111 protein-coding genes and 1 tRNA gene (2 of these 112 running past the window's edge) are annotated in these 113,569 nt (G+C 59.3%); 72 read left to right on the top strand and 40 right to left on the bottom strand.

Annotated features, from left to right (window positions below; translation table 11 throughout):
- From ftsA to lpxC, 3 genes are all read left to right on the top strand, one after another.
- Window positions 1–1,058, top strand: partial view of a cell division protein FtsA gene (gene ftsA / locus HB680_RS11210; protein WP_213938559.1) — the 3' portion only. The gene continues 202 nt to the left of window position 1, outside the view; the window shows 1,058 of its 1,260 coding nt (coding positions 203–1,260); its start codon lies off the left edge, out of view; its stop codon occupies window positions 1,056–1,058.
- 75 nt (window positions 1,059–1,133) lie between these two features.
- Window positions 1,134–2,327: a cell division protein FtsZ gene (gene ftsZ, locus HB680_RS11205; protein ID WP_033061342.1), complete on the top strand. Its 1,194-nt coding sequence runs from the start codon at window positions 1,134–1,136 to the stop codon at window positions 2,325–2,327.
- Window positions 2,328–2,439: 112 nt separating this feature from the next.
- Window positions 2,440–3,351 carry a UDP-3-O-acyl-N-acetylglucosamine deacetylase gene (gene lpxC / locus HB680_RS11200; protein WP_213938557.1) on the top strand — a complete coding sequence of 304 codons (912 nt, stop codon included), beginning with the start codon at window positions 2,440–2,442 and terminating at the stop codon, window positions 3,349–3,351.
- A 199-nt stretch (window positions 3,352–3,550) separates the two neighbouring features.
- Here lpxC and HB680_RS11195 read toward each other — a convergent pair whose 3' ends face one another.
- The 7 genes from HB680_RS11195 to HB680_RS11165 form a co-directional block, all read right to left on the bottom strand.
- Window positions 3,551–5,053, bottom strand: coding sequence for a sensor domain-containing diguanylate cyclase (locus tag HB680_RS11195; RefSeq protein ID WP_213938556.1), 1,503 nt, complete (start codon window positions 5,051–5,053; stop codon window positions 3,551–3,553).
- 264 nt (window positions 5,054–5,317) lie between these two features.
- Window positions 5,318–6,637, bottom strand: coding sequence for an OprD family outer membrane porin (locus tag HB680_RS11190; protein ID WP_213938554.1), 1,320 nt, complete (start codon window positions 6,635–6,637; stop codon window positions 5,318–5,320).
- A 193-nt stretch (window positions 6,638–6,830) separates the two neighbouring features.
- Window positions 6,831–7,055, bottom strand: coding sequence for a hypothetical protein (locus tag HB680_RS11185; RefSeq protein ID WP_213938552.1), 225 nt, complete (start codon window positions 7,053–7,055; stop codon window positions 6,831–6,833).
- Between the two features lie 539 nt (window positions 7,056–7,594).
- A complete protein-coding gene (locus tag HB680_RS11180) occupies window positions 7,595–8,959 on the bottom strand; it encodes a heavy metal sensor histidine kinase (protein WP_213938551.1) in 1,365 nt (454 codons plus the stop codon).
- Window positions 8,949–9,626 carry a heavy metal response regulator transcription factor gene (locus tag HB680_RS11175; protein ID WP_169373157.1) on the bottom strand — a complete coding sequence of 226 codons (678 nt, stop codon included), beginning with the start codon at window positions 9,624–9,626 and terminating at the stop codon, window positions 8,949–8,951. The genes HB680_RS11180 and HB680_RS11175 overlap by 11 nt, the downstream gene beginning before the upstream one ends.
- Window positions 9,627–9,635: 9 nt before the next feature.
- A complete protein-coding gene (locus tag HB680_RS11170; protein WP_213938549.1) occupies window positions 9,636–12,728 on the bottom strand; it encodes a multidrug efflux RND transporter permease subunit in 3,093 nt (1,030 codons plus the stop codon).
- Window positions 12,725–13,885 (bottom strand): efflux RND transporter periplasmic adaptor subunit, encoded by a 1,161-nt coding sequence (locus HB680_RS11165; protein ID WP_213938547.1) that lies wholly within the window; start codon window positions 13,883–13,885, stop codon window positions 12,725–12,727. Before HB680_RS11165 ends, HB680_RS11170 begins: the two co-directional genes overlap by 4 nt.
- A 359-nt stretch (window positions 13,886–14,244) precedes the next feature.
- On the opposite strand from HB680_RS11165, the gene HB680_RS11160 reads away from it, so the two are divergent.
- Complete coding sequence (locus HB680_RS11160) at window positions 14,245–14,502, top strand: hypothetical protein (RefSeq protein ID WP_213938545.1); 258 nt, start codon at window positions 14,245–14,247, stop codon at window positions 14,500–14,502.
- Between the two features lie 133 nt (window positions 14,503–14,635).
- Entirely contained in the window at window positions 14,636–15,778 is a 1,143-nt protein-coding gene (locus tag HB680_RS11155) for a transporter substrate-binding domain-containing protein (protein WP_213938543.1), read from the top strand.
- A gap of 147 nt (window positions 15,779–15,925) precedes the next feature.
- Here the strand turns inward: HB680_RS11155 and HB680_RS11150 are convergent, their stop codons facing one another.
- From HB680_RS11150 to norR, 5 genes are all read right to left on the bottom strand, one after another.
- Window positions 15,926–16,675, bottom strand: coding sequence for a YkgJ family cysteine cluster protein (locus HB680_RS11150; RefSeq protein WP_213938542.1), 750 nt, complete (start codon window positions 16,673–16,675; stop codon window positions 15,926–15,928).
- 83 nt (window positions 16,676–16,758) lie between these two features.
- Window positions 16,759–17,085 (bottom strand): hypothetical protein, encoded by a 327-nt coding sequence (locus HB680_RS11145; protein ID WP_213938540.1) that lies wholly within the window; start codon window positions 17,083–17,085, stop codon window positions 16,759–16,761.
- 147 nt (window positions 17,086–17,232) lie between these two features.
- Entirely contained in the window at window positions 17,233–17,691 is a 459-nt protein-coding gene (locus tag HB680_RS11140; RefSeq protein ID WP_213938538.1) for a GNAT family N-acetyltransferase, read from the bottom strand.
- 26 nt (window positions 17,692–17,717) lie between these two features.
- Window positions 17,718–18,620, bottom strand: a complete 903-nt coding sequence (locus HB680_RS11135; protein ID WP_213938536.1) for a chemotaxis protein — start codon at window positions 18,618–18,620, stop codon at window positions 17,718–17,720.
- 267 nt (window positions 18,621–18,887) lie between these two features.
- Window positions 18,888–20,438 (bottom strand): nitric oxide reductase transcriptional regulator NorR, encoded by a 1,551-nt coding sequence (gene norR, locus HB680_RS11130; RefSeq protein WP_213938534.1) that lies wholly within the window; start codon window positions 20,436–20,438, stop codon window positions 18,888–18,890.
- Between the two features lie 148 nt (window positions 20,439–20,586).
- On the opposite strand from norR, the gene hmpA reads away from it, so the two are divergent.
- The 7 genes from hmpA to cyoE all read left to right on the top strand — a co-directional run bounded on the left by hmpA (window position 20,587) and on the right by cyoE (window position 28,226).
- Window positions 20,587–21,768, top strand: a complete 1,182-nt coding sequence (gene hmpA / locus HB680_RS11125; protein ID WP_213938533.1) for an NO-inducible flavohemoprotein — start codon at window positions 20,587–20,589, stop codon at window positions 21,766–21,768.
- Window positions 21,769–22,045: 277 nt separating this feature from the next.
- Window positions 22,046–22,555 carry a disulfide bond formation protein B gene (locus tag HB680_RS11120; protein ID WP_163912094.1) on the top strand — a complete coding sequence of 170 codons (510 nt, stop codon included), beginning with the start codon at window positions 22,046–22,048 and terminating at the stop codon, window positions 22,553–22,555.
- An 801-nt stretch (window positions 22,556–23,356) separates the two neighbouring features.
- Window positions 23,357–24,301: a ubiquinol oxidase subunit II gene (gene cyoA, locus HB680_RS11115; protein ID WP_213938531.1), complete on the top strand. Its 945-nt coding sequence runs from the start codon at window positions 23,357–23,359 to the stop codon at window positions 24,299–24,301.
- A 3-nt stretch (window positions 24,302–24,304) separates the two neighbouring features.
- Window positions 24,305–26,335 carry a cytochrome o ubiquinol oxidase subunit I gene (gene cyoB / locus HB680_RS11110; RefSeq protein WP_213938522.1) on the top strand — a complete coding sequence of 677 codons (2,031 nt, stop codon included), beginning with the start codon at window positions 24,305–24,307 and terminating at the stop codon, window positions 26,333–26,335.
- 3 nt (window positions 26,336–26,338) lie between these two features.
- On the top strand, window positions 26,339–26,965 hold the full coding sequence (locus tag HB680_RS11105; RefSeq protein ID WP_213938520.1) for a cytochrome o ubiquinol oxidase subunit III: 627 nt from the start codon (window positions 26,339–26,341) through the stop codon (window positions 26,963–26,965).
- On the top strand, window positions 26,965–27,327 hold the full coding sequence (gene cyoD / locus HB680_RS11100; RefSeq protein ID WP_213938518.1) for a cytochrome o ubiquinol oxidase subunit IV: 363 nt from the start codon (window positions 26,965–26,967) through the stop codon (window positions 27,325–27,327). The genes HB680_RS11105 and cyoD overlap by 1 nt, the downstream gene beginning before the upstream one ends.
- An 11-nt stretch (window positions 27,328–27,338) precedes the next feature.
- Window positions 27,339–28,226 (top strand): heme o synthase, encoded by an 888-nt coding sequence (cyoE, locus tag HB680_RS11095; RefSeq protein WP_123410182.1) that lies wholly within the window; start codon window positions 27,339–27,341, stop codon window positions 28,224–28,226.
- A gap of 208 nt (window positions 28,227–28,434) precedes the next feature.
- On the opposite strand, the gene HB680_RS11090 is transcribed toward cyoE, so the two are convergent.
- Window positions 28,435–29,844: a PLP-dependent aminotransferase family protein gene (locus tag HB680_RS11090; RefSeq protein WP_213938517.1), complete on the bottom strand. Its 1,410-nt coding sequence runs from the start codon at window positions 29,842–29,844 to the stop codon at window positions 28,435–28,437.
- Window positions 29,845–29,966: 122 nt separating this feature from the next.
- Between HB680_RS11090 and HB680_RS11085 the strand changes: the two genes are divergently transcribed.
- Both HB680_RS11085 and HB680_RS11080 read left to right on the top strand, forming a co-directional pair.
- A complete protein-coding gene (locus tag HB680_RS11085; RefSeq protein ID WP_213938515.1) occupies window positions 29,967–30,452 on the top strand; it encodes a RidA family protein in 486 nt (161 codons plus the stop codon).
- Window positions 30,453–30,600: 148 nt separating this feature from the next.
- Entirely contained in the window at window positions 30,601–31,095 is a 495-nt protein-coding gene (locus HB680_RS11080; protein WP_213938513.1) for a RidA family protein, read from the top strand.
- Window positions 31,096–31,174: 79 nt separating this feature from the next.
- Here the strand turns inward: HB680_RS11080 and HB680_RS11075 are convergent, their stop codons facing one another.
- From HB680_RS11075 to HB680_RS11065, 3 genes are all read right to left on the bottom strand, one after another.
- Complete coding sequence (locus tag HB680_RS11075) at window positions 31,175–31,879, bottom strand: hypothetical protein (protein ID WP_213938511.1); 705 nt, start codon at window positions 31,877–31,879, stop codon at window positions 31,175–31,177.
- Between the two features lie 217 nt (window positions 31,880–32,096).
- Window positions 32,097–33,614 carry a HAMP domain-containing sensor histidine kinase gene (locus tag HB680_RS11070; RefSeq protein WP_213938510.1) on the bottom strand — a complete coding sequence of 506 codons (1,518 nt, stop codon included), beginning with the start codon at window positions 33,612–33,614 and terminating at the stop codon, window positions 32,097–32,099.
- Window positions 33,611–34,327 (bottom strand): response regulator transcription factor, encoded by a 717-nt coding sequence (locus tag HB680_RS11065; protein ID WP_213938508.1) that lies wholly within the window; start codon window positions 34,325–34,327, stop codon window positions 33,611–33,613. The genes HB680_RS11070 and HB680_RS11065 overlap by 4 nt, the downstream gene beginning before the upstream one ends.
- Window positions 34,328–34,478: 151 nt before the next feature.
- Between HB680_RS11065 and msrB the strand changes: the two genes are divergently transcribed.
- The 3 genes from msrB to msrA are packed head-to-tail and all read left to right on the top strand — an operon-like array spanning window position 34,479 to window position 37,543.
- On the top strand, window positions 34,479–34,997 hold the full coding sequence (msrB, locus tag HB680_RS11060) for a peptide-methionine (R)-S-oxide reductase MsrB (protein WP_213938506.1): 519 nt from the start codon (window positions 34,479–34,481) through the stop codon (window positions 34,995–34,997).
- A 43-nt stretch (window positions 34,998–35,040) separates the two neighbouring features.
- Window positions 35,041–36,804, top strand: a complete 1,764-nt coding sequence (locus tag HB680_RS11055; RefSeq protein ID WP_213938504.1) for a cytochrome c biogenesis protein DipZ — start codon at window positions 35,041–35,043, stop codon at window positions 36,802–36,804.
- A gap of 31 nt (window positions 36,805–36,835) precedes the next feature.
- Entirely contained in the window at window positions 36,836–37,543 is a 708-nt protein-coding gene (gene msrA, locus HB680_RS11050) for a peptide-methionine (S)-S-oxide reductase MsrA (RefSeq protein WP_213938502.1), read from the top strand.
- On the opposite strand, the gene HB680_RS11045 is transcribed toward msrA, so the two are convergent.
- The 4 genes from HB680_RS11045 to HB680_RS11030 form a co-directional block, all read right to left on the bottom strand.
- The gene (locus HB680_RS11045; RefSeq protein ID WP_213938500.1) at window positions 37,538–38,020 is read right to left on the bottom strand and encodes a GNAT family N-acetyltransferase; all 483 of its coding nucleotides are present in this window, start codon (window positions 38,018–38,020) and stop codon (window positions 37,538–37,540) included. The genes msrA and HB680_RS11045 overlap by 6 nt on opposite strands.
- A 42-nt stretch (window positions 38,021–38,062) precedes the next feature.
- Complete coding sequence (locus HB680_RS11040) at window positions 38,063–38,467, bottom strand: GNAT family N-acetyltransferase (RefSeq protein ID WP_213938499.1); 405 nt, start codon at window positions 38,465–38,467, stop codon at window positions 38,063–38,065.
- On the bottom strand, window positions 38,464–39,477 hold the full coding sequence (locus HB680_RS11035; RefSeq protein ID WP_213938497.1) for a sensor domain-containing diguanylate cyclase: 1,014 nt from the start codon (window positions 39,475–39,477) through the stop codon (window positions 38,464–38,466). Before HB680_RS11035 ends, HB680_RS11040 begins: the two co-directional genes overlap by 4 nt.
- A gap of 75 nt (window positions 39,478–39,552) precedes the next feature.
- Entirely contained in the window at window positions 39,553–40,458 is a 906-nt protein-coding gene (locus HB680_RS11030; protein ID WP_213938489.1) for a LysR family transcriptional regulator, read from the bottom strand.
- A gap of 102 nt (window positions 40,459–40,560) precedes the next feature.
- On the opposite strand from HB680_RS11030, the gene HB680_RS11025 reads away from it, so the two are divergent.
- Window positions 40,561–41,736 (top strand): aspartate aminotransferase family protein, encoded by a 1,176-nt coding sequence (locus HB680_RS11025; RefSeq protein WP_213938487.1) that lies wholly within the window; start codon window positions 40,561–40,563, stop codon window positions 41,734–41,736.
- Window positions 41,737–41,782: 46 nt separating this feature from the next.
- Here the strand turns inward: HB680_RS11025 and HB680_RS11020 are convergent, their stop codons facing one another.
- The 5 genes from HB680_RS11020 to HB680_RS11000 all read right to left on the bottom strand — a co-directional run bounded on the left by HB680_RS11020 (window position 41,783) and on the right by HB680_RS11000 (window position 45,935).
- Window positions 41,783–42,367 carry a VTT domain-containing protein gene (locus HB680_RS11020; protein ID WP_213938486.1) on the bottom strand — a complete coding sequence of 195 codons (585 nt, stop codon included), beginning with the start codon at window positions 42,365–42,367 and terminating at the stop codon, window positions 41,783–41,785.
- Window positions 42,352–42,777: a VOC family protein gene (locus tag HB680_RS11015; protein WP_213938485.1), complete on the bottom strand. Its 426-nt coding sequence runs from the start codon at window positions 42,775–42,777 to the stop codon at window positions 42,352–42,354. Before HB680_RS11015 ends, HB680_RS11020 begins: the two co-directional genes overlap by 16 nt.
- Window positions 42,778–42,925: 148 nt before the next feature.
- Window positions 42,926–44,842: an alkaline phosphatase D family protein gene (locus HB680_RS11010; RefSeq protein ID WP_213938484.1), complete on the bottom strand. Its 1,917-nt coding sequence runs from the start codon at window positions 44,840–44,842 to the stop codon at window positions 42,926–42,928.
- Window positions 44,843–44,902: 60 nt separating this feature from the next.
- On the bottom strand, window positions 44,903–45,154 hold the full coding sequence (locus HB680_RS11005; RefSeq protein WP_213938483.1) for a hypothetical protein: 252 nt from the start codon (window positions 45,152–45,154) through the stop codon (window positions 44,903–44,905).
- On the bottom strand, window positions 45,144–45,935 hold the full coding sequence (locus HB680_RS11000) for a VacJ family lipoprotein (RefSeq protein WP_213938482.1): 792 nt from the start codon (window positions 45,933–45,935) through the stop codon (window positions 45,144–45,146). Before HB680_RS11000 ends, HB680_RS11005 begins: the two co-directional genes overlap by 11 nt.
- Before the next feature lie 166 nt (window positions 45,936–46,101).
- Between HB680_RS11000 and HB680_RS10995 the strand changes: the two genes are divergently transcribed.
- Complete coding sequence (locus HB680_RS10995) at window positions 46,102–46,812, top strand: response regulator (protein ID WP_213938481.1); 711 nt, start codon at window positions 46,102–46,104, stop codon at window positions 46,810–46,812.
- Entirely contained in the window at window positions 46,809–48,152 is a 1,344-nt protein-coding gene (locus HB680_RS10990) for an ATP-binding protein (RefSeq protein WP_213938479.1), read from the top strand. Before HB680_RS10995 ends, HB680_RS10990 begins: the two co-directional genes overlap by 4 nt.
- A gap of 20 nt (window positions 48,153–48,172) precedes the next feature.
- Here the strand turns inward: HB680_RS10990 and HB680_RS10985 are convergent, their stop codons facing one another.
- Window positions 48,173–48,349 carry a hypothetical protein gene (locus HB680_RS10985; protein WP_213938478.1) on the bottom strand — a complete coding sequence of 59 codons (177 nt, stop codon included), beginning with the start codon at window positions 48,347–48,349 and terminating at the stop codon, window positions 48,173–48,175.
- 251 nt (window positions 48,350–48,600) lie between these two features.
- Here HB680_RS10985 and HB680_RS10980 point away from each other — a divergent pair, with 251 nt between their 5' ends.
- The 16 genes from HB680_RS10980 to HB680_RS10905 all read left to right on the top strand — a co-directional run bounded on the left by HB680_RS10980 (window position 48,601) and on the right by HB680_RS10905 (window position 63,484).
- Window positions 48,601–49,599: an ATP-grasp domain-containing protein gene (locus HB680_RS10980; protein ID WP_213938477.1), complete on the top strand. Its 999-nt coding sequence runs from the start codon at window positions 48,601–48,603 to the stop codon at window positions 49,597–49,599.
- A gap of 79 nt (window positions 49,600–49,678) precedes the next feature.
- Window positions 49,679–50,818, top strand: coding sequence for a trypsin-like peptidase domain-containing protein (locus HB680_RS10975; protein ID WP_213938476.1), 1,140 nt, complete (start codon window positions 49,679–49,681; stop codon window positions 50,816–50,818).
- Between the two features lie 69 nt (window positions 50,819–50,887).
- Window positions 50,888–52,024, top strand: a complete 1,137-nt coding sequence (locus tag HB680_RS10970) for a phosphoribosyltransferase domain-containing protein (RefSeq protein ID WP_213938475.1) — start codon at window positions 50,888–50,890, stop codon at window positions 52,022–52,024.
- A complete protein-coding gene (locus HB680_RS10965) occupies window positions 52,014–52,772 on the top strand; it encodes a trehalose phosphatase (RefSeq protein WP_213938474.1) in 759 nt (252 codons plus the stop codon). Before HB680_RS10970 ends, HB680_RS10965 begins: the two co-directional genes overlap by 11 nt.
- Complete coding sequence (locus tag HB680_RS10960; RefSeq protein ID WP_213938472.1) at window positions 52,765–53,859, top strand: cysteine protease StiP family protein; 1,095 nt, start codon at window positions 52,765–52,767, stop codon at window positions 53,857–53,859. Before HB680_RS10965 ends, HB680_RS10960 begins: the two co-directional genes overlap by 8 nt.
- Window positions 53,859–54,809, top strand: coding sequence for an HpcH/HpaI aldolase/citrate lyase family protein (locus HB680_RS10955; protein ID WP_213938470.1), 951 nt, complete (start codon window positions 53,859–53,861; stop codon window positions 54,807–54,809). The genes HB680_RS10960 and HB680_RS10955 overlap by 1 nt, the downstream gene beginning before the upstream one ends.
- Entirely contained in the window at window positions 54,806–55,585 is a 780-nt protein-coding gene (locus HB680_RS10950; protein WP_213938464.1) for an HAD-IB family hydrolase, read from the top strand. The genes HB680_RS10955 and HB680_RS10950 overlap by 4 nt, the downstream gene beginning before the upstream one ends.
- Window positions 55,566–56,153, top strand: a complete 588-nt coding sequence (locus HB680_RS10945) for a TerD family protein (protein ID WP_213938463.1) — start codon at window positions 55,566–55,568, stop codon at window positions 56,151–56,153. The genes HB680_RS10950 and HB680_RS10945 overlap by 20 nt, the downstream gene beginning before the upstream one ends.
- Window positions 56,150–57,328, top strand: a complete 1,179-nt coding sequence (locus HB680_RS10940) for a TerD family protein (RefSeq protein ID WP_213938462.1) — start codon at window positions 56,150–56,152, stop codon at window positions 57,326–57,328. The genes HB680_RS10945 and HB680_RS10940 overlap by 4 nt, the downstream gene beginning before the upstream one ends.
- Window positions 57,329–57,376: 48 nt before the next feature.
- Window positions 57,377–57,826: a tellurite resistance TerB family protein gene (locus HB680_RS10935; RefSeq protein WP_213938461.1), complete on the top strand. Its 450-nt coding sequence runs from the start codon at window positions 57,377–57,379 to the stop codon at window positions 57,824–57,826.
- 12 nt (window positions 57,827–57,838) lie between these two features.
- Window positions 57,839–58,873, top strand: coding sequence for a TerC/Alx family metal homeostasis membrane protein (locus HB680_RS10930; RefSeq protein WP_213938460.1), 1,035 nt, complete (start codon window positions 57,839–57,841; stop codon window positions 58,871–58,873).
- A 33-nt stretch (window positions 58,874–58,906) separates the two neighbouring features.
- Complete coding sequence (locus HB680_RS10925) at window positions 58,907–59,482, top strand: TerD family protein (RefSeq protein WP_149658108.1); 576 nt, start codon at window positions 58,907–58,909, stop codon at window positions 59,480–59,482.
- A 33-nt stretch (window positions 59,483–59,515) separates the two neighbouring features.
- Window positions 59,516–60,094 carry a TerD family protein gene (locus tag HB680_RS10920; protein WP_133840490.1) on the top strand — a complete coding sequence of 193 codons (579 nt, stop codon included), beginning with the start codon at window positions 59,516–59,518 and terminating at the stop codon, window positions 60,092–60,094.
- A gap of 107 nt (window positions 60,095–60,201) precedes the next feature.
- Window positions 60,202–61,170: a hypothetical protein gene (locus HB680_RS10915; RefSeq protein ID WP_213938459.1), complete on the top strand. Its 969-nt coding sequence runs from the start codon at window positions 60,202–60,204 to the stop codon at window positions 61,168–61,170.
- Window positions 61,171–61,231: 61 nt separating this feature from the next.
- Window positions 61,232–62,221 (top strand): lysozyme inhibitor LprI family protein, encoded by a 990-nt coding sequence (locus HB680_RS10910; RefSeq protein WP_213938458.1) that lies wholly within the window; start codon window positions 61,232–61,234, stop codon window positions 62,219–62,221.
- 75 nt (window positions 62,222–62,296) lie between these two features.
- A complete protein-coding gene (locus HB680_RS10905; protein ID WP_213938457.1) occupies window positions 62,297–63,484 on the top strand; it encodes a DUF4236 domain-containing protein in 1,188 nt (395 codons plus the stop codon).
- Between the two features lie 54 nt (window positions 63,485–63,538).
- On the opposite strand, the gene HB680_RS10900 is transcribed toward HB680_RS10905, so the two are convergent.
- Window positions 63,539–64,807, bottom strand: coding sequence for a VWA domain-containing protein (locus HB680_RS10900; protein ID WP_213938456.1), 1,269 nt, complete (start codon window positions 64,805–64,807; stop codon window positions 63,539–63,541).
- Window positions 64,808–64,997: 190 nt separating this feature from the next.
- Here HB680_RS10900 and HB680_RS10895 point away from each other — a divergent pair, with 190 nt between their 5' ends.
- Window positions 64,998–65,744: a tetratricopeptide repeat protein gene (locus tag HB680_RS10895; RefSeq protein WP_213938455.1), complete on the top strand. Its 747-nt coding sequence runs from the start codon at window positions 64,998–65,000 to the stop codon at window positions 65,742–65,744.
- Window positions 65,745–65,825: 81 nt separating this feature from the next.
- Here the strand turns inward: HB680_RS10895 and HB680_RS10890 are convergent, their stop codons facing one another.
- Genes HB680_RS10890 through HB680_RS10875 form a run of 4 tightly spaced genes read right to left on the bottom strand, consistent with a single transcriptional unit; the run spans window position 65,826 to window position 70,931 of the window.
- Entirely contained in the window at window positions 65,826–66,047 is a 222-nt protein-coding gene (locus tag HB680_RS10890) for a formate dehydrogenase subunit delta (RefSeq protein WP_213938454.1), read from the bottom strand.
- Window positions 66,044–68,926 (bottom strand): formate dehydrogenase subunit alpha, encoded by a 2,883-nt coding sequence (gene fdhF, locus HB680_RS10885; protein ID WP_213938453.1) that lies wholly within the window; start codon window positions 68,924–68,926, stop codon window positions 66,044–66,046. Before fdhF ends, HB680_RS10890 begins: the two co-directional genes overlap by 4 nt.
- The gene (locus HB680_RS10880; protein ID WP_213938452.1) at window positions 68,923–70,455 is read right to left on the bottom strand and encodes a formate dehydrogenase beta subunit; all 1,533 of its coding nucleotides are present in this window, start codon (window positions 70,453–70,455) and stop codon (window positions 68,923–68,925) included. Before HB680_RS10880 ends, fdhF begins: the two co-directional genes overlap by 4 nt.
- Window positions 70,452–70,931 carry a formate dehydrogenase subunit gamma gene (locus tag HB680_RS10875; RefSeq protein WP_213938451.1) on the bottom strand — a complete coding sequence of 160 codons (480 nt, stop codon included), beginning with the start codon at window positions 70,929–70,931 and terminating at the stop codon, window positions 70,452–70,454. Before HB680_RS10875 ends, HB680_RS10880 begins: the two co-directional genes overlap by 4 nt.
- Before the next feature lie 377 nt (window positions 70,932–71,308).
- Here HB680_RS10875 and HB680_RS10870 point away from each other — a divergent pair, with 377 nt between their 5' ends.
- A complete protein-coding gene (locus HB680_RS10870; RefSeq protein ID WP_213938450.1) occupies window positions 71,309–71,563 on the top strand; it encodes a hypothetical protein in 255 nt (84 codons plus the stop codon).
- Window positions 71,560–71,928 carry a PH domain-containing protein gene (locus tag HB680_RS10865; RefSeq protein ID WP_213938449.1) on the top strand — a complete coding sequence of 123 codons (369 nt, stop codon included), beginning with the start codon at window positions 71,560–71,562 and terminating at the stop codon, window positions 71,926–71,928. Before HB680_RS10870 ends, HB680_RS10865 begins: the two co-directional genes overlap by 4 nt.
- Before the next feature lie 223 nt (window positions 71,929–72,151).
- Here HB680_RS10865 and HB680_RS10860 read toward each other — a convergent pair whose 3' ends face one another.
- Entirely contained in the window at window positions 72,152–72,463 is a 312-nt protein-coding gene (locus HB680_RS10860) for a DUF3077 domain-containing protein (RefSeq protein ID WP_213938448.1), read from the bottom strand.
- A 704-nt stretch (window positions 72,464–73,167) separates the two neighbouring features.
- Between HB680_RS10860 and HB680_RS10855 the strand changes: the two genes are divergently transcribed.
- Window positions 73,168–74,736 (top strand): anti-phage dCTP deaminase, encoded by a 1,569-nt coding sequence (locus HB680_RS10855; protein WP_213938447.1) that lies wholly within the window; start codon window positions 73,168–73,170, stop codon window positions 74,734–74,736.
- Between the two features lie 24 nt (window positions 74,737–74,760).
- Entirely contained in the window at window positions 74,761–75,006 is a 246-nt protein-coding gene (locus HB680_RS10850) for a hypothetical protein (RefSeq protein WP_213938446.1), read from the top strand.
- Window positions 75,007–75,155: 149 nt separating this feature from the next.
- Here the strand turns inward: HB680_RS10850 and HB680_RS10845 are convergent, their stop codons facing one another.
- Together HB680_RS10845 and HB680_RS10840 are read right to left on the bottom strand one after the other, a co-directional pair.
- Entirely contained in the window at window positions 75,156–75,485 is a 330-nt protein-coding gene (locus HB680_RS10845; protein ID WP_213938445.1) for a hypothetical protein, read from the bottom strand.
- A gap of 164 nt (window positions 75,486–75,649) precedes the next feature.
- Window positions 75,650–75,734 (bottom strand) — tRNA-Leu (locus HB680_RS10840).
- A gap of 107 nt (window positions 75,735–75,841) precedes the next feature.
- Here HB680_RS10840 and queA point away from each other — a divergent pair.
- The 6 genes from queA to HB680_RS10810 all read left to right on the top strand — a co-directional run bounded on the left by queA (window position 75,842) and on the right by HB680_RS10810 (window position 81,935).
- A complete protein-coding gene (gene queA / locus HB680_RS10835) occupies window positions 75,842–76,906 on the top strand; it encodes a tRNA preQ1(34) S-adenosylmethionine ribosyltransferase-isomerase QueA (RefSeq protein ID WP_213938444.1) in 1,065 nt (354 codons plus the stop codon).
- A 5-nt stretch (window positions 76,907–76,911) separates the two neighbouring features.
- Window positions 76,912–78,027 carry a tRNA guanosine(34) transglycosylase Tgt gene (tgt, locus tag HB680_RS10830; RefSeq protein ID WP_161807656.1) on the top strand — a complete coding sequence of 372 codons (1,116 nt, stop codon included), beginning with the start codon at window positions 76,912–76,914 and terminating at the stop codon, window positions 78,025–78,027.
- A 43-nt stretch (window positions 78,028–78,070) separates the two neighbouring features.
- The gene (yajC, locus tag HB680_RS10825; RefSeq protein WP_169373231.1) at window positions 78,071–78,409 is read left to right on the top strand and encodes a preprotein translocase subunit YajC; all 339 of its coding nucleotides are present in this window, start codon (window positions 78,071–78,073) and stop codon (window positions 78,407–78,409) included.
- A 63-nt stretch (window positions 78,410–78,472) separates the two neighbouring features.
- Window positions 78,473–80,341, top strand: coding sequence for a protein translocase subunit SecD (gene secD, locus HB680_RS10820; protein WP_123410223.1), 1,869 nt, complete (start codon window positions 78,473–78,475; stop codon window positions 80,339–80,341).
- A 9-nt stretch (window positions 80,342–80,350) separates the two neighbouring features.
- A complete protein-coding gene (secF, locus tag HB680_RS10815; protein ID WP_213938443.1) occupies window positions 80,351–81,265 on the top strand; it encodes a protein translocase subunit SecF in 915 nt (304 codons plus the stop codon).
- A 121-nt stretch (window positions 81,266–81,386) separates the two neighbouring features.
- A complete protein-coding gene (locus HB680_RS10810) occupies window positions 81,387–81,935 on the top strand; it encodes a glycine zipper 2TM domain-containing protein (RefSeq protein ID WP_149658083.1) in 549 nt (182 codons plus the stop codon).
- A 252-nt stretch (window positions 81,936–82,187) separates the two neighbouring features.
- Here the strand turns inward: HB680_RS10810 and suhB are convergent, their stop codons facing one another.
- Window positions 82,188–83,006 carry an inositol-phosphate phosphatase gene (suhB, locus tag HB680_RS10805; protein ID WP_092278434.1) on the bottom strand — a complete coding sequence of 273 codons (819 nt, stop codon included), beginning with the start codon at window positions 83,004–83,006 and terminating at the stop codon, window positions 82,188–82,190.
- Between the two features lie 146 nt (window positions 83,007–83,152).
- Between suhB and trmJ the strand changes: the two genes are divergently transcribed.
- The 21 genes from trmJ to HB680_RS10700 all read left to right on the top strand — a co-directional run bounded on the left by trmJ (window position 83,153) and on the right by HB680_RS10700 (window position 102,112).
- Entirely contained in the window at window positions 83,153–83,923 is a 771-nt protein-coding gene (gene trmJ / locus HB680_RS10800) for a tRNA (cytosine(32)/uridine(32)-2'-O)-methyltransferase TrmJ (protein WP_213938442.1), read from the top strand.
- 2 nt (window positions 83,924–83,925) lie between these two features.
- Window positions 83,926–84,702 (top strand): serine O-acetyltransferase, encoded by a 777-nt coding sequence (cysE, locus tag HB680_RS10795; RefSeq protein WP_213938441.1) that lies wholly within the window; start codon window positions 83,926–83,928, stop codon window positions 84,700–84,702.
- 307 nt (window positions 84,703–85,009) lie between these two features.
- Window positions 85,010–85,501 carry a Fe-S cluster assembly transcriptional regulator IscR gene (gene iscR, locus HB680_RS10790; RefSeq protein WP_054045389.1) on the top strand — a complete coding sequence of 164 codons (492 nt, stop codon included), beginning with the start codon at window positions 85,010–85,012 and terminating at the stop codon, window positions 85,499–85,501.
- A 50-nt stretch (window positions 85,502–85,551) separates the two neighbouring features.
- Window positions 85,552–86,766 (top strand): IscS subfamily cysteine desulfurase, encoded by a 1,215-nt coding sequence (locus tag HB680_RS10785; RefSeq protein WP_054045387.1) that lies wholly within the window; start codon window positions 85,552–85,554, stop codon window positions 86,764–86,766.
- 84 nt (window positions 86,767–86,850) lie between these two features.
- Window positions 86,851–87,237, top strand: coding sequence for a Fe-S cluster assembly scaffold IscU (gene iscU / locus HB680_RS10780; RefSeq protein WP_003443374.1), 387 nt, complete (start codon window positions 86,851–86,853; stop codon window positions 87,235–87,237).
- Between the two features lie 28 nt (window positions 87,238–87,265).
- A complete protein-coding gene (iscA, locus tag HB680_RS10775; RefSeq protein ID WP_054045385.1) occupies window positions 87,266–87,589 on the top strand; it encodes an iron-sulfur cluster assembly protein IscA in 324 nt (107 codons plus the stop codon).
- An 8-nt stretch (window positions 87,590–87,597) separates the two neighbouring features.
- Window positions 87,598–88,119, top strand: coding sequence for a co-chaperone HscB (gene hscB / locus HB680_RS10770; protein ID WP_213938619.1), 522 nt, complete (start codon window positions 87,598–87,600; stop codon window positions 88,117–88,119).
- Window positions 88,120–88,170: 51 nt separating this feature from the next.
- On the top strand, window positions 88,171–90,036 hold the full coding sequence (hscA, locus tag HB680_RS10765) for a Fe-S protein assembly chaperone HscA (protein WP_213938440.1): 1,866 nt from the start codon (window positions 88,171–88,173) through the stop codon (window positions 90,034–90,036).
- Window positions 90,036–90,377, top strand: coding sequence for an ISC system 2Fe-2S type ferredoxin (gene fdx, locus HB680_RS10760; RefSeq protein ID WP_054045379.1), 342 nt, complete (start codon window positions 90,036–90,038; stop codon window positions 90,375–90,377). The genes hscA and fdx overlap by 1 nt, the downstream gene beginning before the upstream one ends.
- Window positions 90,378–90,391: 14 nt before the next feature.
- Window positions 90,392–90,592: a Fe-S cluster assembly protein IscX gene (iscX, locus tag HB680_RS10755; RefSeq protein WP_116581898.1), complete on the top strand. Its 201-nt coding sequence runs from the start codon at window positions 90,392–90,394 to the stop codon at window positions 90,590–90,592.
- Window positions 90,593–90,788: 196 nt separating this feature from the next.
- Window positions 90,789–91,214, top strand: a complete 426-nt coding sequence (ndk, locus tag HB680_RS10750; protein WP_042560926.1) for a nucleoside-diphosphate kinase — start codon at window positions 90,789–90,791, stop codon at window positions 91,212–91,214.
- Between the two features lie 28 nt (window positions 91,215–91,242).
- Window positions 91,243–92,385, top strand: coding sequence for a 23S rRNA (adenine(2503)-C(2))-methyltransferase RlmN (gene rlmN, locus HB680_RS10745; protein WP_213938439.1), 1,143 nt, complete (start codon window positions 91,243–91,245; stop codon window positions 92,383–92,385).
- 17 nt (window positions 92,386–92,402) lie between these two features.
- Window positions 92,403–93,161, top strand: a complete 759-nt coding sequence (pilW, locus tag HB680_RS10740; protein ID WP_149658076.1) for a type IV pilus biogenesis/stability protein PilW — start codon at window positions 92,403–92,405, stop codon at window positions 93,159–93,161.
- Complete coding sequence (locus tag HB680_RS10735; protein WP_213938438.1) at window positions 93,161–94,183, top strand: RodZ family helix-turn-helix domain-containing protein; 1,023 nt, start codon at window positions 93,161–93,163, stop codon at window positions 94,181–94,183. The genes pilW and HB680_RS10735 overlap by 1 nt, the downstream gene beginning before the upstream one ends.
- 3 nt (window positions 94,184–94,186) lie before the next feature.
- On the top strand, window positions 94,187–95,296 hold the full coding sequence (gene ispG / locus HB680_RS10730; protein WP_213938437.1) for a flavodoxin-dependent (E)-4-hydroxy-3-methylbut-2-enyl-diphosphate synthase: 1,110 nt from the start codon (window positions 94,187–94,189) through the stop codon (window positions 95,294–95,296).
- A gap of 23 nt (window positions 95,297–95,319) precedes the next feature.
- A complete protein-coding gene (gene hisS, locus HB680_RS10725) occupies window positions 95,320–96,609 on the top strand; it encodes a histidine--tRNA ligase (RefSeq protein WP_213938436.1) in 1,290 nt (429 codons plus the stop codon).
- 40 nt (window positions 96,610–96,649) lie between these two features.
- Window positions 96,650–97,291 (top strand): tetratricopeptide repeat protein, encoded by a 642-nt coding sequence (locus HB680_RS10720; RefSeq protein ID WP_213938435.1) that lies wholly within the window; start codon window positions 96,650–96,652, stop codon window positions 97,289–97,291.
- Window positions 97,284–98,435, top strand: coding sequence for an outer membrane protein assembly factor BamB (gene bamB / locus HB680_RS10715; protein ID WP_213938434.1), 1,152 nt, complete (start codon window positions 97,284–97,286; stop codon window positions 98,433–98,435). The genes HB680_RS10720 and bamB overlap by 8 nt, the downstream gene beginning before the upstream one ends.
- Window positions 98,436–98,575: 140 nt before the next feature.
- Complete coding sequence (der, locus tag HB680_RS10710) at window positions 98,576–100,045, top strand: ribosome biogenesis GTPase Der (RefSeq protein ID WP_213938433.1); 1,470 nt, start codon at window positions 98,576–98,578, stop codon at window positions 100,043–100,045.
- Window positions 100,046–100,184: 139 nt separating this feature from the next.
- On the top strand, window positions 100,185–101,333 hold the full coding sequence (locus HB680_RS10705) for a pyridoxal phosphate-dependent aminotransferase (protein WP_213938432.1): 1,149 nt from the start codon (window positions 100,185–100,187) through the stop codon (window positions 101,331–101,333).
- Window positions 101,321–102,112: an amidohydrolase gene (locus HB680_RS10700; RefSeq protein ID WP_213938431.1), complete on the top strand. Its 792-nt coding sequence runs from the start codon at window positions 101,321–101,323 to the stop codon at window positions 102,110–102,112. Before HB680_RS10705 ends, HB680_RS10700 begins: the two co-directional genes overlap by 13 nt.
- A 153-nt stretch (window positions 102,113–102,265) precedes the next feature.
- Here HB680_RS10700 and leuA read toward each other — a convergent pair whose 3' ends face one another.
- From leuA to HB680_RS10680, 4 genes are all read right to left on the bottom strand, one after another.
- Entirely contained in the window at window positions 102,266–103,948 is a 1,683-nt protein-coding gene (gene leuA, locus HB680_RS10695; RefSeq protein ID WP_213938430.1) for a 2-isopropylmalate synthase, read from the bottom strand.
- A gap of 468 nt (window positions 103,949–104,416) precedes the next feature.
- Window positions 104,417–105,238 carry a peptidoglycan DD-metalloendopeptidase family protein gene (locus HB680_RS10690; RefSeq protein ID WP_054045353.1) on the bottom strand — a complete coding sequence of 274 codons (822 nt, stop codon included), beginning with the start codon at window positions 105,236–105,238 and terminating at the stop codon, window positions 104,417–104,419.
- Window positions 105,239–105,241: 3 nt separating this feature from the next.
- Entirely contained in the window at window positions 105,242–106,621 is a 1,380-nt protein-coding gene (gene xseA, locus HB680_RS10685) for an exodeoxyribonuclease VII large subunit (RefSeq protein WP_213938617.1), read from the bottom strand.
- A 118-nt stretch (window positions 106,622–106,739) separates the two neighbouring features.
- The gene (locus HB680_RS10680) at window positions 106,740–107,636 is read right to left on the bottom strand and encodes a LysR family transcriptional regulator (protein WP_213938429.1); all 897 of its coding nucleotides are present in this window, start codon (window positions 107,634–107,636) and stop codon (window positions 106,740–106,742) included.
- Window positions 107,637–107,738: 102 nt separating this feature from the next.
- Here HB680_RS10680 and HB680_RS10675 point away from each other — a divergent pair, with 102 nt between their 5' ends.
- The 4 genes from HB680_RS10675 to guaA all read left to right on the top strand — a co-directional run bounded on the left by HB680_RS10675 (window position 107,739) and on the right by guaA (window position 112,569).
- Window positions 107,739–108,506, top strand: coding sequence for a sulfite exporter TauE/SafE family protein (locus HB680_RS10675; protein ID WP_213938428.1), 768 nt, complete (start codon window positions 107,739–107,741; stop codon window positions 108,504–108,506).
- A gap of 162 nt (window positions 108,507–108,668) precedes the next feature.
- The gene (locus HB680_RS10670; protein ID WP_213938427.1) at window positions 108,669–109,217 is read left to right on the top strand and encodes a sugar ABC transporter ATPase; all 549 of its coding nucleotides are present in this window, start codon (window positions 108,669–108,671) and stop codon (window positions 109,215–109,217) included.
- Between the two features lie 221 nt (window positions 109,218–109,438).
- Window positions 109,439–110,908, top strand: a complete 1,470-nt coding sequence (gene guaB / locus HB680_RS10665) for an IMP dehydrogenase (RefSeq protein ID WP_123509376.1) — start codon at window positions 109,439–109,441, stop codon at window positions 110,906–110,908.
- Between the two features lie 83 nt (window positions 110,909–110,991).
- Entirely contained in the window at window positions 110,992–112,569 is a 1,578-nt protein-coding gene (gene guaA, locus HB680_RS10660; protein ID WP_074873964.1) for a glutamine-hydrolyzing GMP synthase, read from the top strand.
- Window positions 112,570–112,641: 72 nt separating this feature from the next.
- Here guaA and HB680_RS10655 read toward each other — a convergent pair whose 3' ends face one another.
- A protein-coding gene (locus tag HB680_RS10655; protein WP_213938426.1) for a membrane-targeted effector domain-containing toxin crosses the window boundary here: on the bottom strand, window positions 112,642–113,569 show its 3' end. The gene runs 3,446 nt beyond the window's last position; only the last 928 of its 4,374 coding nucleotides appear in the window; the start codon falls outside the window, past its right edge; its stop codon occupies window positions 112,642–112,644.

Below are 113,569 nucleotides of genomic sequence, written 5' to 3'. Positions count from 1 at the left end.
CGCAGCTGATGGCCGGTTGCCGCATTCACTCGGCGTTCGTCGGCGTGGCCGGCAATCACATCCGCAGCCTGAACTCCCACGGCATCGTGGCGATTCGTGATCGCGAAGTCAGCGCCGCCGACCTTGAGCGCGTCCTCGACGCCGCCCAGGCCGTGGCGATCCCGGCTGACCAGCGCGTGCTGCACACCCTGCCGCAGGATTACGTGATCGATAACCAGGAAGGCGTTCGTGAGCCGCTAGGCATGTCGGGCGTACGCCTGGAAGCCAAGGTCCACGTGGTGACCTGCGCCGTCAACGCCGCACAGAACATTGAAAAATGCGTGCGTCGCTGCGGTCTGGAAATCGACGACATCATTCTCGAGCAGCTCGCTTCCGCGTATTCGGTCCTGACCGACGACGAGAAAGAGCTGGGCGTGTGCCTGGTGGACATCGGCGGTGGCACCACTGACATCGCGATCTTCACCGAAGGCGCGATCCGTCACACCGCCGTGATCCCGATTGCGGGCGACCAGGTCACCAACGACATCGCCATGGCGTTGCGCACCCCGACCCAGTACGCCGAAGAAATCAAGATTCGCTACGCCTGCGCCCTGGCCAAACTGGCCGGTGCCGGTGAAACCATCAAGGTGCCAAGCGTTGGCGACCGTCCACCGCGCGAGCTGTCCCGTCAGGCCCTGGCCGAAGTGGTCGAGCCACGTTACGACGAGCTGTTCACGCTGATCCAGGCCGAACTGCGTCGCAGCGGCTACGAAGACCTGATCCCGGCCGGCATCGTGCTGACCGGCGGTACGTCGAAGATGGAAGGCGCGGTCGAGCTGGCCGAAGAGATCTTCCACATGCCGGTCCGCCTGGGCGTGCCGCACGGCGTCAAGGGCCTGGATGACGTGGTCCGCAACCCGATTTATTCCACAGGCGTCGGCCTGTTGATGTACGGCCTGCAAAAGCAGTCCGACGGGGTTTCGTTTTCGGGCATCAGCAGTCGTGACAGCTACAGCAATGAAGAAGCCAAACCTGCCTTGATCGATCGCATCAAGAGCTGGGTACAAGGCAACTTCTAAAGAATTACCGCAACACCGCAAGACCGCAGCAAAAAGCAGTAGGCGAAAAAACTAGAGAATGTAAGGAGAGGGAAAATGTTCGAACTCGTAGACAACATCCCCGCAAGCCCGGTTATTAAAGTTATCGGTGTTGGCGGTGGCGGCGGAAACGCTGTTAATCACATGGTCAAAAGCAACATTGAAGGCGTTGAATTCATCTGCGCCAACACTGATGCCCAGGCGCTGAAATCCATCGGCGCGCGGACCATCCTGCAATTGGGTACCGGTGTGACCAAAGGTCTGGGCGCCGGCGCCAACCCTGAAGTAGGTCGTCAGGCCGCTCTCGAAGACCGTGAGCGCATTGCCGAAGTCCTGCAGGGCACCAACATGGTGTTCATCACCACTGGCATGGGCGGCGGTACCGGTACCGGTGCTGCGCCGATCATTGCCGAAGTGGCCAAGGAAATGGGGATCCTCACCGTTGCGGTGGTGACCCGTCCGTTCCCGTTCGAAGGCCGCAAGCGCATGCAGATCGCCGACGAAGGTATCCGTCTGCTGTCTGAAAGCGTTGACTCGTTGATCACCATTCCCAACGAGAAGCTGCTGACCATCCTCGGTAAAGACGCGAGCCTTCTGTCGGCTTTCGCCAAGGCTGACGATGTACTGGCCGGTGCCGTTCGCGGTATCTCCGACATCATCAAGCGTCCGGGCATGATCAACGTCGACTTTGCCGACGTACGGACTGTCATGAGCGAAATGGGCATGGCGATGATGGGCACTGGCTGCGCCAGCGGTCCGAACCGTGCACGCGAGGCCACTGAAGCGGCCATTCGCAACCCGTTGCTCGAAGACGTGAACCTGCAAGGTGCACGCGGCATCCTGGTGAACATCACCGCCGGTCCTGACTTGTCCCTGGGTGAGTACTCCGACGTGGGTAGCATCATTGAAGCCTTCGCTTCCGAGCACGCCATGGTCAAGGTCGGTACCGTTATCGATCCGGACATGCGCGACGAGCTGCACGTGACCGTGGTTGCCACGGGTCTGGGCGCGAAAATCGAGAAGCCTGTGAAGGTGATCGACAACACCATGCACACGTCCGTGGCATCGCAGCCGCAGCAACAAGCGCCTTCGCGTCAGGAAGCGCCTGCTGTGAACTACCGTGACCTGGACCGTCCGACCGTCATGCGCAACCAGGCTCAGGCCGGTGCTGCGACTGCCGCGAAGATGAATCCGCAAGACGATCTGGATTACCTGGACATCCCGGCATTCCTGCGTCGTCAGGCTGATTGATGGAATGTATCAGGGCGATGAAGGTGATTGGTGTTCAGCAAAGGTCTGGTCTGCTATCATCGCCAGCCTTTGTTGATACCAGTTCGCAATTTGCGCTGAAGCGGCCCAAGCCATGATTAAACAACGCACACTGAAAAATATTATCCGTGCCACAGGTGTAGGCCTGCACTCCGGGGAGAAGGTATACCTGACCCTCAAGCCTGCGCCTATCGACACCGGCATCGTGTTTGTTCGTGCCGATCTGGACCCTGTGGTGCAGATCCCTGCTCGCGCGGAAAACGTTGGCGAAACCACGATGTCGACCACACTGGTCAACGGTGACGTCAAAGTGGATACGGTGGAGCACTTGCTCTCGGCCATGGCTGGCCTGGGCATCGATAACGCCTACGTCGAGCTCTCCGCGTCCGAAGTCCCGATCATGGATGGTAGCGCTGGACCTTTCGTATTCCTGATTCAATCGGCTGGCCTGGAAGAGCAGGACGCCGCGAAGAAGTTCATCCGGATCCTGCGGGAAGTGACAGTGGAAGACGGCGACAAGCGCGCCACTTTCGTCCCTTTCGAAGGTTTCAAAGTGAGCTTCGAGATCGATTTCGATCACCCGGTTTTCCGTAACCGCACACAAAGTGCAAGCGTGGATTTTTCCAGCACTTCGTTCGTAAAAGAAGTCAGTCGCGCCCGTACCTTTGGTTTCATGAGTGATATCGAGTACCTGCGCAAGCACAACCTCGCACTCGGCGGCAGCGTTGAAAACGCTATTGTGGTCGACGCGGATGGTGTACTGAACGAAGACGGCCTTCGCTATGAAGACGAATTCGTGAAGCACAAGATCCTCGATGCAATTGGTGACCTCTACCTGCTGGGCAATAGCCTGATTGGTGAGTTCAAGGGCTTCAAGTCCGGACATGCTTTGAACAACCAGCTGCTGCGCAAGTTGATTGAGCAGACAGATGCTTGGGAAGTCGTGACTTTCGATGACGCCAGCACTGCACCGATCTCTTACATGCGTCCTGTTGCGGCCGTGTAAGCAAAAAACCTCTCTAGTTTTTAAAGGCTGCCTTCGGGTGGCCTTTTTTTATGGCCAGATTTTTGTGCCGTCTGGGCAGGCCTCATCGCGAGCAAGCTCGCTCCCACAGTGGACCGAGTTGAACACAGGATTTGTGAACACTCGGAACAATGTGGGAGCGAGCTTGCTCGCGATGGGGCCGGTCAGCTCAGCGAAAAACTCAGCCAGCAGCCACCACCCGATTCCTGCCCCCTTCCTTAGCCTGATACAACGCCTTGTCCGCCGCAAACAGCAATTGCTCCAGACTGATCTCGCTGGCACTGGTCCAGGTACTGATCCCGATACTGACAGTCATCGGCCATTCTGCCCCCACCACCAACGGCAGTTGCTCCACGGCGGCTCGGATGGCTTCGGCAATCTGCTGCGCGCCCGCGCTGTCGGTTTCCGGCAGGATCACTGAAAACTCCTCGCCGCCGTAACGGGCGACCAGATCGCCGGGGCGCCGCACACTGGCGCTGATCACTTTGGCCAGCGCGCGCAAAGCATCGTCGCCGGCCGGATGACCATGCCGGTCATTGAACGCTTTGAAGTGGTCGGCATCGATCATCAACACCGACAACGGCAGGGCGGAGCGCTGGGCGCGAAACCATTCGTGGCGCAGGACCTGATCCAGGGTTCGGCGGTTGGCCATGCCGGTCAAGGCATCCGTAGCGGCCAGTTGCGCCAGTTCGCGCTCGGCGTTGTGGCGCAGGCGCAGTTCACGACTCAGCAGCCAGGCCAGCCAGAGCAAGCCGATGCACAGCACGCCCGTGGCGCCGCTGATGACCACCGCCGTGCGTTCCCAGGCGGCGAACACTTCGTCGCTGGAGAGGGCGACAATCACCGTCAACGGCAAATTGCCGACCCTGGAAAAGGTGTACAGGCGTTTCTGGTGGTCGATGCTCGACACACTGGTGAAGCTGCCGCTGACTTCACGCAGGATGCGCACGACATTCGGTCGGCTGGCGAAGCTTTTACCGATCGAGCCGCTTTGCAGGTAAGGCTTTTGCGCCAGCAGGATGCCGTCGTTGTTGATGATGTTTAGCGTGCTGTCATTGCCGATGTTCAGGCTGTTAAACAACTCGTCGAAATACGCCAGGCGCATCGACGCCACGGCCACCCCGAGGAATTCCCCGGTGGGCGAGGAGATGCGTCGGCTGAAGCTGATCCGCCACTGGTCGTTGTCTTCGCAATCACAGCGGGGTTTGAACGGGCGGCTGATGAACATCCCGCTGTCGCGGTTGAAGGCATGGGCGACAAAGTAGTCACGATCGGCGAAGTTGCCCGGTTTTGGCTCGATCAAGGACGAGTCGGCCAACACTTCGCCGTTCTTATCCAGCAGCAGGATGTCGCCCTTGAAACGTGCCGTGGTCGAGCGATCGAACAGCACCAGATGGCGGACCTGCGGCGGCATTTGTTTCAGGTCATCGCGTTGTGAGGCGGCAATCAACCCTTGCAGGGTCAAGTCGTAGAGCTCGACGGTGCGCAATACATCGGAGTCGATCAGTTGAGCGATGGTCGTCGCGCTGCGGGTCGCGGCTTGCTGGGCATTGGCGTGTTCGCGGATCAGCAGGAAGGTCACGATGCTGAGAATCGCGATGACCGTCAGGCAACTGCCGAGGATCAGCAGGAGCTCAGGACGTCCGGTCCGGCCTGGAATGTAGGGGGTTCGGCTCACGGTCATGGTTCTGATGTCTGCTGAAGGGACTTTATAAGCGTAGTTCCATAAACGTCGTTTCCCGAAGGACGCGCGTTTATCGCAGCAATCTGTCATGGATATTTGGATGTTACTGGGGAAATGCCTAAGCGGCGAGCCAACACTGACACCCTGTGGGAGCGAGCCTGCTCGCGAAGGCGGTGTGTCAGTCGACATGATCATCAACTGACACACCGCTTTCGCGAGCAGGCTCGCTCCCACAGGTTTTTGCTTTGCTGGGACAGCCGGGAGTTAGAACACGTTGATCGGGTAATCGACGATCACGCGGTATTCATCGGTGTCCTGATCCAGCGCGCCGTAGCCATTGCCGCCGCGGTTGGTCGCCCATTGCAGGCGCAGCGCCAGGTCCTTGGCCTTGCCGCCCTGGACCACGTATTTCAGATCGATATCGCGTTCCCAGTGCTTGGCGTGTTTGCCGTCGGCGCTGTACCACGAGGCGTAGCCCTTGCTGTCCGGATCGACTTTGGTCAGGTCCGTTTCACCCCGGGAATAGGAAACCGCCGACGTCAGGCCCGGCAGCCCCAGGCCGACAAAATCGTAGGCGTACTTGAGTTTCCACGAGCGCTCGTTGGGGCCGTTGAAGTCCGAGTATTGCTGGGAGTTGTCCAGATAAATGCTGTCGCCCTGGCTGATGTAGTCGAACGGCGTGTTGCCGTTGACCCGCTGATACGCGGCGGTGACGCTGTGATTGCCCACGCCGACGGTGAAATGCAGGCTGTAGGTGTTGTTGTCGATGGTGCCGAGCAGTGCATCGCCGGTGTCTTGCGTGTGATAGAAGTGCAGGCCCGGGTTAAGACTGAGCAGATCATTGAGCTGATAGGTGTAATCCAGATCGTAGTAGTACTGATTCCAGATGTCCTTGAGCTCAGACGCATACAGACTGCTGGTCAGCCCCGGCAAACCGCTCCAGGCCACGCCGGCCCAGTTCAGGTGTTGGCTTTCGTCGCCGTCGGCCAGGCTGCCGTAAGACGTGCCGATCCGGGTGTGGCCGCTCTGGTTGTAAGGCTTGGTAAAACTGGCCTGGCCACCTTCGATCAGCCAACCGTCGAAGCTGTGGTTGGTCAGGCTGACGCCACGAAAGGTCTGGGGCAGCAGACGGGTTTCGCCCCCGGCGATCACCGGGTTGGTGAGAAACAGGTCGCCGGCCTTCAATTCGGTATCGAAGGCGCGCATTTTCAACGTGCCGCCGGCCGTGGAGAACGAGTCCGGCGCTTTGCCGTTACCGTCGCTGATCGGCAGGATGCTCGAATTGTCAGTGCCGCCACCGCCGTCGAGTTTCAGCCCGAGCATGGCGTGGGCATCAATGCCGAAGCCGACGGTGCCCTGGGTGAAACCGGATTCGAACTGGCCGAGAAAGCCCTGGCCCCATTCGATGTTGTCATCGGTGTGCTGGTGCCGGTTGCGGTTCATGTAGTAGTTGCGGGCGTTGAGGTTGAGGCTCGACCCTTCGACAAAACCTTCGCGGCTGGAATCATCGGCGGCCTGGACATTGGCGGCCATCGTTGCAGCGATTGCAATGAACAACGGGCTGAGTTTCAGGGGAAAAGACACGTGCGGTACAGCTCCTTTTGGGTCATTAACGTCAGTTCATGGATCGACGTTTTTTACTTCTTGTTTAGGGAGACGAAGTGGGACGTGTTTTCTGCACAATAAAAAAAGCCGCTGATAGCAGCGGCTTTGAAGACAACTTTTCAAGGGGAAGAGCCGATGAAAAGTGTTGAGGGAAACGGGGCGATACGGCGGATTAGCTGTCTTTCTCAGCCTGTGCTCGGGCTGCAGAAGTGGACGCTTGAGGGGTTTGCGCAGCGTCCTGGGCTTTGGCGGTCATCTCGGCCTGGGACTGTTGGAACGCTTTGGCCCGCGCCGCATTCTGCGCGACAAAGGCTGGCGACTCTTCAGCCATGGCGACCGGGGACAGGAACAAAGCGGACAAAACGAAAGCGCTGGCAATACCCATAGTGTTGGACATCTTTAAAACCTTCTTGCTTGGCAAGTGCTGTTTGGTGCGCCAAGGTTAAGGTTCAAGAGCGATGGGAAACAGAGCGGTTTTCAGAAAGGACTATTGCGTGGGCGGCAATAGTTGGGTTTTGTATCGGTTGGAAGAGCCACCCCTCACCCCAGCCCTCTCCCCAAAGGGGAGAGGGGGAAAGGGAGCCGATCGGGGGCTTTTCAAAACCTGAGTTCAACTCGATATTTCAGGTCGATGTGGTTCCAAGAACAACTCGGTCAGTTCCCTCGCCCCTTTGGGGAGAGGGGAAAGGGAGCCGATCGGGGGCTTTTCAAAACCTGAGTTCAACTCGATATTCAGGTCGATGTGGTTCCAAGAACAACTCGGTCAGTTCCCTCGCCCCTTTGGGGAGAGGGGAAAGGGAGCCGATCGGGGGCTTTTCAAAACCTGAGTTCAACTCGATATTTCAGGTCGATGTGGTTCCAAGAACAACTCGGTCAGTTCCCTCGCCCATTTGGGGAGAGGGTTAGGGAGAGGGGGCGATCCAGAGTCGAGCTACGTCAGACGGGAAGATGAATCCCGAACGTATTCATCCCATGATCACTGCGCACAAACACATCCCCGCCATGCATCAACGCAATCGCCTTCACAATCGCCAAACCGAGGCCGTGGTTGTTGCCGCTATTGCTGCGCGACGCATCCACCCGATAAAACCGTTCGAACAACCGCGGCAAGTGCTCGCTGGCAATCGGCGACCCCGGATTGGCCACGCCGATACTCACCTGATGCTCCTCAACCTCAATCTGCACCTGAATCACTTGCCCAGGCTCAGTGTGCTGCACCGCATTGCTCAGCAAATTGATCAACGCCCGACGCAGATGCGCAATCTCGATCCGCACCTGCGCATCACCGCTGACCTGCACCTGAACCTGCGCATCTTCCAGAATGAAATCCAGATACTCGAGCGTTGTGGCCACTTCATCCGCCAGGGAGGTGGACGTCAGTTTGGTCGCCTTGCTGCCCTGATCGGCGCTGGCCAGGAACAGCATGTCATTGATGATCGAGCGCAGCCGTTCCAGCTCTTCAAGGTTCGATTGCAGCACTTCGAAATAGTGTTCCGCCGAACGCCCGCGGGTCAGCGCCACTTGGGTCTGGCCAATCAGGTTGGTCAGTGGCGAGCGCAGTTCATGGGCGACGTCGGCGTTGAAGGACTCCAGCCGCGAGTACGCTTGTTCGACCCGCTCCAGCGTTGAGTTGAACGAGCTGACAAACTGATCCAGTTCCGGCGGCAACGGCGACAGGCGCAACCGCCCCGAACGCAGCGGCGGCGCCAGGCGCTGGGCTTCTTGAGACAGCTTGATCAGCGGCTTGAGGCCGATCCGCGCCACCCAATAACCGAGGGCCGAGGCCAGCAGCACGCCGATCACCGCCAGGCTGATCAGGGCAATCAGCAAGTGATGCTGAGTCTGTAGAAACGTCTCGGTGTCGATGCCAATCATAAAGCGCAGCGGTGGGCGCTGGTCCTTGGCCGGGAACTGGCTGACCAACACTTTCAGCGGATAGTCGTGATCCGGCAATTGCATATCGCGCCGACCCAGCGGCCCTTCGGCGAAGGCGCGGATCTGCGGGGAAATGTTGCCGTATTCGTATTGCGGATTGCCGCTGATGATCCAAAAACTGATGCGCTTGTCTTCTTCGCCGAGCAACTTGAGCTTGTTGTTGATCTTCACCCAGTGCTCGGGCGTGCCGTAACGCCCGACTGTGGATTCGAGCACGCTGTAACGCGCGTCCAGCTCGGCTTCGGGTAACAGGCCCAGGCCTTTGTCGACCTGCTGGTACAAGGCCCAGCCGATCAATAGAAACACCAGCAGCGCCACCAGCGTGAACATCCCGCTCAGGCGCAGCGCGATTGAGTTACTGGACACCGCGGCTCTCCAGCACATAACCCATGCCACGAATCGTGTGCAGCAGTTTCTCGTCGAACGGCCCGTCGAGCTTGGCCCGCAGGCGCTTGATCGCGACTTCGACGACGTTGGCGTCGCTGTCGAAATTGATGTCCCAGACCATCTCGGCAATCGCGGTTTTCGAGAGGATTTCACCCTGACGCCGGGCCAATACGCTGAGCAGCGAAAACTCCTTGGCGGTCAGGTCCAGGCGCGCGCCGGCGCGGGTGGCCTTGCGGCTGATCAAATCGATCCACAGGTCGGCGATGCTGACTTGCACCGGTTCATGCCCGCCGCTGCGCCGGGTCAGGGCTTGCAGGCGCGCCACCAGTTCCAGGAAGGAAAACGGTTTGCCGAGGTAATCGTCGGCGCCATCGCGCAGACCTTTGATCCGGTCTTCCACGCGTTCGCGGGCGGTGAGCATGATCACCGGCGTTTGCTTGCGCGCGCGCAAGGCTCGCAACACGCCGAAGCCGTCGAGGCCCGGCAACATCACGTCGAGGATGATCACCGCGTAGTCGCTTTCCAGCGCAAGGTGCAGGCCTTCGACGCCGTCCCGCGCCAAGTCCACGGTGTAACCCTGTTCCGTCAGGCCGCGGTGCAGATAATCCGCGGTTTTTTCTTCATCTTCGATAATCAGAACGCGCATGACCCCGCCTCAGTCTGTGGTCGCCAGTGCCGGCAGTGGCTCTGGTTTGGGCCGATGGAAAAGCCGCTCAAGCCACAAGTATATGACCGGCGTGGTAAACAGCGTCAGCGCCTGACTCACCAGTAAGCCGCCGACCACCGCAATCCCCAATGGCTGGCGCAGTTCGGCGCCGGTGCCGTAGCCGAGCATCAGCGGCAACGCACCGAGCAGAGCGGCGAGGGTGGTCATGATGATCGGCCGGAACCGCGTGATACAGGCCTGGAAAATCGCCTCTTCCGGCGGCAAGCCACCCTTGCGCTGGGCTTCGAGGGCGAAGTCGATCATCAGGATGCCGTTTTTCTTCACGATGCCGATCAGCAGCACCAAGCCGATCAACGCCATGATCGAAAAGTCCTGGCCCCAGATCCACAGCATGATCACCGCGCCGAGCCCCGCCGACGGCAGGGTCGAGATGATGGTCAGCGGATGCACGAAGCTCTCGTAGAGCACGCCGAGAATGATGTACACCGCCACCAGCGCCGCCAGAATCAGCCACGGCTGACTGGCCAGCGAACTCTGGAACGCCTGGGCCGCGCCCTGGAAATTGCCGCTGATCGCCGCCGGCATGCCAATTTCGGCCTTGGCCTGGTTGAGCAAAATCACCGCATCGCCCAACGCAACGCCGGGCGCCAGGTTAAATGACAGGTTGGCCGCCGGGAACATCCCGTCGTGGGCGATGGACAGGGGGCCAATGGTCGGCGCATCGAACTTCGCCAGGGCCGACAACGGCACCATCTCACCGCTCAATGGCGAGCGCAGGTAGAAATAGTTTAGGCTTTCGGCCTTGCCGCGCTGTTTGGTGTCCAGTTCCAGGATCACGTTGTACTGGTTGATCTGGGTCTGGAATTCATTGATCTGCCGCTGGCCGAAGGCGTCGTACAGCGCTTCGTCGACATCGCTGGCGGTCAGCCCGAAACGCGCCGCCGCGCTGCGGTCGATGCTGATGTGGGTGATGCTGCCGCCCAGTTGCAAGTCGTTGGAAATATCGCGGAACGCTGGGTTGGTCCGCAGTTTTTCCGTCAGACGCTGGGTCCAGGTGCTGAGCGTCGGGCCGTCGTTGCTCTTGAGTACGTATTGGTACTGCGCACGGCTCGGGCCGGAGCTGAGGTTGATGTCCTGGCCGGCGCGCAGGTACAACACGATGCCGGGGACTTTCATCAGTTGCGGACGAATCCGGTCGATGAACTGGCTGGCTGACACATCACGGTCGCCACGTTTTTTCAGGGCGATCCAGAACCGGCCGTTGGCGATGGTCTGGTTGCTGCCCGAGACGCCGACCGAGTGGGAAAACGCCTGCACGGCCGGGTCTGCCGCGACGATTTCCGCCATAGCCAGGTGTTTTTTCACCATGTCGCCGTAGGAAATATCAGCCGCCGCTTCGGTGGTGCCGAGGACGAAACCAGTGTCCTGAACCGGGAAGAAGCCTTTGGGGATAAAGATGTAACCGGCGATGGCCAGTCCCAGGGACAGGCAGAACACGCCGATCATGGTTTTCTGATGGGCGAGGGCGCGGCGCAGGTATTTTTCATAACCGGCCAGCAAGCGATCACCAAAGGTCTTTTTGCTGTGGGCGTGATGCACCGGCGCACGCATAAACAGCGCAGCCAGAGTCGGCGCCAGGGTCAGCGACACCACCACCGAAATCATGATGGTCGAGGTGGCGGTCAGGGCGAATTCTTTAAACAACCGCCCGACCACGCCGCCCATAAACAGCAGCGGAATAAACGCGGCGACCAGCGAGAAACTGATCGAGACCACGGTGAAGCCTATCTCGCCGGCACCCTTGATCGCCGCCTCGCGCATGCCGTCGCCGGCCTCCAGGTGGCGGTGAATGTTCTCCACCACCACGATCGCATCGTCCACCACGAACCCCACGGCCACCACGATCGCCACGAGGGTCAGGTTGTTCAGGCTGAAGCCCATGATGTACATCAGGGCGAAACTGGCGGTCAGCGACACGCCGAGCACCGCGGACACGATCATGGTCGCCGACCACTGGCGCAGGAACAGTGCCATCACCGCGACCACCAGCATGATCGCGATAAACAGGGTGATTTCCACTTCGTGCAGCGACGCGCGGATGGTCTGGGTGCGGTCGATCAGCACTTTGACCTGCACCGAGGCCGGCAGCATCGCTTCAAGGCCCGGCAGGGCGGCTTGAATGCGGTCCACGGTCTCGACGATGTTCGCCCCCGGTTGCCGGGAGATCACCAGGTTCACACCGGGCAAATCGCCGGCCCAGGCCTGGACGTAGGCATCTTCCGAACCGTTGACGACTTTGGCGACATCTTTCAGGTGAACCGGTGCACCGTCCTTGTAGGAAACGATGAGCTGGCTGTATTCGTCGGGGTGGAACAACTGGTCGTTGGTGGACAGGGTCGAAATGCTCGACTCGCCGTACAACGCACCTTTGGCCAGGTTGAGGCTGGTCTGCTGGATCGCCAGGCGAATGTCGGCCAGGGTCAGGCCGATGGCGGCCAGTTTGTCGGCCGAGGCCTGGACGCGGATCGCCGGACGTTGCTGACCGGTGATGTTGATTTGGCCTACGCCATCGATCTGACTGATCTGACGCGACAGCAGGGTTTCCACCAGGTCGCTGAGTTCGGTGCCGGGCATTTGCGTCGAGCTGACACTGAGGATCAGCACCGGGCTGTCGGCCGGGTTGACCTTCTTCCAGGTCGGCAGGGTCGGCATGTCCTTGGGCAGCTTGCCGGCGGCGGTGTTGATCGCGGCCTGAACTTCCTGGGCGGCGGTATCGATGCTTTTATCGAGGGTGAATTGCAGGGTCAGCAGGCTCGAGCCCAAGGCACTGCTCGAGGTCATCTGGGTCATGCCGGGGATGGCGCTGAATTGCACTTCCAGCGGCGTGGCCACCGACGAGGCCATGGTGTCGGGGCTGGCGCCGGGCAGTTGCGCGTTCACCTGAATGGTCGGAAATTCGGCTTCCGGCAACGGCGCGATGGGCAGTCGCGGGAAGGCGATCACACCCAGCAGCACCAGGGCAAAGGTCAGCAGGATGGTGGCGACCGGGTGGTCGATGCACCACGCGGATGGGCCTCTCATTGTTTAGGCTCCGCTTGCACCACTTGCGGCGGCTCCGTCAGCACTTGCACCATCGAGCCGGGTTTGAGCCGCGACTGGCCATCGCTGACCAGCACGTCGCCGGGTTTGACCCCGGTGATGATGTCCTGGCCGCTGCCTTGATAGACCATCTGCACTTGCACGGTTTCGACCTTGTTGCCGTTGACCCGATACACGAAATGCTGATCGAGGCCGCGTTGTACGACGGTCGGCGGCACCACCAGCGCATCTTTATCCAGCGCTGTCTGAATCTTTACCGTCACCAGCAGGCCCGGCCAAAGCTTCTGGTTCGGGTTGTTGAATTCAGCCTTGGCGCGGATGGTCCCGGTGTTGGCGTTGATCTGGTTGTCGATCAGGGTCAGGTGACCTTCGCCCAGCAGGTTGCCGGTTTCGCCGTCGGTGTCGGCGCCGATGTAGGCCTTGACCTGAGCGCGTTGCGGGTCACCGATCAAGCCTTGCAGGGTCGGCAGCATTTGCTGCGGCAGGGAAAACTCCACGGCGATCGGGTCGATCTGGGTCACTGTGAACAAGCCCTGGGCGTCAGTCATGCGCAGGAAGTTGCCTTCGTCCACCGTACGAATCCCGACACGACCGGTCACCGGGGAGCGAATTTGCGTGTAGGAAAGCTGCACCTGGGCCGCGTCGATGGACGCTTGATTGCCTTGGGCAGTGGCTTTGAGCTGGTTGACCAAGGCTTGTTGCTGGTCGTAAGTCTGCTTGGACACGCCATCATCGACGCTCAGCAGTTTGTAGCGCTTGAGGTTGACCAGCGCCACTTGCAACTGCGCCTGGCTTTCGCCCAATTGGGCGCGAGCCTGGTCGAGGCTGGCGCGGATCGAGCGGTCGTCGATGGTGGCGAGCAAGTCGCCGGTTTTGACCAGTTGACCTTCCTTTACCAGCAATTTGGTGAGGATGCCGTCAATTTGCGGGCGCACCACCACACTGTGCAGGGACAGCACCGAACCGATGCCGCTGACAAAGCGCGGCACGTCCTTTTCGGTGACCGCGACGACCCGCACCGGAATGGCCGTCGGGGCGGCGAGTTTGGCGGTGGCCGGTTTGGTGGCGTACCACAGGCCCAACGCTGCCAGGACAATCAGAGGGACTGCAATCAACGCTGATTTTTTCTGAATTCGCATGCGAGTGGGGCGCCGGGCTAGAGGGACGGAAATAAGGTCAGATTTTATACCTCTCCTTATAGCCCTGTTACCCGGTCAGGAAGGTGACTGCTAACTGACGGGGCTGACAGTTTGGGCGGGGTAGTCATGCAGATGGACCGCGTTACCGTTCTTCGCGAGCAAGCCCGCTGCCACAGGGGAATGCATTCCAAATGTGGGAGCGGGCTTGCTCGCGAAGGCGTCAGATCAATCACCGCCAATCCTCAGGCCGACGACTTGCCGCTTGAAGCTTGCAGCTTGCCGCGCTCCATCCGGTTATACTCGCGCCTTTCGCGGCCCACCCACCGGGCCCGACTCTTTGTGCACCACCCGGAGCTTTCATGACTTCCCCGACACAACCGCCGGTCGCCGACGCTTTGAGCGACGACCCGGCAGACCTGCCAGACAGCGTCGACTCCAGCGCAGACAGCGAAACCAAAGCCGCGATCCCGGCGTTCAAGTTTCCGTTCAAACCGGGCGAACTGGCCGCGGCCAAGAACGCCAATCAGCCGTGGTACAAGAACGGCGCCAAGAATGGCCACACCAAGACCCCTGGCGCAGCGCCACCGGGTACGCGTCGTTCGATGGGCAAACGCTGACCCTCAGCGCGTAAAAAAAACCTTTCAGATTTAGAGATTGTTCCCACAAGGATGAGCGATTCGTCCTCTGGGAAAGTCGGTGGCCCCTCGTCGAAGATTCATGTCCGTGAATTCCTCGACGAAGGCCTCCGAAATGCCCCTGCTAAAAATCCTCTCCGTCCTGTCGCTGATGGCCTTGACCACCGGTTGTGTGTCGTCTGCGGTCGAGCCACTCATCCGTTTCGGCGTCGAAGCCCTGGTTCCACCGTTCGAGAGTCGTAACGACAGCGGTGAACTGGTCGGGTTGAACATCGAATTGGGCAATGCACTGTGTGCAGAACTCAACACCCGCTGTGTCTGGGTGGACCAGGATTACGCCACTAACATCGACGCCCTTGAAGCCAGACGTTTCGACGTGATCATGCCGATGACCGCCACCCCGGCGCGCCGCGAGCGGATCGATTTCACCGAGAACCTTTACCCGCTGAGCAGCCGCCTGGTGGCGCGCGAGGGTTCCGGTCTGCAACCGACGGCGGCCTCGCTCAAGGGCAAACGTGTCGGCGTGCTCGCGGGCACCAGTCGCGAGGCGTTTGCCAAGACCCGCTGGGCTGATGCAGGCGTGACAGTGCGCAGTTTCAAATTCAACGATCAACTGATTGCCAGCCTGCTGGCAGGTGAAATCGACGCGACCCTGCAAGACACCATCGAGATCAGCCATGCGCTGCTGGGGCAGCCATCTGGGCGTGACTTCGCGTTTGCCGGCCCGGCGCTCAACGATCCAATGCTGGGTAACGGCGTGGCCATGGCGGTACGCAACAGTGACACCGCGTTGCGCGACAACCTGAACGCTGCCCTGGAGCGTCTCAAGCAGAACGGCCAGTATCAATTGATCACCCAGCGCTATTTGCCGCCGGTCGCTGTCAATGCTCCCCACTATTTTCTCAACGACGAAGGCCTGCCGTTTTCCGATGCGGTGCAGTTTGGCGAAACCCTTTATTTGTCTGGAGTGCTCGGCCTGGGGGCGGACGGTGAACTGGTGAAGGGCGGTATCGTCCCGCAGATGACCCAGACCATGGAGAACCTGCGCAGCGCCTTGCAACGCAGCGGTTCGTCCTTGGCCCACGTGACCAAATGCACGGTCATCCTGGCGGATATCAAGGATTTCAGCGCAATGAATACAGTGTATCGACGCTACTTCCCGGTAGATCGGTTACCGGCACGCACGTCGTTCGTCGCCAAGGCATTGGTGCTGGATGCACGGGTTGAAGTCGAATGCCTGGCGGTTGCTGCTCGTTGATGGGCTCAGACTGCGTCGTTGAGTTCGGGATTTGTAGTGGCTGGGCTGCCGCCTTCGCGAGCAGGCTCGCTCCCACAGGGGGATGCATTTCAATGTGGGAGCGAGCCTGCTCGCGAAGGGGCCATCACAAACAACTCAATGCTTGGATCAAGCCGCCCGCAACGAGATAAACGCATAATTCACCGGCACCTCAGTCGCCACTTCAGCCCCGGCCGCCAACACTTGCCCGGCAATGTCCTCGCCTGAGACATGAAACATCCACTCACTGCCCGGCGCATCCAATGGCTGCGCCATCACTTGATCGATCACCGCAGCAAAAGCGCCCATCTCCGGCAGATAAGCGGTAAAACCGTCGCCCTTCAGCGCGGTGGTGCGGATCCCGAGCAACCGACAAATCGCGTCCTTGGTCTGAACCTCATCGCGATCCGCCTGGCGCGAGCGCTGGATCAGCGTGACCAGTTCCTGATCGACCAATTCACCGCCCACAATCAGGTCCGGTCCCTGCTCCCACGACTCGGGCGGGCATTCCTTCACCGCCGGGTTCAGGGGGATGTGCGGATTGATTTCCATCGGGTAGATGCGGCACACCAGTGGCCGGCGTTCGTAGATGCGGCAGAGGTTGTCTTCGTCAAGATTCCGGCAGGGACCGACGTTGTAGGCCGCAAAGGTGATGGCCACGTAGGCCTCGGTCGCGCCACTGCGAACCATCACCGACCGGCGTTCGGCGTGTTCCCGTTGAAGGAGAGGCAAGCCCAGGCCATTACCCAGGAAACCTTCCACCAGCACGATCACCTGACCGCCATCGTTCGCCCACATGCGGGCTTCCGTCAGGGTCAGGGGCACGTGGTGGTCGTTGCAGCATTTGCCGCAACCTACGCAGGAAAACGTTGTGTTCATTGATCGACCGGTCGCATGTGAGGGCATGAAAGGGCGACAGAAAGCCACCGCACAGACCTGCGTCGAAGCAAGTTATGCGCCATTCACGGCTTTTTGACCGTTGGGCTAACGGAGTCCCATTCAGTTACGTAGGCGGTTTTGGTTTTTTTGTTGTAGAGGCACAGTTCGGTGCCTTGTTGGCCCTTCATGTGCTTTTGCGGGTATTGGCCTTGCAGCAGGAGTGCGGTGTAGCCGACCCGGTCGTCAAACTGCGCGGCGTTGCCGACGGGTTTGGCCCACTTCAGGCCGCTGGCCTTGGTGCAACTGGCGAGGACGGCTTTGTCGTAGGCGGCCCAGGCGTCGGGGCTGGAGGCGTGGGCCTGGGTGGCGAGGGCGGCGAGGCTGAGGAAGAGCAGGGTGGTGGCTTTCATGGGGGTAGGCATCCTTGGGCTAGTGTTGGCCAGGGAGCGAGTATGCCTGATGGTTGTGTGTTGTTTGTGCGGGCCTCTTCGCGAGCAAGCCCGCTCCCACATTGGAGTGCGGCCCCTGTGGGAGCGGGCTTGCTCGCGAAAGCGCTGTCAGGCGGGAACCGGCTCCCGGCGAACCACCCGCATTCCGGCACTTTCATACAATCGCTGCGCCCGTAGGTTGTCTTCCAGCACTTTCAGATCGACAAACCCCTCGCGGCGCTGCTGAAACACTTTGAAAGCATGTAGCAGCAAGGCGCGACCCAGTCCGAGACCCTGGGCCTGGGGATGCACCACCAGGTTCTTGATGTAGGCGCTGGTCCAGCACTGGCAAACACCGACAATCCCTTCGGCGTCCAGGGCGATGAAGCACAGGCTCGGATCGTATTCAGGATCGGTTTCAAAGCGCTGCTGCCAAACATCCAGCCCCGGCACGCGGCCGCCGCCCTCGCGATAACCCAGCTCCATCAGTTGATGCACGGCTTCGGCGAGTTCGGGGCGGTATTGGCACAATTCGACGCCAGTTGGCCAAGGGATGGTCGGCACTGCCTCGGCGAGGTTGCGCCGCATCAGAAAGCAAAAGTCCTCGGCCAAACTCAGTGACCTTGCTCGGCGACGGCCTTGGCGGCTTCGATCAGGCACTTGGTCAGTTCTGGCGAGGAGAACTTGGTCAGCACCGCGTTGGCGCCGGCCAGTTGTGCCTTTTCGCTGTTCATCGCACTGTCCAGCGAGGTGTGCAGCAGCACATACAGGTGAGAAAAGTCCGGGGTTTCGCGCAGGGTGCGGGTGAAGGCGTAGCCGTCCATCTCCGACATTTCGATGTCCGAGACAATCAGATTGATTTGCTGGGCGGTGCCTTGCAGGTCCAGCAGGCAGTCGATGGCTTCCCTGGCGCTGCGGGCGGTGTGGCATTGCAGGCCGAGGTTGCGCAGGGTGTGCACCGATTGTTGCAACGCAGTCTGGCTGTCATCGACCACCAGGATTCGCGCGTTACCGAGGACTTCGGCGTCTTCCATGCTCAGTTCGGTCGGAGCCATTTCGATCTGCGCCGGGGCGATGCCGTGGATGACTTTTTCGATGTCCAGCACTTGCACCAGCACGCCGTCGACCGAGGTCACGCCGGTGATGTACGAGCGCACACCGCCGGAACCGAAGGGCGGCGGACGGATGTCGGTGGTCAGGCAGTGCACGATCTTGCTTACGGCCTGGACGTGCAGACCCTGTTTGGAGCGGCTGACATCAGTGACGATCAGGCAGCCACCGTTGGGATCTTCCAGGGGCCGTTCGCCGATGGCGCGGCTCAGGTCGATCACCGACAACGACGCGCCGCGCAGGGTGGCGATGCCTTTAACGTGGGGATGCGACTCCGGCAGCTTGGTCAGCGGCGGGCAGGGGATGATTTCACTGACTTTCAGCAGGTTGATCGCCATCAGCTTGCCGCTGCGCAAGGTAAACAGAAGAAGCGAAAGTGAATCTGCGCGGGCTTTGGTGGTGGACATAAAAAACCTTCTTTGGAGAAAGGTGATGGGCGAGTGAAGAGTCGCCAAAAGCTATTGATGCCGGGTTATCGACTTGATGGGGGCAGGCTTTAGGCAAAATACCCGCATTGCCGACCAGTGCGACCTCTGTAGCAGCTGCCGAAGGCTGCGTTCGGCTGCGCAGCAGTCGTAAAAACCTGAGCATGCGGTGCTTGAGAAGTACCGCGTTTGCCCGGTTGGCGAGGACTTCGTCCTCGAACGCAGCCTTCGGCAGCTGCTACAGGGCCGTCACTTCATCCCCAAACGCTTGGCCATGCGCCCCAGATTCGCCCGATCCAAGCCTAGCTCACGGGCCGCACTCGCCCAATTGTGATGGTGGCGTTCCAGACAGGCGTTGATCAGTTGGCGCTGATAATCCTCGGTCGCCGCGCGCAAGTCACCCGAGACTAAAGCCACAGGGCTGACGGTCGGTGCCTCGACAGGGACTTCAACACTGCCATGGGGCAAATCCAGATCCGCCGCACTCAAACTGAGAATCTTCGGCCGTTCCTTGCAGTTGCCCAGTGCCTTCAATGCGCTGCGGCCAATCAAATGCTCCAACTCGCGCACGTTGCCGGGCCATTGATAGGCAAGCAGCGCCGCTTGGGCATCACTGTTCAAACGCAGGCTATTAAGGCCCATGCGCGAGCGGTTCTGTTCGAGGAAGAAGCCACTGAGCAGCAACACATCCCGCCCGCGATCGCGCAAGGCCGGTACCAGCAGTGGATACACGCTCAGTCGATGATAAAAGTCGGCGCGATAGCGACCGCTGCGCACTTCTTCGGCCAGGTCGCGGTTGGTTGCCGCGATCAATCGCACGTCTACTTGATGTTCTTTATCCGAACCCAGACGCTGCAACTGACCGCTTTGCAGCACCCGCAACAGCTTGGCCTGCACGGTCAGGGACAGTTCGCCGACTTCATCGAGAAACAGCGTGCCGCCATTCGCCAGTTCGAATTTGCCACGTCGGTCGTTGGTCGCCCCGGTGAATGCGCCGCGTACATGACCGAACAGTTCGCTCTCGACCAGCGTGTCCGGCAGCGCGGCGCAGTTGAGGCTGATGATCGGCTTGTCGGCCCGGGGCGAGGCGGCATGAATCGCCTGCGCCACCAATTCCTTGCCGACCCCGGTTTCCCCGGTGATCAGCACGGTCAGGTCGCTGCCGCCCACCAGGCTGATTTCTTCCACCAGACGCTTGTGGGCCTTGCTCTGGCCGATCATCTCGCGGTTCTGCTGGCCGCTGGCGTGACGGTAAACCTCGGCGCGCTGGTGTTCGTCTTCGGCGCGATTGGCCAGCCGTTCGATGCGCTCGGCGGCGTTGACGGTGGCGGCGGCGAGGCTGGCGAAGGCTTGCAGGGCGTCGAGTTCGATCGGTTCGAAGCGTTCCGGGTCCAGCGCATCGAGGGTCAACAGGCCCCACGGGCGCTCATCGATAAATAGCGGGCAACCCATGCAGTCATGGACTTCCAGATGCTCATCGAGGCCATCGACCAAACCGTCGTAAGGGTCGGGCAATTCGCTGTCGGCGGCGAAGCGGGTCGGGCCGGCGCTGCTGAGCAACGCTTCGAAGCGCGGGTGCTCGCTGACTTTGAAGCGTCGACCCAGGGTGTCGGTGCTCAAACCGTCCACGGCCAGCGGCACCAGCCATTCGCCGTCGAGGCGCAGCAGGGCGGCGGCATCGCAGGGCAGCAGGGCGCGCATGGCTTCGAGCAGGCGCCGATAGCGCTCGCCTTCGGGCAGTTCGCGGGACAGGTCGGAGACTAGCGGGAGCAGGGCGGTGAGCAGGGATTTTGCAGTCATAGTGACTCCATGTAGTCGGCGTGACTATAAAGCAGTCAGTGTCGATATGACTACGTTGTATTTAAGATATTGATTTTTAACGTTTTAATTGTTGGCATGAAAACTGATAAGTCTAAGCCATTCACATAAAAGCTCAGGAGTCGCCCTAATGCTTAGCGTTCAAGACCGTGCCATCGTCAAATCCACCGTGCCGCTGCTGGAAAGCGGTGGCGAAGCGCTGATCACTCACTTCTACCGCATGATGCTCTCCGAATACCCGGAAGTCCGCCCGTTGTTCAACCAGGCCCACCAGGCCAGCGGTGACCAGCCCCGTGCCCTGGCCAACGGTGTGTTGATGTATGCGCGGCACATTGACCAGCTCGACCAGTTGGGCGATCTGGTGGCCAAGATCATCAATAAGCACGTGGCCCTGCAAATCCTGCCGGAGCATTACCCGATTGTCGGCACTTGCCTGTTGCGGGCCATTTCCGAAGTGCTGGGCGACGAAATTGCCACGCCGGAAGTGATGAGCGCCTGGGGCGCAGCCTACAACCAACTGGCCGATATTTTGATCGGTGCCGAAACCAGCATCTACGACCAGAAAGAACAGGCACCGGGCGGCTGGCGCGGGGCGCGGGAGTTTATCGTGGTGGCCAAGGTCGAGGAAAGCGCGGAAATCATTTCGTTCTACTTCGAACCGGCCGATAAAGGCCCGATCCTCGCCGCCGAGCCTGGCCAGTACATCGGCATGAAACTGATCCTGGATGGCGAAGAAATTCGCCGTAACTACTCGCTGTCGTCCCTGTCGGACAACGGCCAGTACCGCATCAGCGTCAAACGCGAAACTGGCGGCCGCGCCTCCAACCATTTGCACGATCAACTGCATGTCGGTGCAAGCATCCAGCTGTTCCCGCCATCGGGCGAATTCACCCTGACCGCCAGCGACAAACCACTGGTACTGATCAGCGGCGGCGTCGGCATTACCCCGACGATCGCGATGCTCGAAGCGGCGTTGGCCACCGAACGGCCGGTGCACTTTATTCACTGCGCGCGTAATGGCAGTGTCCATGCGTTCCGTGACTGGATCGATGGGTTGGCCGAGCGTCATCCGCAGCTCAAGCGCTTCTATTGCTACGCCGAAGATGACGGCGTGAGCCCGGCGGCGGACAAGGTCGGGTTGTTGAGCCAAGAGCAGTTGGGCGCTTGGTTGCCGCAGCAGCGGGATCTGGATGCTTATTTCCTGGGGCCTAAAGGCTTTATGGCGGCGATCAAGCGTCATTTGAAAGCGCTGGGGGTGCCGGAAAAGCAGAGCCGTTATGAGTTCTTTGGGCCGGCTTCGGCTCTGGAGTAAATAGTAAAGACCGAGTCGCCTGCTTCGCGAGCAAGCCCGCTCCCACAGGGAATCGGGGTGAACATAAATCTTGTGTTCATCCGACATCCAATGTGGGAGCGGGCTTGCTCGCGAATGGCCGCACCTCGGTCTCAATTCCTGCAAAACACTCGAAAGTTAATCCCTCCTTAACCAACCTGTCGTCTATTCCCCCGACATCTACCGGCGCGCGCCAGGCTCTCAACAGTCATGGTCTGCGTGTAGACTTCCGGCAATCGATATTTAGAAGGGAAACGCGATGAGTGACGAAACGATGCGGTTGGGCCGTGAGCGGCGTTATCTGGTGCTGCTGGGCATTATCTGCCTGGCGCTGATCGGCGGTGCGCTGTACATGCAGGTGGTGCTGGAAGAGGCGCCGTGCCCGCTGTGCATCCTGCAACGTTATGCGTTGTTGCTGATCGCCATCTTCGCCTTCATCGGCGCGGCCATGCGCACCCGTCGCAGCCTTACGGTGTTCGAGGTGCTGGTGGTGATCTGCGCGCTTGGCGGCGTGGCGGTGGCCGGGCATCACGTCTATACGCAGTTCTATCCGGCAGTCAGCTGTGGCGTCGATGTGCTGCAACCGATTGTCGACGGCCTGCCACTGGCGAAGATTTTCCCGCTGGGCTTCCAGGTCGATGGCTTCTGCGACACGCCGTACCCGCCGATCCTCGGCCTGTCGCTGGCACAGTGGGCGCTGGTGTCGTTTGTGCTCGTGGTAATCCTGGTGCCGCTGTTGGTTTCGCGTAATCGCAAAGCGTTGCGTTAACCCGCCGCGTTAAACAAAAACGCCCCGGTCCTCGTCAGGAGGGCCAGGGCGTTTTGCATTTCAGGGCCCGGGTAAACAGACCGTGATGTGCGACAGCCAAGGGTGCGCAACATGTGCGACATGTTGTCACAGCTCGAGTGTCGCAACGCATTTCAAAGAGCGGAATTGGTGCATAGCTACGCAACGAAATGTCCGGAATGGAGGGGCCGCCCGTTTGTGCACCATTGTGGTGAAACAGGCAGTTTTAACAGGGCCTGACGTAGGGCTGGAACCCTTGCGATATAGGGGGTTGGGCAGGGTCGAAGCAAGGCAAAGCGCCATGAAGGCTGTCTGAACCGAGGGTGGTAGCCCCACAAATTTTGGTGTTTTTGTTGAGAATTAATTTCGATACCATGCTGAGCTTTTGCAAAATCCGTTAATGATTGTTGCTGGAATGGATAAAAATTATTTCGAGATGAGACATGGTTTATAGGCGGCGACGTATCTACAATCGCCCGCACTGAATTCCCGGCGCTGCTCTCATCTGAGCAGAATAGGGCGTCGAGAGGCTTAGCGGCTTCATGCGACTCCCAGGTGTCGGTGCCTTTCCGACTATCCGCACCAAATGGAATTGGTCTGTAACAAGGCCTTTGACCACGAATTCGAATAAGAACTCACCGCTAGCCCAGGATTTGTCGAACAGCGTCTGACGCGCGACGGGCAGCCCTTATTCAATCCAAGAAAAATGCCAACCCTTGGCAGGGTGAAGTGTTGGCGATCAAAACCCAACTGCATTGCGCAAGCTGCTTTAGAGGTCGTGAGATGAGTAAAAACAGGTACCCCAGACTACTAGGCTTATTGCCGCTGCTCGGCACGTTGCTGCTGTCAGGCTGCAACATGACCTTGCTCGACCCCAAGGGCCAGGTCGGCCTGGATGAGCGAAACCTGATCATCACCGCAACGCTGCTGATGCTGTTGGTCGTTGTGCCGGTCATCGTCATGACGTTCCTGTTCGCCTGGAAATATCGCGCTTCCAACCCGAACGCGGTGTACGCGCCTAAGTGGTCGCACTCCACCAAGATCGAAATCGCGGTGTGGGCTGTTCCGGTCCTGATCATCATTGCGCTGGGTTACGTGACCTACATTTCGACCCACGCCCTGGACCCTTACAAGCCGCTGGAATCCGACGTCAAGCCGATCACCGTTGAAGTGGTCTCCATGGACTGGAAGTGGCTGTTCATCTACCCGGAACAAGGCATCGCCACCGTTAACAAACTGGTGTTCCCGGCCAACACGCCCATCAATTTCAAAATCACCTCCGACACCGTGATGAACTCGTTCTTCATCCCGGGCCTGGGTGGCCAGATCTACGCGATGGCGGGCATGGAAACCAAGCTGCACCTGATTGCCAACCAGAACGCTGAATTCGACGGTATCTCCGCCAACTACAGCGGCGCGGGTTTCACCGGCATGAAGTTCAAAGCTATCGCCACTTCCCGGGCGGATTTCGATGCCTGGGTCAGTGATGTCAAGAAGGCACCTAAACAGCTGGAAAAAGCTGAATACGAAGCCCTTTCCAAACCAAGCCAGAACAACCCAGTCGAGCTCTACTCCTCGTTCACGCCAAACCTGTTCCAGATCATCGTCGACAAGTACGAAGGCATGAAACCGGGCCAGCCAATGCATCACGAGAAAAAAGAGCACGAAATGGCCGCCATGGAAGGGATGGACATGAGTTCGCATTCAGCTGCCGGGGCAGAGGAGTAAACGATGTTTGGTAAATTAAGTTGGGAAGCGGTCCCGTTCCACGAACCGATCGTGATGATTACCATCGCCATGATCGCGCTCGGTGGTCTGGCGGTATTCGGGCTGATCACCTATTTCAAGAAGTGGACCTACCTGTGGACCGAGTGGCTGACGTCGGTCGACCACAAGAAAATCGGGGTGATGTACATCATCGTCGCCATGGTCATGCTGCTGCGCGGTTTTGCCGACGCCATCATGATGCGTTCCCAGCTGGCCCTGGCCACCGAGGGTTCGCCTGGCTACCTGCCGCCTGAACACTATGACCAGATCTTCACCGCCCACGGTGTGATCATGATCATCTTCATGGCGATGCCATTCTTCACCGGCCTGATGAACCTTGCAGTGCCGCTGCAGATCGGCGCGCGTGACGTTGCCTACCCGTTCCTGAACTCCCTGAGCTTCTGGCTGCTGGTCTCCGGCGTGGTGCTGGTAAACGTGTCCCTGGGTGTCGGCGAATTCGCCCGTACCGGTTGGGTTGCGTATCCACCGCTGTCGGAACTGGGCTACAGCCCGGGCGTTGGCGTGGACTACTACATCTGGGCATTACAACTGTCTGGTCTAGGGACGACATTGACGGGGGTCAACTTCCTGGCCACCGTGCTGAAGATGCGTACTCCAGGCATGAAAATGATGGACATGCCGATCTTCACCTGGACCTGCACCTGGGCCAACGTGCTGATCGTGGCTTCGTTCCCGATTCTGACCGCTACCCTGGCGTTGCTGACGCTTGACCGTTACATGGATTTCCACATTTTCACCAATGAACTTGGTGGCAATCCAATGATGTACGTCAACCTGTTCTGGGCCTGGGGTCACCCCGAGGTTTACATCCTGATTCTGCCGGCGTTCGGGGTCTTCTCCGAAGTCATCTCGACCTTCTCCGGCAAGCGTCTGTTCGGCCACCACTCGATGATCTACGCCTCGGGCGCGATCTCGATCCTGGGCTTCATGGTCTGGCTGCACCACTTCTTCACCATGGGTTCGGGGGCCAGCGTCAACGCCTTCTTTGGCCTGGCAACGATGCTGATCTCGATTCCGACGGGGGTGAAGCTATTCAACTGGCTGTTCACCATCTATCGCGGTCGTCTGCAGTTCACCAGCCAGGTGCTCTGGACCCTGGGCTTCATGGTGACCTTCGCCATCGGCGGCATGACCGGCGTACTTCTGGCCATCCCGGGTGCTGACTTCGTCCTGCACAACAGCCTGTTCGTGATCGCTCACTTCCACAACGTGATCATCGGCGGCGCGGTATTCGGCTACATCGCCGGTTTCGCTTTCTTCTTCCCTAAAGCGTTCGGCTTCAAGCTGCACGAAGGTTGGGGCAAGGCAGCGTTCTGGTTCTGGATCTCGGGCTTCTTCGTCGCGTTCATGCCGCTCTATGCACTGGGCTTCATGGGCATGACCCGTCGTCTGAACGCCACCACCAACCCTGAGTGGGTGCCTTACCTGCACGTCGCCATGTTCGGCGCAGTCATGATCGCGGTCGGTATTGCCTGCCAGTTGATCCAGCTGTACGTCAGTGTGCGTGACCGCAAGAAGCCAGAGAACATGTGCGAACACGGCGATCCGTGGAATGCCCACACGCTGGAATGGTCGACCTCGTCGCCACCGCCGTTCTACAACTTCGCCGTACTGCCGAAAGCGCCAGGCATCGACCCGTTCACTGAAGCCAAGGAAAACGGTACTGCGTACCAGACTCCGGTCAAGTACGAGCCGATCCACATGCCAAACAACACCGCGACCGGTCTGGTCATGGGTGCTCTGTTGACCGTGTTCGGTTTCGCGATGATCTGGCACATCTGGTGGATGGCCATCTTCGGCCTCGCCGGTACCGTGATCTACTTCGTTATCCATGCTGCCCGTGATGACCAGGGCTATATGGTGCCGGTCGACGTGATCGAGCGCATCGAAGCCGAGCAGCACAAGCGTCTGGTAGCCGCCGGGAAAGTCCCTGCTGGCGCCACCCGTGTTGAAACCTCGTTGGAACAGGCTTAAACCATGTCGAACTTAGTGACCAATGCTGGACACACCCATGTCGATGAACATGGGCACGATGACCATCACCACGACTCGGGCGAGATGACCGTATTCGGTTTCTGGCTCTACCTGATGACCGACTGCATTTTGTTTGCGTCGATCTTCGCGGTGTACGCGGTACTGGTTAACAACGTAGCGGGTGGCCCGTCGGGCCACGACATCTTCGAGCTGCCATACGTGCTGGGCGAAACCGCCTGCCTGTTGCTCAGCTCGATCACCTACGGCTTCGCCATGCTGGCGTTGTTCAAGGGCAACAAGAAAGCCGTGTTGGGCTGGTTGGCCATCACTTTTCTGTTCGGCCTGGGCTTCATCGGCATGGAGATTAACGAGTTCCACATGCTGATCTCCGAAGGCTACGGTCCTAACCGCAGCGGCTTCCTGTCCGGGTTCTTCACCCTGGTCGGCACCCACGGTGTGCACGTGACCAGTGGTCTGATCTGGATGGCGATCATGATGTATCAGGTCAACAAGCACGGCCTGACGTCGACCAACAAGACTCGCCTGAGCTGCCTGAGCCTGTTCTGGCACTTCCTGGACGTGGTGTGGATCTGCGTATTCACCGTTGTTTACCTGATGGGGACCCTGTAATGGCTAACGCAGCTCACTCAAATCATGGCCACGATACCCACGGACACGACAGCCACGACGCCGGTCACGGCAGCGTAAAGTCCTACGCCATCGGCTTCATCCTGTCGGTGATCCTGACGATCATTCCGTTCGGCCTGGTGATGTACCCATCGCTGCCGAAAGTTTGGACGCTGTGGATCGTACTGGCGTTCGCAGTGATCCAGGTGCTCGTTCACCTGGTGTACTTCCTCCACTTGGACCGCTCCGCCGCCCAGCGTAACAACGTGATCGCGTTTGTGTTCGCTGCGATGGTGATCGTCCTGCTGGTTGGCTTGTCGCTGTGGATCATGTTCAGCATCCACACCGTCATGATGGCGCACTGAGGAAAGTCCGGATGTCCTTTAAGCACTTTATCCAAATCACCAAACCGGGGATCATTTTCGGTAACGTGCTTTCTGTGGCAGGCGGTTTTTTCCTGGCCTCGAAAGGGCATGTCGATCTGGCCATCTTCCTGGCCGCCATGATCGGCACGTCCCTGGTGGTAGCTTCCGGTTGCGTGTTCAACAACTGCATCGACCGCGACATCGACCTGAAGATGGAACGCACCAAGAACCGGGTGCTGGTCCAGGGCTTAATCTCCCTGAAACTGGCCCTGATCTACGCGACCGTCCTCGGCATCGCCGGCGTTGCACTGTTGTACAAGGTGGCTAATCCACTGGCCGCGCTGTTCGCGGTGATCGGTTTCGTCATCTACGTCGGCTTCTACAGCCTGTACCTCAAGCGCAAGTCGGTTCACGGAACGCTGGTGGGCAGTCTGTCGGGCGCCATGCCGCCGGTGATCGGTTACGTCGCCGTGACCAACAGCTTCGACATGGCCGCGCTAACCCTGCTGGTGATGTTCAGCCTGTGGCAGATGCCGCATTCCTACGCCATCGCGATCTTCCGCTTCAACGATTACCTGGCTGCATCGATTCCGGTGTTGCCAGTGAAGCGCGGGATTCAGGTCGCCAAGAAGCACATCTTGCTCTACATCCTGGCATTCCTGGTCGCGACCCTGATGCTGACCTTCAGCGGCTACGCCGGCATGAGCTACCTTGCCGTCGCCGCCGCCATGGGCATGTACTGGTTGTACATGGCCTGGACCGGCTACAAGGCAGTGGATGACACGGTCTGGGCACGCAAGCTGTTCGTGTTCTCGATCTTCACCATTACCGCGCTGAGCGTGATGATGTCGCTGGACTTCAAAGTGCCGAGTGAGCTGTTGCTGACTTATGCGCCTTAGGGTTTAGCTACTGAATTGAAAAACCCCGCCCTTCGAGAGGAGAGCGGGGTTTTTTATTGGGGGTTTTTCTGGTGGACCGCGGCGCGCCTTTCGCGAGCAAGCCCGCTCCCACAGGAGTTCAGCGTCGGGCGAAAAAGTTGTGGCAACCCCGATCCAATGTGGGAGCGGGCTTGCTCGCGAAGGGAGCGACGCGGTGTATCAGGAAGTCTCAGCGATCCAGCAACCGGAAAAAACGCTCCCGAACCTGGGCGTTATCACTGTGTGCCACGTTGAATCGCAGAAACTGGCTGGCATCCGGTGCCTTGCTGAGCAGGGTGCCGGGCGCCAGCACGAGGTCGTTTTCCATGCCTTTGCGGGCCAGGGTTTCGGCGTGCAGGCCTTCCGGCAAACGTGTCCAGATAAACAGCCCTTCACCGGGCAGGGAGGACACGGAACACCCGGCCTCCACCAACCAACGCGCCACCCGACTGCTCGATTCATACAACCGATCCACCGTCCGCCGCGTATGTTTGGCGTAGCTCCCGTTGCTGAGCATCTTGCACGTAATCTGCTCCGCAAATTCCGAGGTCACGCCGCCGCAGGCCATTTTCAGGGTGATCATCCGCGCTGCCAGTTCGGGAGACAGTACGGCATAGCTGACCCGGCTGTTGGCCGTCAGGGTCTTGGAGAACCCGGACACGTAACTCACATTGTCCACGCCACTTGCCGCCAGACGCGGTGTGCGGCGTTGCTGAAGATCGCCATACAAATCGTCTTCGACAATGTGGAAGCCATAGCGGTGGCTCAACTCCATCAGCCGATACACCTGCGCCGGGGAAAACGAATGCCCGGTGGGGTTATGCAGCGTGCTGTTGGTCATGTACAGCACGGGTTTGTGGGCGATCAGCGCTTGCTCGAAGGCTTCCAGGTCCAGGCCTTCGCAGGTGCGTGCAACGGTAATGACGTTGGCGCCATGCAGCGCCAGGTTGGTGTGCATGTTGAAGTAGCACGGGTCGTCGAGCAGCACGGTGTCGCCGGGTTTGAGCAGCAGGCGCATCAGCAGGTCGACGGCCTGCATGGTGTTGGCGGTGGTGATGATCTGTTCCACCGGCACGTCGATGCCGAAGGTCGCAAGCTTGACCCGCAACGCGTGGCGTAATGGCAGATAACCCCCCGTGACACCGTATTCGCCCATGCGCAGGGCGGTGGCGCGCAGGGTGCCGCGCACGGCTTTGAGCAGTTCTTCGGCGGGCAGCCAGGAGGAGGGCAGAAATCCGCAGCCGGGGCGCAGGGCGCCGTTGTCCAGCAATACGGCGCGGCGGACGATGCTGAGGGTGTCCTGGGGTTGCAGGTCCGGGCCGGGCTCCACCGGGATCGTGGTGCTGGAGCGATGCACGTAATGCCCCGAACCCTGGCGTGAAACCACCAACCCCTTGGCCCGCAAGTGGTCGAGGGCGTCGACCACTGTGGATTTGCCCACATTCAGCAGCTCGGCCAGTTCGCGAATCGGCGGCAGCTTGGCACCGTGGGGCAAGCCGCCCTGGCTGATGGCGATCGACAGTTGCTCGACGATCTGCTGCACCAGCGGCACACCTGGCTGGAACTCGATGGCGGCGATGACCGCACGTTGGGCCTGCATTTTACTGGTCTCCCTGGCAGTAAAGTTCGCTGGATTCTATACGAACTTGCTCTGCTCAAGGCAAGCGTCTGTGCCTACCCTCGAAGGCGTGTTTCGCAAGATTGATCTAGAAGGTGCAGTCAATGAACAAGCCAACCACCCGTGACGAACGCTTTATCGAGCTGGCCAAGGAGCACGGCTTCGACATTTACGACGAGAACACCGCCGGCGGGCATTACTCCCTGCTGGTCTGGCATGGCAATGAATTGTATGTAAGCGGCCTGGTGCCGCGCATGAACGGCAAAATCCAGTATCCCGGCCGGGTGGGCCTGGAACTCAACCTGGCGGATGCCCAAGCCGCTGCGGGCATCAGTGCCATACGCGCCTTGGCACTGATCATGGATGCTGTCGGTTCACTGGATAAAATCAAGTCACTGATTCGTATCACCGTCCATGTCAAATCCACCTTTGATTTCGTTGACCTCAGTGAAGTGGCCAACGGCGCGTCGGATGTCTTTACCCATGTGTTGGGCGACGCCGGTAAACATACCCGAACCACCGTCGGTGTTTATCAGCTGCCGAAAAATGCCCCGGTAGAAGTGGACATGATTGTCGCCCTGGAACCCTAGGCTCGGTAGCAATCACGTATCAAACAGCCCCGCCCTCGAAAGAAGTGCGGGGCTTTTTCATTCAGGGTCGTGGCGAAGGGCTACCTTGGGCTAATCTGTCGAAAGTTAGAGTTGTTAACGGATAGATACAAAGGTGGGGTAGGGGGAAATGACGGGCCACATGACTTGCGATGAACGCTTCATCGCTCTGGCAACAGAACTTGATTACGACATCTACGGCGAGAGCACCATCGGTTGGCATTTTGAACCCCTGGTTCGGCACAACAATGAACTGTATGTCAGTGGTCTGATACCGCGTAAGCATGGCAAGGTCCAGTACCCGGGCAGGGTAGGCCTTGAACTGACCCTGGCCGATGCTCAAATCGCCGCCAGCATCAGTGCGATGCGAGGGCTGGCATTGATTGTCGACACCATCGGCTCACTGGACAAAATCAAGGCGCTGTTACGCATCACGGTGTATGTAAAGTCCACGGCGGACTTTGCTGACCTGAGCGAAGTGGCCAATGGTGCGTCCGATGTGTTCAGGCATGTATTGGGAGATGCCGGCAAACACACACGAACCACGATTGGGGTTTACCAACTACCGAAAAATGCGGCCGTCGAAATGGACATGATTGTTGCGTTACGTCCTCCCGCGCCGTGACGCTTTGTGGCAGGCAACAAAAAGCCCCGCGCTGAACCTCAGTGCGGGGCTTTTGGTTTTGCAGGACCGCTGAGTCGTGTTACTGCGCGGCGATGCTGTAACCGTCAAACGCGGTTTGCTGCTGCAGCGCGGTGATGATGTTTTTGCGGTTGACCGCTTGTTCCGTCCCGGCATTGTCCAGGAAGGTTTCGCTTTCCAGCTCTGCTTCTTCACCTTCGCCGACAAAGGTGAAACCGAGGAACTCCAGGGCTTCACGGTCAACGTTCAGGCGCGAGCGTGGCGTGCGCAGCGGCAAGGTGACGTTCATGCCATCCTTGCTGATGGTGAACACTTCGACGTCTTTCTTGGCGCGAGCAGCCTTGCTCTTGCCGCTGCTCGGGTTACTGATGGCTTGATGCGTCTGGTTCAGCACCTTCAGCGCCAGGCCATAAACAATTTCCTGAAACGCCGGATCGTCCTTGAAGCTGGACAGGATGCGGCTGATCGGGAATTTGCTGCTCAGGTCTTCCAGGGCGGCAATGTCGGAGGCCTCGGCATCCTTGAGTTGCTTGAGTTCGCCCATCAGCTCATAGGCTTTGTCGTCGTCGAAGCTGTCGTGGGCCTGGCGAATCGCGGCGCGCAGCTCGCGAATCTGGTCGCTTTCCCGGGTGGACTGGAAAGCGTCCAGGACCATCTCGCTGATGGTCTTGGCCTGGGGCACGTGCTGTGAAAGATTGATGGAGTTTTCGTATTCCGCTTTGGACGACAAGGTGACTACGGATTCAGCGGTGTTGGAATCGGACATTGAAATTTCACTACTTCTTTTAACTTGAGTTGAGGCGAGAAAGCGCTAGGCCTTTTCAGGCCGCCTAATCTATTGGACCGAGGCGGAGTTGTCACGACCCAACAGGCGAGTGGACGTATTTGGATGCCTACCCACCCGAAGGCTGCGATCTTTTGATCTTGATCTTCGGCGATGTTGAAAGTGCTGAAGATCAAAAGATCGCAGCCTTCGGCAGCTCCTACGCCCCCGGCGAATTCAGATTCATCGAGCGAACCACCCCTTGTTCGGCCGTTTGCTCGTCCACGGGCAACGTAAAGCGGAAGGTGGCGCCGCGTCCCGGCACATCGATCAGCTGGATATCACGGCCATGCAGTTGCAGGATGCGATGCACGATCCGCAGCCCCAAACCACCGTCGCGCCGTGCACCGCCGATGTTGAATGGCCGCAGGAACAAGCCTTCGCGCAGTTCGGCGGCGATGCCGGGGCCGGTGTCGCTGATGGTCACTTCGACGAACGAGCCCTGAGGTCGCAGGCCGAGTTCGATTTCACCGCCCTGAGGGGTATGGCGCAAGGCGTTGTCGAACAGGTTGGTCAGCACCCGTTCGATCAACCCCAGGTCGGCACAAGCCGCGGAAACGTTGGGGGCGAAGGTCGCCTTGAGTTCCACCTGGCGTGCTTCGGCGGTGAGTTCGAACTTCTGAAAGATGTCTTGCACCAGATCGGTCATGGAGAAGCGTTCCAGCACCGGTTGCACAAAACCGTGTTCCAGGCGCACCAGTTCCAGCAGCGATTGCGCCAGGCCACCAACCTTGCGGCTTTGATCGAGGGCGATGCCAAGGTAGCGGCGACGGTCGGCGGGGGAGAGCGTGGCGTCCTTGAGCGACAACGTTTCCAGATAACCGTGCAGCGAGGCCAGGGGCGTGCGCAGGTCATGGGAGATGTTCGCCACCAATTCGCGACGTTCCTGATCCTGACGCGTCAGCGAGCGCCATTGTTCACTGAGGCGGGTTTGCATCTGCCGGAATGCGGCGTCGAGCACGGCAATCTCATCGTGAATGGAGGCTTTGTCGACAGGAGCTGGTGTCGGCGGCGTGACCGGCACGCCGTCGATGTCGAACTGGCTGACGGTTTCGGTCAGGCGTCGCAACGGCCGGGTGATCAAGGCAAAGGCTGTAAGGCCGGCAATCAGGCACAGCAGCGCCACCAGGCCGATGGACAGCAGCGCCGTATTCAACGCAGCGCTGGTGGCACCGCGTTCGGCGTAGCGATCATGTTCTTCGCTGAGCAGCACGACATACAGATAGCCGGCCGGTTTACCGTCGACCTGCAACGGCGCGGCGCTGAATACCTTGCGGCCATCGACGCTGCGCGGGTCGTCGCCAAGGATCGGCAAGGCGTCGCCCTTGAGCAAACGCTGGACCGGCTGCAGATCGACTTGATTGCGGCGTATCCGTCCTTCCGGCGCAGCGCTGCCGACGATGCGGCCCTGGCTGTCGAGCAGATAGACCTCGACACTCGGGTTGACCAGCATCAGTTGGCTGAACAGATCGCGCACGGCATTCGGCATCAGGCCCTTGGCGTCCATCAGCACGGTGTCGTGGGCGATGTGCTGGGCCAGATCCCGGGACAACCCTTGCACCACTTCCAGCTCATGCATCTGGTTGGAGCGCACCTGCATCCATGCCGAGGAGCCGCAGCACACCAGCAGCAACACGGCGAACACCAGGGACAGGCGCTGAGTCAGGGTCATTCTCATGGATGGTCCTCGGGTGCCGCGAATTTATAACCGCGTCCCCACACCGTGAGGATGCGCACCGGTTGCGCCGGATCGGTTTCGATCTTGGCCCGCAGGCGATTGATGTGGGTGTTGACCGTGTGTTCGTAGCCTTCGTGGCTGTAGCCCCACACGGCGTTGAGCAGGTCCATGCGCGAAAACACCTTGCCCGGTTGGCGGACGAAGAAATACAACAGGTCGAACTCCCGTGGCGTCAGGTCCAGACGCCGGCCGTCGAGGGACACTTCGCGGGTGATCGGGTCGATGGACAGGCCGTCGAGGATCAGGCTTCCGGCGTCCATCTTCAGGTTGCGGGCCATGGCGTCGACCCGTCGCAGCAATGCCTTGACCCGCGCCACCAGCTCCAGCATGGAAAACGGCTTGGCCAGGTAATCGTCGGCACCCAGTTCCAGGCCCAGGATGCGGTGCAGTTCGCTGGAGCGCGCGCTGGTGATGATGATCGGGGTGTAGCGCGCCATGGCCCGGGCGCGTTTGCAGATTTCCAGGCCGTCGACACCGGGCAGCATCAGGTCAAGGATCAAGGCGTCCCAGCTTCCTTGCTGCAACAGGCGCATGCCTTCGTCCCCGTCGGCGCAATGCACCACCTCGAACTGCTCATCGCGCAGATGCAGGCAGATAAGGTCGGCGATATGCAGGTCGTCCTCGACCACCAGGACGCGTTTGGTCTGTTCCATGAAGCTCAATCCTTTGTTGCGAATGGGCACATTGTGCGGGTTTTCCTCGGGTGGAGTTATCACGAATTGTTTAACTCCCCGTGAGGATTTGGCGATCAACCCAAGCCTAGGCTGTGTTCCATGACAGGCACCTGGAATTTTGGAGACGGCCATGTTTTCACGCAGACAATTTCTTTTAACGAGCGGCGGGCTGGGGGCTGCAGCCCTGGTGATCGGTGTATTGCCAAAATTTTCGGCAAGTTCCGCGCTGATCAGCGAGGCCGATGCGGCGGAGGTGTTCGAGGTGACTCACACCGACAGCGAATGGCACACCCTTCTCAGTGCCGAGCAATACGAGATCCTGCGCGAAGAAGGCACTGAACGCGCCTACAGCAGTCCGTTGAACAATGAGCACCGGCCAGGCACGTTTGCTTGCGCCGGGTGTGATCTGTCGTTGTTTTCATCCGACACCAAGTTCGACAGCCGTACCGGTTGGCCGAGTTTCTGGGCGCCGCTGGACAAAGCCGTGGCCACGCGTCAGGACCGATCTTTCGGCGTGTTACGCGAGGAGGTCCACTGCCGGCGTTGCGGCGGACACTTGGGCCATGTCTTCGACGATGGGCCCAAACCGACTGGCCTACGCTACTGCATGAATGGCCTGGCGATGACCTTCGAGCCACAGGCGGCTTGATCCGCAACCACTTACTTTCTTTCACTTGATGCAGGTCGATGCTATGTGGCTTCTGGTTCTGTCTTATCTCGGTGGTGTGCTGACCATTGTCAGCCCGTGCATCCTGCCGGTATTGCCGTTTGTCTTCGCGCGCACCGGGCAGCCGTTTGTGAAAAGTGGCTTGCCGCTGCTGGTGGGGATGGCCATGACCTTCGCCCTTGTCGCCACGTTGGCAGCGGTGGGCGGCGGCTGGGTGGTGCAGCTCAATCAGTACGGCCGCTGGCTTGCACTGGTGTTCGTGGCGCTGTTCGGCCTGACGCTGTTGCTGCCAAAACTGGCCGACCGTCTGACGCGTCCATTGGTGGCGGCGGGCAGTCGGTTGTCGGAAGTGGCGGGCGCCGATGCTCGGCCGCGTCCCGGTGCTTCGTTTCTGATCGGCGTGGCCACGGGCCTGCTCTGGGCACCTTGCGCCGGGCCGATCCTCGGATTGGTGCTGACGGGTGCGGCGTTGCAAGGGGCGAGCATCGGCACCACGTTGTTGCTGCTGGCGTACGCCGCCGGTGCTGCAACCTCCCTGGCCGTAGCGCTGTTGCTGGGCGGCAAGGTATTCGCTGCGATGAAACGCTCGATCGGTGCAGGCGAGTGGGTGCGCAAAGGGCTTGGCGCCATGATGCTGGCCGGTGTGGCCGCGATTGCGCTGGGGCTGGACACCGGGATTCTGGCACGGGTTTCGACGGCGTCCACCGGTAGTATCGAACAGGCCCTGGTCGGGCGCCTGGCCGGCAAATCACCGAACAACAGCGCGGCACTTCCGGCCTCGGGCAGTGCCATGCAAGTTGCTGACAAAAACCCAGGCACGCTGCCGGTTGAGGGCAACCTCCCACCGCTGGATGGCGCCGTACAGTGGCTCAATTCGCCACCGCTGACCGCCGATGCGTTGAAGGGCAAAGTCGTGCTGGTGGATTTCTGGACCTACTCCTGCATCAACTGCCTGCGCACCTTGCCATATGTAAAAGCCTGGGCCGAGAAGTATCGCGATCAGGGCCTGGTGGTGATCGGCGTGCATGCGCCGGAGTTTGCCTTCGAACGCAATGTCGGCAACGTCACCAAAGCCATGAAAGACCTGGGCATCAACTACCCGGTGGCCATCGATAACGATTACAAGATCTGGCGCGCGTTCAGCAACGAGTACTGGCCGGCGCACTACTTTGCCGACGCTAAGGGGCGCATTCGTTATCACCACTTTGGCGAAGGCGAATACGCCGAGTCGGAACGGGTGATTCAACAATTGCTGAAGGAAGCAGGGGCAACCAAGGTCGCGGACGGTCTGATCACTGCCAGCGCCGAGGGTGTTCAGCTTGCCCCGGACATGAAGGAAGTCCTGTCGCCGGAAACCTATGTCGGCTATCAGCGTGCGGAGAACTTCGTACCCGAAAAAGGTTTCTCGGCTGACAAGGTCGCGACGTACAGCCCACCGGCCCAACTGGCCCTGAATAACTGGAGTCTCGGTGGCCAATGGAACGTCGGCTCGGAACGCGCCACTTCAAGTGCCCCAGCCAGCCGCATCGTCTACCGCTTCCACGCTCGCGACCTGCATCTGGTGCTGGGGCCTGGCGCTGATGGTAAACCGGTGCGTTTCAAAGTGCTGATTGACGGCAAGGCTCCGGGCGAAGCTCACGGCACCGATGTGGCGCCCGATGGTGGTGGCAGCGTGACTGAACAACGCTTGTATCAATTGGTGCGCCAGTCCGGCGATGTCACGGATCGCACCTTCAGCATCGAATTTCTCGACCCAGGCGTCTCGGCGTATGCCTTTACGTTTGGTTGATCGCGATCTCATTTTCCAAGGAGTCAGCCCCATGAAAACTTTATTTACCTGGCGCCGTACCTTGCTGGGCCTGGCGGCGGCCAGCGTTATCGGCCAATGTTCGGCGTTTTCCTTCGGCGCTGCTGAAGATGCCGTGGTCATCCCTCCACCGACCATCGACGAAACCACCCAGGCCCACAGTGAAACGGCGGTCTTCGCGGGCGGTTGTTTCTGGGGCGTCCAGGGTGTGTTCCAGCACGTCAAAGGCGTGAAGAAAGCCGTTTCCGGTTATGCCGGGGGCGCGGCCAATACGGCTGAATACGAGAAAGTCAGCGATGGCGATACCGGGCATGCGGAATCCGTCGAAGTCACCTTCGACCCCACCCAGGTCAGCTATGGCACCCTGCTGCAAATCTACTTCTCGGTGGCTCACAACCCCACGGAACTCAACCGCCAGGGGCCTGACAGCGGCACTCAGTATCGCTCGGCGATCTTCCCGGAAAATCAGGAACAACAACGCGTCGCCCAGGCCTACATCGCCCAACTCGACGCCGCGCATTTGTTCAACAAACCCATCGTCACCAAACTGGAAACCTACAACGGCTTCTACCCGGCCGAGGACTATCACCAGGACTTCCTGACCGAGCACCCGACGTACCCGTACATCGTGATCAACGATATGCCGAAGGTGGCGCAGTTGAAGCAGTTGTATCCGGATCGGTATCAGGAGAAGGCGGTGTTGGTGAAGGCAGGTTTATAGGCGCTTGCCCATTTCAAAGGCGCGCATTTCATAACCCAGCTCCTCATACAGGCGAAGTGCTGGTGCGTTGAACGCCCAAACAGTGAGCCGAAGGTCCGTGGCGCCCTGTTCGATGGCCCAGGCTTGAGCACGCTCCATCAATGCTCGTCCAACGCCTTGACCCCGAGCACTGTCGTCAACACAGACCGATCCTACCCGGCCCACCTGTTGATGCTGAACCAGCGGACTGTTGAACGAAGTGACTTGCACGGTGATGAATCCAATCACCTTGCCAGCCTGTTCGGCAAGAAAGGTCACCTGATGTTCGCTGTCGAGGTACGGCTGCCAGTGGCCGCTGTCCCGCGCGAAGTCTTCGGTGGCTGGCGCATAAATGTCCGGACGTTCGCGGTGATGGAGGCTGTTGAGTTGTTGGCCCAATTCGCAAATGGCGAGTAGATCGTCCGGTGTGGCCCGGCGATACACGGGGGTGGTAGTCATTGGCTTTCCTTAGCGCTTGTTTTTCAATGAATGCTCACCGGGCTACCCGCCACGCGAGCGCTCCATGGCAATGGTGGACGTCTCAAAACCCAGGTTGGAGAAAAACCCCGAAGCACCTTCCCGACCTGCACGTAAAACCCACGTGATGTCGGAGTTATTTCCCATCACATGCGATACCAGCGCACGGCCTACACCTTCACGGCGATGCTGCTCACTCACGACCACCATCGACAGATATCCGTTGGACAACCCATCGGTGATGCCCCGAGCAAACCCGACGATCTGCTCATCCTTTACGGCAACCGCCGTGCGTTGGGAATTGGCAACCAACTGTGCGAAATGCTCTGCTGATCCGGTGCGATGGCCCCAGCCGTTCTGCCCCAGAAACAGCCTCACGGATTCAACTTCCGAAGGCTTCACATCACGGATCTCCAAGACTGTACTCATCCCGAAATCACATTCTTGCCCATCACTTTCGAGCGATACAGCGCCTGATCGGCCCTGGCCAGCAGGCCGGTTTGTTGTTCCTCTTCAAAGCGCTGGACCACGCCAAAGCTCATGGTCACTTGAAAGTCGCCCACCGGCAGCAGATTCGTCAGGCCATGGCGGATTTTTTCCGCGATTTCCCGGGCATCGGCCAGCGGGGTACTGGGCAGGATCAGGATGAATTCATCACCACCCCAGCGAGACAGCAAGTCACCGTCACGCACACAGCTTTTCAGGCAGTCGACCACTTGCACCAACGCCGCATCACCCAGCGCGTGGCCGTAGTGATCGTTGATGGTCTTGAAGTCGTCGATGTCCATGGCAATCAGCGACAACGGATGGCGGAAACGTTGGGCGCGATCGCATTCCTGGGGCAGGGCTTTTTCCAGGCGATAGCGATTGGCGACCGAGGTCAGGGCATCGGTTTCGGCCAGTTTGCGGTTTTCTTCGAGTTGGATTTGCAGCTGTTGATTGACCCGGGACAGCTCCCGGGTGCGTTCTTCGACAAGGGCTTCGAGGGAATGATTGCGCCGCTCCAGTTCTTCGAGCAGGCGCTTCTTGTCTTCGATGCTGCGGTGCGCCCCAACCATCCGCGCCACCGAGCCATCGGCATTGCGCGCCAGGATATAGCCGCGATCTTCGATCCAGGTGTAAGTGCCATCCTGTCGGCGGCAGCGATACTCGGCCTGATAGCCGGGCGCACGCTGATTCAGATAGTCATCGAACAACGCCATGACCCGAGAATAATCGTCGGGATGCATCACGGTTTCCCAGGTCAGCACCGTGTTGTCCAGAGAGTGCGGCGTGTAGCCGAGCATCTCGTACCACCCGGGGTTGCGGTAGACGAAGCCGGTGTTGGCATTCCAGTCCCAAATGCCGTCGCTGACCAGTTCCATAATGGTGTGCAGCATGTCTTCGTTGAAGTCCGACAGATTGAACTTCAACGGATCGATATCCGTTGCGTCGCCCATCACCGCTCTCCTTGCCGCCCCTATATCGATGTGACTCGCCCGTGGAGCAGATTAGTCCATGGGGCATTGGCGCGGCTAGTGCTTGCCCCACATCTGCACGGCGAAGTCGACGAAGCTACGCAGTTTCGGCAAACGGTAGCGATCCTGGGTATACACCAGGTTCATCGGCCGGCTCGGCAGTTGGTAATCCTGCATCAGGGCCACGAGTTTCCCGTCTGCGAGGTCTTGTTCCACCAGCGCATCGGGCACCATCACGATGCCCATGCCGGTGCGTGCCGCTTGATGCAAACCCGCCGAACTGTTGATCAGCATCGGACCGCTGACCGCGACCATCACTTCGCCTTCAGGGCCGGTCAGGCGCCATTGTTTCTCCACTGAGCGCCAGTCATCGCCTTCCGGGTAAGCGAAGGCCAGGCAGTCGTGGTGTTGCAGATCTTCGGGTTTCTGCGGGGTGCCCCGGCGCGCCAGGTATGCCTTCGAGGCGCACATCGTCAGCGTGTAATCGATGAGTGGGCGGGCAATCAGGTTGGAAGGCTCGATAGCGCCCAAGCGAATCGCCGTATCGAAACCGTTCTCCAACAGGTCCGGACGGCCGTTGGTGAGCACGACGTCCAATTTGACCCGTGGACAGCGTAACGAGAATTCGCTGAGTGCTGGCGCCAGCCGTTCTGTACCGAAGGTCAGCGGCGCGGTGATGCGCAACGTGCCACTTGGTTCATCGAGTGCCTGCTCGGCCAGGCGCTCAGAGTCTTCCACCAGCCCCAGCACTTCGAGGCAGCGCTGGTAATACGCGGTGCCAAATTCGGTCAGGCGCTGGCGCCGTGTTGTGCGGTTGAGCAAACGCACACCGAGACGTTGCTCCAGGGCGCGCAAGTGATTGCCGACCATGGTCGTGGACATTTCGCACTGCAACGCGGCGGCGGTCATGCTGCCGGTTTCCACCACGCGAACGTAAACGGTCATTGCCTGAAACAAATCCATTATCAAGCTCAACTTTTAAATGATTGAAGTATTGCAGCGTTTATCCAGCTCTGGTGGCTAACCATACTGCAAAAACAACAACCCTTGCTGGAGCTTGATGCCATGACCGCCACCTGCCTGATGAGCACTTACCAACCTTTGGCCCTGAGCTTTAGCAAAGGCCTGGGCACACGCCTGTGGGACCAGGCCGGTCGAGAATATCTGGATGCAGTGGCGGGCGTAGCAGTGACCAATGTCGGCCACTCTCATCCTAAAATCGTGACGGCCATCAGCGAACAGGCCGGGTTGCTGTTGCACACGTCGAATCTCTACAGCATCGATTGGCAACAGCAACTGGCGCAAAAACTGACCCGGCTCTCGGGCATGGACCGGGCGTTTTTCAACAACTCCGGCGCCGAAGCCAACGAGACGGCGCTGAAACTCGCACGGCTTTACGGCTGGCACAAAGGCATCGAGCAACCGCTGGTGGTGGTCATGGAAAACGCCTTTCATGGCCGCACTCTTGGCACTTTGTCCGCCAGCGACGGCCCGGCGGTGCGCCTGGGTTTCAATGAGCTGCCGGGGGATTTCGTCAAAGTACCGTTCGGCGACCTTAAGGCGCTGGACAAGGTGCAGCAGGCCCACGGCCCGAGAATCGTGGCGATCCTGATGGAGCCGATCCAGGGCGAAAGCGGCGTGCAACTGGCGCCGCCCGGTTACCTCAAGGCTGTGCGCGAACTGTGCAACCGGCGCTCGTGGCTGCTGATGCTCGATGAAATCCAGACCGGCATCGGCCGCACCGGCCAGTGGTTCGCGTTCCAGCACGAAGGCATCGTCCCGGACGTCATGACCCTGGCCAAAGGCTTGGGCAACGGCGTCCCCATCGGCGCCTGCCTGGCCCGGGGCCGCGCCGCCGACCTGTTCACCCCCGGCAGCCATGGCAGCACCTTCGGTGGTAACCCATTGGCCTGCCGGGTCGGCTGCACCGTGCTGGACATCATCGAAGAACAAGGCCTGCTGTCAAACGCCCGGCTGCAAGGCGAACGCCTGCTCGCCAGATTGCGCGCCGAACTGGCTGACGATCCGAACGTCATGGCGATTCGCGGCCAAGGCCTGATGATCGGCATCGAACTCAAACAACCGATCCGCGACCTGACCCTGATCGCCGCCCGGGATCACGGCCTGCTGATCAACGTGACGCGGGGCAACACCATTCGTTTGCTGCCGCCGCTGACCATTGATGAGCGGGAAGTGGAGATGATTGTCAGAGGGGTTTGCCGGGCGCTAAGCGCAGCTTGACCAACACCATCCCCCGTAGGAGTGGGGTCAGATTATTGATATCAATTCACCCAACATGACGCGCTTTCTGTTTCACCCGCCAATGCCGAACCAACGCAATCACCACCGCCAACACCAAAACCCCCAGCGCAATCGGCAAACGATAGGGTTTCAAATTCCCCAACATCGTTTCCAGCGCCTGGCCGACCCAATACCCGGCGCTGGCGAACACCGTGGCCCAGACCACCGCGCCCAGCGCATTCAACAGCGTAAACCGCAGCGGCGACAAACCGCTGGCCCCAATCACCATTGGCCCGACCAGGCGCATGCCATACAGAAAGCGCACGGCAAACACCGAGGTCGACGGGTAACGCGCGATCAACTCCGTCACACGATCGATCGCCGCTTGTTGTCGATGCAGGCGCGGCAACAGCCGTCCACCAAAATAACGTCCGCTCCAGAACAGCAACTGATCGCCCAGCATCCCGCCCAGGCTGGCCCAGCCAATCACCGGCCACAGGTGCAGCAGGTGCTGATGAGCCGCCATCCCGCCCAGAATCAGGATGGTTTCGCCCTCCAGCAAACAGCCGAAGAACACCGCCCAATAGCCGTAAGTGCCGAGCAGGTAGTTGAGATCTATGTGTTCAAACACGGCCGCTCCCCCAGACTTTCCACTAAGCGGACCAGATAGCCGTCCGGATCCTGTACCAGAAATTCCCGTTGGCCGACTTCCACCGCGTCCGCGCGATACCAGACATCGGCGCAAGGGCGGAACAACGGCCACTGAACTTCGGCCAGTCGCTGGAGAATGGGTTCAACTGAATCGACGGTTATCTGAAAGTTGATGCCACGACCCAGCGGTGCTTCCAACGGGCCGGTCAGCCATTGGCCTTCGGCTGGGTCGTATTGTTCAAGCATGAACTGGATGCCCTGTCGATCGAGGTAGGCAAAACCGGGGCGTTCATAAACGATGTTGAAACCGATCAGCGACGTCCAGAAGTGCAGGCTTTTTTGAAGGTCGGTGACCATTAATTCGGGGACTGACTTGCTCCGTGCAAACATGATTCATCCTTGGTAAACGAATTCGGCGCAGATCCAAAGTGGGAGCGGGCTCGCTCGCGAAGGCTGCTTTACATCCAATACATCTGTTGACTGTTGTACCGCTTTCGCGAGCAAGCCCGCTCCCCCAATGGATTTGCACCATGCCACTTTAGCGAGTCGACGACGACTCAGGCGCAACCATTCGCGTACGCGGCGAGCCATCGGCGTTGTGCTGATAAATCTCCCGCGGCTGGCCCTTGTCATTAAACAGCACTTGCCCTATCCCCGCCGAATTCCATAACCGCTCGCCCGCTTCCGCATGTTCGGGAATGTGCGGGACGATACGCATGCGTCGGCGTTTGGTCAGCCAGTTCAGCGGCGAACGGGGCGAGTAGAGCCAGCGGTTGAGCCGATCAAACCATTCGAGCAGGGCCCGGGGAAATTCATTCTTGATGCCGCTGCTGGTGATTTGCCAGATGCGCGGACCGGCCTTGCGGTGTCGGATCAATACCTCGTAGACGAAGGAATAATGCACATCACCCGACAGCACCACGTAGTTACCCGGTGTGCGCGAGTGTCGGAAAATGTTCAGGATGACTTGGGCCGCGCCGCGATGGGCCATCCAGTTTTCGGCGTCCACCAGCAGTGGATAACCGCACCAGCTGAACACGCGTTGCACGGTTTCGATCAGCTTGACGCCAAAGATCGGCGCCGGTGAAACGATGATTGCCGACGGGTGATCCAGCAACTCCTGTTGCAACTCGCTGAGGGCTTCCCAGTCCAGCAGGCCCGAGGGTTGCTTGAGGTTCATCTCGCTGCGCCAGCGTCGGGTGCGGGTGTCGAGCACCACCAGGGCAGGGGTGGTTGGCAAGACGTAATGCCAGTTCTGGAAGCTCAGCAATTCGTCGATCAAGTCGTCCTGGATCGTGCTGTCGAGATAACGCTCAGTGGCGCTCAACAAACGGGTTTTCTCCAGTACACCGCCGAACGCATCCGGATTATTGCCCCAACCCTGGCACAGCAGATAGGCGAGCAGCGCGTTGCCGATGATGCGTTTGGAGAACGGATGCCCGTAGGCCGTTTCCTCCCATTGCGCGGAAAGATTCCAGTCATCGGTAATATCGTGGTCGTCGAAAATCATCAGGCACGGCAAGTGTGCCATCGCCCGGCCAACGCCGCCCAGCTCGGACTTGAAGTGATCGATGCGCGTCTGCTCCAGGGCATAACGTTCGCTTCGTTCGGGCGTCAGTGCGGGCGATTGTGGCGAGATCAAGGTCCAGGCGGTCGGCGACCAGACCAGCAGATACATGGCAATGACTTCAGCGAAAGTCACCAAATGATTGTCGGCACTGCTGCTGGTGAAAATCGGCTTACGGGCGCCGCCGAAAAATCGCTCGCGCAGGGTTTCATTGCTCTCAAGCGCCGGTAACAAATCCGCACGATGGTAGTAACTGGCCGGGTGTTCGTAGAGCTTGGCGCTGTCACTGACCACCGCGCCTTCGAGGTGCTCATCAAACAACCCCAACCGTTGGATCAAGGCATGGATCGCCCGCAGCATCGGCCCGGCGACATCGTCGGCGTAGACCTGATCGCCGCTCATCATCAACAGGGCCGGGCGTTCTGTCGCTTCGTGTTTCGTTGCCAACAAGCGGTCGACACACAGCAAACCGTCAGCCGCCGGATGATGCGGTTTACGGCAGGATCCGTGCAGCAGTTGATCAATTTTTGAGCGCAGGACGAAGTTTGGAGATTGGGCCTCGCCGTAGAGCAGATGCGGTGCCCAATCGGCGATGCCCGCGTCGTCGATCAGCAGGTTGTACTCAATCAACGTGTCCCAGGGCAGGGCTGCGGCCAACGGCACATCGATCAAGTGAATAAAGGCCTGGGTGCCGACGGGGATGACCGTGCACATCGTGGCATCCAGAGAAATGTCCGTCATGCCTTGTAGCCGCAACGTCAGCGACAACGCCCGGGATCCTACAAGCCACATCACCAGTCGTGTGGGCTCCAGACGCCGCAACAACGGCCCGACCAGCACCGGGGGCAGGGATTGGTGATCGTCAGGCAGTGGCAAAGGCATGGACATCCGGGTTCTGGCTACAAAGATGCGCGGGATGATAGCGCAGTGGATGTCAATGAATTGCAACTAGCCGTCCGACTTCATGACGCCGCGCTCCCCATTCGCCACCAACCACCGAAACAAATCACTCACCGACACCGTATGACTACGCTCCATCCACCGTACCAGCGCCGGGCCGTAATGTTCGGTGTAACGACTGAGCACCAACTCACGACAATCCGCCGACAAGCGCAATGTAATTTCCCGGCAGTGCAAATTGGCCGAGTCGTTTTGAGTCACCCGCTGCTGCAAAATCAGACTTTTGCCTTCAGAACCCATCCGCCGGCGCTCCTGTGCATTGAGATTGGGTGGTTTGCGGCGAGCCTTGTTTGCCTTCCGCCACGTAGGCCGCACGATGCTCGGCCACCACGTTGCGCAACGCGCTGTAATAGTCCGGCAGTTTTTGCAGGCTGTCGGTCAGCGGTAAGACTTCTGCGCGACCATCGACGATGCCGCCGACGGTGTTGATGGTTTTGAGCGTGTCCACGGTGTCGCTGTTGCTGCCGAACGGGTCGACCACAAAACTCAGCACGCGCCCGGCGGCGTCGCGGCTGTTGGAGGTGCCGAACAGCGGCAGTTCGACGATCGGGCCGTTGCCGATGCCCCACACGCCGAAGGTCTGGCCGAAGTCGGCGTCGTGGCGCGGGATGCCGACCTTGCCGGAGACGTCGATCAAACCCACCACGCCGACGGTGGTGTTAAGCGCGAAACGTCCCAGGGTATTGACCGAGCGCATCGGGTTGCCTTGCAGCAGGTCATTGATAAAGACCTTGGGCTCGCCGAAGTTGGCCACGAAGTTATGCACACCCGATTGGAAAAAATCCGGCAGGTAGCGATAGCCGCGTGCGACCGGGGCCAGGGCATAGTCGTCGAGCACCCGGTTGAAGGCGAAGACGCCGCGGTTGAGCGGTTCCGCCGGGTCGTACACCGAATAGCCGATTTCGGCGCAGGTCACGCTCGGGTTGGACGGCGGCTGGCTGCTGCAACCCGCCAACCCGGCGGCCAGCACGGCAATCGAGGTATTACGGGCCAGCCAGGGAGCACATTTGAAAGGCGACATGGACGCAAGTCTCGGGAGGAATTCGCCGAGATGCTGAGCCCCAAGCCTTGCGCAAAGATGTCTGGTTTATTGCGCCGCCGACGTTTTATTGCACGATTGAAATATATGACGGGCCGGCGCGAATGGTTTTAGATGGCGGTTCCATTCGGCCCTTAAGTGACCTTCGGTGAACAGCCTGTTAATTGTGGACGACGACCTTGAGGTCCTCGATCTGCTGAAAAAATTCTTCGTGCAACACGGTTACAGCGTCGAGGTCGCCACCGACGGCGCATCGCTGTGGTCGGCCATTGAGCGGCAGGCGCCGGACCTGATCATTCTCGATGTGATGCTGCCGGGCGACAGTGGGTTGATCCTGTGCCAGCAACTGCGAATTCGCCACGCCATCCCGATCATCATGTTGACCGCCATGGGTGAGCTCAGTGATCGAGTAGTCGGGCTCGAACTGGGCGCCGATGATTATTTGACCAAACCGTTCGACGCCCGCGAACTGCTGGCCAGGGTTCGCGCCGTGCTGCGTCGGGTGGACGAGCGCCGCCCGGTGTCCCAGGAACGGCCACGCCCGCTGATCGACTTCGCCGAATGGCACCTGGATGTCACGCGCCGGGAACTGCGCTCGCCGGACAACGTGATGATCCCGCTGTCGGCCGGCGAGTTTGATTTGCTGTTGGTCTTCGTCGAACACCCGCAACGGATTCTGACCCGCGAGCAATTGCTGGACCTGGCGCGGGGGCATAGTCATGAGGCATTTGATCGCAGCATCGACGTTCAGGTCAGTCGTCTGCGGCGCAAACTCGAATCCGACACCAAACGCCCGGCGATGATTCGCACCGTGCGCAATGGCGGCTATTTGTTCACTCCCAGCGTGACGCGGCGATGAACTGGCTAAAGCGAAGTTGGCCGCAAGACACGGTCGCGCGTTGGATCGCGTTGACGATCATCCTGGCCATGCTGATTTCCCTGGCCCTTAACGGCTTGTTTATCCAACTGGCCGGCGTGTGGGCACGTCCGCCGCTAACCGAGACCGGGTTGCTGGAAAAAATAGCGGCCATCACCCGCGTCATTGAAGCCGCGCCGGCGCCACTGCGCAGCCAATTGGCCCATGCCGTCAGCGACAAAGGCTTCACCGCCAGTTGGCACCTGGATCGGCGCGAACTGAATCTGCCTACAGTGGATGACCCCATTTCTCACACCAGCATGGCGATCCTGCAACCGCTGTTTAAATCCGCAGACCGGCGAATCGAGGCCTATGAACCGTCCGACTGGACGGACCCGATGGACGCGCATTACGCGCTAGTGGTCGAACTGCCGGACGCGTCGTGGCTGATGTTCTCCGCGCCGTCGCGCAGTTGGGGCCTCGACGAAGCGCCACGCTATTCAATCGTCATTCTGCTGGTGCTGATCTCCACGGCGCTGGTCGCACTGATCGCCACCCGCCGCCTCGCCACACCCTTGCAGCACTTCGCCGAGGGCGCCCGGCGCTTCGGCAGCGACTTCCGCGCGCCACCGATCAAACCCCTCGGCCCCCACGAAATCCGCCAGGCGATTCTTGCGTTCAATGCGATGCAGGCCCAGTTGCAGCACTTCATCCGTGACCGCACGCAAATGCTCGCCGCCATCTCCCACGACCTGCGCGCACCCCTGACGCGGATGCGCTTGCGCGGTGAATTCATTGAAGACACCGAGCAACAGCAACGGCTGTTTCGTGACGTGGATGAGATGCAGGCGATGATCAACTCGGCGCTGGAATTCTTCCGCGACGATGCCCGACTGGAACCGGCCACCCAATTTGATCTGGCGGAACTGCTGCAAACCTTGCTGGATGATTACCGTGATCAGCACATCGATATTGCGTTCAGTGGACCGCTGCGGCTGGTGTATTTCGGTCGGCCGCTGGGTCTTAAACGGGTGATCACCAACTTGCTGGATAACGCGATCAAGTATGGAAGTGAGCCTGCGATTGAGTTGGTCGCCGGCGATGGACAGGTGCGGATCAACGTACTGGATCGTGGCCCAGGCATTGCGCAGGCCAGTCTTGAGCAGGTATTTGTGCCGTTCTTCCGCATGGAAGGATCGCGCAATAAAAGCACAGGAGGTGTGGGTTTGGGGTTATCGGCGGCGCGGGCGATTGTGCTGGAACACGGCGGCGAGCTGACACTGCGCAATCGGTCGAAAGGCGGGTTGGAGGCGCGGGTGATGTTGCCGGTGCAAGCGGGGTAGGGCCTGCACCGGCCCGGTGTTTAGTGCATCGGGACCAGAGACAACGTAATGGACAACAGCACAAGCCCGACAATGAACCCGGAAACGGCCCCGGCAATGTTGCCGAAAATCTTCCCCCAGGTGCCGCGATTGATCACCACCCAGCGCCACATGAATCCCCAGGCCGCCGCAAATATCACAAAGCGTAGAAACTCCATCCGATCCCTTCCTTGCCCGCCGTTAACTTGAAATCGCGCCCGACTGTTGCATGAGCGCTGACAATGGACGGCACGATATCAAAATAGTCGGACTGCGCCACTGCTTGGGCGCATAGAGACAAGCCCAACAAGGGAATTAAGTAGCCTTTTGTTTCATGTCCGTTATCGTGACGGGAAATTTAACGGGCGTCGGGGTTTCGTGACTCAACGTGAGTTTCAATCCCAGTCGATATTCATTCAGGAGCATCAACGTGATCTGGTTTCTCGAAGGTCAATCCAGCCAGCGCGATATTCTTATCGGCGCGCGCGAAGCACTGCCGGCGAACGTCAGGATCTTTGCTTCCCATCGTCAGGACCGACCTGAAATCACCGGTCAGGCCGACGTCAGCTTTCAGGAGCCGCTGGACAACGAGACGCGCATTGACTGGGTGATCGCCACGGCGCTTGAGCACGGCATCAAGGTGATTCTTGCCGGGCGGATCGGCAGTTACTACGAAGCGGCCCGTGAGCGGTTCGCCGCCGCCGGTTTGCAGCTCGTGACGGGCGGGATGTCCATGGACACCTTCAGCAACGTGGACGACAAGAGCCGCTTCACCGCCGAGGCTGAGCGAGCGGGGCTGGCCTGCATTCCCGCCGTGACGGTCAGCAATGCCCGGGAACTGACCGTCGCCTACGAGACGTTGTCCCGCCAAGGTGAGGTGTGCATCAAGCCTGTCGTTGGGATCTATGGTCAGGGTTTCTGGCGGTTCAAGGCGGATGTCGATCCGTTCCGCTGCCTGGAAAACCCGGATGCGCGGGAAGTCGATTTTGAAACCTACCTGAACATCTATCAGTCCGGCGCGGAGCGGGCGCCGATGCTGGTCATGCCTTATTTGCCGGGGAGCGAGTGTTCCGTCGACATGGTGTGCGAAGCCGGTAAGCCGGTGGCGTTCGTCGGCAGAAGAAAGCAGGGTGTTCACCAGACATTCGAGCGCGAGTCCGCTTCCGTGGAACTGGCCCTCAAGGCTGCTGCGCACTTCAAGTGCGATGGACTGGTCAATGTTCAGACGCGCGACGACCACGAAGGCGTTCCCCATTTGCTGGAGATCAACCCTCGCTATTCCGGTGGTATTGGATACACGCGAGCGACAGGAGTGAACCTTGCGGGAATCTTCGCCGCTCGTCGGCTAAATCTACCCGAACCCGCGGGCCAGTGGGTAGACGGTGTGCGAGTGAAGCCAATCACAGTTGCCGTTGTAGCGCCTTCCTGATATTACAAAGCCACATAGACAGTGAATGATTGTAGCTGTCTTGGCATAATTGCCAGCATACCGATCAAGGAACGACAGGATGAAGGCGCTTACGCCTGGAGCGAACGCTGCTATATCGGGCGTAAAATGTGCTTGGACGCTGGATTGCAGCCACTCTTCCGCCTTTGGGGAATACGCAGCCGTCGCGCTGCTGCCTGTCACTGAAAAGCGTCTACCGACCGGTGACCCGGCTCTGTTTCAAGTCACTCAACAGTGGATGGAATGGAGCGGTACTCCGTCGTCTATCGGCTGTTCCCTGGATTTGTCCCGGCTCCCTGGCGGCAGCGAACGTCTGCTGCTGGTCGTTTATACCTTCTCGGCGGCTGGCCCCGTCAGCGAACTCAAAGACCTGCGTCTGCAAGTCGACAACCAAGTCGAACTGTCCCTTGATCTGAAAGGCAATGGCGAATCAGCGATCGTCATTGGCGAGTTCTACAGCCGCAACGATCAGTGGAAATTCCGCGCCCTGGCCGAAGGCTCGGCCTATGGCCTTGCCGCGATGGGCCGTCGCATGGGCATCACGATCGATGATGCACACCCCACGCGCCGTCCGTATTCAGGCGATTCGCCGAGGAACCGTGGCTCGGCGACGGGCACCGGATTTGCCGTTTCACCCGGTCATGTCATGACCTGTGCCCATGTGATCGAGGAGATGCAGGAGCTGCACATTTCCTCCTTTGCCGGCCGCTACCGCGCCGAAGTGGTGGTGGTCGATCAACGCAACGATATGGCCTTGCTGCGCATTCAGGATTGCCCGCCGCTGTCGCCCGTCGTCTTCAAGGACGGCGCCGGTTGTGCACTGGGCGAGTCGGTCATTGCCCTGGGCTTTCCGATGGCAGGCCTGGCGGGTGGTGGCGTTCATGTGACACAGGGCGGGGTGTCCGGTCTGTTCGGGCTGCACAACGATTCAAGCCTGCTCCAATTCACCGCGGCCATTCAGCCAGGCTCCAGCGGTAGTCCATTGTTTGATAGCAGTGGGGCGGTCATCGGGATGGTGACGTCGTCGCTGCCGGACGCGCAAAACATGAACTTCGCGGTCAAGGCCGGGTTGTTACTGGGCTTTCTGGATGCCTGTCATGTCTCGCCACCCAAATCTCCAACCGGTCGAATTTTCTCGACCGCCGAAATGGCTCGTGAAGCTCAATCGTCACTCTGGCGGATCGAAGCCCGAAATCCGTAGAGGCACCCTGCTTTAAAAATAGTGAAGGGTTGTCAGTTCACTACCTCGCCTCTTTTAGGAATGTTGCAAATGGAATTCGCAGTAGAAAAAACCTCGACCACCCGACTCAGCGCGCAGCTCAAACGCGGGCTGATGGAAGTCGATGTCGATGAATCATCCATCGAACCCCACTCTTTGTTCGGATTCGCCGAGCGCCGTAATCCTAAACGTGCGTTTCTTTTTGTGTCCCGTGTTCTGGGCCGGCATATTCCCGTGCGCCCATCGATGATGCAGGCCAGCTACGAGCGCTTGGCGGCAAAGATTCCCGATGATCTGCCGGGCCCCGTACTGGTGATCGGTATGGCGGAGACGGCGGTTGGCCTGGGTGCCGGCGTGCACCGCGCTTACAGCAAGACCCGCCCGGACGCCGTCTATATGGTGAGCACTCGCCATCCGGTCGGCACCGAACTGTTCACCCGTTTTGAAGAAGAACACAGCCACGCCAGTGCGCACCTGATTCACCAGCCCACCGATCTCGATGTCCGGGAAATGATGCTGAATGCGCGTTCCCTGGTGCTGGTTGACGATGAAGCTTCCACCGGCAAGACGTTCATCAATCTGCATCGCGCCCTCGTGGATGCCGGGCTGAGCAAGGTGGAGCGGGTCGTGACCTGTGTGCTCACTGACTGGTCCCGCGGCGCGGTGCGCAACGTTCTGGGCGAGACCGCCACTCAGGTGTCGCTGCTGCAGGGCGCTTATCGCTTCTCTGAAGATCAAGACGCGCCATTACCGGAAATGCCGGATGTGGGCGCGGTTGCCGTGGGTGAATGGCCGCTTGATCCGCGTAACGACTGGGGACGCTTGGGCGTGCGTCATGTGGCGGACACATTGGCCCCGGATATTCAGGTCAAGCCGGGCGAGCGCGTGATGGTCGTGGGCACCAGCGAATTTGTCTGGCGTCCGTTTCTGCTGGCCGAGCGTCTGGAGCGGGCAGGGGCTGACGTGCATTTCAGCTCGACCAGTCGCTCGCCGATTGCCTTGGGCCATGAGATCGGCCACGCCTTGTCGTTCTCCGACAACTACGGCCTCGGCATCCCGAATTTTCTCTACAACGTGCGTCCGGGTCAGTTTGACCGGGTGTTGATCTGCACCGAAACGCCTGCGCAAGCGGTGCCCCGGTCGCTGATTGATGCATTGAACGCCGAGGTCATTGTCGATGAGCAATAAGCGTCCCCTGATACTCATCGATCTGGATGACACCCTGTTCCAGACCGCCCGCAAGATGCCGCAAGGCGCGGAACGGCACACCGCGACGCTGGACGTCGAGGGGCAGCCCAATGGCTACATGAGCGCCGTGCAGAAGAGTTTTGTGGAGTGGTTGCTGGCGTCGGCGGATGTCGTGCCGGTCACGGCGCGTAGCGTCGAAGCCTACAGCCGCGTGCAATTGCCCTTCGTCGCGGGCGCCGTGTGTTCCCATGGCGGTGTGATTCTCCAGCCCGACGGTACGCTGGATCGGGATTGGCACGGGCAGATGACTGAGGCGCTGGCGGCGTATCAAAACCGCCTCCCCGCGCTGAGTGCTGCAACCCTGGCCATCGGTGAGGAAATGGGTTTTTCCCTGCGCGGCTGGGTGGTGGAAGAGCAAGGCCTGTTGAATTACGTCGTGACCAAGCACAACGAGTCGGACGATTCGGTGCTGCAAAAGGTTCTGGCTGAAGTCCAGTCCCGAGGCCTGCTCGACGACATGCACATCCATGGCAACGGCAACAACCTGGCCTTCCTGCCGAAGGGATTGTCCAAGCGTCTGGCGGTTCAAGAGCTGCTGCGTCGTGATCGCGCCGCGAATGGCGAACGTCCGGTGCTGGGGTTTGGCGACAGTGTCACTGACCTTGGCTTCATGAACGAATGTAACTTCTGGGCGACCCCTTCCAATAGCCAGTTGGCGAAGGTTGTGGAGGCCATGATCAATGGTTAATGCCTTTGCCCATCTGACCACGGTCGGCAGTGGCAGTTACGCGCCGGATGACGTGCACTTCCTTTTGCAGCCGGTCGACATCGAAGTGACGGATGTTGAAGAGAAAGAGCGCCTGATCCAGACGCGGCAGAAGCATTACTCCGAGATGATCAGCCTGGAATCGGCCCCGACCGACGTCCACAAAGGGCTGTACCAGCGTGCAATGCTGCAGAATTCGGCCCGGATGGCCCGGGATGTCCAATCCCTGGCACTGGCGTTGGACCAGGCCTGTGACGGCCCTGCGATCGCGCTGGTTTCGTTTGTGCGCGCCGGGCTGCCCTTGGGCGTATTGTTGCGCCGGGCGCTCCTGGACCTGGGGCGTGACGCCCATCATTACGGGATCAGCATTGTTCGTGACCGAGGCATCGACATGATTGCCCTGGAAGCGGTGATTGCCGCTCACGGCGCTGAAAACATTGTGTTTGTGGATGGCTGGACCGGTAAGGGCGCCATCTCTGGAGAGATCCAGCGCAGCCTCAAGGGCGATGCACGGTTTCCCGAGCAGCCACGGCTTGTCGTGCTGGCCGACCCTTGCGGTCGCGCCTGGCTGGCGGCCTCGGCTGAAGACTGGGTGATCCCGTCGGGCATCCTCGGGGCCACGGTTTCCGGCCTGGTTTCGCGTTCCATCTGGCCCACCGACGGTGGCCTGCATGGTTGTGTGGTCTACGACCACTTGCACGAACACGACGTGACGCGGGACTTCATCGACCAGATCGAAACCGTGCGTCAGGCGCAGCCTGCGGTCGAGGCCGCTGCTCCCTGGACTGAGGCGCAACGCTGCGAACTCCAGTCTTCGGCGTTGGGTGTGATTGACGCGATTGCCGCGCAATTTGGCATTACCAATCTGAACCGGGTGAAACCCGGGATTGCCGAGGCGACGCGGGCCGTCCTGCGCCGAGTACCGGATCACGTACTGGTCCGGGATCGCAGCGATCCGGACGTGCAACTGCTGATGCACCTGACCGAACGAGCGAACGTGACGGTTGAAGAGGTCGGCGCAGCCTTGGGTCCCTACCGTGCAGTGACCGTCATCCGGAGTTTGAGCTGATGAAAACACTATCGCCCTACGCCCTCGGTGCAACGCTCTACATGCCGGCAACCCGCGAGGACATCCTCGACGTGGTCCTGCACAAAAAGTTGCCTGAACTGCGCTCGATGGTGGTGTGCCTTGAAGACGCGGTCGCGGACATTGATGTCGAGACTGCGTTGGCCAATCTGCACAAGTTGTTGCGTTCGATCGAACAACAGGGCGGCCGCTCGGCAGACGGGCCGATGCTGTTCGTGCGACCGCGTGATTCGCAGATGGCCGCGGTGCTCAACGATTGGCCGTTGATGGCGCATGTGGATGGTTTTGTCTTGCCGAAACTGAGCCTGGCCAATCTGCGCTCATGGGAGTTGGCGGTCACCAACCCCGACATCTTTCTGATGCCGACCCTGGAAACCCGGGAAGTCTTCAATCCGGTGGCGATGGTCGAGTTGGGCGCGGCGCTCAAGCAGACGCTGGACCATCGCATCATTGCGCTGCGGATCGGCGGGAATGACCTGCTGGGTTGCCTGGGCCTGCGGCGCAATCCGGCGACCACGCTGTACAGCACGCCCATGGGTTACGTCATCCCGATGCTGGCCGGGGTCATGGGCTCGCAAGGGTTTGCCTTGACCGCCCCGGTGTTCGAGCGTTTGGCGACGCCGCACTTGCTGCTGGAAGAGCTGAGCCTCGACATTGCCCATGGCCTGGTGGGCAAAACCGCCATTCATCCAAGCCAGATCAGCAGCATTCAGGACAGTCTGCGCGTCAGCCTGGAAGATCTAAATTGTGCCAAATTGATGCTGAACGAGGTCGCGCCTGCCGTCTTCAATCACAATGACACGATGTGCGAACCAGCCACTCACTTCAAATGGGCCACCAACATCCTTGAGCGTGCCAAATGGCATGGCGTCAGGCATGCGGAGCCGAGCCAGACCGATCAATCGATTCGTCTTGCGGAGGCGGGTCGATGACTCAGGAAATGCTCGAAATGGGCCCGGCCGGGGCCAAGGTACTGTCGGTTTTTGACTTCGACGGCACGCTGACCCGGCATGACAGCTTCGTCCCCTTTCTGAAATATGCATTTGGCAAACTGGAGTTCGCCAAGCGCTTGCGCCTGCTCGCCGGACCGGGGGTGCGTTACCTGACGCGCCGTTTGTCTCGAGACGAACTCAAGGCACGGCTGATCGCCGCTTTCCTGACTGACGCCAAAGAAGAGTGGGTCCGGCACAAGGCCGCAGAATTCTGCGGCTTGTATTGGACCCGCCTGATGCGACCTGCCGGGCTGACCTCTGTGGCCGCTGAAAGACAGGCCGGCAGCGAGGTCACCCTGTGTTCAGCCTCGCCAGCGCTGGTCCTGAAACCGTTTGCCGATCGCCTCAACATCAAGTTGATCGCCACTGAACTGGAAGTCGTCGATGGGCGGCTGACGGGGCGCATCTCCGGCAACAACTGCCGCTGTGAAGCGAAAGTGCAGCGACTTGAAGCGGTGTATGGGGATTTGACGCAATACCGATTGCGCGCCTGGGGCGACACCCGTGGCGACCACGAGCTTTTGGCCGCTGCGCAAGATGCGCACTGGCGACATTTCCATCCCGCATGGCGTCGTGGACGCCTTCGGGTCACCAAGACCTTGGCTCGAGACGCAGGCGTTGTGCCGACGGCGACTCATCCGGTTGAGGGCAGCAACGATAAACACGAGCAACCGACGATCAACAAGGAGCGTACCGATGGCCCTAACTCTGACTAAAAACCAAACAATCTCCCTGGAAAAAACTGCCGGCGGTGGCCTCACCGCTATCAGTCTTGGCCTGGGCTGGGATCCGGAAAAAGCCGGGTTCATGGGGCGTTTGATGGGGAACGGTGGTGAAGTCGACCTGGATGCTTCCTGCATTCTTTTCGATGCAGATTTCAAACCAGTGGACCTGGTGTGGTTCCGTCAGCTGACCTCCCGCGATGGTTCGATCCAGCACTCGGGCGACAACCGTACCGGCGAAGGCGACGGTGACGACGAAACGATCACTGTTGATCTGCAACGTCTGCCGGCCACCGTCAAGTCCCTGGTGTTTACCGTGAACAGCTTCACCGGCCAGAACTTCGAAAAGATTGCCAACGCCTATTGCCGCATCGTTAACGCGAGCAACAAGACCGAACTGGCGCGCTTCAATCTGTCGGAAAAGGGTCGTCATACCGGCGTGGTCATGGCCAGTCTGGTGCGTGAAAACGGCGGTTGGGAATTCAAGGCAATCGGTCAGGTGACCAATGGCCGTACCGCTGACGACCTGGTCAACCTGGCCGTTCAAGCGGTGCGTGCATGACGACCCTGGTACCTGGCGGAAACGCGCCGGTAGCCACCGGCCAGGTACGGATCGATATCAGCTACTCGGCCATTCCGGGTGCGGATATCGACGTGTCTGCATTTGTCCTGGGGGCCGCGGGTAAAGTCCGCGGCGACACCGATATGTGCTTCTACGGCCAGACCAACGTGCTGGGCGGAACGGTGCAGATGACCGAATCCTCTGCCGGTCGCGCGGTCTTCACCCTTGATTTGTCACGCCTCGACGCGGCAGTCGAGAAAGTGGCGCTGACCGCGACGATTTATGAGAACAAAGCCAGTTTCGACCGTGTGTCCCAGCTTTCGCTGGCGGTCACTGGCGGCGTCGAAGCGCAGATTCCCACGGGCGGAATGAAGGAAACAGCCCTGATCCTCGGCGAGTTTTACCGTCGCCAGGGTGAGTGGAAGTTCCGTTGTGTCGCCCAGGGTTTCGCCGGTGGCCTGGAGCCGTTGGCCAAGCACTTCGGCGTTGAAATTGCCGCGCCGACCCCGGCTCCGGTTGCTGCTCCTGCTCCTGTTGCGGCACCTGCCGCGCCAGCGCCGGCAGCACCGAAGTCGTCGGTCAGCCTCAGCAAAATCACCCTCGACAAGACCCGCTCCTCGATCAGCCTGGAGAAAACCGCAGAAGGCTTCGGCGAGATCAAGGTCAACCTCAACTGGAACAAGGGCAAGGGCGGTGGTTTCTTCTCGCGAAACAATTCCATCGACCTCGATGTAGGTTGCCTTTTTGAGTTGCAGGACGGGTCCAAGGGGGTTGTTCAGGCGCTGGGCAATTGCTTCGGCGAGCTCGAATACGATCCCTACATCCAACTGATGGGCGATGACCGTACCGGTGCCGTCAGCGATGGCGAATGGCTGCACATCAACGGTAAGCATTGGGGTGAAATCCGCCGGGTTCTGGTGTTTGCGTTCATCTATGAAGGTGCACCGAACTGGCGTGAGACCGATGGCGTCGTGACCATTTATGTCCCGGGCCAGCCACCGATCGAAGTTCGCCTGAATGAAGAGGGCGGTCGCCTTGGCATGTGTGCCATCGCGCTGCTGGAAAACGTGGGCGGCGGCGTCAAGGTGAGTCGACGCGTCGACTTCCACAAGGGCCATTCGGTCATGGACAAGGCTTACGGCTGGGGTATGCGCTGGGCGGCGGGCTCCAAGTAATTATTTGAATACGGCGGGCCGGTTCGGCCCGCCCTTGAGGTGAACAACATGTTGTCATGGTTGAAAACGAACGCGGCACTTGCCCGCGAAAAGCTGAGCACCGAAGTGGCCAAGTTCAAGAACAAAGAGTTCATGGAAGCGGTCGCCAATAGCTGTGCCATGGTCGCGGCGGCTGACGGTGAAGTCAGTTCGGCAGAAAAAATGAAGATGACCGGGTTCATCAACAACTCGCCTGAGTTGAAGGTGTTCAACCTGACCGACGTCATCAAGGTCTTCAACGACGCGTGTGGCAAGTTCGAGTTTGACTACCAGATCGGTCAGGCCGAAGCCCTGAAGAACATCAGCAAGATCAAGGGCAAGGACGGCGCAGGCCGCCTGCTCGTGCGTGTTGCCTGCGCTATCGGCGCGTCGGACGGTAATTTCGACGACAAGGAAAAAGCCGTTTGCCGCCTGATTTGCCTCGAGCTGGGTCTACCCCCGGCTGACTTTGAACTCTAAGGAACAAAAACTGTGGAAGTTACTCACCTGGGTTTCCCCCCGCTGACCATCGCTGTATTCGTGGCGCTGGCGCTCGGCGCGATGATCCTCGACATGTTCACCCATCGCGGTGACCAGCCGATCAGCCTCGCCAAAGCGTCGGCCTGGTCGGTGTTCTGGATTCTCATCTCGTTCGGCTTCGCAGGGTTTCTGTACGTCGAACACGGTCCGGATGTCGCGACCCTGTTCATCACCGGCTATGCGCTGGAAAAAGTCCTGAGCGTGGATAACCTGTTCGTGTTCATGGCGATCTTCGCCTGGTTCAAGGTTCCGAATGGCCTGCGCCACCGCGTTCTGTACTGGGGCATCATCGGCGCGATCGTTTTCCGCCTGATCTTCGTGGCCATCGGTACTGGTTTGCTGGCGCTGGGGCCGTGGGTCGAAGTGGTCTTTGCCCTGATCGTGGCCTGGACGGCAGTCATGATGCTGCGCAGCGGCGGTGACGACGAAGAGGAAGAAGATTACTCCACGCACATGGCTTACCGCTTCGCGAAGAAGCTGTTCCCTGTGTGGCCGAAACTGCATGGTCACGACTTCTTCGTGCGTCGCAAGACGCTGGAAGCCGAACTGACCAAGCCGGAAAACCAGGGCATGTCGCTGGCGGCCAAGGGCGGCCTGTTCGCCACGCCGTTGTTCCTGTGCCTGGTGGTTATGGAAGTGTCCGACGTGTTGTTCGCTTTCGACTCCGTCCCGGCGGTCATCGCGGTCAGCCGGGAACCGCTGATCGTGTTCTCGGCGATGCTCTTCGCCATTCTTGGCCTGCGGACCATGTACTTCGTACTGGAAGCCCTCAAGCGCTACCTGGTGCACCTGGAAAAAGCCGTTATCGCGCTGCTGTTTTTCATCGCGGTGAAGCTCGGCCTGAATGCGACTGACCACCTGTTCCATCACGGTTACAACATCGATCCGAACACCAGTCTGATCATCGTTGTCGTGGTGCTGGCCATCGGCATCTTCGCCAGTGTGATCTTCCCGGAAAAGGAAGTTGCCCCGGCTGACAACCAGTAATTCAAAACGCATTAACCACAAGGAGCTGTACTCATGGCATTGACTCTTCAAAAAGGCGGCAACCTGTCCCTATCGAAGACCGATCCTTCGCTGACCAAAATTCTGGTTGGTCTGGGTTGGGATCCTCGCGCAACTGACGGCACGGAATTTGACCTGGACGCGAGCGCGTTCCTGCTGGGTGCCAACGGCAAAGTGCGTGGTGACGCCGACTTCATTTTCTACAACCAGCTCAAAAGCGCTGACGGTTCCATCGAGCACACCGGTGACAACCGCACCGGTGCTGGCGATGGCGACGACGAAGTGCTGAAAATCGACTTGAGCCGCGTTCCGGCTGATATCGACAAGATCGCCTTCACCGTCACCATCCACGACGCTGATGCTCGCAAGCAAAACTTCGGTCAGGTCGGCGGCTCGTTCATTCGTGTTGTCAACGAAATCAGCGGTGCCGAGATCGTGCGTTACGACCTCGCAGAAGACGCTTCCACCGAAACCGCGATGATCTTCGCCGAGCTGTACCGCAACAACGGCGAATGGAAATTCCGCGCCGTGGGTTCGGGCTTCGCCGGTGGCTTGAAGGCGCTGGCCAACTCGTACGGCATGAACTTCTAAAACCCCTCGGTCTACTGAATAAGGAAACTAATCATGGCTGTAAGTCTTTCCAAAGGCGGCAACGTATCCCTGTCCAAAGAAGCACCCGGTCTGACCGAAGTGCTCGTGGGCCTGGGCTGGGATCCTCGCGTCACTGACGGCACCGAGTTCGACCTTGATGCGTCGATTTTCGTCGTGGGCGAAAACGGCAAAGTGCTCGACGACAACAGCTTCATTTTCTACAACAACAAGAAGTCGGCTGACGGCTCCGTCGAACACATGGGCGACAACCGCTCCGGTGCCGGCGAAGGCGACGACGAGCAAGTGACGGTCAAACTGACCTCCCTGGCTCCGCTGGTGAAGAAACTGGTATTCGCAGTCACCATTCACGACTCCGATGCGCGCAAACAAAACTTCGGCCAGGTTTCCAACGGCTACATCCGCGTTGTGAACAAGGCTGACGGCAAAGAACTGGCACGTTTCGACCTGAGCGAAGACGCTTCCACCGAAACCGCCATGATCTTCGGCGAGCTGTATCGCAGCGGTGAAGAGTTCAAGTTCAAGGCCATCGGCCAAGGTTTTGCCGGCGGCCTGAAGCCTCTGGCTGAAGCCCACGGCGTCAGCATCGGCTAACCCTTTCGGGTGCCGGGAGCCCCGCTTTCATGCGGGGCTTTTTTGTGTCGATCTCATTCAAAACCTGCGGGATCGGGGTTGGGTTAACGGAAAAAGGATTCAGGGATATGAACACACGGGCCATCCTGGCAGGTGCCACGATCACGTTGTTGGCAGGGTGTGGGGCGTACAACGACTTCAAACTGAACAATGCGGTCCAGGAATACAAAGAAACCTGCTTTGGCAACTACACCAACGAATGTGAAAGCAAGTTGGTCGACACCAACATCATCATGCTGGAAGTCATGAAGACCAAGGTGGGCGCTCAGAAAGACGAGATGGTGAAAGCCTTTGGTGATGACGGGTACGCGTTGTATCTGGATGTCAGTGGGAAAGTGCTCGATCAGGCGATAGAGCAGCAGGAAAAGATGCGACCAGGCTGGTTTGCGCGATGGTTTCTGGGGGATGGCCAGCCCTTCTCAAACTCAAGGAACCTGTTGATTGGTTATGACGATGCCAAGGACATTCGTAACGCTGTGCTCAAGCAGTTTGTAGCCGAGGCCAAATCCAAAGGGATCACGCCACGTCTGGCTGCGGCTGAAACCGCGCCCGCTGTTCAAGCCCCGGCGCCAGCAGCGGTGCAACCGCCCGTTTCAGTGCCCCAGCCCGTACCCGCGCCAGTTGCCGGGTCACTGGATGCCGCTATTTCCAACGCAGTGAACGCCGCCACCCGCGAAGACGGCGGCGACGAATACCCGGAAGGTCGAAAAGTCCTCAGGGCCGATCTCAACGGTGACGGCCAGGTTGACGCCTTGGTGATTTACACCATTGAAGGGCAGGGCGGCGGCAACGGTTCGTTTTCGACCCTGGGTATTTTCTATTCGAACAATGGCGCCTTCGATTTCAAGGGCAGCACAGTGGTCAGCGGTGCAGTCACCGCGCTACAGGTGCTCGATAACAAGATCATCAGCGTCAGTTCGCTGGAAGTTGGTCCGGAGGATGCCAACTGCTGCCCGACGCTGGAGTCGGAGCAGAAATACCAATGGGACGGCAATCGCCTCGAAGCACTGCGAGAAGCGCCTCTTAAACAGGGTTAAGCGAGTCGGGTCGTATCCCGCTCAACGCGGCGGGAACGGCTGACCCAATGAAGGGAACTCAATGAAACTGGATATCGGACTCAAACTCGCCGTCGTCACCTGTTGCCTGCTGCTGGGAACGGCACAGGCGACCAGTTTTGACTGCGCCAAGGCCTCAACACCTGTGGAACATGCGATTTGTGAAAGCCCACAACTCTCGCGCCTCGACGAACAGATCAACAGTTTGTATGTCCAGGCACTGGATCGGGTCGCGGACAAGACCGCACTTCGCCAGGAGCAACGGGACTGGTTGAAGCAGCGCAACACCTGCACGACGACGGACTGTCTCGTTGGCGTGATGTCGGCCCGGGTGCAAGAGCAAATGGCTGCCAACCCTCCAAAGGTCGCGCCTGCCCCAAAGCCTGTTACACCAGCACCGGCACCGGTGCCTCAACAAAAAATCGCCGTGGATCGGAGCGTGCCATCGGTGAGCACTTCACCTGCTCCAGCGGTTTCAAGTCCGCCGGTTGCGCCCGTGGGCGTTGCACCCACCAATAACACCAGCACGAAAGATCCCCACGAACTGTTGCCACTCAAACTGGCCGGCCTCGCTGTGCTGCTATTGCTGATAGCTGCCGTCTGGTTGCATCACCGTGGATCAATGACCATTTACCAGGATTACACCGACGCCCTGTGGACGAGCCTCACCCCGGCCATTGGCATCGGCTCATACTTTGCGCTGGCCTTTTTTGAAGTGCCGAAGAACTACGCCGTCATCGCTGCGTTGGTCATTACGGGTTTGATGGCCCTCCAGGTGATCATTCAAACCTACCGCAGTAATGGCGTGTCGCTGTATTTCCTGCTCGCGCTGTTCGCCAAAGTCGGTTTGCTCTTGATTTACTTCCTGATGATGGCGCTGATACTGGCCGGCGGTTCTCGAAACCAGCGTGAGGCACGCCGCAAGCGCGGCTGGATGATTGCCTGCACTTCGATCTTCGTATTCTTTTCGGGCTGGATTTGCCGTCATCGGCATTTTTCATCGATCAATGACTACATGGCCGGGCGCGTCTAGTTAAGCGCTGCGCGCGTCATCAGGGAATGCGCCGGGATTTCGCCCAGCGCTTGAGCGTTTGAACAGGGAGCAATCATGGCCTTCAGATTCAGCAAGCGGATTACGATCATTCCGGGCATTCGGCTCAACATCAGCTCCTCGGGATTGAGCGCCTCTGTCGGGCCGCGTGGCTTGAGCATGACGATGGGCAAGCATGGCACTTACCTTAACGCCGGGTTACCGGGCACGGGGCTTTCCTACCGTGAGCGCATCGACCGGCCACGTCGTTCCGGCCCGGCGGCGTCCGGGGCCGCTGATTACAGCGGTTCGGTCAAGCTGTCGGTGGAGGATGACGGCACGTTGTTGCTGAGCGATCTTGACGGTAACGAGCTGTCCGCCGCCGTGATCAAGCGCGTCAAGGTCGAGCAGGCGTACACGATTCAGGACCTGATGGAGCGAGCGGCGCAAAAGCTCAACACCGAGCTGGAACAATGTCTGGGCGTTCACTTGCTGACGCCGGCACCGAACGCGCCACCCGCCATACCGGCGCCGTTTCCCATCGATCCACCTTCGCCCCCGGTGATTCAGGACCCTTCGCTGGTGGATCGGTTGCTCTTGCGTTCGGCGCGGATGGACGCGATGACGCAAGCCGCAGAGGCGCAGTATCAAAGCGATCTGCTCGACTGGACCGTGGCCCGCGACACGCACGAAAAGGACAGGTCGGACATCGAAAAGGCCTTTCGTCTGGCGGCCAAAGGCTTCAGTGCGCAGATGGAAGCGGCGTTGGACTACGTGCTGAGCGGCATTGCCTGGCCCAGGGCGACGCAGGTTGCCTACGCGTTCACCCAGGACGTCACCGGGATCGCGCTGGATGTCGATCTGCCGGATGAGAGCGAAGTGCCGCGCCGCACGGCTGAAGCGCGAGGCAACGGCAAGCTGTCATTCAAGAATCGCACGGACGCACAGGTGCGCCGTGATTTCGTAGCGCTATGCCATGGTTCGTTGTTCAGAGTGGTGGGCGAGGTGTTTGCGTTGTTGCCGGGGATTCGGACATGCCTGGTGTCGGGGTACATCCAGCGCACGAACCCGGCGACAGCGTTAGTCGAGGATCAATACGTGATGTCGGCGATGGTCACGCGGGAGCAGTGGGAAGGTATCGACTTCCATCGACTCGTCGAGCTTGATCCCGCGGCGACATTCACTGCTGCTGGCGCGCGGGTCAGTCTGGATCGTTCTGCGCGGTTCCGGGAGATCAGCCCGTTCGAACTGTCCGACCTGGGCTGAAACGCCTCTCCCGCACCGCGAAACAATGCGCTGCGGGAGAGGGCGGGAGCAAGATTAAAAAATAATCCCTTTAGCCTTCGCATCCTTCAGCCATTGTGGGAATTCTTCCATCAGCTTGTCGTACAGCTGCTCTTCGCTGATGTCGCGCAGGTCATCCAGCGCGAAGAAACCACAGTTGTCGACGACCCGGCCTTGCATGGTGTCGAGTTTTTCCAGGATGCCGTAGTTGTGCCCGCCGATGCCGACGAATTGCCAGAAGATCGGCAGTTTGGCCGCTTCGATCATCAGTTTTTTGATCGCGCCGCTTTCAGAAACACCGCCATCGCTGATGAACAGGATATAGACCGGTGTGGTGTCCCGGGACTTCTTGTAGAAGTCGATGACTTTCTTGATGGCCTTGGGTTCGTCGTTGTAGCGAGCGCCCACTTTCCAGTCTTTCCAGCCATGGCTGTCGGTGTTGATGAAGTCTTTGTGGTTGGCCAGCGTCACGGCAGACAGCTGCAAGGTGTCGGCGCCGAACGCCCAGCAGTCGAGGGTGCCATCGTCGTCGAAGTGCAGCGCCAGGGGCAGCAGTCGATTGACCACTTCCTGAACGCGGCCGATGGTGTATTGGTTGTGCATGGAGCCGGACGAATCCAACACCAGGCCGACCCGCGCCTTAACATCCGTCAGCTTGGCTTTTTCGAGGCTGATCTGGGCTTTCTTCGCCAGGCTGATCAGGTGCGGCGCGGCATTGCCGATCTTCTTCTCGAGGGAAATGCTGCTTGTAACGGGAGCCGGTACGGGGACTGGAGCGGGCGTCGGCGCCGGCGCGTCAGCCACATCGCCGCCGAAATGTTTCACCAGCGCTTCCAGGCCGGCGTTGAACCCTTGCAGGTTGGACGCCAGGCGCCATTCGCCCGACTTGCGATAAAGCTCGACGACCATGATTGCCTTTTCGTCGGCGAAGGTCGCTCCCGAAAACGGGCATTGCGCCAACACATTGCCCGACAGGCTCTTGATGCTGAAACGGCTGGCCTGGATATCGCGCATCGCGCCAGCACCGTCGATCGAGGTGGTGAAGACCAGACGATCAATAGTGGCGGGGAGTTTGGCAAGGTCGAGGGTGAAATCACCGCCGTTCGACATGCTCACGCCATTGCACGGTGTCGTGGGCTGGTTGAAAAACACCATGTAGCGATCATCGGACAGTTTGCCTTGGGCATCGATGCCGAAGCACACAAAGTCGAGCACATGGGGCGACTGGACGTTGATCGAAAGCGTGAGCTGCGAACCCGGCATGAGGCTGGACAAGGGTAACCGTTGTCCTTGGCTGATTTGCATATTGCGTCCTTGTAATGGTTGCGCCGTGGTGCTGGCATTCATCGGAAGTGCAGGAGAAGGATTATGCGGGAGTAAGGGAACGATGGGGGCGAAGTTTATGCGGTGGGCGTTGCGCCGATTGTCTGCCCGGTGCGACCACGCTACCCTTCGCCGCGCTCGGTAGGTCGACTTATCCACAGGGAAAAATAATATGGACGTTAAGCACTCTCCTTTAGTGCGTCGCTTGCTACAGGTTCAAGCGATCTTCTTGTTTCTCATCACACCGCTATTGGCTCAGGCAGACATTACCGAAGAAGAGGCGACCGCCAATTGCCTCAAGATCAGTGAGTATTCCGCCGAGGGTGGGAAGTATTACAAGCTCAAGCAATATGCCAAGGCCCGGGAACAGTACGAGCAGCAAGCCGGCTGGTCTGAAAGTTGTCAGATGGACGAAGATAAAGTCGCGATGGCCTACAACAATATTGCGCTCACCTACATCCACGAAGGCAATTACCTTAAGGCCCGTGCGTGGCTGAGCATTCTGCCGGATGACAAAAAGTCGATCTTCAACCTCGGCAAGATCAGCGGCGACATAAAGAACGCTTTAGAGAAACTCTCAAGTAAACCGGAAGGGCAGTATTGGCAATATGCCGGGGCATCGTTGTGGAACAGCATGACGATCAAACCGCAGGGTCAACAATTCACAGTTGATTTTCAGGGGTATTACGCTGGCTTGATGGCGATGTATTACGGCCCCAATATCGGCGAGTTTTCAACGGTGTTGACGGTTGATAACGGCAAGGCTCATTACGCCATGAGCGAAAAAGACGACGGCGACTGTGCCTACGACTTCGACATTAAAAAAGACCTGCTCACGGTCAAGCGCACGGCCGGTGAGTGGTGTGGTTTTGGCCACAATGTCGGGGCTGAAGGGACTTATCAAAGAGTCGAGTTCTAGTTCCGAAGCTGAGTTCTCGGCGATGAGTCGCAGAGGGAAAGCCCCGAATGGCTCGGGGCTAATCTCAACGATCGTGCAAGCCTAAGCCTCCCAACCCGCCCCACTGACCGCCGCTTGCGCCAGTGGGTGCATGTCCGCTCCTTGATGCTCGGTCTGCCAGGCCAGCAATTCCTTGCGCATGCCGGGCGTCCAGTACATCTGCAAGTGATTGCGCACACCGAGCACGGCCAATTGCTGATCCGGCTCGGTGGCGAAATACTGGGCGATCTGGTTGGCCATTTTGATCAGGCTTTCCGTACTCATCGGCGCACCTCGGCTTTGGCGCCGCGTGCATGACGGCGGTCTTTAAGCAGACGGTCCTGTTCGTCGCTGAAGGCCTGATAGCGTTTTTGCCACTCCGAAGGGTGGTAGACGCGGCTGACTTCCACGGCGGTGACCTTGTACTCCGGACAGTTGGTGGCCCAGTCGGAGTTGTCGGTGGTGATCACGTTTGCCCCGGATTCCGGGAAGTGGAACGTGGTGTACACCACGCCCGGCGCCACCCGTTCGGTGACCCGCGCACGCAGGACAGTCTGGCCGGCGCGGCTGCCGATGCCGACCCAATCGCCCTCGTTGATGCCACGGCTTTCGGCGTCGGTCGGATGGATTTCCAGGCGATCCTCGTCGTGCCAGGCAACGTTTTCGGTGCGCCGGGTTTGCGCGCCGACGTTGTACTGGCTGAGGATGCGTCCGGTGGTCAGCAGCAGCGGATAGCGATTGTTGACCTTTTCCTCGGTGGGCACGTAGCCGGTGAGCATGAAGCGCCCCTTGCCGCGCACGAATTGATCGATGTGCATGGTCGGCGTGCCGTCCGGCGCGGCGGCGTTGCACGGCCATTGCAGGCTGCCGTGGCTGTCCAGTGCGGCGTAGCTGACATTGGTGAAGGTCGGCGTCAGGCTGGCGATTTCATCCATGATTTGCGACGGGTGCGTGTAGTTCATCGGGTAGCCCAACGCGTTGGCGAGGGCCACCGTGCCCTCCCAGTCAGCCTTGCCACCCAAGGGCTCCATGACTTTGCGCACGCGGGAGATACGGCGCTCGGCGTTGGTGAAGGTGCCGTCCTTTTCCAGGAACGAACTGCCCGGCAGGAACACGTGGGCGAACCTGGCGGTTTCGTTTAGGAAAATATCCTGCACCACCACGCATTCCATGGCCGACAGGGCCGCAGTGACGTGTTGGGTATTCGGGTCGCTCTGGGCAATGTCTTCGCCCTGGCAATACAAGCCCTTGAAACTGCCGGCCAGCGCCGCTTCGAACATATTCGGAATACGCAGGCCCGGATCGGGTTGCAAGGTCACATTCCACGCCTGTTCAAACTGTGTCCGCACCACTTCGTTGGAGATGTGCCGGTAGCCGGGCAACTCGTGCGGGAACGAACCCATGTCGCAGGAGCCCTGGACGTTGTTCTGTCCACGCAGCGGGTTCACGCCCACACCTTCGCGACCAATGTTGCCGGTGGCCATGGCCAGGTTGGCGATGCCCATGACGGCCGTGCTGCCTTGGCTGTGTTCGGTGATGCCCAAGCCGTAGTAGATCGCCGCATTGCCGGCGCTCGCGTACAGACGGGCGGCTGCCCGGATGTCGGCAGCGTCTACACCGCAAATGGCGCCAAGCACTTCTGGTGAGTTTTCCGCACGGCTGACAAATTCGCTCCAGCGCGCGAAATCGCTGCCCTCGCAACGTTCATCGATAAAGTCTTGTTTGAGCAGGCCTTCGGTGACGATGGTGTGGGCCAGGGCATTGAGCATGGCGACGTTGGTGCCCGGGCGCAGGGCCAGGTGCAGTTCGGCGCGGGCGTGCACCGCGTCCACCAGATCAATGCGCCGTGGGTCGATCACGATCAGCCGCGCGCCTTCGCGCAGTCGACGTTTGAGCTGGGAAGCGAACACCGGGTGGGCGTCGCTGGGGTTGGCGCCCATCACCAGAATCACGTCGGCTTGCATCACCGAGTCGAAACTCTGAGTACCGGCGGATTCGCCCAAGGTCTGTTTCAAGCCATAACCGGTCGGCGAGTGGCAGACCCGCGCGCAGGTGTCGACGTTGTTATTGCCGAACGCGGCGCGCACCAGTTTTTGGACGAGGTAGGTTTCTTCGTTGGTGCAACGGCTGGAAGTGATGCCACCAATGGAATCGCGACCGTACTTTTGCTGCAACCGACGGAATTCGCTGGCGGCGTAGGTCACCGCTTCATCCCAACTGACTTCTTGCCACGGGTCGTTGATGTGGTTGCGGATCATCGGTGTGGTGATGCGATCCGGGTGGGTGGCGTAGCCCCAGGCAAAGCGGCCCTTGACGCAGGAATGGCCGTGGTTGGCGTGACCGTTTTTGTCCGGAACCATGCGCACCAGTTTGTCGCCCTTCATCTCGGCGCGGAACGAACAGCCCACACCGCAATAGGCGCAGGTAGTGATCACACTGCGTTCGGGCTGACCCAGTTCGACCACGCTTTTTTCCATCAGGGTCGCGGTGGGGCAGGCCTGCACACAGGCGCCGCAGGACACGCATTCCGAATCGAGGAAGTTCTCGCCACCGGCGGCCGAAACACGGGACTCAAACCCGCGCCCGGTAATGGTCAGGGCAAACGTGCCTTGGGTTTCTTCGCAGGCGCGCACGCAGCGGTTGCAGACAATGCACTTGCTCGGGTCGTAGTCGAAGTAGGGGTTGGACGTGTCCTTCACATCCGCCAGATGATTCTCGCCTTCATAGCCGTAACGCACTTCCCGCAGGCCCACCTGGCCGGCCACGGTTTGCAATTCGCAGTTGCCGTTGGCGGAACAGGTCAGGCAGTCCAGCGGGTGATCGGAGATGTACAACTCCATGACATTGCGCCGCAGGGTGGCGAGTTTCGGCGTCTGGGTGTGCACGCTCATGCCTTCAGTGACCGGCGTGGTGCAGGACGCCGGGTAGCCGCGCATGCCGTCGATTTCCACCAGGCACATGCGGCACGAGCCGAAGGCTTCGAGGCTGTCGGTGGCGCACAGTTTTGGAATGGTGGTGCCCAGCAGCGCAGCAGCGCGCATCACCGAAGTGCCTTCGGGCACGCTGATGCTGCGGCCGTCGATGTTCAGCGTGACGTGCACCTGGCTGTCGCGGGCCGGGGTGCCGAAATCGATATCGGTTTTCGGGTCGAAGAGGGTGATCATTGGTCGGCCTCCGAGGGCTGCAGACCGAAGTCGGCGGGGAAGTACTTGAGGGCGCTGACCACCGGGAAGGGGGCCATGCCGCCCAAGGCGCACAGCGAACCGTATTGCATCGTGTCGCACAGGTCCTTGAGGACGATCGCCTGTTCATCGCGACCGCTTTGGTCCGGCGCGGCGAGCAGGCGATCGATCACCTCGACACCGCGAGTCGAGCCGATGCGGCACGGCGTGCATTTGCCACAGGATTCCTCGGCGCAGAACTGCATCGCGAAGCGCGCCATCTGCGCCATGTCCAACGTGTCGTCCGCTGCCACCACGCCACCGTGACCGAGCATCGCGCCGATGCCGGCGAAGGCTTCGTAATCCAGCGGCGTGTCGAATTGCGACGGTGGCACCCAGGTGCCGAGCGGGCCGCCCACTTGCGCGGCTTTCAGCGGCCGGCCCGTCGCGGTGCCGCCGCCGTAGCCTTCCACCAGTTCGCGCAGGGTCAGGCCAAACGCCCGCTCCACCAAACCGCCGTGAAGAATATTGCCCGCCAATTGAAAAGGCATCGTGCCCAGGGAACGGCCCATGCCGTAATCACGATAGAACTGCGCACCCTTGGCCAGAATCAGCGGCACCGAGGCCAACGTCAGCACGTTGTGCACCAGCGTCGGCAGACCGAACAAGCCCTGCAACGCCGGAATCGGCGGCTTGGCGCGGACGATCCCGCGCTTGCCTTCGAGGGAATCCAGCAGCGCGGTTTCCTCACCGCAGATGTAAGCGCCGGCGCCGACCCGTACTTCCATATCGAACGCCTGACCGCTGCCGCCGACATTGGCGCCGAGGTAACCGTTGGCCCGGGCGATATCCAGCGCCTCGCGCAAAGTCGACACGGCTTGTGGATATTCCGAGCGCACATAGATGTAGCCGTAGGTGGCACCGACGGTGATGCCGGCAATCGCCATGCCTTCGATTAGCAGGAAGGGGTCGCCTTCCATCAACATGCGGTCGGCGAACGTGCCGGAGTCGCCTTCGTCGGCGTTGCACACAATGTATTTTTGCGCCGCTTGGGTGCCGCGCACCGTGCGCCATTTGATCCCCGCCGGGAACGCTGCGCCGCCACGGCCACGCAGGCCGGAATCGAACACTTCCGTCGCGGCTTGTTCGCCGCCAATGCTGACAGCCCTGGTTAAACCCTCGAAACCGCCATGGGTCCGGTAATCGTCGAGCGACAATGGCTGGGTGATGCCGGCGCGGGCGAACAGCAGGCGTTGTTGAGTCTTCAGATAGGGCAATTCTTCCACCAGGCCCAAGGCCAGTGGATGTGCGGACGGATCGCCTTGCAGCGCATCGAGCACGGAAGGCACATCGGCAGCAGTCAGCGGGCCGAAGCCGATCCGGCCTTGTGCGGTGCCCACTTCCAATAGCGGTTCCAGCCAGTAGAGGCCGCGCGAACTGGTGCGTTGCAGATCCTGACCGGCAAGGGCCAACGCCACGTCATCAGCGCCCACCGCACGGGCCAGGGAATCACTCGGCAGATAGAGGCTCATACGTCCTCCCGGCAAGCATCAAGCAAGGCATCCAGACGTGCGGCACTCAACCGCGCATGCACCTTGCCATCCAACTCCAGCGCCGGCGAACAGGCACAAGCACCCAGGCAATACACCGGACGCAAACTGATGCTGCCATCGGCACTGCTGCCGTGATCGTCCAGTTGCAGGCGTTCACGCAACTGCGCGGCAAGCTGCTCGGCACCGCGACTCTTGCACGACTCGGCGCGGCACAAACGCAGAATGTGCCGGGCCGGTGGCGCGGTGCGGAAGTCATGGTAAAAGCTGATCACCCCACGAATCTCGGCCTGACTCTGGTTCAGGGCGTGGGCAATCTCGGGAATGGCGACATCGGGGATGTAACCGATGCCCTCCTGAATCTCATGGAGGATCGGCAACAGCGCACCCGCAGAGCCTTTATGGCGCTCCAGCAAGCTGTTGACCATCGGCAGGTGCAACAACATCTCATCAGGCATACAGCATTCCTCACGGTCACGGACAAACCTGAAGGTCGTCGGTTGTCCGAAAGTGTCGGCTGCGGCGTTCACACCACGTCACGGTATCGTGGCATTTTTGGCCGTTGGCCAGGCACCCTGAGCGGGCATCTTGTTGGGCCCGGTACGGTCTTTGCCGCACCTCTTCAGGGCATAAATTGCAGCTTGCCACGCTGGCATCGGTTCAACTGCACAAAAGCGACGTGCTCGGTTCTTTCCGCGACCACCCGTTAAGTCTAGAAGAGCACTGACGAAGGCGCGCACTGTCTGAAATGTTTTGTGGCAGAAGCACTGCACACCTGCCCGCTAGAGTGAACGTACGATGCCGCTCGGCGTGAACTGATCGCAAAGGAGTCAACATGAAGAAAGCTATCCTGCCGGCGCTGGTCATCCTGATCGCGGCGCAATCCCCGGCCTACGCCATCAACGACAAATACCGCAAACAACTGGAGCAATCCGGCTGCACCCAAGTCAGCGAAACCCAAGGCTGCGATATCCACAAGTCCAAGGCAGAAAACGCCAAGGCCGGCTTCACCAACCCCGCGGCCGACAACGATGCTGGGAAGAAACAGCAGGAAGCATCGAAACACATTAAAAGTAGGAGCGACAAATGATTGATTTCAACAACAAGGGATTCTTCAAACTCAAGCAAAACGAAGAATACGCCCAACGCGTTGCCGACCTTTTGCTCGACGGCGAACACGTCATCGACGCCTACAAATCCATGCGCGACGGCGTCGTGTTCACCAACAAACGCATCATCGCCGTCAACGTCCAGGGCATCACCGGCAGCAAAAAAGACTTCACCTCGTTGCCCTACAAAAACATCGTCGCGTATTCGGTAGAAACCTCCGGCACATTCGACCTGGATTCGGAACTGGAGATCTACTTCTCGTCGCTGGGAAGAGTGAAGTTCGAATTCACCGGCAGAACATCGATGGTAGAAATATCAAAACTGATCTCCCAACACCTACTCTGACCCAAACCCAAAAAAGCCCCGAAAACTCGGGGCTCCAACTGCCTAAACTCAATCCAAAATGTGGGAGCGGGCTTGCTCGCGAAAGCGCCAGTCCAGCCAGTACCGAAACCAACTGACACAACCCCGCCCCCCCCGTAGGAGCAGAGCTTGCTCGCGAAAGCGATATACCAGCCAACACCTAACCCAACTGATACAACCCCATCGCAAGCACATCCCCCAGCCGCTACTCCTCAACCTTCTCCGCCGCCCGCTTAGGCGGCACAGTCGAAGCACGCCCCCGCGTCAACACCTTCACCGCATCATCCACCACCGCCTTACTCATCGACGTCAAATAATGCGCAGCCCAGGCGTGAGTATCGGTATCCCGGTTATAGGCAGCCTCTTTGGTCAGCGCCTTGGCCAGAAACAGAAAGTCCGAAGCCATGGACAACGCATCACCAAGCGGCACATCGCGAGTGATGTGGAACAGCGCGTGGTCTGCGCAATAGAGGGCCGGGGTCAGGCCGATGGTTTTGAGTTCGGGTTGATCGGTCATTGGGCTTCTCCGGTGGTGGAGAGGCTGTGGGGGAGGGTGGAAGCGTTACGCGATGGGGAATTGCGTAGAGGGGAAAGCCAGATTTTGTACGGATTGATGCTGCGCATTGCAAGAGCTCCTTAATTTGAAGAGCCGCCACAATTCGTTACCAAGCGAATGGGTGGCAGCTGTGCGCAGGTTGGTAAACCGGGAAATCAAGGAAACCGGCACGTCCGAAGACGTCCCACGCACAGCCGCCATAACGCAGATCGCAGGCGAAAAAAAAGCGCCTGCGAACGCATGGCACTGTTGCGCAGTGATTTACCTCGGGTTACCAAGCCCGGTCGCTGAATTGGCAGCGACGGTGAGAGGGTATCTTGCAGTCCATTTTCCTGCAACCTTCGAAATTCCTGGTCAGCTTTTTTGTTGAATTCCCCTTCACGGAGGAGTGCATAAAAAAGCCTACAGCCATTTCAGAAACGTCTTATTTGCGCACCTATTACCTTCCTCTATTCTCCCGAGGCTAGTGAATAGCGGGTGAAAATTGGCATGCAGAACAACAATTGAAGACTGACCGAGATTTTAATTCTTAAATTGCATAAGCTGAGTAGCTTTTTCCAAGCTATAAGATAGACACCGAGATATATTTGGTCGAAAAGGTAATCGGATCGGTGGCGGCGTACCATTAATCAAAAGGTACAATTACAACAAAAAGGATGTGACTCATGGCAGCTGTCGAAGCAGGGCTTCGTGTAGTAGGAGGAACAAGCATTGGTAGCGGCTTTGATGACGTGCTTGCGATTGAAAAGACATTAACTCCACAAGTCGTAATTGCTTTGTGTGGCCCTTTGGGGACGCCATTACACGAGGTTGCTAAAAATTTCAAAGAGCTTCTGCTAAGTACGGATTACGGCTATGAATATGTAGAGATAATCACTCTGAGTGACGAGATACGAAGTCATAAAGGTATCGGTCCCGAAGGCTCAACTCAAGAACTCATTGAAGCTGGAAACGAGTTGCGCAGAGAACATGGGAATGAAGTATTAGCGAAACTGGCGGTTAGGAGAATAAGTGTTGCCCGAGCCGGTGAGCAAGCGAAAGCTACTGCTGCAAAAAAATCCGAGCATCCTGACCTATTTAAGGATGATGCTGATGATGTTTTAGTGCCGAATGTGACGTTGAAATGGTGCCATATTATTGATTCTGTGAAGCATGTCGACGAGCTACGTCTATTGCGATCAATCTATGGAGAAATGTTGTATGTAGTAGGTGTCTATTCTCCTATTGAAATGCGTATAGCTAAACTTGAAAGTGAATCAAAAAATGAGAACATTCATGATCTTATTGACCGTGATTCAGGCGAAGAGATAGATTACGGCCAGCGCGTTGAGGATACATTCCCCCAGTCCGATTTTTTTCTGCGCGTTGAGAAGACAACCGATTCACATCGAATAAGTAGAGTAAGACGCTTTTTGGATTTGATGCTGGGGACCGTAATTGCAACTCCAACAGTTAATGAGCGCGCAATGTATGCTGCTTTTTCGGCAGCTAGGAATTCAGCGTGTCTTTCCAGACAAGTTGGCGCTGCAATTACTAGTAAAGAAGGGGAGTTGATGTCGACGGGATGGAATGATGTTCCTAAAGCATTCGGAGGACTGTATCAGACAGAGGGCGACGGACTCAGTTCTGATGAAGATCGTCGGTGTTGGAATATGGGGGGTGGTATTTGTTCAAATGATCAGGAGAAGAAAGCAATATCCAATTACATCGTGGATAAGCTAATTGAGTCAGAAATCATATCTCCCGATAAAAAGGATGCGGCTTTACTAGTCATTAGAAGTAAAACTCAACTTAAGAGTTTGATTGAGTTTTCTAGAGCTGTACATGCTGAAATGCACGCTTTGCTGAATGCAGGAGCAACAGATGGCACAAAAATTCGAAATGGGAAATTATTTGTCACCACGTATCCCTGCCATTCGTGTGCTCGGCATTTAGTGGCGGCTGGTATTAAAGAAGTGATTTTTCTAGAGCCTTACCGTAAGAGTCTTGCTACCAGACTGCATCAGGATGCTATAACCGAGAATGAGAGTGATACCTCGAAGGTGCGCGTGCTCCCTTTCGATGGCGTGGCGCCATCGCGGTTCCTCAAATTCTTTTCCGCCCATCCCGCTGGTCGGAAAAAAGATGGGCGCATGATCCTAAGAGATGCGGAACCAGTGGCACGTATCTCAATGGAGGCGGTCTCTACTCTTGAAGGATTAGTAGTGAAAGGTCTAGAATCCTGCCGCCTTTAAAGGCCAGTAGCGAAGGAGCTTTGTATGGATCGGTTAGAAGAAAAACGCGAAGCTGAGACAATGGCGCAGCTATCCTTCTGTTTTGAGGCCGTAAACTCCGCCAAGATTAGCGGCGATGTGGGTGGCTGCGAAGCTGACTTCACTCCGAGCAGGGCAATCGCAGAGGTCGTCCCCGTACGAAGCGTAGTGTTGTCTTTTCCACAAAATCGTTCGTCTGGTTCTCAGGCACAGCTAATTCAACGAATTCTTCAGCGCTCTCGTTTTTTTTGAGGCGTTTTTTTTAGAAAATCTAGAACGATCCTGTTTTCTTCGTTTTTCGACGTGGAGGAAGTGGTTCGTTCTCTTTTTCAGTAAGGTCAGGCAACCAAGATTAGCGTCTGTAGTGGATCGGAATTTCCGTTGTTCACGTGGTTGAGCACTTACACAATGTCTTTCAGGTAGTCCTTAAGTGCGACGAGCGGGTTATCAAGCTGATCCATCGTCCGCGCTGCGCTGAAATTCACCACCAACCTATGCAGTTCGTGACCCAAAACTGTGTCGGCTCCGCCGATAGCCTCCAACGCCAACCCAACACAATGCCCCACCCGAAACTGAATCCCCTCAACATCCCGCCGCCGCACCAGCAACCCAAAAACCTCCCGCTCATAATCACTCATGATCGGGTCATCCCGCAGAATCGGGCTTTCCCCCTCGCGCTCATAAGCCAGCTTGAGGGCGAACAGGGCAACGGTTTCCAGTGGCAATTCCATTGTGTGAATCCTTGATTCGTTGGCTGGGCGGGTTTGGGGTGTGGCGCTTTAAAGGCAAGATCAAAAGATCGCAGCCTTCGGCAGCTCCTACGGGGTTGTGGGGTGCCGGGCACTTTTCTACAGACGAAAAAAAAGGCCTTGCAAAGCAAGACCTTTCTTAATTTTGGTGCCCCGAGGGAGACTCGAACTCCCACTTCTTGCGAAAACGGATTTTGAATCCGCCGCGTCTACCAATTCCGCCATCAGGGCTCAATGGCGGCGAAGTATAGAGATGAGATTACCGTCGGTCAATCAGGTACATAGAGAATTTTCACTATTTCGGCTAGACTCCCGGCCCCTGCTAGACGAACTCGATCATGCGCGTTGCTGACTTTACTTTCGAACTCCCTGATTCGCTGATTGCTCGCCACCCTTTGGCCGAGCGTCGCAACAGTCGCCTGTTGACCCTGGATGGGGTCAGCGGCGCCCTGGCACACCGTCAGTTCACTGATTTGCTCGAGCATTTGCGCCCGGGCGATTTGATGGTGTTCAACAATACCCGGGTGATTCCGGCGCGGCTGTTTGGCCAGAAGGCTTCTGGCGGCAAGCTGGAAATTCTGGTGGAGCGGGTGCTCGACAGTCATCGCGTGCTGGCGCATGTGCGTTCCAGCAAGTCGCCCAAACCTGGGTCGAAGATCCTGATCGACGGCGGCGGCGAGGCAGAAATGCTGGCGCGGCACGATACGTTGTTCGAGTTGGGTTTCACCGAAGAGGTGTTGCCGCTGCTCGATCGCGTCGGGCACATGCCGTTGCCGCCTTATATAGATCGCCCGGACGAAGGTGCGGATCGCGAGCGTTATCAGACCGTGTACGCCGAGCGCCTGGGCGCGGTGGCGGCGCCGACGGCGGGGCTGCATTTCGATCAGCCGCTGATGGAGGCGATTGCCGCCAAGGGCGTCGAGACGGCGTTCGTGACCTTGCACGTCGGTGCGGGCACGTTCCAGCCGGTGCGGGTCGAGAAGCTTGAAGACCATCATATGCACAGCGAATGGCTGGAAGTCGGCCAGGACGTGGTGGATGCGGTCGCCGCTTGCCGTGCGCGCGGCGGTCGGGTGGTGGCGGTGGGGACCACCAGCGTGCGTTCCCTGGAAAGCGCCGCCCGCGATGGCGTGCTCAAGCCGTTCAGTGGTGACACGGACATTTTTATCTACCCGGGCCGGCCGTTTCATGTGGTCGATGCCCTGGTCACCAACTTCCATTTGCCCGAATCCACGCTGTTGATGCTGGTTTCGGCGTTCGCCGGTTATCCCGAAGCCATGGCTGCGTATAAAGCAGCGGTGGAGCATGGTTACCGCTTTTTCAGTTACGGTGATGCGATGTTTATCACCCGTAATCCTGCGCCGACTGCCCCTAAAGAATCGGGCCCTGAGGAAACAGTATGAGTCGTATGTCGTTTGAACTGCTGGCCACTGACGGCAAGGCGCGTCGCGGTCGTCTGACCTTCCCGCGCGGTACCGTCGAGACCCCGGCCTTCATGCCGGTGGGCACGTACGGCACGGTCAAGGGCATGCTGCCGCGGGATATCACCGCGACCGGCGCGGAAATCATTCTGGGCAACACCTTCCACTTGTGGCTACGTCCGGGCACCGAAGTGATCAAGAAGCACGGCGACCTGCACGATTTCATGCAGTGGAAAGGCCCGATTCTTACAGACTCCGGCGGTTTTCAGGTGTTCAGCCTCGGCGCGATGCGCAAGATCAAGGAGGAGGGCGTGACCTTCGCCTCTCCGGTTGATGGCGCGAAAGTGTTCATGGGCCCGGAAGAATCGATGCAGGTCCAGCGTGACCTGGGCTCCGACATCGTGATGATTTTCGACGAATGCACCCCGTACCCGGCTGACGAAGATGTTGCCCGTGTGTCGATGGAGCTGTCGTTGCGTTGGGCCCAGCGTTCGAAAAATGCGCATGGCGACAACACGGCGGCGCTGTTCGGCATCGTGCAGGGCGGCATGCACCAGGACCTGCGCATGCGCTCCCTGGAAGGCCTCGACAAGATCGGCTTCGATGGCCTGGCCATTGGCGGTCTGTCGGTGGGCGAGCCCAAGCACGAGATGATCAAGGTGCTGGATTACCTGCCGGGCCTGATGCCGGCTGACAAACCTCGTTACCTTATGGGCGTTGGCAAACCGGAAGATCTGGTTGAGGGTGTGCGCCGCGGTGTGGACATGTTCGATTGCGTGATGCCAACCCGTAATGCCCGCAACGGGCATCTGTTCATTGATACAGGCGTGCTGAAGATCCGTAACGCGTTCCATCGCCATGATGATTCGCCGCTCGATCCGACCTGCGATTGCTACACCTGCCAGAACTTCTCCCGTGCTTATCTGCACCATCTGGACAAGTGCGGCGAAATGCTGGGTAGCATGTTGAATACCATCCACAATTTGCGCCATTACCAGGTGCTTATGGCTGGTTTGCGCGAGGCTATTCAACAGGGTACATTGGCCGCCTTTGTCGATGCCTTCTACGCCAAACGCGGGCTACCTGTTCCGCCTTTGGACTGAGTTTTCTGACCCCAAGATTCAACATTTGCAACTGGAGTGCTAAATGAGCTTTTTTATCTCTAATGCCATGGCCGACGCTGCTGCACCGGCAGCTGCAGGCCCACTGGGCGGCGGTTTTGAGTGGATTTTCCTGGTCGGTTTCCTGGTCATCTTCTACCTGATGATCTGGCGTCCACAGGCCAAGCGCGCCAAAGAACAGAAGAACCTGCTCGGCAGCCTGCAAAAAGGCGACGAAGTTGTGACCACCGGTGGTATCGCCGGCAAGATCACTAAAGTGGCAGACGATTTCGTGGTTCTGGAAGTTTCCGACACCGTGGAAATGAAGTTCCAGAAAGGCGCCATCGCGGCCACGCTGCCAAAAGGCACGCTAAAAGCGATCTAAGTTTCAACTTCTACTCAATCGACGGGGCGCGCAAGGCGCCCCGCGTCATAAGCGGGCGGCGTGATGCTGAACAAATACCCTCTGTGGAAATACATTCTGATCCTGGCGGTGCTGGCGGTCGGTCTGATTTATTCCGCTCCCAATCTTTACCCTGATGACCCGGCCATTCAGGTCAGCGGTGCAAGCACTGCGCTGTTGGTCAATCAGGCTGATCTGGACCGTGTGAGCACTGCGCTCAAGGAATCCGGGATCAACGTCAAGGCAGCCACGCTGTCGGCCAACGGCAAGGGCGGCCTGATTCGCCTGACCAAGGCTGAAGACCAGTTGCCAGCCAAGGACGTCGTGCGCAAGGCATTGGGTGATGACTACGTCGTTGCACTGAACCTGGCACAAACCACCCCGCAATGGCTGCGCAGCCTCGGCGCGCACCCGATGAAGCTGGGTCTGGACTTGTCCGGTGGTGTGCACTTCCTGCTGGAAGTGGACATGGACAAAGCCCTCGACGCACGCCTGAAAGTCTACGAAGGCGACGTCAAAAGTCTGTTGCGTAAAGAGAAACTGCGCTATCGCAGCCTGCCGCAACTCGGCGGTGCCATTCAGTTGGGCTTCACTGATGAAGCAACCCGCGAACAAGCCCGTGCGCTGGTCCGCAAGAACTTCAACGATTTCGACATTGTTCCGGCCGACCTGAATGGTCAACCGGTGCTGCGTCTGGCGATGACCCCAGCCAAGCTGGCGGAAATCCGCGAATACTCCATCAAGCAGAACTTGACCACGGTACGTAACCGCGTCAACGAGCTGGGTGTTGCTGAGCCGATCGTTCAGCGTCAGGGCGCCAACCGCATCGTGGTTGAGCTGCCGGGCGTGCAGGACACCGCAGAAGCCAAGCGTATCCTCGGCAAGACGGCCAACCTTGAGTTCCGTCTGGCTGCAGAGCCGGGTGCTTCGAAAGCCACTTCCGAATCGTTCGAGTTCCGTGAAGGCAAGCGTCCGCCGGCACAGATCGAGCGTGGCCTGATCATCACGGGTGACCAAGTAACTGACGCCAAGGCTGGCTTCGGCGAGCACGGCACGCCAGAAGTGAACATCCGTCTGGATGGCCACGGCGGCGAGCTGATGAGTCGTGCGACTCGCAGCAACGTCGGTCGCAGCATGGCGGTGATCTTCATCGAGCAACGCCCTGTCACCACTTACACCAAGCAAGTGGTGGATGGCGTCGAGAAAGACGTCGCGGTGCAAACGTTCAAAGAAGAGAAGAAGATCATCAGCCTGGCGACCATCCAGTCGCCGCTGGGTGCTCAGTTCCGCATCACGGGCCTGAACGGCCAGGGCGAGTCGTCCGAACTGGCGCTGTTGCTGCGTGCCGGTGGTCTGGCTGCACCGATGTACTTCGCTGAAGAGCGCACCATTGGCCCGAGCCTGGGTGCCGACAACATCACCAAAGGTATCGATGCATCGCTGTGGGGCATGCTGTTTGTCTCGCTGTTCATCATCGCCATCTACCGCTTCTTCGGCATCATCGCCACCGTCGCGCTGGGCGTGAACATGGTGCTGCTGCTGGCCTTGATGTCGCTGCTGGGTGCAACGCTGACCCTGCCGGGTATCGCCGGTATCGTATTGACCATGGGTATGGCCGTCGACGCCAACGTGCTGATCTTCTCGCGGATTCGTGAAGAGATCGCGGCGGGCATGACCGTACAACGGGCAATCAACGAAGGCTTCGGCCGGGCGTTCACCGCGATTCTCGACGCCAACCTGACAACACTGTTGGTCGGCGGGATTCTGTTTGCGATGGGCACCGGTCCCGTCAAAGGCTTCGCAGTGACCATGTCCCTCGGGATCTTTACCTCGATGTTCACGGCCATCATGGTGACCCGCGCGATGGTCAACCTGATCTTCGGCGGTCGGGACTTCAAGAAGTTGTGGATTTAAGGGGCTGCCATGTTACGTACAATCAACTTCATGGGCGTTCGCAACTTCGCGTTCGGCGTCACATTGTTCCTTACCGCACTGGCGTTGTTCAGTTGCTGGCACAAGGGCATGAACTGGGGCCTGGACTTCACCGGCGGTACGCTCATCGAGCTGACCTACGAGCGTCCGGCCGATGTGTCCAAGGTGCGTACCCAACTCTCTGAGTCGGGTTACCACGAAGCCATCGTGCAGAGCTTTGGCGCGACGACTGATCTGCTGGTGCGTATGCCTGGCGAAGACCCGCAACTGGGTCACCAGGTCGCTGAAGCGCTGCTGAAGGTGGGCGGCGATAACCCGGCGACGGTCAAGCGCGTCGAGTTCGTCGGCCCGCAGGTGGGTGAAGAGCTGCGCGACCAGGGCGGCCTCGGCATGCTGATGGCGCTGGGCGGCATCCTGATCTACCTGGCTTTCCGCTTTCAGTGGAAATTCGCGGTCGGCGCCATTGTTTCGCTGATCCACGACGTGATCGTGACCATCGGTATCCTGTCGTTCTTCCAGATCACCTTCGATCTGACGGTACTGGCGGCGGTGCTGGCGATTATCGGTTACTCGCTGAACGACACCATCGTGGTATTCGACCGGGTTCGTGAGAACTTCCGGGTTCTACGCAAGGCCAGCCTGATCGAGAACATCAACATCTCGACCACGCAAACCCTGCTGCGGACCATGGCGACGTCGATCTCCACCTTGCTGGCGATCGCAGCACTGCTGTTCTTCGGTGGCGACAACCTGTTTGGCTTCTCCATCGCCCTGTTCATCGGTGTTCTGGCGGGTACCTACTCGTCGATCTACATCGCGAACGTGGTGCTGATCTGGCTGAACCTGAGCAGCGAGGATCTGATTCCTCCTGCGGCTTCCGAGAAGGAAGTCGACGACCGTCCATAACGGCCATCGCTTTTCCTGATGTCAGCCAAAAAAGGCGCGAGTTGAACTCGCGCCTTTTTTTGTGCTCCAAGGCTGGGAGAAGCGCGGACAATGATCCGCATGTGATGGTCAGGAGGTTCATGTGAACAAGTCGTTGCTGGTTGGTGCGGTACTGGGTGCTGTCGGTGTGACTGCCGGAGGCGCTGTTGCCACCTACAGCCTGGTTAAAAGCGGCCCTGAGTATGCGCAAGTATTGGCCGTTGAGCCGGTTAAGACACAGATCAAGACTCCACGTGAAGTGTGCAAGGACGTTGCAGTAACCCGTCAGGCGCCGGTCAAGGATCAACACCAGATCCTCGGTACAGTCCTGGGTGCAGTGGGCGGCGGTTTGCTCGGCAACCAGATCGGCGGCGGTAACGGCAAGAAGATTGCCACCGTGGCAGGTGCTGTTGGCGGTGGCTACGCCGGGAACAAGGTCCAGGAAGGTATGCAGAATCGCGATACCTACACCACGACCCAGACTCGCTGTAATACCGTGAATGACATCAGCGACAAAGTTGTCGGCTACGACGTCCGTTATTCGCTGGACGGCAAGGAAGGCAAAGTGCGGATGGACCGCGATCCGGGCAACCAGATTCCGGTCGACAAGGAAGGTAAGTTGGTTCTGTCGCAGAATGAGCCGGGTCAGTGATGAGCTGATTGCCAGGCTAAAAAAGAAGCACCCGGAAGGGTGCTTTTTTTGTGCCTCAATATCTGCCTCACTACAAACCCCCTGTGGGAGCGGGCTTGCTCGCGAAAGCGGTGTATCAGTCGGCATATCTGTTGAATGAAAGACTGCATTCGCGAGCAAGCCCGCTCCCACACTGGTTATGAGGTGGTCTTGAGGGCAAATCCCAGGCATAAAAAAAGCACCCCGAAAGGTGCTTTTTTTGTGGGCGTTCGCTTAGCGTTTCAGCGAAGCCGGCAGGTGCGGCTGGATCGCCGTCAGAACTGCTTTGAAGCATTTGGTGTTGCCGGCAACGACGTGGCCTTTTTCAAGGAAGTCATGACCGCCGGTGAAGTCGCTCACCAAGCCACCAGCTTCCTGGATCAGCAGGGCGCCTGCAGCCATGTCCCACTCGGACAGGCCCGATTCCCAGAACGCGTCGAAACGACCGGCAGCCACGTAGGCCAGGTCCAGGCTGGCCGAGCCGGCGCGGCGGATGCCGGCGGTCTGGCCAACCAGGGCGCGGAACATGCCCAGGTAGTTGTCGAGGTTGTCCATCTGGTCGTCACGGAACGGGAAGCCGGTACCCAGCAGGGCGCCGTCCAGGCTGGTGCGGCCGCTGACGCGCAGGCGACGACCGTTCAGTTGAGCGCCGCGACCACGGCTGGCGGTGAATTCTTCCTGGCGAACCGGGTCCAGAACAACAGCGTGTTCCAGGCGACCGCGGTATTTGCAGGCGATGCTGACAGCGAAGTGAGGAATGCCGCGCAGGAAGTTGGTGGTGCCGTCCAGCGGATCGATGATCCACAGGTACTCTTCACCTTCGATGCCGTTGCCGGCGTGCATGCCGGTTTCTTCACCGAGAATCGAGTGGTTCGGGTAAGCCTTGCGCAGCGCGTCGATGATTTTCTGCTCAGCGGCGCGATCCACCTCGGATACGTAATCCTTGGCGTCTTTTTCGTCGACCTTGATGGTATCCAGGCGCTCGATGGAGCGGAAGATCAATTCACTGGCGCTGCGGGCGGCGCGCAGCGCGATATTCAGCATGGGCTGCATGGATGTGTCACCTAAGGTTGTTAAAGAAAGCCGGGCATTCTATCAGAACTTTTCTACAGGTGAAGGTCGGTGTTCGCTTTCATAGCTTAACGGTAGGATGAACTGTAAGATTCGGCTCCCCAATTTAGTGTTCGAGATCGCCTCCCGTGCTGCATAACATTCGTGTCGTCCTGGTCAATACCAGCCATCCCGGCAACATCGGCGGGGCTGCGCGTGCCATGAAGAACATGGGCCTGTCGCGGCTGGTGCTGGTCGAACCGCGGTTGTTCCCGCACCACGAGGCCGATGCCCGTGCTTCCGGTGCCGGTGACATCCTTGAAAACGCGCAAGTCGTCGCCACTTTGGAAGATGCCTTGGTCGGCTGCAATCTGGTGCTCGGCACCAGCGCCCGTGACCGTCGCATTCCCTGGCCATTGCTCGATCCCCGCGAATGCGGCGTGAAAGTGGTCGAGGAAGCCGTGCAAGGTGCAGAGATCGCCTTGGTCTTTGGTCGTGAAGATTCCGGCCTGACCAATGAAGAGCTGCAGCGATGTCATTATCACGTGCACATCCCATCAGACCCTGAGTTCAGCTCGCTGAACCTTGGGGCAGCGGTGCAGGTGTTGAGTTATGAAGTGCGCATGTCCTGGCTCGCGGCCCAAGGCCAGCCGAGCAAGGTCGAGAAGGATGAAGTGGCGTCCACCAAAAGTGGCGAGCTGGCGACCATGGATGAGCTGGAGCGATTCTATGAACACCTGGAGCAAACCCTGGTGGCCATCGAATTTCTCGACCCGGAAAAGCCACGACACTTGATGGCGCGCCTGCGTCGGTTGTACGGACGAAGCTCGGTCAGCCGGGCGGAAATGAATATATTGCGTGGCATCCTCACGGAAACCCAGAAAGCGGCCCGTGGCGAGCTTCTTAAGCGGAAGGATTAAAAATGTTCGAGCGTTTGCGTGAAGATATCCAGAGTGTTTTCCACCGTGATCCGGCAGCGCGTAACGCTTTTGAAGTCCTGACCTGCTACCCCGGCATGCACGCGATCTGGATCCATCGCCTGTCGTCGGCCCTGTGGGGCATGGGCTGGAAGTGGTTGGCGCGGTTGGTGTCGAACTTTGGACGCTGGTTGACCGGGATCGAGATTCATCCGGGTGCGAAGGTTGGTCGTCGTTTCTTTATTGATCACGGTATGGGCATTGTCATCGGTGAAACCGCTGAAATCGGCAATGACGTCACCCTGTATCAAGGCGTGACCCTGGGTGGCACCAGTTGGAACAAGGGCAAGCGTCACCCGACCCTGGAAGACGGCGTCGTGGTGGGGGCGGGCGCCAAGGTGCTCGGTCCGTTCACGGTCGGCGCCGGGGCCAAGGTCGGTTCCAATGCGGTGGTGACCAAAGCGGTTCCGCCGGGTGCGACGGTGGTGGGGATTCCGGGGCGGATCATCGTTAAGTCTGATGATGAGCTGGACGCCAAGCGCAAGGCCATGGCCGAGAAGATCGGCTTCGATGCCTATGGCGTTGGTGAAGACATGCCGGACCCGGTGGCGCGTGCCATTGGTCAGTTGCTTGATCACCTGCAGGCGGTGGATGGTCGGCTGGAAGGGATGTGCGGTGCGCTGAAGGATTTGGGTAGTAACTACTGCGCCAAGGATTTGCCTGAATTGCGCGAAGAAGACTTCGCTTGCGTAAAAGACAAAGACGAAACCAAGACTGGTTGAGGTTAATGTAGGAGCTGCCGAAGGCTGCGATCTTTTGATTTTGCTTTTCAACGGCGAAGATCAAAAGATCGCAGCCTTCGGTAGCTCCTACACAGGTCGTGCCCGGATTTGCAGTTTGCGGCGGTTGTCGCAGGTCGTATTCAGGCAATGGCACAGCGCTCGGCGGTGTGCCATTAGCGTGCGGACCCTGATATGATGCGCGCGCTCTTTTGCGGGTAAACCTGACTAAAGTACTAGGTCTTATAGTTGACTTAAATACTCGGGAATAGCATACTCGCCCCCATTCCGAACTCCGTGGTAATTGTCCATGAGACTGACTACAAAAGGCCGATACGCCGTGACCGCCATGCTTGACCTGGCGTTGCACGCGCAGCACGGGCCGGTGTCCCTGGCCGATATCTCCGAGCGCCAAGGCATCTCCCTGTCCTACCTTGAACAGCTGTTTGCCAAATTGCGTCGTAGCAATCTGGTTTCCAGTGTTCGCGGCCCGGGCGGCGGCTACCAACTGTCCCGCGACATGCAGGGCATCCAGGTCGCCCAGGTGATCGATGCGGTAAACGAATCGGTCGATGCAACCAAATGCCAGGGCCAGGGCGATTGCCATCAAGGCGACACCTGTCTGACCCACCACTTGTGGTGCGATCTGAGCCTGCAGATTCACGAATTTTTGAGTGGTATCAGCTTGGCTGACCTTGTGACTCGCCGTGAGGTGCAAGAAGTAGCCCAGCGTCAGGACCAGCGCCGTTGCAATGGCAAGGCGCCACGCCTGGACAAGATTGAAGCGTCCGCCGTCGAATGACAGCCAAAGAGCTAGCGGCACGCCAGCCAGCCTGATTTAGGAGATAGTCCATGAAATTGCCGATTTACCTTGATTACTCTGCGACCACCCCGGTTGATCCGCGTGTCGCGCAAAAGATGAGTGAATGCCTGCTGGTCGACGGAAACTTCGGTAACCCGGCGTCCCGTTCCCACGTGTTCGGCTGGAAAGCTGAAGAGTCCGTCGAAAACGCTCGTCGTCAGGTTGCAGACCTGGTTAACGCCGACCCGCGTGAAATCGTCTGGACCTCCGGTGCCACCGAATCCGACAACCTGGCAATCAAGGGTGCGGCGCATTTCTATGCGACCAAGGGCAAACACCTGATCACCACCAAGATTGAGCACAAGGCTGTCCTCGACACCATGCGCCAACTGGAGCGTGAAGGCTTCGAAGTGACTTACATCGAGCCGCGCACCGATGGCCTGGTGACGCCTGAGATGGTTGAAGCTGCCCTGCGTGACGACACCATCCTGGTGTCGATCATGCACGTGAACAACGAAATCGGCACCGTCAACGACATCGCCGCCATCGGCGAACTGACCCGCTCCAAGGGCATTCTGTTCCACGTTGACGCCGCTCAGTCCACCGGCAAGGTCGACATCGACCTGTCGAAGCTGAAAGTCGACATGATGTCGTTCTCCGCTCACAAAACCTACGGTCCTAAAGGCATCGGCGCGCTGTACGTGAGCCGCAAGCCGCGTGTTCGCATCGAAGCGACCATGCACGGCGGCGGTCACGAACGTGGCATGCGTTCCGGCACCCTGGCGACCCACCAGATCGTCGGCATGGGCGAAGCCTTCCGCGTAGCCAAGGAAGACATGGCTGCCGAGAACGTGCGCATCAAAGCCTTGAGCGACCGCTTCTTCAAGCAGGTCGAAGGCCTGGAAGAGCTGTACATCAACGGCAGCATGACCGCCCGCGTACCGCACAACCTGAACCTGAGCTTCAACTACGTTGAAGGCGAGTCGCTGATCATGGCCCTCAAGGATCTGGCGGTTTCGTCCGGTTCGGCCTGCACCTCGGCTTCCCTTGAGCCTTCGTACGTACTGCGCGCCCTGGGCCGCAACGACGAACTGGCACACAGCTCGATTCGCTTCACCTTCGGTCGTTTCACCACCGAAGAAGAAATCGACTATGCCGCGCAGAAAGTCTGCGAGGCCGTTACCAAGCTGCGCACCTTGTCGCCGCTGTGGGATATGTACAAAGACGGTGTCGACATTTCGAAAATCGAGTGGGCGGCACACTGATTTCAAGTCGCCGCAAACCGGCCCTGCAATACTTAAGTGTGCAGGGCTCAAGAGCGACTCTCTGATGAGTGAGGATTAAGAATCATGGCTTACAGCGAAAAGGTCATCGACCACTACGAGAACCCGCGTAACGTCGGCAAGATGGACGCGGAAGACCCGGATGTCGGCACTGGCATGGTCGGCGCTCCGGCGTGCGGCGACGTGATGCGTCTGCAGATCAAGGTTAACGAGCAAGGCATCATCGAAGACGCCAAGTTCAAGACCTACGGTTGCGGTTCGGCTATCGCCTCCAGCTCCCTGGCGACCGAGTGGATGAAAGGCAAGACTCTGGATGAAGCAGAGACCATCAAAAACACTCAGTTGGCCGAAGAACTGGCCCTGCCGCCAGTGAAAATTCACTGCTCCGTACTTGCTGAAGACGCTATCAAAGCGGCCGTTCGCGACTACAAGCAGAAGAAAGGCTTGATCTAAGCATTGGGCGACGAGTAAGGAGTCAACGATGGCTATCAGCATGACAGAAGCGGCAGCTCAACACGTGCGACGCTCCCTCAACGGGCGCGGCAAAGGTGAAGGGATTCGTCTGGGTGTTCGCACCACAGGCTGTTCCGGCCTTGCCTACGTGCTGGAGTTCGTCGACGAGGTGGTTGCGGAGGATCAGGTGTTCGAAAGTCACGGCGAGAAAGTGATTATCGACCCCAAGAGCCTGTCCTACCTGGACGGCACCGAGCTCGATTTCGTCAAGGAAGGGTTGAACGAAGGCTTCAAGTTCAACAATCCCAACGTGCGCGGTGAATGTGGCTGCGGCGAAAGCTTCAATATCTGAGGCTGCGCGTGGGTACTCCTTGTCATTTCGCTTTATTTGAACTGCAGCCGAGCTTCCGTCTGGATCTCGAGCAGTTGGCCACGCGCTATCGTGAGTTGGCGCGCGGTGTTCATCCGGACCGCTTTGCCGACGCTCCCGAGCGCGAGCAGCGGCTGGCGCTCGAGCAATCCGCGAACCTCAACGAGGCCTACCAGACGCTCAAAAGCCCCCCGAAACGCGCGCGATACTTGCTCGCCATGGGTGGTCGCGAGTTGCCACTGGAAGTCACGGTGCATGATCCGGAGTTTCTTCTGCAGCAGATGCAATGGCGCGAAGAGCTCGAAGACCTGCAAGACAGCGCCGACCTGGCCGGCATTGCCGTGTTCAAGCGTCGCTTGAAAGTCGCGCAGGATGAACTGAACGAAAGCTTCGCAGCCTGTTGGGATGATGCAGCGCAACGTGAACAGGCCGAACGCCTGATGCGGCGTATGCAGTTCCTCGACAAGCTCACCTACGAAGTGCGCCAGTTAGAAGAGCGCCTCGACGATTAACCCAGTGCCGCTCCGGTCGCACGCCTGATATACAGATAAGTCCTGATAACGATGGCCCTACTGCAGATCGCCGAACCCGGCCAAAGTCCTCAACCGCACCAGCGTCGTCTGGCTGTGGGGATCGACTTGGGCACTACCAATTCGCTGGTCGCTGCATTGCGCAGTGGTCTTTCCGAACCTCTGGCCGACGCCAACGGTCAGGTCATCCTGCCGTCCGCCGTGCGCTATCACGCCGATCGCGTGGAAGTGGGCGAATCCGCCAAGCTGTCAGCCGCTACCGATCCCTTGAATACCGTGCTGTCGGTCAAGCGCTTGATGGGTCGCGGTCTGTCCGACGTCAAGCAATTGGGCGACCAACTGCCATACCGCTTTGTCGGTGGCGAGTCGCACATGCCGTTCATCGACACCGTGCAAGGCCCGAAAAGCCCGGTCGAAGTCTCCGCCGAAATCCTCAAGGTGCTGCGTCAGCGCGCCGAAGCGACGTTGGGTGGGGAATTGGTCGGTGCGGTGATCACCGTTCCGGCCTATTTCGACGACGCTCAGCGTCAAGCCACCAAGGATGCGGCCAAACTGGCCGGCCTGAATGTGCTGCGTTTGCTCAATGAGCCGACCGCCGCTGCGGTGGCTTACGGTCTGGATCAGCATGCTGAAGGCCTGGTCGCTATTTACGACCTGGGCGGCGGTACCTTCGATATTTCGATTCTGCGCCTGACCGGCGGTGTGTTTGAGGTGTTGGCTACCGGTGGCGACAGCGCCCTGGGTGGCGATGACTTCGATCACGCGATTGCTGGCTGGATTATCGAGAGCGCCGGTTTGTCCGCCGACCTCGATCCGGGCGCGCAACGTAATCTGCTGCAAACCGCGTGTGCGGCCAAAGAAGCGCTGACTACTGTGGCGAGCGTTGAAGTCGCTTATGGTGACTGGAAAGCCCATTTGACCCGTGAAGCCTTCGATGCGCTGATCGAGCCGATGGTCGCTCGCAGCCTGAAGGCCTGCCGTCGTGCCGTACGTGATTCCGGTATCGAGCTGGAAGAAGTGCACGCCGTGGTCATGGTCGGTGGTTCGACTCGCGTGCCTCGGGTTCGCGACGCTGTTGCCGAAGCCTTTGGTCGCCAACCGCTGACCGAAATCGATCCGGATCAAGTGGTGGCCATCGGTGCCGCGATCCAGGCCGATACGTTGGCTGGCAACAAGCGCGATGGCGGCGAACTGCTGCTGCTCGACGTGATTCCGTTGTCCCTGGGGCTGGAAACCATGGGCGGCCTGATGGAGAAGGTGATTCCACGCAACACCACCATCCCCGTTGCCCGCGCCCAGGACTTCACGACTTATAAAGATGGCCAGTCGGCCATGGCGATCCACGTGTTGCAGGGTGAGCGCGAGCTGATCAGCGACTGCCGCTCCCTGGCCCGTTTCGAATTGCGCGGCATTCCAGCGATGGTGGCCGGCGCGGCGAAGATTCGCGTGACCTTCCAGGTCGATGCCGACGGTCTGCTCAGTGTCGCGGCCCGCGAACTGGGTTCGGGCGTGGAAGCCAGCATCCAGGTCAAACCGTCCTACGGCCTGACCGACGGCGAAATCGCCAAGATGCTGAAAGATTCGTTCCAGCACGCCAACGACGACAAGGTCGCCCGTGTGCTGCGTGAGCAACAAGTCGATGCCCAGCGCCTGATTGAAGCGGTGCAGGGCGCCCTCGAGGTCGATGGCGAGCGCCTGCTCGACGCCGAAGAGCGCATGGTCATCGAATTGCAGATGCAGGAATTGACCGAACTGATGAAAGGCACCGATGGTTTCGCCATCGAGCAGCAGACCAAGCGTCTGTCGCAAGTGACCGATGCCTTTGCTGCCCGCCGCCTGGACTCGACGGTGAAAGCCGCGCTGGCGGGGCGCAACCTGAATGAAATCGAGGATAACTGATGCCGCAGGTCATTTTTCTGCCACACGATAAGTTTTGCCCGGAAGGCATGGTTGTGGAGGCTGAGCCGGGGACTTCCATTCTCGAACTGGCCCATGAACACCATATCGAGATGGAAAGCGCCTGTGGCGGCGTCTGTGCTTGCACCACCTGTCACTGCATCATTCGTGAAGGCTTTGACTCGCTGGAAGAAGCCGACGAGCTGGAAGAAGATTTTCTTGATCGGGCCTGGGGTCTGGAAGCGCAATCTCGTCTAGCCTGTCAGGCACTCGTCGGGAATGAAGACCTGACCGTCGAGATTCCGAAATACTCGCTCAACCATGCAGCTGAAGCGCCGCACTGATTCCAGGAAGTGTTATGAGTCTGAAATGGGTTGATGTGCTGGAAATCGCGATCCAACTGGCTGAATCCAAGCCGGATGTGGACCCGCGCTACGTGAACTTCGTCGATCTGCACAAATGGGTGCTGGCATTGCCGGAGTTCAGTGATGATCCGACCCGCGGTGGCGAGAAGGTGCTTGAAGCCATTCAGGCCGCCTGGATCGAAGAAGCAGAGTAGGAGCTGACGAGCGAAGCGAGGCTGCGATCTTTTCCCGATGCCACTTGAATCTCAAGCGCAAGATCAGGATCAAAGGATCGCAGCCTTCGGCAGCTCCTACAGAGGCCGCGACCTTACTCAGTTAGGCAATACCCAAGAACCCGCGTATAATTCGCGGGTTTAATTTTTCACAAATTACCGTTTCTGGAGTTACACCATGGCTGTTCAACGTACTTTCTCCATCATCAAGCCTGACGCTGTTGCAAAAAACGTTATCGGCGAGATCACCACTCGTTTTGAAAAAGCTGGCCTGCGCGTTGTAGCTTCGAAACTGAAGCAACTGTCCAAAGCCGAAGCTGAAGGCTTCTACGCTGAGCACAGCGCTCGTGGTTTCTTCGGCGACCTGGTTTCCTTCATGATCTCCGGCCCGGTTGTTGTTCAGGTTCTGGAAGGCGAAAACGCTATCGCTCTGAACCGTGAGCTGATGGGCGCTACCAACCCTAAAGAAGCTGCTGCCGGCACCATCCGCGCTGACTTCGCTGATTCCATCGACGCCAACGCTGTACACGGTTCGGACTCCGAAGCCGCTGCTGCTCGCGAAATCTCGTACTTCTTCGCAGCTACTGAAGTAACCACTCGCTAAGCATTGGCTTATGAGTGAAGGTGAATCCATGACTACATCGACTGTAAAAACTAACCTGCTGGGTCTGACTCAGCTGGAAATGGAAAAATTCTTCGACTCAATCGGGGAGAAGCGTTTCCGTGCCGGTCAGGTAATGAAATGGATTCACCACCTTGGCGTCGATGATTTCGATGCCATGACGAACGTCAGCAAAGCCTTGCGCGACAAGCTCAAGGTGATTGCTGAGGTTCGCGGTCCTGAAGTGGTCAGCGAGGACATTTCCACCGACGGCACCCGTAAATGGGTGGTGCGCGTGGCGTCCGGCAGCTGCGTCGAGACCGTCTACATTCCCCAGGGCAAACGCGGCACTCTGTGCGTTTCGTCCCAGGCAGGCTGTGCCCTGGATTGCAGTTTCTGCTCCACCGGCAAGCAAGGTTTCAACAGCAACCTCACCGCCGCCGAAGTCATCGGCCAGGTGTGGATTGCCAATAAATCGTTCGGCAGCATCCCGGCGACCGCCGACCGTGCCATCACCAACGTGGTGATGATGGGCATGGGTGAGCCGCTGCTGAACTTCGACAACGTCGTGGCCGCCATGCATCTGATGATGGATGACCTGGGCTACGGGATCTCCAAGCGCCGCGTAACCCTGTCAACTTCGGGCGTGGTGCCGATGATCGATGAGCTGGCCAAGCACATCGACGTGTCCCTGGCGTTGTCGCTGCACGCACCGAATGACGCATTGCGTAACCAATTGGTGCCGATCAACAAGAAGTATCCGCTTAAGATGCTGCTCGAGTCGTGCCAGCGCTACATGGCGACCTTGGGCGAGAAGCGTGTGTTGACCATTGAGTACACCATGCTCAAGGACATCAACGACAAGGTTGAGCACGCGGTCGAGATGATCGAGTTGCTCAAGAATGTACCGTGCAAGATCAACCTGATTCCGTTCAACCCGTTCCCGCATTCCGGTTATGAGCGTCCAAGCAACAACGCCATCCGCCGGTTCCAGGATCAGCTTCACCATGCCGGTTTCAATGTCACTGTGCGCACTACCCGTGGCGAAGACATTGATGCCGCGTGTGGCCAATTGGTAGGGCAGGTGCTGGATCGCACCCGTCGCAGCGAACGTTATATTGCCGTGCGCGAGTTGAGCGCCGAAAACGATATGGCTTCGAGCGCCGCGAAATAAATTAAGAGAGGATCTCTATGTCCCTGCGCTTTGCGCTGCTTGTGCTGTTGGCCAGCCTGTGTGCTGGTTGTGTCCTGTCGGGCGATTTCAACCCGATGAAGACCAGCAAGGGCCGCGACGAAGCGCGAGTCGCCTATGTGCAACTGGGGCTGGGGTACTTGCAGCAAGGGATGACCGAGCGGGCGAAAGTGCCGTTGAAAAAGGCGCTGGACCTGGATGATTCCGACCCCGACGCCAACGCGGCGCTGGGGCTGGTGTTCCAGGCCGAGATGGAACCGGAGCTGGCCGATCAGCATTTTCGCAAGGCGCTGTCCTCCCGTCCCGGCGATGCACGCATCCTGAACAACTACGGCAGTTTTCTGTACGAAGAGAAACGTTACAAGGAAGCCTACGAGCGCTTTGAGCAGGCCGCCGCCGATACCCTGTATCCTGAGCGTTCGCGGGTGTTCGAGAACCTCGGTATGACCGCTTCCAAGCTTGGCCAGCGCGACTTGGCCCAGCAGCAACTGGAAAAAGCCCTGCGTTTGAACCGACAACAACCGCGTGCATTGCTGGAAATGGCTGAGTTGTCTTACGAAGACAGGCATTATGTGCCCGCGCGTGACTATTACGACCGTTTTAGCCTGCTCACCGAACAAAATGCACGTAGTCTATTGCTCGGCGTTCGGCTGGCAAAAGTGTTTGAAGATCGCGACAAGGCCGCCAGTTTTGGCCTGCAATTAAAACGACTCTATCCCGGTACGCCGGAATATCAGCAATACCTGTCGGAGCAATGATGAAAGCGGCGCATCCCGAAGTTGTAGCAGCGAATCGCGTTAACCCCGGTGAGACTTTGCGCCAGGCCCGCGAAAGCAATGGCTGGTCGCTGGCCGAAGTGGCCCTCAAGCTCAACCTCACCGTCAATTCCCTGGGTAATCTGGAAGCTGGCGCGTTCGACAAGCTGCCAGGCCATACCTTCGCTCGCGGTTATATTCGCGCGTACGCCAAATTGCTCGGCATGGACCAGACCGTTCTGGTTCAGCAATTCGACCAGTCCACCGGCACCGACTCCCAGGGCAGCAATGTCCACAGCCTGGGCCGTATTGAAGAACCGGTTCGGGTTTCCCACACCATTTTGCGAATTGTCAGCCTGTTGTTGCTGATCGCGGTGATTGGCGGTGGTTTTGTCTGGTGGCAGGATCAAACCTCTTTACGCACCAAGGACCTGACGACCCTGGCCCCGGAACACGTTGAAGTCGAAGGCGCCGATGGCACCACCCAGATCCATCCGCTGGACGAGCCGGAAGACCAGGCTGTCGCGGAAGGTCAGGCGGAAGGTTCTACATCGCTGGCACTGCCGCAATCCGAGACATCGACTGAAGCCCCTGCTGAAGCCGTTGCGCCAGTTCCGGCACCGACCGCACCTGCACCGGCGCCAGCGCCTGCCGCACCGGTTCATAACGCCGCCCCGGTTGTCGCGACGCCAGCAACGCCAGCCCCGGCCGTTCCTGCCGTACCGGCCCCGACTGCGACGACTCCGGTTGTCCCTGCTCAAGCCCCTGCCGCGCCGGTAGCCGGCCAAGGCTCGGTGCAACTCTTGTTCACCGCCGATTGCTGGACGCAAGTGACCGATGGCAGCGGCAAAGTGCTGTTGAGCGGTCTCAAGCGCAAAGGCGAAAACGTTTCCGTGAGCGGCAAGCCACCGTTTGCCGTGCGTCTGGGCTTCGCCCGTGGCGCGCAGGTCAGCTACAACGGTCAGGTGGTTGATGTCGCTCCGTTCACCAGTGGCGAGACTGCTCGCCTGAAGTTGGGTCAATAAGTCATGCACGGCGAATCTCCAATCAAACGTCGCGAATCCCGCAAGATCTGGGTCGGTAACGTGCCTGTTGGCGGCGATGCGCCTATCGCTGTGCAGAGCATGACCAACAGCGACACCAATGACGTGGCCGCCACCGTGGCCCAGATCAATCGTCTGGAAGCCGCTGGCGTCGATATCGTGCGCATTTCGGTGCCGGACATGGACGCCGCCGAGGCGTTTGGCAAGATCAAGCAATTGGTCAAGGTGCCGCTGGTTGCCGACATCCACTTCGACTACAAGATCGCGTTGCGCGTAGCCGAACTGGGCGTTGACTGCCTGCGCATCAACCCGGGCAACATCGGTCGTGAAGATCGCGTGCGTGCGGTGGTCGATGCCGCCCGTGACCGCGGGATCCCGATCCGCATCGGCGTGAACGCCGGTTCCCTGGAAAAAGACCTGCAAAAGAAATACGGCGAGCCGACCCCGGCCGCGCTGGTCGAGTCGGCCCTGCGTCATGTCGAACACCTGGAACGCCTGAATTTCAAGGACTTCAAGGTCAGCGTGAAGGCGTCCGACGTGTTCATGGCCGTCGCGGCCTACCGCTTGCTGGCCAAGGAAATCGTGCAGCCGCTGCACCTGGGCATCACCGAAGCCGGTGGTTTGCGTTCAGGCACGGTGAAATCCGCCGTGGGCCTCGGTATGCTGCTCGCCGAAGGGATTGGCGATACTATTCGCATCTCGTTGGCGGCTGACCCGGTCGAGGAAGTGAAAGTCGGCTACGACATTCTCAAATCCCTGCACCTGCGTTCCCGTGGCATCAACTTCATCGCCTGCCCGAGCTGCTCGCGGCAGAACTTCGATGTGGTCAAGACCATGAACGAGCTGGAAGGGCGCCTCGAAGACCTGCTGGTGCCGCTGGATGTCGCGGTCATCGGTTGCGTGGTCAACGGGCCGGGCGAAGCCAAGGAAGCCCATATCGGCTTGACCGGCGGCACGCCAAACCTGATTTACATCGACGGCAAGCCGTCGCAGAAACTGACGAATGAGAATCTGGTGGACGAGCTGGAAAAGCTGATCCGCCAGAAAGCGGCCGAAAAGGTCGAAGCCGACGCAGCAGTCATCGCTCGCGGCTGATCGAACGAATTTAAGGATTGATAGTGAGCAAGTCTCTGCAAGCCATACGTGGCATGAACGACATCCTGCCCGAGCAGACGCCCCTGTGGCGTCATTTCGAGGGCACCGTCTCGCGTTTGCTGGATAACTACGGTTACAAGCAGATCCGCATGCCGATCGTTGAGTTCACCGAGCTGTTCAAGCGCTCCATCGGTGAAGTGACCGACATCGTCGAAAAAGAGATGTACACCTTCGACGACCGCAACGGCGATTCCCTGACCCTGCGCCCTGAAGGCACGGCGGCTTGTGTACGTGCGGTGCTCGAGCACGGCATCACCGGCGGCGGCCAGGTGCAGAAACTCTGGTACATCGGCCCGATGTTCCGCCACGAACGTCCACAGAAAGGTCGTTATCGCCAGTTCCACCAGATCGGTTGCGAAGTCTTCAACCTGGACGGTCCGGACATCGATGCCGAGCTGATCGTGCTGACCTGGCGCCTGTGGGGCGAGCTGGGCATCCGTGATGCGGTCAAGCTTGAGCTCAACAGCCTGGGCACCGCGCAATCCCGTGGTCGTTATCGCGAAGCCCTGGTCGAGTTCCTGTCCGCTCGCCTGGACAAGCTCGATGAAGACAGCCAGCGCCGTCTGAAAACCAACCCGCTGCGGGTTCTGGATACCAAGAACGCCGACACTCAAGCGGTCTTGGTCGACGCGCCAAAAATGGCTGACTACCTCGACGAAGAATCCCGTGTGCACTTCGAGGGCCTCAAGGCTCGCCTCGACGCTGCCGGCATTCCTTACGTGATCAACCCGAAGCTGGTTCGCGGGCTGGATTACTACAGCAAGACCGTTTTCGAATGGGTCACCGACAAGTTGGGCGCCCAGGGCACGGTATGTGCCGGTGGTCGTTACGACGGTCTGGTGGAGCAGATGGGCGGCAAGCCGACCCCGGGCGTTGGTTTCGCCATGGGTATCGAGCGCCTGGTGCTGCTGCTGGAAACCCTGGAGCAGATCCCGCAAGAGATCTCCCGTCAGGTCGACGTCTACCTCTGCGCCTTCGGTGAAGCCGCCGAGCTGGCCGGTCTGGCCTTGAGTGAACGTGTGCGTGACCAGTTGCCTAACCTGCGCCTGCAAGTCAATGCCGGCGCCGGCAGTTTCAAAAGTCAGTTCAAGAAAGCCGACAAGAGCGGTGCACTGTATGCGCTGATCCTCGGTGACGACGAGATGGCCCAGCAAGTGGTAGGTTTCAAACCCCTGCGTGGCCAGGGCGAACAACAAAGCATTGCCTGGGATGCGCTCGCTGCACACCTGGCCACCTGCGTCGTGCAGGGTTGAAGCTGTCAAACAGCCGATTTAGCGATTAAGGAGTATTGGGGTGTCGAGTACCGAAGACGAACAACTGGCGGATTTGAAGGACTGGTGGACACGTAACGGCAAGCCCCTGGTCACTGGCGGCCTGTTGGCGCTGGTCATCGTGTTCGGCTGGCAGGCCTTTCACAAGTATCAGAGCAATCAGTCGCAAGGCGCCTCGATTCTCTATCAGCAACTGCTGGAAACCACGCTCACGCCTGACGGCAAGCCTGACGCAGCCCGGGTTTCGGACCTGGCCGGCAAGCTCAACAGCGAGTTCGGCGGTTCTGCTTACGCGCAATACGGCAGCCTGTTCGTGGCGAAAGTCGCGGTCGACAGCGGCAAGCTGGACGACGCAGCCAGCGAGCTGAAAGCCATTACCGACAAACCGGCCAACCCGGCGCTGGGCGAAATCGCCCGTCAGCGTCTGGCGCAGGTCCTGGCGGCGCAGAACAAGGTTGAAGAGGCCCTGAAGCTGCTTGAAGGCGATGCCGACAAGTCGTTCCTGGCCACTCGCGAAGAACTCAAGGGCGACCTGCTGGTGCAGTTGGGTCGTACCGACGAAGCGAACACGGCGTATCAAAAAGCCAAGGCAGCACTGTCGGATGAAGCGGCAGTCGGCGGCCTACAAATCAAGCTGGACGACCTGGCCAAAGGGGATGCGTGACGTGATCCGTTGGAAACATGCAGCATTGCTGGCTCTGGCCATTTTGGCCGCGGGTTGCAGCAGCAACAGCAAAAAAGAATTGCCGCCGGCCGAACTGGTCGACTTCAAAGAAGAAGTGGTCCTGCAGAAGCAATGGAGTCGTTCGATCGGTGACGGTCAGGGCGAAACCTACAACATGCTGGTACCGGCGATCGATGGCAGCACCATCTATGCGGCCGACGTCACGGGTGTGATTGTGGCGATGGACCGCAGCAATGGCGACGTCAAATGGAAGAAAGATCTCGAACTGCCTGTTTCCGGCGCCGTTGGCGTGGGTTACGGTCTGGTCACGATCGGTACGCTCAAGGGTGAAATCGTTGCCCTGGACGCCACCAACGGTGAAGAGAAATGGCGCGCTCGCGTGTCCAGCGAAGTTCTCGCACCGCCAGCCAACAACGGTGACGTTGTGGTGGTCCAGACCCAGGACGATCGTCTGATCGGCCTGGACGCTGCGACCGGTACCCAGCGCTGGTTGTACGACAGCACTCCGGCGGTCCTGACCCTGCGTGGCACCAGTGCACCCGTTGTCACCAACCGCCTCGCGGTGGCTGGCCTGTCGACCGGTAAAGTGGTGGCGCTCGATATTTCCAACGGCGTGCCGGTATGGGAACAACGGGTTGCGATTCCACAAGGTCGTTCGGAACTGGAGCGCGTGGTCGATATCGACGGCGGTCTGCTGTTGTCCGGCGAAACCCTGTACGTGGCCAGCTACCAGGGTCGCGTTGCGGCACTGGACCTGCAAAGCGGTCGTCAGCTCTGGCAGCGTGATGCTTCCAGCTATGCCGGTGTCGCTCAGGGTTTTGGCAGCGTCTACGTGAGCCTGTCTTCGGGCACCGTTGAAGGCGTCGACGAACGTTCCACCACAGCCTTGTGGAGCAACGATTCGCTGGCTCGCCGTCAACTGTCGGCGCCGGAAGTATTCTCCAGCTACGTTGCAGTCGGCGACATGGAAGGCTACCTGCACCTGCTGAGCCAGGTGGACGGTCGCTTCGTCGGCCGCGAACGCATCGACAGCGACGGCCTGCGTGCCCGTCCGCTGGTGGTGGGTGACACGATTTATGTCTATGGCAACAGTGGCAAACTGGAAGCCCTGACCATTAAGTAAAGGTTTGACTATGCTTGGGGTTAAACCCCAGGCAGCCCCGTAACCACGGGGTTCGCAGCGCCCTCAAGCGTTGCCCCGAGCACCAGCCGCTGCCTCGCAGCGGCTTTTGTATTTTCTGAAATAACGAAGTGGAGAGCCGCATGGTTCCCGTAATCGCCCTGGTGGGCCGACCGAACGTCGGCAAGTCCACCTTGTTCAACCGCCTGACCAGGACTCGCGACGCCATCGTCGGCGACTTGTCCGGTCTGACCCGTGATCGCCAATACGGTGAGGCCAAGTGGCAAGGGCGTTCCTACATTCTGGTCGACACCGGCGGTATCTCCGGTGACGAGCACGGTATGGACGAAAAAATGGCCGAGCAGTCGCTGCTGGCCATTGAAGAAGCCGATGTCGTTCTGTTCCTGGTAGATGCCAAGGCCGGTTTCACCGCCGCCGACCAGATGATCGCCGAGCATTTGCGCAAACGTAACAAGCGTTCCTACGTGGTTGCCAACAAGGTCGACAACATCGACCCTGAAATGGCCCGCGCAGAATTCGCCCCGTTGGGCATGGGCCACGCGATTCCGATCGCCGGCGCCCACGGTCGTGGCATCACCCAGATGCTCGAAATCGCCCTGAGCTCCTTCCCGAAAGACGAAGAAGAGCCAGAAGACGGCGAAGAAGAGATCGTTGCTGAAGGCGAGGAAGCCAAGCGCATTCCTGGCCCGAGCGAAAAAGACGGGATCAAGATCGCCATCATCGGCCGCCCGAACGTCGGCAAGTCGACCCTCGTCAACCGCATGCTCGGTGAAGACCGGGTCATTGTGTACGACGAGCCCGGCACGACCCGCGACAGTATCTACATCCCGTTCGAGCGTAACGACGAGAAGTACACGCTGATCGACACCGCCGGTGTGCGCAAGCGCGGCAAGATCCACGAAGAAGTTGAAAAATTCTCCGTGGTCAAAACCCTGCAAGCGATCAAAGACGCCAACGTGGTGATCTTCGTGATGGACGCCCGCGAAGGCGTGGTGGACCACGACCTCAACCTGCTGGGCTTTGCCCTTGAAGCAGGTCGTGCGTTGGTGATCGCGATCAACAAGTGGGACGGCATGACGCCGGGCGAACGCGATTTCGTGAAGGTCGAGCTGCAACGCCGGCTGTTCTTCGTCGACTTCGCCGACATTCACTTCATCTCGGCGTTGCACGGCACGGGCGTGGGCAACCTCTACGCCTCCGTACAGAACTCGTTCAAGTCTGCGGTCACTCGCTGGCCAACCAACCGCCTGACCACGATTCTGGAAGATGCGGTCGGCGAGCACGCGCCACCGATGGTCAACAACCGCCGGATCAAGCTGCGTTATGCCCACTTGGGTGGCGCGAACCCGCCGATCATCGTGATTCACGGTAACCAGATCGAGAAGGTGCCGAAGTCTTACGTGCGTTATCTGGAAAACACTTACCGTCGGGTCTTGAAGCTGGTCGGTACGCCGATCCGCATCGAGTTCAAGGGCGGCGAGAACCCGTACGAAGGCAACAAAAACTCGCTCACCGACCGTCAGGTCAACAAGAAGCGTCGCATGATGTCGCACCACAAAAAAGCCGACAAAAAGCGCCGCGATAAGAAATAGAAGCAGCTTTAAGTCGCAAGCTTCAAGTAACTGCAGAAAAGGGCTCAAGTCAGAGCCCTTTTTTGTGTCTGATGGTTTGTTGCTTGACCACTTGCAGCTTGCAGCTTGAAACTTGCAGCTCACCTGCAAGGGGCTACCGATGATCACCAGTAAGCTGCCGAATGTCGGCATCACTATCTTCACTCAGATGTCCCAGCTCGCGGCGCAAACCGGGGCGATCAACCTGTCCCAGGGGTTTCCCGATTTCGATGCCCCGAAGGGGCTGTGCGATGCGGTCGGCCGGCACATTGCCAGTGGCCACAACCAGTATTCGCCGATGACCGGCCTGCCGGCGTTGCGGCAGCAGATTGTGGCGAAAATCGCTCGCAGCTACGGCGTCAACGTGGATGTTGATCAGGAAGTGACGGTCACGCCCGGCGCCACGCAAGCGATCTTCTGTGCGATTCAGGCGGTTATCCACAGCGGCGACGAAGTGATCGTCTTCGACCCGTGCTACGACAGTTACGAACCGTCGGTGGAGTTGGCCGGTGGCCGTTGCGTCCACGTACAGCTCGGGCTGGACGATTTCTCTATCGACTTCCAGAAGTTGGCAGAGGCGATTACACCGCGTACGCGGATGATCGTGCTCAATACGCCGCACAACCCGAGTGGCGCGCTGATCAGCCGGGCCGAACTGGATCAATTGGCGGATTTGATTCGTGAGCGCGATATCTACATCGTCAGCGACGAAGTCTACGAACACCTGGTGTTCGACGGCGTGCCTCACGTCAGCGTACTGAATCATGAAGAGCTGTATCAGCGTGCCTTCGTCGTCAGTTCCTTCGGCAAGACCTACCACGTCACGGGTTGGAAAACCGGCTATGTCGTCGCACCGCCGGCCCTCACGGCAGAATTGCGCAAGGTGCACCAGTACGTCAGTTTCTGCGGCGTGACCCCGCTGCAATTCGCCCTGGCCGACTTCATGGCCGAGCATCCGGAACACGTTGAAGAACTGCCGGGTTTCTACCAGGCCAAGCGCGATCTGTTCTGCGATCTGCTGGCGCCCTCGCGCTTCAGCTTGACCCGTGTCACGGGCACCTATTTCCAATTGGTCGATTATTCGCAGATTCGCCCGGACCTCAACGACGTCGAGATGGCGCTCTGGATGACCCGCGAGCACGGCGTGGCGAGCATCCCGATCTCGGTGTTCTACCAGAACCCACCTGAAGGCCAGCGCCTGGTGCGCTTGTGCTTCGCCAAACGCGAGGAGACCCTGCGTGAAGCAGCGGAAAAACTATGCGTGATCTGAGTGCGCTGCCCAACCTGAACATCGCGCTGATCCAGACCACCCTGGCCTGGCACGACCGCCAGGCCAACCTGGAGCATTTCGAGCAGTTGCTGGAACAGGCACGCGGCGCGGACCTGATCATCCTGCCGGAGATGTTCACCACGGGCTTCTCCATGCAGTCCGAGACGCTGGCGGAGTCGGAAAACGGCCCGACCAGCAAGTGGCTGCGGATCCAGGCTGAAAAATACGATGCAGTGATCACCGGCAGCGTGATTGTCCAGGCTGCCGATGGCAGCCACCGCAATCGCCTGCTCTGGGCGCGGCCGGACGGCGAGGTGTTGCATTACGACAAGCGCCACCTGTTCCGCATGGCTGGCGAGCACAATCATTACACCCCCGGCGAACGTCAGGTGCAGTTCGAACTCAAGGGGTGGCGCATTCGGCCGCTGATTTGCTACGACCTGCGCTTCCCGGTGTGGAGCCGGGATGCTCAGGACACAGACCTGCTGCTGTACACCGCCAACTGGCCGGGTGCACGGCGTCAGCACTGGAACCGGTTACTGCCGGCCCGGGCGATCGAAAACCTGTGCTATGTGGCGGCGGTGAACCGCATCGGCACCGACGGCAAGGGTTTTGCCTATACCGGTGACAGTCAGGTGCTGGATTTCCAGGGTGAAACCTTGCTCAGCGCAGGCGAGGCGGATGGGGTGTTTCAGGTGGTGCTGGATGCGGCGGAACTGGCGGCATATCGCACTCGCTTTCCGGCGAATCTGGATGCAGATACTTTCGAGTTCACCTGACGCCCAAAAAGATCGCAGCCTTCGGCAGCTCCTACAGGGGATCGCATTCCAATGTAGGAGCTGCCGAAGGCTGCGATCTTTTGATCTTCAAACGGCACAAACAAAAAGGCCCCAAGGTTCGCACCTTGGGGCCTTTTGCATTTCAGCGAACGCTTACGCCGCTTCTTTCGCTTGCGGCTGGCTCAACGAGCGGTTCAGCGCGCTGAACAGCGCTTTGAAGCTCGCTGTGGTGATGTTTTCATCAATGCCCACGCCGTGCACCGCACGCTGGCCTTCAACTCGCAGTTCAATGTAGGCCGCAGCCTTGGCATTGGTGCCCGCGCCAATCGCGTGTTCGTTGTAGTCCATGATTTCCACTGGGATCGGCAGGCCGGCCACTAAGGCTTCCAGGGCGCCGTTGCCCTTGCCGCGCCAGTGCAGGTTGGTTTCGCCCTGGCCCTTGCCCGAGACTTCCACTTCGACCGAGCTGTTGCCGTTCTCTTCCTGCAAGCGATGGCTGACCAGCGCGTACGGAGTGTTGGCCTGCAAGTACTCGCTGTGCAGCAGCGCGTGGATTTGCTGGGCGGTCATTTCCAAGCCGAGGCGATCGGTTTCACGCTGCACGACCTGGCTGAACTCGATCTGCATGCGGCGCGGCAAGCTGATGCCGTATTCCTGTTCCAGCAGGTAAGCGATACCGCCCTTGCCCGACTGGCTGTTGACGCGGATGACCGCCTCGTAGCTGCGGCCGATGTCGGCCGGGTCGATCGGCAAGTACGGGACTTCCCACAGGGTGTCCGGTTGCTGCTGGGCGAAACCCTTGCGGATCGCATCCTGGTGCGAGCCGGAGAACGCGGTGTGGACCAGGTCGCCGACGTACGGGTGACGCGGGTGCACCTGGATCTGGTTGCACTCTTCGACGACTTTGCGCACGCCATCGATGTCGGAGAAGTCCAGTTCAGGGTGGATGCCCTGGGTGTAGAGGTTCAACGCCACGGTCACCAGATCGACGTTACCGGTGCGCTCGCCGTTGCCGAACAGGCAGCCTTCGACACGGTCGGCGCCGGCCATCAGGCCCAACTCGGTGGCGGCTACGCCGGTGCCACGGTCGTTATGGGTGTGCAGGCTGATGATCACACTGTCACGACGGTTGATGTGACGACCGAACCATTCGATCTGGTCGGCGTAGATGTTCGGGGTTGCGCATTCGACGGTGGCCGGCAGGTTGAGGATCACCTTGTGCTCAGGCGTCGGGTTCCAGACGTCGATCACCGCGTCGCACACTTCTTTGGCGAACTCGAGTTCGGTGGCGCTGAAGGTTTCCGGCGAGTATTCGAAGGTCCACTCGGTGTCCGGCTGCTGGGCGGCGAATTTGACGAACAGCTTGGCGGCGTTTACGGCGATGGCCTTGATCCCGTCCTTGTCCTGGTTGAAGACAATGCGGCGGAAGGAAGGGGAGGTCGCGTTGTACAGGTGAACGATGGCTTTCTTCGCGCCGCGCAGGGATTCGAAAGTGCGCTCGATCAAGTCTTCACGGCCCTGGGTCAGCACCTGAATGGTGGTGTCGTCCGGGATGTGGCCGTCTTCGATCAGGGTGCGCACGAAGTCGAAGTCGGTTTGCGAAGCCGCCGGGAACGAGGCTTCGATTTCCTTCACGCCCACTTGCACCAGGGTTTTCCAGAAACGCAGCTTTTTCACGGCGTCCATCGGCTCGATCAGCGACTGGTTGCCGTCACGCAGATCCGAGCTGCACCAGATCGGCGCGGCGGTGATGGTCTTCGACGGCCAGGTGCGGTCCGGAATGTCGATAGTCGGGAACGCGCGGTATTTCGAAGACGGGTCTTTGAGCATGCTCATCGGAAAATCCTTATTGTGTGGGCCGAAAAGAGGCGGCCTGCCGGTGGATCAAAAGTTGTTGGGGAAACGTGTCAGGCGAGGCACCGCGATTCAGCCCGGCAGTCGTGCGCTGACGAGGCACAGGCTGCGGTGCTGGCGAAGCTGGATGAGGGTGTGAGAGGTTTTCATGGCTTTAACCCTAACCGCCGGGGTTGAGGTTGGCAAGCAGTCGAAAAAAATTGAGAGGAATACTCGAAAAGGCGGGTTTGGCGAGATTTTATTGCTGTGATGTGGGGCGATTGTTTGGATGTTTGCGTGGGGTTTGGATGGTGCGCAATTGGGAGTGGGTGATGTTGTGTCTGTGAGGCCGCCTTCGCGAGCAAGCCCGCTCCCACATTTTGGCCGGTGTGCACACAGAATCTGCGCATACCGAAAGTCCCTTGTGGGAGCGGGCTTGCTCGCGAAGAGGCCAGTAGCCTTAATAACTATCTAAGGCTGAAACGCCCCAATAAAAATCGCCGGATCCACCCGCGCATCATTCAGGCTGATATTCCAGTGCATATGCGGCCCGGTCGCCCGCCCAGTGGAGCCCACTTTCCCAACTACCCCGCCGCGCGCCAATTGCTGCCCAACCTTCACATCAATCTTCGACATGTGGCAGAACATGCTGATAAAGCCTTGCCCATGGTCGACAAACACCGTGTTGCCATTGAAGAAGTAGTTGCCGATCAAAATCACCTTGCCCGCCGCCGGGGTCTTGATCGGCGTGCCCGCCGGCACCGCGAAGTCCAGGCCCGCATGGGGATTGCGCTCTTCACCATTAAAGAACCGACGCACACCAAACTTACTAGAAAGCGGCCCGTTGACCGGTTTGTCCAGCAACAGGTTGCTCGGCGTGCCTGGGCTGAAGCTGCGATACGCCTGGATCTGCTCGGCCAGTTCGCCTTCGATCCGCTTGAGGTTCTCCGGGTTCGGATTGACCTGTTGCGTGTTCTTCAGCGTGATGTGCTGTTCCGGGTATTTCTTGTTGCCAACGGTGAAACTCAGATTGCGGCCGCCGCTGCTTACCTGCTGCGTGCCCGGTTTAACCGTCAACGGCACACCAACGATGGCCAGCCAATTGCTCTGTTCCTTGACCACCAACACCGGTTTGCCTTGATACGTGGCTTTCGGCGCCTGGGCCGCAGCGCCCAGATCCACCACGGCCACGCCGCCCGGCACCGGTTTGTTCAGCAGGCGGGTGATGTAACTGTCGGCGTGGGCGTTGAAGGTCAGGCACAGCAACAGTAGTGGAGCCAGGAAACGCGGCATGGGTCAATCCAGTAGAGAAAGGGTGACAGGCGTCAGGTGATTGTCTTCGACGCGCACTTGCAGCTCGCCGTTGCCCAGTCTGGCTTTCAGACGCTGGCCGTTGTGGGTCTGTTCGGCGCTGCGGATCGCGTTGCCGCGCTCGTCCAGCAGAATGCTGTAGCCACGGGCAAGGGTTGCCAGCGGGCTGACCACTTGCAGCGTCTGCACTTGGCTTTGCAATTGCTGACGACGGCTTTTGAGCCCTTCGCGGATGGCCCGGGGCAGGCGCTCGGCGAGGCTGTCGAGGCGCTGGCGCAGCAGGGCGAGTTGCCGGCCCGGATGTTGCCCGGCGAGCCGGGTTTCCAGGCGGATCAAGCGTTCGCGGCGGGTATTGAGGCTGCGCTCGAAGGCCCGGCGCATGCGCATGTCCAGATCGTCCAGGCGTTGTGCTTGCTGGCGCAGCCGTTCGCCCGGATGGCGCAGGCGGCGGGACATGCCTTCCAGGCGCAAGCGATCACGCATCAAGCGATCACGGATGCGCATCACCAGGCGTCGATGCAGGCTTTCGACCCGGCGCACCAGGTCGCTGGAGTCCGGTGCCAGCAGTTCGGCGGCGGCGGAAGGCGTTGGTGCGCGAACGTCGGCCACGAAGTCGCTGATCGACACATCGGTTTCATGCCCGACGGCGCTGACAATCGGCGTCACACAGGCATCCACGGCGCGGGCCACGGCTTCTTCGTTGAAGCACCAGAGGTCTTCCAGCGAACCGCCGCCACGGGCCAGGATCAGCGCGTCGAAGCCCCGGGCGTCCGCCAGTTTCAGGGCGCGGACAATCTGCGCGGTGGCTTCGCGGCCCTGCACGGCGGTGGGGATCAGCGTCAATTGCACCTGTGGCGCGCGACGGCGGAACACGCTGATGATGTCGCGGATCACCGCGCCGGTCGGCGAGCTGATGATGCCGATGCGTTGCGGATGGGCCGGCAGCGGCACTTTGCGCTCGGCACTGAACAGGCCTTCGGCGCTGAGCTTTTCTTTCAGCGCATCGAAGGCCAGGCGCAGGGCTCCGTCACCGGCCGGCTCCACGGTATCGAGGATGAGTTGATAGTCGCCACGGCCCTCGAACAGGGAGACCTTGCCGCGCACCTTGACCGCCAGGCCATCCTTCAGCGCCTGGCGCACCCGCGCGGCGTTCTGCCGGAACAGCGCGCAACGCACCTGGGCGCCGCTGTCCTTGAGGGTGAAATACACGTGGCCGGACGCCGGGCGGGCGAGGTTGGAGATTTCGCCCTCGACCCAGATATTGCTGAACACGTCTTCCAGCAACACCCGCGCGCGGCCGTTGAGCTGGCTGACAGTCAGGACTTCACGGTCCAGGCCGAGTCTTGCAAAGGGATCTTTAATCATGGGGCGCATGATAAAGGCATTCTTCAGAGGAATGCACGATCCCCCGTAGGAGCTGCCGAAGGCTGCGATCTTTTGATTTTGATTTTCAAGATCAAAAGATCGCAGCCTTCGGCAGCTCCTACACCAAACGGGTGAAGTGCCGAGTGAATTTTTGAACCAGCGCCGTGGGATTCTGCCGACAGGCGAGGGCAACGGTGCTCTGACAATCCGGATCGGCCAACGGTAGGAAATGGATATCGGCCGGGGCAATGTCCTGCATGGATTCCGGCAACAGGGCAATGCCGAACCCGGCCTGGATCAATTGCAGTTGCGTGGTCTTGCGCGACACCACCCGCGCCGCTTTCGGGAAGAACCCTTGGCGCATGCACAACTCGGCCGACAAATAGCTCAGGCCGCCACGTTGCGGATGAGGAATGGAGATAAACGCCTCCTCCTTCAACTGCGCCAGATCGATGCCTTGCCCTGAGTTATCCACAGCCAGTCGATGATTCGGCGGAACGGCCAGCAGCAAACGTTCGCTATATAAAGGCACAATCTGCACCCCTTCACGCTGACGCAGCACCGGCAAACGCAACAGGCCGACATCGAGGCGACCTTCGGCCAGCTCTTCCAATTGCGCTTCGGACGACAGTTTGACGATGTCCATGGACACACCGGCGTGTTGATCGAGATAAGTGCTGATGCTGCGCAATAACTGGCCGCTCATCGGCACGGTGCTGGAGTGGCTCAGGCGTAAAGTGCCAAGTTGGCCGGTGCCGACCTGGGTCGCCATCTCGCTGGCCTTGGTCAGGTCGTGCAGCAGGTTTCTCGCCCGGGGCAAAAAGGCTTCGCCTGCCGCCGTCAGTCGCGGCTGGCGCGCGGTGCGTTCGAACAGCGGCGTTTGCAGACGGGTTTCCATGTCTTTTATCTGTCGGCTCAGGGCTGACTGCGCGATAAACAGGCGTTCGGCGGCAGCGCTGAAACTGCCGCACTCGGCGATTTCCACGAAGTAACGCAATTGGCGGGTTGAAAGCATGAGGCATGCCTTTTCGAGATGGGTGGGCGACTTTGAAGATATTAGTCGCAAGGCTCGGCGCTGGCTAAAGTCATCCACAGGTCTTCAAGGAAAATCCCGCAAATGAATGTGTTTGAGTTGTTAAGCCAATGGCCGTTCGGCGCGACGGATTGGCTGGTGATCGGGTTGGGCATCGCCCTGGCGTACATCGTGTTTGGCATTGCCGGTTTCGGCACCGCGCTGGTGGCGGGGCCGATTCTGATCCTGTTTATGCCGCTGTCGAAAATCGTACCGTTGTTGGTGCTGCTGGATTTCGTCGCGGCGTTCGGCAACCTGCTGCCGTCGCGACGGGATGTGGCCAAGCCCGAATTGCTGCGATTGCTGCCCTGCATGGCGGTGGGCTGCACGTTGGGGGTGATCTTCCTGCTGAACCTCAAATCCGATCTGTTGCTGCTGTTGATGGGGCTGTTTATCAGTGCTTATGCAGTTTATAGCTTGTGGGTCAAAACCCGTCCCTCGCAATTGTCTGCCGGCTGGGCGGTGCCAATGGGTACGGTGGGCGGGATGTTCGGCGCGTTGTTTGGCAGCGGTGGTTTTCTCTATGCGATCTATTTGAACAGTCGCCTGCCCAAGGACGCGGCCCGGGCGACGCAAAGTGCGCTGATCAGTTGCAGCACCGTGGTGCGTTTGAGTCTGTTTGCCGTCGCGGGTGTGTATGCCGAGCTACCCTTGTTGGTATTGGCCGTGTGCTTGTTACCGGCCATGGCGCTGGGGTTGTGGATCGGCCGGCGGTTGACCATGCGATTGTCCCGGGAAGCGTTCGTGCGGCTGGTGACCTGGTTGGTGCTGGCGAGCGGGATTGCCTTGATCGGGCGCTATTTGAGTACTTGACCTCGGTGTGTCAGGGATTAAGCTGCCGGCCGTCATGACGCCTTCGTGGGCAAGCCTCGCTCCTACAGGTTATGCACCGATCCTTGTAGGAGCGAGGCTTGCCCGCGAAGGCATCATCCGGCGCGCCGCAGAACTTCCCATTTGACGCAGTAGGCTTGCACCATGAATTCCCAAAGCATCATCGTCCCGAAAATCTCCACCCTGCCGGTACACGAACCCCGGGCGCGGGCGGTCGTGCGTTGGCTGGTGCGCAAGAACATCATCAAGGAAGAGCTGACCACCTGCGGCCGCACCGGTAACCGTATGGCCCACGCCATCGCCGACGGTGCCCGCGCCGTGGTGCTGCACCCGGAAGCCCTGCCGTTCGGCGAACCGGTCAATGGCCTGGAGATCATCACCAAGCGCTGCATCTACACGCCGGCCAAGGGATTTCTGGGCGAGGCGGGCTGCGCCGAGTGCCGCAAGGAAGTCGGCGAAGCGCTGTTCGAAAGCCTGGAAGAGTGGATGCCGGGGCGCACCGACAACTTCACCTGCCCCGAGTGCGGGCATGAAGATGACATCAACGGGTTTCTGTTTTTGCAGGAATGCGGCTTTTCCAACCTGGGGTTCATCTTCAACAACTGGGCTGAGGCCGGGTTCAAGCAGCGTTTTATCGACGAGTTTGCCGATTGGCTCGACCAGCCTGTGAGTTGGGTGAAAGTGGAGCTCTGAATTCCTGTAGGAGCTGCCGAAGGCTGCGATCTTTTGATCTTGATTTTCGGCATTGCTGAAATGGCTGAAGATCAAAAGATCGCAGCCTTCGGCAGCTCCTACACAGAGGCGCAATCTCCGTATATCAGTAATGCCAATAATAGACAGAGTTTTACATTGAACCCGAGGGGGTGTCTGACTATAATGGCGCGCTTCCATTTTCCCGCTCGGGAGCCCCCGCGATGCTGCGTATCAGCCAAGAAGCTCTGACATTCGACGACATTCTCCTAGTGCCCGGTTATTCCGAGGTGCTTCCTAACGAAGTCAGTCTCAAGACCCGCCTAACCCGTGGCATCGAGCTGAATATTCCTCTGGTTTCTGCCGCCATGGACACCGTCACTGAAGCCCGTCTGGCAATCGCCATGGCTCAGGAAGGTGGCATCGGCATCATCCACAAGAACATGACCATCGAGCAGCAAGCTGCCGAAGTGCGCAAGGTCAAGCGTTACGAAGCCGGCGTGGTCAAGGACCCGATCACCATCGAGGCTGACGCCACGGTTCGTGAACTGTTCGAACTGACCCGCATGCACAACATCTCCGGCGTTCCGGTCCTGCACGATGGCGACCTGGTCGGCATCGTCACTTCCCGCGACGTACGTTTCGAAAACCGTCTGGACGCCACCGTCCGTGAAGTGATGACGCCGAAAGAGCGTCTGGTCACGGTCAAGGAAGGCGCCGACAAGAACGACGTCCGCGAGTTGTTGCACAAAAACCGCATCGAACGCGTGCTGATCGTCGACGACAAATTTGCCCTCAAAGGCATGATGACCGTCAACGACATCGAAAAAGCCAAGGCTTACCCGCTGGCCAGCAAGGACGATCAAGGTCGTCTGCGTGTTGGCGCTGCGGTCGGCACCGGTAAAGACACCGGTGAGCGCGTCGCGGCCCTGGTCAACGCCGGCGTTGACGTGGTGGTGGTCGACACCGCACACGGTCATTCCAAAGGTGTGATCGACCGCGTTCGCTGGGTCAAACAGAATTTCCCTGACGTGCAGGTCATCGGCGGCAACATCGCCACCGGCGCTGCCGCCAAGGCCCTGGTCGAAGCAGGCGCTGACGCCGTCAAGGTCGGTATCGGCCCTGGCTCGATCTGCACCACCCGCATCGTCGCCGGTGTCGGCGTCCCGCAAATCAGTGCCATCGCCAACGTCGCCGCAGCACTTGAAGGCTCGGGCGTGCCGTTGATCGCCGACGGCGGTATCCGCTTCTCCGGTGACCTGTCCAAGGCCATCGTGGCCGGTGCCTCCTGCGTGATGATGGGTTCGATGTTCGCCGGTACTGAAGAAGCGCCAGGCGAGATCGAACTGTTCCAGGGTCGTTCGTACAAGGCTTACCGCGGCATGGGTTCGCTGGGCGCCATGTCCCAGGCCCAGGGTTCCTCCGATCGTTACTTCCAGGACTCCTCGGCAGGCGCCGAGAAACTTGTTCCGGAAGGCATCGAAGGGCGTGTCCCGTATAAGGGCACCCTGAGCGCCATCATCCATCAACTGATGGGCGGCCTGCGTTCCTCGATGGGCTACACCGGCAGCGCCGACATCGAAGAAATGCGCACCAAGCCTGAGTTCGTGCGGATTACCGGCGCTGGCATGGCCGAGTCCCACGTGCACGACGTACAAATCACCAAAGAAGCGCCAAACTACCGCGTAGGTTGAGGCTTCCAGCAAAAAGTTAAGTAACCGGGGCTGTTTTATTCAGCCCCGAGTTGTTTCTGAATTCCATAGACGAGACTGACTCCATGGCCCTCGACATTCACGCCCACCGCATTCTGATCCTCGATTTCGGTTCCCAGTACACCCAGCTGATTGCCCGCCGCGTGCGTGAAATCGGCGTGTACTGCGAACTGCATCCGTTCGACATGGACGACGAAGCGATTCGCGAATTCGCTCCAAAAGGCGTCATTCTCGCCGGCGGCCCCGAGTCCGTGCACGTCGCCGACAGCCCGCGCTGCCCGCAAGCGGTGTTTGACCTGGGCGTCCCGGTCTTCGGTATCTGCTACGGCATGCAAACCATGGCTGAACAGCTGGGTGGCAAGGTCGAAGGTTCCGAGCTGCGTGAGTTCGGTTATGCCCGCGTTGACGTCGTCGGCAAGAGCCGCCTGCTCGACGGTATCGAAGACCACATCGACGCCGACGGCCTGTTCGGCCTCGACGTGTGGATGAGCCACGGTGACAAAGTCACCAAGATGCCGCAGGACTTCCACATCCTGGCCAGCACCCCGAGCTGCCCGATTGCCGGCATGTTCGACGACGCTCGTGGCTACTACGGCGTGCAGTTCCACCCGGAAGTGACCCACACCAAGCAGGGCGGTCGCATCCTCTCGCGTTTCATCCTCGACATCTGCGGCTGTGAAGCCCTGTGGACGCCGTCGAAAATTGCCGAAGACGCGATCGCCAACATTCGCGCCCAGGTCGGCACCGACAACGTTCTGCTCGGCCTGTCCGGCGGCGTAGACTCCTCGGTAGTGGCTGCGCTGTTGCACAAGGCCATCGGCGACCAACTGACCTGCGTCTTCGTCGACAACGGCCTGCTGCGTCTGCACGAAGGCGAGCAAGTGATGGCCATGTTCGCCGAGAACATGGGCGTCAAGGTGATCCGCGCCAACGCTGAAGATCAGTTCCTGGACAACCTGGCTGGCGAAAGCGATCCAGAGAAGAAGCGCAAGATCATCGGTCGCACCTTCATCGACGTCTTCGATGCCCAGTCCAACAAACTGGACAACATCAAGTACCTCGCCCAGGGCACCATCTACCCGGACGTGATCGAGTCGGCTGGCGCCAAAAGCGGCAAGGCCCACGTGATCAAGTCGCACCACAACGTGGGTGGCTTGCCGGAAGAGATGAACCTGAAACTGGTCGAGCCCCTGCGCGAGCTGTTCAAGGACGAAGTCCGTCGTCTGGGCCTGGAACTCGGCCTCCCGTACGACATGGTCTACCGTCACCCGTTCCCGGGCCCGGGCCTGGGCGTGCGGATCCTCGGTGAAGTGAAGAAGGAATACGCCGACCTGCTGCGTCGCGCCGACCACATCTTCATCGAAGAACTGCGCAAGGCCGACTGGTATCACAAAGTCAGCCAGGCGTTCGTGGTGTTCCAGCCGGTGAAATCGGTTGGCGTGGTCGGTGATGGCCGTCGTTACGCCTGGGTCGTTGCCCTGCGTGCCGTGGAAACCATCGACTTCATGACCGCGCGTTGGGCACACCTGCCTTACGAACTGCTGGAAACCGTCAGCGGCCGCATCATCAATGAAATCGAAGGCATTTCTCGCGTTACTTATGATGTGTCGAGCAAGCCACCAGCAACTATTGAGTGGGAATGATCCCGCACGGTGACAGCTGAATAAACAGAACCCCGGCCTCCGTGCCGGGGTTTTGCATTTTCGGGTGAGGCCTTATTCAGGAATCCGACCTAACCCATGCATGCCTCGGTTGTAGAGTGCATCGGCAAGGGCGCGCAGATGAGGGTAAGGCTTTTGATGGATATCCGGCCATGCCGGACGATTAAGGGTATAGCTCCCGTCCGGCAGCCGCTCAACCGGGGTGGAGACCACTCCGGTAGCCGCTCTGCTGCGATGCCACAGGGTGGTGGTTTCTGCAGAACGCTCGAAGTAGAAGTCGCCAGCCAGCGGCAGAAGGCGTTCACGCTGCGCGGCTGTTCTGACAAATGGCGGCGTTTCGATCGGCAGGTACATGTCGGCGAAAAGGGTATCGACTCTGCCGCGAAAAGCATTGGGTACGAGCGGGTTCTCATCGATGACGCGATGCACTTCGGTGCCTGGGTCCAGCGTGACGCCTTGTCCTTGGCCGGGTCCTACTTCTTCGATTCTCAAACCAACCGCTTGGTGCTGTTCGCTCAGGCCCGCAATGTTCCTGAACGTGTTGGTGCCTTCAGGCGCCGTGAGCACCACCCATTTACCCGCGCGCAATCCTTCGTCAGCGTAGATGAACCGGCTGGTCAGGTAGTTGTTCATGCGTTGTTCATCAACACTGACAAGTTTGAGCGTGGAGTTCGCATAACTGGCCGCGCAATCGGTGGCCTGTACATGGATGCCGTGCGCTCGGGCCTGTTTCACTACGTCGAGGTAAGTAAAGGGTGACTGTTGATCGGCGCTGATCGTGGTCAGGTAGTTTTCCAGATCGCTGGGCATGTCCCCTGTCTTCGAGAAAAAAAACGCGTCGAGGTCGGCCTGGTTGAAGTCATTCAGTAGACGCGGCAGGAACAAGTCACTGACGCCCAGGCGCTTGAACTCGGGCATGTTCTCGATCAGGAACCGACTGCTGGCGATGCGATCAGGGCTTTCACCGACCACCAGCCCTGCG

The sequence above is a fragment of the Pseudomonas sp. dw_612 genome (assembly GCF_018449725.1).
In the GTDB taxonomy this organism is placed as follows: Bacteria; Pseudomonadota; Gammaproteobacteria; order Pseudomonadales; family Pseudomonadaceae; genus Aquipseudomonas.
The sequence above is the reverse complement of the archived record's forward strand: the minus strand, read 5'-3'. Positions and strand labels throughout refer to the sequence as shown.

Bases quoted from the DNA above. Each gene is read 5' to 3' on its own strand.
- HB680_RS11175 (WP_169373157.1), bottom strand. From the start codon at position 9,626: ATGCGCGTTCTGATTATCGAAGATGAAGAAAAAACCGCGGATTATCTG.
- leuA (WP_213938430.1), bottom strand. From the start codon at position 103,948: ATGAGCATGCTCAAAGACCCGTCTTCGAAATACCGCGCGTTCCCGACT.
- HB680_RS11035 (WP_213938497.1), bottom strand. From the start codon at position 39,477: ATGGGCGACGCAACGGATATCGATCCGTTGAAGTTCAATCTGTCGGAC.
- HB680_RS11065 (WP_213938508.1), bottom strand. From the start codon at position 34,327: ATGGAACAGACCAAACGCGTCCTGGTGGTCGAGGACGACCTGCATATC.
- HB680_RS10680 (WP_213938429.1), bottom strand. From the start codon at position 107,636: ATGCTTTCAACCCGCCAATTGCGTTACTTCGTGGAAATCGCCGAGTGC.
- HB680_RS10870 (WP_213938450.1), top strand. From the start codon at position 71,309: ATGAAGAAAGCTATCCTGCCGGCGCTGGTCATCCTGATCGCGGCGCAA.
- HB680_RS11150 (WP_213938542.1), bottom strand. From the start codon at position 16,675: ATGAACACAACGTTTTCCTGCGTAGGTTGCGGCAAATGCTGCAACGAC.
- HB680_RS10920 (WP_133840490.1), top strand. From the start codon at position 59,516: ATGGCTGTAAGTCTTTCCAAAGGCGGCAACGTATCCCTGTCCAAAGAA.
- cyoA (WP_213938531.1), top strand. From the start codon at position 23,357: ATGAGTAAAAACAGGTACCCCAGACTACTAGGCTTATTGCCGCTGCTC.
- cyoB (WP_213938522.1), top strand. From the start codon at position 24,305: ATGTTTGGTAAATTAAGTTGGGAAGCGGTCCCGTTCCACGAACCGATC.
- HB680_RS10690 (WP_054045353.1), bottom strand. From the start codon at position 105,238: ATGCCGCGTTTCCTGGCTCCACTACTGTTGCTGTGCCTGACCTTCAAC.
- suhB (WP_092278434.1), bottom strand. From the start codon at position 83,006: ATGCAGCCCATGCTGAATATCGCGCTGCGCGCCGCCCGCAGCGCCAGT.
- HB680_RS10915 (WP_213938459.1), top strand. From the start codon at position 60,202: ATGAACACACGGGCCATCCTGGCAGGTGCCACGATCACGTTGTTGGCA.
- HB680_RS11040 (WP_213938499.1), bottom strand. From the start codon at position 38,467: ATGAGTACAGTCTTGGAGATCCGTGATGTGAAGCCTTCGGAAGTTGAA.
- iscA (WP_054045385.1), top strand. From the start codon at position 87,266: ATGGCTATCAGCATGACAGAAGCGGCAGCTCAACACGTGCGACGCTCC.
- hscA (WP_213938440.1), top strand. From the start codon at position 88,171: ATGGCCCTACTGCAGATCGCCGAACCCGGCCAAAGTCCTCAACCGCAC.
- HB680_RS10855 (WP_213938447.1), top strand. From the start codon at position 73,168: ATGGCAGCTGTCGAAGCAGGGCTTCGTGTAGTAGGAGGAACAAGCATT.
- HB680_RS11120 (WP_163912094.1), top strand. From the start codon at position 22,046: ATGAGTGACGAAACGATGCGGTTGGGCCGTGAGCGGCGTTATCTGGTG.
- HB680_RS10880 (WP_213938452.1), bottom strand. From the start codon at position 70,455: ATGAGCCTCTATCTGCCGAGTGATTCCCTGGCCCGTGCGGTGGGCGCT.
- HB680_RS11140 (WP_213938538.1), bottom strand. From the start codon at position 17,691: ATGCGGCGCAACCTCGCCGAGGCAGTGCCGACCATCCCTTGGCCAACT.
- HB680_RS11105 (WP_213938520.1), top strand. From the start codon at position 26,339: ATGTCGAACTTAGTGACCAATGCTGGACACACCCATGTCGATGAACAT.
- HB680_RS11145 (WP_213938540.1), bottom strand. From the start codon at position 17,085: ATGAAAGCCACCACCCTGCTCTTCCTCAGCCTCGCCGCCCTCGCCACC.
- HB680_RS11075 (WP_213938511.1), bottom strand. From the start codon at position 31,879: ATGTCCGATTCCAACACCGCTGAATCCGTAGTCACCTTGTCGTCCAAA.
- HB680_RS10900 (WP_213938456.1), bottom strand. From the start codon at position 64,807: ATGCAAATCAGCCAAGGACAACGGTTACCCTTGTCCAGCCTCATGCCG.
- HB680_RS11160 (WP_213938545.1), top strand. From the start codon at position 14,245: ATGACTTCCCCGACACAACCGCCGGTCGCCGACGCTTTGAGCGACGAC.
- iscX (WP_116581898.1), top strand. From the start codon at position 90,392: ATGAGTCTGAAATGGGTTGATGTGCTGGAAATCGCGATCCAACTGGCT.
- HB680_RS10975 (WP_213938476.1), top strand. From the start codon at position 49,679: ATGAAGGCGCTTACGCCTGGAGCGAACGCTGCTATATCGGGCGTAAAA.
- HB680_RS10875 (WP_213938451.1), bottom strand. From the start codon at position 70,931: ATGCCTGATGAGATGTTGTTGCACCTGCCGATGGTCAACAGCTTGCTG.
- HB680_RS10985 (WP_213938478.1), bottom strand. From the start codon at position 48,349: ATGGAGTTTCTACGCTTTGTGATATTTGCGGCGGCCTGGGGATTCATG.
- secF (WP_213938443.1), top strand. From the start codon at position 80,351: ATGTTACGTACAATCAACTTCATGGGCGTTCGCAACTTCGCGTTCGGC.
- HB680_RS10850 (WP_213938446.1), top strand. From the start codon at position 74,761: ATGGATCGGTTAGAAGAAAAACGCGAAGCTGAGACAATGGCGCAGCTA.
- HB680_RS11030 (WP_213938489.1), bottom strand. From the start codon at position 40,458: ATGGATTTGTTTCAGGCAATGACCGTTTACGTTCGCGTGGTGGAAACC.
- ispG (WP_213938437.1), top strand. From the start codon at position 94,187: ATGCACGGCGAATCTCCAATCAAACGTCGCGAATCCCGCAAGATCTGG.
- rlmN (WP_213938439.1), top strand. From the start codon at position 91,243: ATGACTACATCGACTGTAAAAACTAACCTGCTGGGTCTGACTCAGCTG.
- queA (WP_213938444.1), top strand. From the start codon at position 75,842: ATGCGCGTTGCTGACTTTACTTTCGAACTCCCTGATTCGCTGATTGCT.
- ndk (WP_042560926.1), top strand. From the start codon at position 90,789: ATGGCTGTTCAACGTACTTTCTCCATCATCAAGCCTGACGCTGTTGCA.
- HB680_RS11055 (WP_213938504.1), top strand. From the start codon at position 35,041: ATGTGGCTTCTGGTTCTGTCTTATCTCGGTGGTGTGCTGACCATTGTC.
- lpxC (WP_213938557.1), top strand. From the start codon at position 2,440: ATGATTAAACAACGCACACTGAAAAATATTATCCGTGCCACAGGTGTA.
- HB680_RS10675 (WP_213938428.1), top strand. From the start codon at position 107,739: ATGAATGTGTTTGAGTTGTTAAGCCAATGGCCGTTCGGCGCGACGGAT.
- HB680_RS10925 (WP_149658108.1), top strand. From the start codon at position 58,907: ATGGCATTGACTCTTCAAAAAGGCGGCAACCTGTCCCTATCGAAGACC.
- guaB (WP_123509376.1), top strand. From the start codon at position 109,439: ATGCTGCGTATCAGCCAAGAAGCTCTGACATTCGACGACATTCTCCTA.
- HB680_RS10845 (WP_213938445.1), bottom strand. From the start codon at position 75,485: ATGGAATTGCCACTGGAAACCGTTGCCCTGTTCGCCCTCAAGCTGGCT.
- pilW (WP_149658076.1), top strand. From the start codon at position 92,403: ATGTCCCTGCGCTTTGCGCTGCTTGTGCTGTTGGCCAGCCTGTGTGCT.
- HB680_RS10705 (WP_213938432.1), top strand. From the start codon at position 100,185: ATGATCACCAGTAAGCTGCCGAATGTCGGCATCACTATCTTCACTCAG.
- HB680_RS11015 (WP_213938485.1), bottom strand. From the start codon at position 42,777: ATGTTTGCACGGAGCAAGTCAGTCCCCGAATTAATGGTCACCGACCTT.
- HB680_RS10700 (WP_213938431.1), top strand. From the start codon at position 101,321: ATGCGTGATCTGAGTGCGCTGCCCAACCTGAACATCGCGCTGATCCAG.
- guaA (WP_074873964.1), top strand. From the start codon at position 110,992: ATGGCCCTCGACATTCACGCCCACCGCATTCTGATCCTCGATTTCGGT.
- iscR (WP_054045389.1), top strand. From the start codon at position 85,010: ATGAGACTGACTACAAAAGGCCGATACGCCGTGACCGCCATGCTTGAC.
- HB680_RS10935 (WP_213938461.1), top strand. From the start codon at position 57,377: ATGTTGTCATGGTTGAAAACGAACGCGGCACTTGCCCGCGAAAAGCTG.
- HB680_RS11080 (WP_213938513.1), top strand. From the start codon at position 30,601: ATGACGGGCCACATGACTTGCGATGAACGCTTCATCGCTCTGGCAACA.
- fdhF (WP_213938453.1), bottom strand. From the start codon at position 68,926: ATGATCACCCTCTTCGACCCGAAAACCGATATCGATTTCGGCACCCCG.
- HB680_RS10960 (WP_213938472.1), top strand. From the start codon at position 52,765: ATGGTTAATGCCTTTGCCCATCTGACCACGGTCGGCAGTGGCAGTTAC.
- cyoD (WP_213938518.1), top strand. From the start codon at position 26,965: ATGGCTAACGCAGCTCACTCAAATCATGGCCACGATACCCACGGACAC.
- hmpA (WP_213938533.1), top strand. From the start codon at position 20,587: ATGCTTAGCGTTCAAGACCGTGCCATCGTCAAATCCACCGTGCCGCTG.
- HB680_RS11185 (WP_213938552.1), bottom strand. From the start codon at position 7,055: ATGTCCAACACTATGGGTATTGCCAGCGCTTTCGTTTTGTCCGCTTTG.
- xseA (WP_213938617.1), bottom strand. From the start codon at position 106,621: ATGATTAAAGATCCCTTTGCAAGACTCGGCCTGGACCGTGAAGTCCTG.
- HB680_RS11155 (WP_213938543.1), top strand. From the start codon at position 14,636: ATGCCCCTGCTAAAAATCCTCTCCGTCCTGTCGCTGATGGCCTTGACC.
- HB680_RS10950 (WP_213938464.1), top strand. From the start codon at position 54,806: ATGACTCAGGAAATGCTCGAAATGGGCCCGGCCGGGGCCAAGGTACTG.
- HB680_RS11195 (WP_213938556.1), bottom strand. From the start codon at position 5,053: ATGACCGTGAGCCGAACCCCCTACATTCCAGGCCGGACCGGACGTCCT.
- HB680_RS11090 (WP_213938517.1), bottom strand. From the start codon at position 29,844: ATGCAGGCCCAACGTGCGGTCATCGCCGCCATCGAGTTCCAGCCAGGT.
- bamB (WP_213938434.1), top strand. From the start codon at position 97,284: ATGCGTGACGTGATCCGTTGGAAACATGCAGCATTGCTGGCTCTGGCC.
- ftsZ (WP_033061342.1), top strand. From the start codon at position 1,134: ATGTTCGAACTCGTAGACAACATCCCCGCAAGCCCGGTTATTAAAGTT.
- HB680_RS10865 (WP_213938449.1), top strand. From the start codon at position 71,560: ATGATTGATTTCAACAACAAGGGATTCTTCAAACTCAAGCAAAACGAA.
- tgt (WP_161807656.1), top strand. From the start codon at position 76,912: ATGTCGTTTGAACTGCTGGCCACTGACGGCAAGGCGCGTCGCGGTCGT.
- HB680_RS11135 (WP_213938536.1), bottom strand. From the start codon at position 18,620: ATGTCCACCACCAAAGCCCGCGCAGATTCACTTTCGCTTCTTCTGTTT.
- HB680_RS10670 (WP_213938427.1), top strand. From the start codon at position 108,669: ATGAATTCCCAAAGCATCATCGTCCCGAAAATCTCCACCCTGCCGGTA.
- secD (WP_123410223.1), top strand. From the start codon at position 78,473: ATGCTGAACAAATACCCTCTGTGGAAATACATTCTGATCCTGGCGGTG.
- HB680_RS10945 (WP_213938463.1), top strand. From the start codon at position 55,566: ATGGCCCTAACTCTGACTAAAAACCAAACAATCTCCCTGGAAAAAACT.
- HB680_RS11005 (WP_213938483.1), bottom strand. From the start codon at position 45,154: ATGGGTTCTGAAGGCAAAAGTCTGATTTTGCAGCAGCGGGTGACTCAA.
- HB680_RS11000 (WP_213938482.1), bottom strand. From the start codon at position 45,935: ATGTCGCCTTTCAAATGTGCTCCCTGGCTGGCCCGTAATACCTCGATT.
- HB680_RS11085 (WP_213938515.1), top strand. From the start codon at position 29,967: ATGAACAAGCCAACCACCCGTGACGAACGCTTTATCGAGCTGGCCAAG.
- HB680_RS10860 (WP_213938448.1), bottom strand. From the start codon at position 72,463: ATGACCGATCAACCCGAACTCAAAACCATCGGCCTGACCCCGGCCCTC.
- HB680_RS11070 (WP_213938510.1), bottom strand. From the start codon at position 33,614: ATGAGAATGACCCTGACTCAGCGCCTGTCCCTGGTGTTCGCCGTGTTG.
- HB680_RS10785 (WP_054045387.1), top strand. From the start codon at position 85,552: ATGAAATTGCCGATTTACCTTGATTACTCTGCGACCACCCCGGTTGAT.
- fdx (WP_054045379.1), top strand. From the start codon at position 90,036: ATGCCGCAGGTCATTTTTCTGCCACACGATAAGTTTTGCCCGGAAGGC.
- HB680_RS10990 (WP_213938479.1), top strand. From the start codon at position 46,809: ATGAACTGGCTAAAGCGAAGTTGGCCGCAAGACACGGTCGCGCGTTGG.
- HB680_RS10940 (WP_213938462.1), top strand. From the start codon at position 56,150: ATGACGACCCTGGTACCTGGCGGAAACGCGCCGGTAGCCACCGGCCAG.
- HB680_RS10905 (WP_213938457.1), top strand. From the start codon at position 62,297: ATGGCCTTCAGATTCAGCAAGCGGATTACGATCATTCCGGGCATTCGG.
- msrB (WP_213938506.1), top strand. From the start codon at position 34,479: ATGTTTTCACGCAGACAATTTCTTTTAACGAGCGGCGGGCTGGGGGCT.
- HB680_RS11045 (WP_213938500.1), bottom strand. From the start codon at position 38,020: ATGACTACCACCCCCGTGTATCGCCGGGCCACACCGGACGATCTACTC.
- norR (WP_213938534.1), bottom strand. From the start codon at position 20,438: ATGACTGCAAAATCCCTGCTCACCGCCCTGCTCCCGCTAGTCTCCGAC.
- HB680_RS10965 (WP_213938474.1), top strand. From the start codon at position 52,014: ATGAGCAATAAGCGTCCCCTGATACTCATCGATCTGGATGACACCCTG.
- HB680_RS10955 (WP_213938470.1), top strand. From the start codon at position 53,859: ATGAAAACACTATCGCCCTACGCCCTCGGTGCAACGCTCTACATGCCG.
- HB680_RS11165 (WP_213938547.1), bottom strand. From the start codon at position 13,885: ATGCGAATTCAGAAAAAATCAGCGTTGATTGCAGTCCCTCTGATTGTC.
- HB680_RS10895 (WP_213938455.1), top strand. From the start codon at position 64,998: ATGGACGTTAAGCACTCTCCTTTAGTGCGTCGCTTGCTACAGGTTCAA.
- HB680_RS10735 (WP_213938438.1), top strand. From the start codon at position 93,161: ATGAAAGCGGCGCATCCCGAAGTTGTAGCAGCGAATCGCGTTAACCCC.
- iscU (WP_003443374.1), top strand. From the start codon at position 86,851: ATGGCTTACAGCGAAAAGGTCATCGACCACTACGAGAACCCGCGTAAC.
- cysE (WP_213938441.1), top strand. From the start codon at position 83,926: ATGTTCGAGCGTTTGCGTGAAGATATCCAGAGTGTTTTCCACCGTGAT.
- yajC (WP_169373231.1), top strand. From the start codon at position 78,071: ATGAGCTTTTTTATCTCTAATGCCATGGCCGACGCTGCTGCACCGGCA.
- cyoE (WP_123410182.1), top strand. From the start codon at position 27,339: ATGTCCTTTAAGCACTTTATCCAAATCACCAAACCGGGGATCATTTTC.
- HB680_RS10890 (WP_213938454.1), bottom strand. From the start codon at position 66,047: ATGAGTACGGAAAGCCTGATCAAAATGGCCAACCAGATCGCCCAGTAT.
- der (WP_213938433.1), top strand. From the start codon at position 98,576: ATGGTTCCCGTAATCGCCCTGGTGGGCCGACCGAACGTCGGCAAGTCC.
- HB680_RS10970 (WP_213938475.1), top strand. From the start codon at position 50,888: ATGGAATTCGCAGTAGAAAAAACCTCGACCACCCGACTCAGCGCGCAG.
- HB680_RS10910 (WP_213938458.1), top strand. From the start codon at position 61,232: ATGAAACTGGATATCGGACTCAAACTCGCCGTCGTCACCTGTTGCCTG.
- msrA (WP_213938502.1), top strand. From the start codon at position 36,836: ATGAAAACTTTATTTACCTGGCGCCGTACCTTGCTGGGCCTGGCGGCG.
- HB680_RS11025 (WP_213938487.1), top strand. From the start codon at position 40,561: ATGACCGCCACCTGCCTGATGAGCACTTACCAACCTTTGGCCCTGAGC.
- HB680_RS11170 (WP_213938549.1), bottom strand. From the start codon at position 12,728: ATGAGAGGCCCATCCGCGTGGTGCATCGACCACCCGGTCGCCACCATC.
- HB680_RS11010 (WP_213938484.1), bottom strand. From the start codon at position 44,842: ATGTCCATGCCTTTGCCACTGCCTGACGATCACCAATCCCTGCCCCCG.